The sequence below is a fragment of the Photobacterium satsumensis genome (genome assembly GCF_050336935.1).
In the GTDB taxonomy this organism is placed as follows: domain Bacteria; phylum Pseudomonadota; class Gammaproteobacteria; order Enterobacterales; family Vibrionaceae; genus Photobacterium; species Photobacterium satsumensis.
Genome location: NZ_JAKJSK010000007.1, coordinates 807,171 through 922,513 on the forward strand (window position 1 = coordinate 807,171; position 115,343 = coordinate 922,513).

Genomic DNA, 115,343 nt, shown 5'->3' on the forward strand with positions numbered 1-115,343 from the left:
ATCTTCAAACACTGGCAAACCAATCATGCGTAAATAACGCAGTTGAGCTGGGCGCATGGTATGGCACCGGATGAATCGGCAGCCAAGCTGCCGACCATATTCAAAAAGTGCTAATGCTCCCGCTTTCAAATCCCCAGCAAAGGCTACGGCGACAAGTTCAAACTCACCATTCGGATATTGCTCAACCCTGAGTAGTGCATAGGATTCCCCAATCCGATAAATGGCTTCCCTGCCTGCCAGTACTTCCCTGTAAGCCTCTTTGGCATAATCACCCAACGCAGATTCAAGAACGGGGATCGCCTCCTTCCATGTGCATGGCTTCAAAATCATTTCTTCACCATGATGTAGAAAACGGCAACACCCGCCAGTAACAACGCCCACGTTGGAATACCGTTATTACTGCCCATATTGATTGAACCGCCTTTAAAGCCAGATTCATTGCTGGTTGAATTGCTATTGGTTGTCGTGCTGGTTGCAGTGGATGGCCCAGCCGAGCCACCTTGCAAACCGCCGCCGCCAGTTAATGACGTCATAGCTCCAAACATTACTTAACTACCCCCGCAATATTGAGTAGCCACAACAGCATCAACACAGCTACCAAGATTTTGAACGTACGGGCAAAGGATTCGCCGCTAAACAACCCGGTGACATAACCAATTGTCCCTGTCAGCAACGGCCAAAATAGAAACGGCATTACTTCCCCCTAAGCAGTACAACTAAAGCTAAAACCGCAATGCTGCCACCCATGATCATCATGGCGGTATTATTCGGCGCTATGGTGTAAATCGGTTGGCCCGTTGGTTGTTGGGCTGGCTCTTTATGTTGTGGTGTGCGGTTTTCTTCCGGTGCTGCCGAGGCCACTTTGTTGGCCTCGTTATCGAACCAAGAATTTAACCAGGCTTCGCCACCATCGCTGGCGGTATCCCAGATACCACCGAGTGTTTCACCTACCGAATCAAGTAGACTCATTGCGCCTCCTTAGCCCTTGGTCGGCAACGCGTTTACCTGTTCAACGGCTTCAATGATCACCGGTACGCTACCCACTTCTGACTTATCCAGTTCAAACGCGAGTTGGCTACGAGCGGCAGTATTCAACATGCCATCAGCACCAAAGCCGTAACGGATGAAATCGAGACTGAACCACTCTGGATTTTGCTCTTTCTTGGCCTGAGCCAAGTCATACGCGTTATCTTCTTTGGTCACGTTCATTTCTTCGAAGCTGTCACGCAGTACACGAACGCGATCCACGGACTTATCAAGGAAATGAATCCGCTTGAGGTTCAGTGCTGGACTGCGCTCGGAAAAATCAAACGGCGTGCGGCCTGTTGCCGAGGCAAACCAAGTTAGTTCGTAAATGCGTGGCATGTAGTAACGCACCGATTGTGCTGGCAGAACATGGGCACGGGCACGGATACTTGGTGCTTTGGTTTTAAGGCAAGCACAAAAAAGCCCGCTAAGGCTATAGGCTAGCGGGCTTTGAAAAATGTGATTGGTTTAAAAAATAACGCCTGCAATAAGGTGTGCCCCACCGAACTAGTTATGTAAATTTAACGAAAGAGTTCATCAATACACACGTTTTTCATTTCAAACATGCCCATAGGGTCACCTTTGTACGTATTAACCATTTGTTCAAATTCAGATCGCCTAAACCGGAAAAATAAATTTCTTGATGAATCTGATGCAAGTGTGACATGAAATGATAGAACAAATGAGTTTATATCAACCTTTGAAGAAAGAAGTTTGCTTGAAAAGTGATACGCATACTTAGCCACTTCTGATTTCATTTCATGTGGAGTTGCATTTTTAACATCGATATAAATATTGAAATGTGAACATGGATCATTATTAGCTGTAAGAAAATAGATTTTCAACTCACCATTCAAAAATTGTCGAGGATACTGATCGTCTAATTCTGTTACACCATGTTTAATCAAGTATTCTTTTAGTAATGACTTCTCTTTTATAATCTTTTCTTTTGAACTATCATACAACTCGTCTTTCTCTACAGGTTCAGAAGACTTGAACTCGACATCTGTGAAAAAGAAAAACTCAGGTACAAACTTAGTAACTTTAAACAGAGTATAAGCTAATATATTCAAGCAACTATAAAACATTGCTTGTGTTGATAGAATTAAATTAAATCCAGCATCACTTGACAGAACGTATGGATAGACAATGATTAGAAAAACAGGCGTAAGTTGAAATAAGTTTCTCAAAAAACCTCTATTATTGATATACCTAAAATAACTGCGTATTTTACCATAGTGTCTAGGAACATATTTATGCGAATTCAAAGTTGTAATATAACCTTCTTCCTTTGAATAATCTAATGTTGCCATAATGAAAAAGCCAGCATAAAAGAAATAAACAAACGAAATAAATTCAGGCGTTGTTGGAAAGAATAAAATAAAGAATGGTGCCAACGTTAAATATGAAAGTGAAAATAACAATTGCCTGCCAAAGTGTAAATACAGTACAACAAACATTCTTCTAGAATATTTAAATGAAGAAAAACCACTTTGCAATATAAATAGCATAGCGGCAAATGCTATACCTAAAAGTACACCCGAAACAGAAATTAGTGCTTTGTAAAACTCATCCGCTGCCATAGGGACAGGTGGACTTAACAACGATTCAATCAAAGCTCTCTCCATAATCAATAATTTACATAACGCTGCGTTAAGTAGTGAGCAACGCCACCACCTTACTAAACCATTACACCGTAACCACAAAACTCAACTTAAGCTGAAACGCCGAGTATTGCGAATCACTCTTAAACAGTTTGTTAGCCACGTTCTAATTCATTCACCAGATTCTGAATTCGATCAGCTTGCTCTCGAATTCGCTCATAATATTCTCTTCTAGCTGAAGGGACTCTCTGCTCAGCTTCCATTTTAAGAGCTTCAACTTCCATACCAGCGGCTTGCACCCTTAGCTCAGCTAATGAAGCTAAGTACTGCTTCTCTTGGACAGCACCTTGGCTTGCTAGCTCTTCTCTAGATGCCGCCATTTCCTCTCTTTGAAGCCTCAATTCTTCTCTTTGCAGTGACAGTTCATTACGTTGCAAATAGATTGTATAAATTAACCCTACAAAAGCTAACCCACTGAACAGGGCATTCGTGGAGCCAAATAAATCACCGAACTGACCACGAACTTCCCATGACGGAAATACGTTATAAAGTACTATCGGCCCTAAACTCCAAAAACCTAAGACACATAAAAAAAGACCTATAATTTTCAAATTACCTCCTAAGTGGCTAACGCCCTGTTAAGGGGTGAGCAACGCAATACCAAAGCCGCCGCATACCACCTTAATCACTAAATTCAACGCATAGTAAAAATGCCACGCGTTGCGAATCCCTCTTGAACAGTTTGTTATGTTACAAATGTCTTTGCATATCTCGTAGTTTCATCGCTGTAGAGCAGAACTCTCTTGCGAGCTGGCTAGTGTCGTCTGAGTATTTTATCCAATATGATTCTGGGATATCAGGGTTGTAGCGGCGAAACTCTGGAATATTAATATAATCATATCCACCGATAGCACCTGCTGACTGTTGTGAAAAGTGGCGGATGAAATTCCATGCTTGCTGCAGAAGTTGAACTCTTAAACCTTCAAGATCGGCATTATTAAAATGGTAAACGGGATCATTTTCATAATATATCAGATCATTGAAGGGCTTAATGACACAATCTGGAACATATCTTCCAAATGGCTCATCGTCAATTTTCTGTATTACATCATAAGGTAAGATATTATTTATAAAATCAAAAACTCGACGATCTTGTTCAGAATATGAGCTTATGGAGGGTGCTACTATACTTGGGTTTGCTAGCATAGCGTAAGCAAAATTCTCAGCTTGAACTTTCCACTCTTTCAGTTGTTCGACAGTATAAGTATAAAAATCAGCATCAATCAAATTACCATGATTTCTGCACATCCAAATCCCGTTATCCAAACTTTTTCTTTGTCCCGGTGTCATATTCGGATCATATCTAGGTCCATTTTCGGCTGCAGCACAAATATGTGCAGCTATTCCGTTATTAATTTTTTTCTCGAGATCTGTGTTAGAGGGACCTAGAGTAAACTGTCCACAATTGGGGAAAGAGCAACGCCAGCCTGCTCGGTCAGCTAAAGTTCTTTTCGTACCCTCAGAAAAATCATCTCTTCCTTTACTCATTTTTCCTCACTTAATTTTTGTAACATAACAGCTTTATATATTGAAATTTTCAACATATCATTTCTACATTATCATACAGGGGGAAATGTAAAGCTTTGAATTGAATCAAGTAATTGAACACTCAATTAGAGGTAATGATGAGCTTAGAGGCTTATTGTGTTACCACCGAATGTTACCAACCTTCCACTCTTTCCCGTCCTGCAGCACATACTCTAACTTTTCTAGACCAACAATTTCAGTGGCCGGTATCCCCGTCTTCTGCTGCAGGTAACGCGCACTATCATCAGCCTTTTGCATCATTACACAGGCGAACTGGCAGTTATCAATGATAGTTTTCGATACCTCTTGCCCACGTTGGAACATGTTAATGGAATGAAGGCCAAACTTGCGCCCTAGCCTCAGAATCTTGCCGTGGTAGCCCGTTGCTTTGCCTGCGGTGCTGGTATGCTCTGCCACCTCTTCACAGATCACCTTTAGTGGCTTCTTATGCTTGCCGTTCCCCATGCCCCACACCACCATGCAGAACTTGTCGAAATCCTCCTCAGTGGTTTCGTGGTTTGGGTAGTATGCAATTTTGAAACCCTGATTAGTTTTACGCCCTGCTATCAAGGCGGCGGCAAAGGCTTTCAAGCTGGCATAGCTGCGAACCTTACGCCCGGCCAATAGCCCTTCGTAATCGCCAAGCGGGTCAAAGATAGCAACTTGGTCGGTTGGTTTGATAAATAGCTTTTTGGCTGCGGAAGTTTTCCCGCAGCCAGACATACCAACCACATAGACATGATGATTACTCAGCGCATTGTTTTGGTTGATAGGTTGTAGTTTCAAGCGGCCTCCTGCTGCTGGTCATCATTGGCGGCCTGCTTCGCTTTCTTGGCAAGTTCAGCATCTTTAATCTTGAGGCTACGCACCTGCATATAGCTAGACAGGCCAAGCATCCCAATGGCAGCTATAGCCATGATTTCATCCATGTACTTAGCTAGCCATGGTGGTGGATTACCGCCGTATTTCACGATAAGCGGTGCTATCTTTTGTGCTACGTTTTCAGCTTGTTGTGGATCAAATTCAAAGTTATGGTGCACCATGGTTTTCATGGTCTGCTCGATAGTCATCAAGCCCACAAACACCATCGCGCCAGCGGCTTGCTGTTCGAGTTCTTGCTGCTGCTCTTGGGGGTCAGCGGTGGTTGGATCAAAGTCATCATCTAAGCTGTTGATGAAGTCTTTCTCATCTTGTTCATTGTGGGCTTGAATCCCTTCATTGCTATTTAGCTCGTCATCATTGGCGGCTATTTGTTCGGTTTCCATATCGACTCTCTCGGTTTGATTAGGTTAAAAGCGGGCGATCATCCCGCCTGTTAAAGCGCCAAGCACCACGCCCGCTATGACTGACTTCCAACCGGATGGTTTCGCATCCGGTTGGGGGTCTTGTTCGGGTTCGGTTTGGCTTGATGGTGGTTCGTTTTCGGTTACAGCTTGCGTGATTTCGGTTGCTAATTCGGTATCTAGCTCGGTTAATTTCGGTTCAATATTGGGCTTCGTTTCGTCTTCCGGTTCCACTACTGGTGCGGCTTTTTCGGTTTGGTGCAACGCTTCAATTGTTGGGTAATGCTGTTCAAAGCGTGACTGCCAGAATGTCCCGGTTTGCTGGTTGGTTCCGCAGTCGTCACAAATCGCATACAGGTACTTGGATCGCTTACCCCTTGCCCGGTGGATGGTGCGGACGTTGCCGCACTCACACCGATTAACCCCTTCGACTTTGTTGGCCGACGCACGAACGGGCATTGATTCAGCCATGTTTCCCCCTTTGCTCTAATTCCATCAGTTTATTGTTTACGCCTTGCATCCAGACCAGCACCAAACGGAGCGGTGACATGATTTTGCTAGCGAACGGGTTTTTCGCCGCTTTAGTAACTTCACTCTTGAGCTGGTCAGTGATTTGGTTCAGTTCTTCCATTTGTTAGCGTCCTTTACGCAGCTAATTGCTGATTTTGATACCATTCGAGATCAGCTTTAGCGGCTGACACATCGAGTTCCGTTGGTTCTTCCTTATTTGGAGCAAGTGGATCATTCAAGACAGATTTCCAGTAAGCCTGTTTGAGCAAAAAGCGTTGGTACTGTTGGCCGTACTCTTGTTTGGCTATTGCTCGGGCTTCGGAAACGTTTTGGTGGTATTCGGGATCATCATCTTTGGATTGCATGGACCATCCTCGGGCCCCTGCTGCCCAAAGCAGAAAATCATAGGCTTTGTTTTCGGCCTGTTCGCCTTCGAATGACAAACAAAAACGGTTCTTGGTGCTGGCATGAATGCCACGCGCTTTAATTTGGTTATTAATGGCTTGTTGTTGGCCTTCAAGCCGAGCAATTAAGGCGGTGAGCTTTTGGATTGCGGCCTTGGGACGTTGGGCTTTTTTCGCAATGGCTTTGACCTTAATGGCGCGTTCTTTTTGCTTTTCCAGTCTGTAAAGGCTGCGCTGTAATGGCTTTTTCCAGTGCTCCAACCGATAGCCACACTCTTTGATGATCGCGGCCATGTTATGAGCTTCGAAATTTGCCAAGCAATCCCAACTGGGAGCACGACTGCAACGGGCAATGTTATAGCGGTTGCCTTTGATTAACCCTTGGTCGGCGTTCTCACCTTTGGCGGCATAGCCAACGGCTTTTATGATGTATGAACCCGCCGCTTTCGGTTGGCGGATCCGCTCTAAATGGGCGAACCCGTTACCCCAAATACCTTCTAACCGTTCGGACCAGGCGCGAAAATATTGCTTATCCACTTTCCAATTCATGATTAAGTGAACATGCGGGTTAGCTTCGCCATCTTCATTGGCCGGACACTCGGCTACCCAGATGTAATGGAACGGGTCGGCAATACCATCGAGTTCAAACGGTTCGCCATCAGCATCAATCCCATGCCAGCCACGCTGGAACATCTTTTTGATGCCATCAAGAAAGCGCGACACTTCACGGCCAAGCGTGGTTTCACCACCAAAGATGGCATTACGTTGCTCAGGGGTGAAAGTCAGGGTTAGGAAGGTGGTAAACCCTTCTTCGCAAGCGGCAACATACGCACCCGATTCGAAAATCTTGGTTACTGCTCGTTGGGTCAGTTTTTCGGTGTAGCGTTCACCGCTTTGTGGGTCCGGTGCATCGCCCGGACGAGTTTGGGTGTGGTGCAAAATGCGGAAACTGCCCGACCATTCACGGTGCATCAAACGAACGGAAGATAAGCGCTTGTCAGCAGGCGTGTCAGGAAGATCATACAGGCGGTCATGGTTGTAGTGGGACTCGGTGCTTTCCAACGCGATATCACGGCGCTGTGCCTTGCGTAGCCTGCCCACTCGGCTGGATATATTAACCACTTTCTGGTGTGTCGGACTTTTGCGCCCTTGGACAAGCCTATTGTCTCCGTCACTTCGTGCCGCCGCTTCGCGGATGGGTTCGGCATACATTTCACGCCCTTGCTTGGCGAGTGCTTTGATATTCAGATGGTGAAGCTGGGCAAACCGATTGAGTTTTTGCTGTTCATGTTTTAACCACTCAGCAGAATTAGAACCAAAAAAACCAGCTTCATGGCTGGCAATATTCTTTTTGGTTTTGTCATGTGGCTGGACGACGCCAGCCACATACAAGAGATCGTTTATGGGGAGCATCAAAGCCCTCCCATTTCAATGACAGCCCGTCGAAACGAAACGTAGATACGGCGAAACTCAGCAGCATCATTAAGAAAGAAAGCTGATCCCTCTTTGTCACCCATTCGTTGATGATGGCGAACCATCTTCATTGAATGCTGCCATTCAACCAATGCATGTTTTGCCATGAAATCAGCGGTAACAGCTTTGTCTAATGGGATCGCAATTTCGTGTAACGGCATAGAAGAAACCGCCGCCCCCAAGTTGGGGGCTTTGGCTGCTTGCTTAGGGATTGAGGCTATTGAATTCATTTTGTACCTCCTGCCATCAAGTCGCGGTTGTATTGAAAGATAGCTAATTCCTTGAGGTACTGGCTGTGCTCCTTGGCACGTTGTTTGGTGGTTTTGAAGCCAAACTTTTTACGAAGTTGGCGAACAGTTTCGAGAGATTTTTGAGTAAGCTCTGGTTTTGGATTAACACACCCGGCCATATCTGGGCAGGGCTGATGTATTGGATTTAAAATTGGTTGTTTGACGTTTTCCATGTCTGTATCCCCATACAAGCAAGTTTTGATATGCAACAATAGGATTAGTCAATATCAAATAAACGTCAACATGGCTTCAACTGTGGTTTTAGACATTTTGTTAGCCTAAAATTTAACAAATAACGGATTTTCGTGGGTAAATGATGACATACACAAATGAATTGTTAGACATGGTCAAAAGCAAGTATGGCCTGCCCTCAGACTATAAACTTGCCCAGAAAATTGGGGTAAGCCGTTCTCGGTTGAGTAAATGGAGAAATGAACTAAACTCTATGGATTGGGAAGTTGCTTTCCAAGTCGCTGATTTACTTGAAATTGATGATCAAAAAGTAGTTTACGGACTACTAGAAGACAAATATAAAAACCCCCGCCTTATCAATGCCTTGGGTGAAGGAAGACCCGCATAACCTTACAAATCAGTGCTTTACCCTATGGTACATAATGCGCACTGAGGGTGTAAGATCTAGTTAGAAATGTCAGGTTTTAGCCAGATTGAAATGTCATGTTGTTCTAGCTTCAAAACACGCTTTCTTAGCCGTGTTTGGAGCCCTTGGATGCTATTGACTATGACTGACAATGAATTACTGAGAATCAAACTAATCCAAGACATCTGTGAGAAACGGATCACCGGTGTCGAAGCTGCCCGCTTACTTAAACTCAGTCCTCGCCAAGTTTATCGCTTGGTCAAACGCTTCATTGAATTTGGTGCTGCTGGTTTGGTTTCCTTAAAACGTGGTCAGCCTGGCAACCATCGCCATGATGAGAAATTAAAATTACAGACACTGGCCTTGCTCCATGAGCAATACGAAGATTTCGGCCCGACGTTGGCGCACGAAAAACTCTCTGAGCTTCATGATATCCATGTTTCTGTTGAAACCTTACGCCAATGGATGATCGCTGATGGTCTTTGGGTTCCCCATGCCAAACGCAAGCCACGTGTCTATCAGCCTCGTCACCGGCGAGATTGTCAGGGAGAACTGGTTCAAATCGACGGCTCCCACCATGACTGGTTTGAAGGTCGCAGCTCTAAATGCTGCTTGCTGGTTTATATTGATGATGCCACTGGCCGCCTAATGAACCTGCGCTTCAGTGAAACTGAATCAGCCTTCGATTATATGGTGGCTACCCGTGAATACCTTGAACAGCATGGTAAACCCACGGCATTTTATAGTGATCGGCATGCGGTCTTCCATGTCAGCAAACGCGATGCCCACACTGAACGCTTGACTCAGTTTGGTCGTGTACTGAATGATCTCAATATCGAGCTGATCTGTGCCAACAGCTCACAAGCCAAGGGCCGCGTTGAGCGCGCGAATAAAACGTTACAGGATCGCTTAGTCAAGGAAATGCGCCTACAAAGCATTGATACCATTGAACAAGCTAACGCATGGCTCCCCGACTTCATCGCAGATTTCAATCGCCGCTTTGCCAAGCCTCCGCGGTATCCGAAAGACATGCACCGGCCTTTGCGGGAATCGGCCGAAGAGCTGAATGATATTTTTGCCTGGCAAGAACTGAGGAAACTCTCCAAATCACTGACATTTCAATATGATAAGGTTGTCTATCTCATTGACCCAACAGAAGAAAACCAGCGATTGGTCAATCAGGTCGTCAAGGTATTAGACCGCCCGGATGGCACTAAAAAAAGCCCGCGATTGCGGGCCTTACCTTTACAATTTAACGTTACTTTTAATCAATTGCGGTCTACCTAATACCTTAAAACCACGAGATTTAAAAATTGAAATGACTCGATCGTATTCATCACCGTCATCAACTAAAAACTCTTTATTTACTGTAAAGTCATAAGCATTACTCAAGGTGATTAACTCTTTTTTCAGAACTGGTCCACGTTTCCATGTTTTCATATCGTCCTGAATCCACTGCTTCGATTTACCATGAAATGAAATATGAGTTGATAAAAACGCTTTATTTAAAGACTTAGATGTAAACGCAAATACTTGATACATAACAAAACCCCTTTACAGTATAGTGTATTATAACAATCAATTGCACTTAGATATAACTGTAAAGTTGCGATTTGCTTACTGACAATGAAAGTTATTGTTTTTCATTGTGTTAGCTGCTGCTTTCATTCTTCCATTCTAATTTCATGATTCGCTAACATTTTTTTTGTTCACTCAATACCGACTCATGGGCCTTAACTGATCGGAATAACAGATAACAGATGATCAACGTCGGCGGATTCACGCCAATCTCGGTAAACAGTTTAAGCAGCTCTCCCACACAAGCCCCCTAGCCTTTTTCCCTGCGAACCGTGTCAACAATTGCGCACCGGATTCACCGATTGTCACGGTTACTAAATCGCTATTACCTGTTAGAAACCTACGGCAGCACTGCCGAGTAACTAGCGGCAGTCTTTGCCGTTATGCCAATGATAGAAGATTGATCGCTTTGTTTTCTAACAGGCTGTAAAGTTCATTGGCCGTTCGTTCGAACTCATCTTCCAGGTATTCTACTTTGTTCCGTGGGCTACCTACGGGCAGACGTTCCTTTAATGATTTCCCTGTCATCGTGTGACCTCGATAATATGGATTGTGTCACCATCGACGCCTGAAAAGCTCAAGGCTGTGGTGGTTTCAAACCCTCGTTAATGACTATCGGTTGAGTGTTTGCTAGCCCAGCTTTTATTAAATGTGACAGCGTGACGCATTGGCTATTACTGATGAAATACCGCCCCTAATGGTTAGTTTTTAAACTAAGACGCCATCACCCCCACGGGTTTAGTTAAAATTGGTGTAGTTGCATAGACTCTAACCACCTGACTACTCTAAAATTTCACTTCTGGTAGCTCTGTTACCGCGACTTGTTGCCCTTCATCCATAAAGACCGCTGATATTTGTGACGCTGTCACGGGTTGGTTGGGTTCAAGCTGAATCTTAGGCAATTGCGATACCACTACCGCCTACCCGTCGACTAATGTCACTTGCAGCAACTGGCTGATGCTCTCACTTTCTGATTGGGTGACAGTGTCACTAATTATTTGAGTAACAGACACTTTCTGCCGCAAACCAAGAATCCAACCAGGCTTCACCACCTGTCGTGGCGCTATCCCAAACCTCGCCTAAGGCCTCCCCGAGGCTATCAAGTAGATCCATTGCGCCCCCGGCAACGCGTTCACCTGTTCAATGGCTTCGATGATCACCGGCACGCAGTACACGAACGCGATTGACCGAGTCATCGAGGAAATGAATACGCTGAGGTTCAGTGCCGGACTGCGCTCGGAGAAATCAAACGGTGTGCGGCCTGTTGCCGAGGCAAAGCAAGTCAGCTCATAGGTGCGTGGCATCACCAAAGGAAATGATATAGCGCCCGTCTTGGGCGTAGTTCTTACGGTGGGCTTGCAGTTTAACCAGCGTTTCGCCTGTTACATTAATTTTTGCCGAACCATTCAACGACACTTCAACGGCATCAACGTTATTCGATGCCCAGACAACCGCGCCAGCTGCGATCACCCCAGTGATCACATAGCCCTTAGTTTTTGCACTCATGATGTTTGCTCTCTGTTGGTTAACAAAAGTTCCCCAACAGGAAAGCAAGTGATTTGGTTTTAAGGCAAGCACAAAAAAGCCCGCTAAGGCTATAGGTTAGCGAGCTTTTGTAAATGTGATTTATATTAAAGTTATTTTGGTTCTTTACCAGAGCCACCACAGTTTTGACACTCTATCGGCTCATATTCAATGGGTTCATTCTTACTTAAATTTTGTGCTTTTGCTTTATTAATGCCTGTTCCACCACATACATTACAAACTTCATCTTTAGTTTCCATACAATCACCTTGTGCTTTTTATTGTATTATTACACCTAAAGACAGTAACAAAAAAATTATGACCTAAAGGTGTTATAACTATATCTTGGTTGTTATGATTCTCCTGAAAGTTCTTCACTATAATATTTTTAAAACCAACAAAATCCCTTATTAGTTTTGTGTATTCTGTTGAACTAACGAAATTATTTCTAGGTTGTTGATAATTATAACGCCCAACAAGCTTGTTCAATTCTTGTATTGAATATTTTTTAGGCTTGAAGTCAAGGATACCTAGCCTTAACAAATTATGCTTCGATTGTGCAATGGCATCATGACTAACATCATTAAGCTGCATGTTTCCATTAATGCAAAACTCAACGAGTAGTCTGGCATCTATAGCTGTCATTTCATTTAATATCGATGAAAAGCTAGGGTGTACTTTTTCATATGTGTCTTCATCAATAGCAGATGCTAATAACTTACCAAAAAGAACTTGAATTTCTCGTTCATCAGCTACATATGCTACATTTTTTAAAACTGAGCAACCGACCCTAAAGCTTGGTTCAATACGTTTTGAAACAGGAATTTCCTCAATACTTTCATGAAGAGAGTCTCTAAATGATTTCAAGTGTATATTTAGGTAGTCTATGGGCAGGCCAACAATATTATCAAATAGAGTCAAAAGTGATCCAGTTGTGTTCGCGAGAGGCTTTACCGCTCTTGTTACTAATTGTACAGGCTCCCCTTTAATTGAAAACCCATCTTTCCCAACTGTAATTTCATCATTATCACTCATATGAAAATATATCCTTTTTACTTATTTGATAAACAACAAACTTACAACCACGAGCAATTAGTACTCAAATTCTTCTATTTCACGTTCAACACTATGTTTCATATTGTCGATTGAAGTTTCTATAATTGCAATGGAAGTATTAACTCTCTTTAAATGCATGTTTATATTTAAAACAGAGCTGTTCGTCATGTTTTCATGGCGTTTAACTTCATCAGAAATTGAAAATAAGTCATCCGCTAGCTTATCCAAAGACGTTAATTGCGTTGATATCATTGAATTATATTTTTTTAATTGTCTGCCATGATTCAAAATAACTTTTCTAATTCTATTTATTTCTTTGCTTAGTTTGTTATGCTTCTCTTTTACGTCCGATAGCTGTACTGTTAACTGAGATATTTTTGTATCTAACTTTTCAACCTTAGAGTTATTTTCTCTTGTGTGGTTATTGAGATCTTTCTCCATTTTTTCTTTATAGTTTTTAAGGTCTGACTCAACGCTTGAAATTCTTGTGCTTAAATTTTCTATTGTTGAATCTTTAATCTGAAGATTTATTTCATTTTTTTGTCTGAGTTTTTAATCATTAGATGACTAACTAAAGTGGCTGCAGCTAAAGTAAGCGTGTTCGTTGATAATAAATATGTAATAAATTCTGTTTGATCCAAAATATCGTCCTTGCTTTCCTGAAAATAATCATATATTAGCCATATTAACGTACACTTTGATGCTACATTAATTTTCAAACCATAAGGTACTGAATTTATTGATTTAAGTATGTGATCTCTGCGTCATATCTCTAAATGTTATCTATCTTATCTAAATCGTCCATTAAGTACTGATATACTGTTCTAAGGCTTTTTCACCACGAAATTATATTTTTCTCCCACTCCTTCCCATCCTGCAAAACATACTCTAGCTTCTTTAAATTGATAATTTCACTAGCCGGTATCCCAGTCTTTTGCTGCAAGTACCGTGCACTATCATCAGCTTTCTGCATCATCACGCAGGCGAACTGGCAGTTATCAATGATGGTTTTCGATACCTCCTGCCCACGCTGGAACATGTTTATAGAGTGAAGACCAAACTTGCGCCCTAGCCTCAAAATCTTGCCGTGATACCCCGTAGCTTTGCCTGCGGTGCTAGTATGTTCGGCCACTTCTTCGCAGATCACCTTTAGTGGTTTCTTGTGCTTGCCGTTCCCCATCCCCCACACCACCATGCAGAATTTATCGAAACCTTTCTCGATGCTTTTCGATATAACGCTTCGTGATTTGGGTAATACGCAATCTTGAAGCCTTGGTTGGTTTTTCGGCCTGCAATCAAGACAGCGGCAAAAGTTTCAATGTGGCGTAACTGCGAACCTTACGCCTGGCCAATATCCCTTCGTAATCCCCAAGCGGGTCAAAGATGGCGTTTTGTTGATAGGTTGTAGTTGCAAGCGGCCACGGCCATGATTCCACATAACCAATGCATGAGGCTGTCAGCAAAATTTTTCTGTCTTAATAACTAAACCAAAAACAAAACCACAATGCCAAATATAACAAATCGCGCTGATGCATTTACCCTGTGAATATAATAGAGATAAGATTATCAATCATGATGTCATATAAGAAAGATGCACCGTCTTAATGGAGATATATGTAAATATAAAGACATGGTAGCATCAATTTTTTACGACAATGATCGAGTTACTAATGAAAAAAATCACCATCTCAGATTTAAATAACTGGAAAGCCTTAGGTGAAAAATTTGCATCAATAACGGCTTATGATGCTAGCTTTGCCAAAATATTTGAAGAGCAAAACATGCCTGTAATAATTGTCGGTGACTCACTTGGTTCTGTAGTACAAGGTAAACCAACAACTTTAGATGTAAGTATTGAGGATTTGGTTTACCACACTAAATGCGTTAGAGCAGGAAGTCCAAATGCTTTCGTCATTTCAGACCTACCTTTCATGAGCTACCATACTCCTAATATAGCATGCGAATCAGCCGCTAAATTAATGAAAGCAGGTGCCAATATGGTAAAGATTGAAGGCGGTAGCTGGTTAATCAATACAGTTAAGATGCTGACTGAGCGCGCAGTACCAGTTTGTGCTCATTTAGGTTTAATGCCACAAGCTGTAAATATATATGGTGGATATAAAGTTCAAGGAAAAACAGAAGAACAAGCAACAAAAATGCTAGAAAATGCAAAAAAACTACAACACGCTGGTGCTCAGGCATTAGTACTTGAATGTATCCCCGCTAAGTTAGCACAACAAATTACATTAGAATTAAGTATTCCAGTAATAGGAATTGGTGCAGGCAGTGATACCGATGGTCAAGTTTTAGTTATGCATGATATTTTAGGCGTATCCGCTAATTATATCCCAAGATTTTCAAGGAATTTTTTAGCTGAAACAGGTTCGATTGAAGCCGCTGTGAAAAAGTATATAGATGAAGTAAAACAACAGACCTTCCCTGATGAAAAACATAGTTTTTAATGTAATAGGTTTTACAACTTAGAATTCGTATAACGGCTTTATATGTTGATTTTGCAACATATAATTAGCTGATATTCCAGTCTTCTGCTGCAAATACCACTCAATATCAACGGCCTTTTGCATCATCAAACAAGCGAACTGGCAGTTATCATTGATGTTTTTTAATACCTCCTGCCCACATTGGAACATGTTGATGGAATAAAGCCCAAACTTACGCCCTAACCTCAAAATCTTGCCATGATAACCAGTGGCTTGGCCTGCCGTGCTAGTATGTTCGGCGACGTCTTCGCAGAGCACTTTGAGTGATCTTTTGTGGTACGTGTTTACATGAATGGAGATATAACTTTAGAAGGTTGTATCTCCATTCATGAATTAATTGATATTTGGCCGCCTTTAACTCCAATAGTATATATAAATCCTCGAATTTCTACTCTTGTTGTCTGTAAACTGGACTTGGGCACTATAGGCAACGTCAGGTTCAAGTCCATTTAAAAATAATGCAGCATCATTAAATAAATCTTGATGACCTTTACCTATAGATAGTATTTTTAAGTGCGCATTTTTTTTATGAGATTCACTGAAGGAGTGTGCATCGGTTTTTTGATAGAAAATAGCCCCATGAGCAGTTCCGTCTGTTCTATCACCAAGAGTAATTTTTATTCCCTCCTTTTGATCATCTGATAATCCATCGATGGAATTTTGTAAGCCTTTAGCTACTTCGCTAGCACTATCTTTTGTTACTGTGTCAACTACCCAGCCCATAATAAACCTCACTTAATAGCAGTTTGATTAGTAAATAAGTTAATATGGATAGAATTTATATCCATATTAAGAATGGTAGCTAAATAGTTTTGACTTAAATATTACATAGCATTACATTTTGCGTGATATTAATGAACAAGCACCCTGAAGACGATAAAATTTTGTGTTCTATAGCTGCCCTGCTGGCTGGACATGCCAGATCACGTCGGGCCACCTTTTTGATGCGCTAGAACTCGATAAGTACGGGTCCGAAATGATCGACCCAGGTTCTGGCGCTGCACTTGCTGGTACCATAGCCAAAGCTTATGAACGTGAAAAAGCATGGTTTGGTTATTACTGGGCACCAACACCAGTATTGGGCAAGTTATGTATCCACCGTCTCCTGTCCATACGATGACGACAGAATCTTTCGCACAGAATGAACCACAAGCGTTAGAGTATCTCGCCAAACGCGGTTTTACCAATCAACAAATGAGCTAATTACTGGCTTGGATGGAAGATAACCAAGCCTGAACGCATGAGAAAACGTTCAGGCTTTTCTATTAAATGCGTTCAGTACATGGTGTTGCCGTTAAGGGTCTCTTCGGGGATTTCTTGCAAAGCATCCCAATGCTCGACGATTTTGCCATGCTCATCAAAACGGAAAAAATCCATCGTCACATACTCGATATTGTCTGGCCAAGTTTGATGAGTATGAAGCGCAACGAGATTACCCTCAGCGATAGCACGAACAAAGGTGATATCTTTATCCGGATACTCTTTTTGCATGCGCTCGAAGTATGCAATGAAAGGTTCCTTGCCGTTACCCACTAATGGGTTATGCTGGATATACATGCTACCAACATACTTCTCTACCGCTTGTCTTGGATTTCCCCGATAAGCCATTTCATAAAAAGCGATCGCGTTACGTTTGTTGTCTTGCAGCTCCATGTCTATCTCCTCAGCGGTTCACCGTATCAGTTGCATTTCATTTCAATGATATTAGCTTAGCGTTATCTTCAGGAGCTCTAGATGTGGTGCTGACTCCTTTCGAACACGGCTGCTTAGTAGGCAAAAGTTGAGTGTGTCATCAATGATACATCAGCGTTGTATAGATATTTATTTGTTATGGATCGAAATATAAAGTTATAGTGCATTAGGAGTAAAGGGATAAATAATATTATAAATCAATGTGATGCGAGTATTAACAAATTAATTAATATGAATATTCACCGCCAAATGTTTCAATTTTCAAAGTCGTCACTTAATCTCCGCACCGATTTAGGAGATTAATATAATGAAAAACGTTTTACCTCTTTTCGCTCTTGGCTGTGCCATTACAACATCTGCAATTGCTGGACCTGTTGAGCTTCAGCAGAACTATTCTTATGTCTCGGCGGGTTATCAGTATTCGCTATACAGTGAATATCTTCCTACCGACATCGACAGTAGCTATGACAATATGTCGGGTTACTATGCTCGCGCTAGCATCAACCCTGTCGGTCAAGTCTTTCTTGAAGGCCGTTACGATGACGTATCACGTGATCGTCTTGGTTTTAGCCACTCTTTGATTGGCCTGGGTTACTACACTCCCGTTGGTAAGAACAGCTCAGTTTATGCCCTTTTAGGTGCTGAAAAAATGTCGGCTGAATTCGACCTATCAAACCCTTTATTCTCAGATGTTTCGACAACCTACTCCGACACAGCATTTACAGCGGAGATTGGCGGTAAATTCAATCTGATGAAGCGCTGGACAGCTGAGCCTGCTATCCGAATCGCCACCTTTGATGAGCCTCTGTATGAGCTGCGCTTGGATAACCAAATCCACCTTACGGATGCATGGAGCCTAGAAGCCAATATTGCACATCGTGCTATGGACTTAGGCACCACACAATTTGGTGAGCTTCCAGTGCTAAAAGAAATGAACTTCCGCATTGGTGCGCGATACCAGTTTAACATCTTGTAATTCAACGATAATTAATATTAATTAACTAGCTATTTGGGTTTTCTGATTATTGTATGTGCTAACTTTCGAACGCCATACAATAACAAGGAGATCCAAATGTTAGGTAAAGTCATCCCCACTCTGCTTCTCTCGCTCGCTGTTGCTCCAGCCAGTGCCGAAGTCACCCTTATTAATCCTTTTCACGTGCCTGAATCACAGGAACAAGCGGTACTTGAACATTGGGAACAAGCCAGGGACCTCCTAGAAACACAGCCGGGCTATATTTCTACAACACTACACCGCTCGCTCCAGCCGAACAGTCAATTCCACTACATTAATGTCGCGAAATGGGAGTCGACTGACGACTTTAAAGCCGCCATTTCCGAAATGAACAAGTCTCTGCCGCCACTGAGTATTCCTGGCGTTGAGTTTTACCCTGCACTGTATGAAGTTATCAGAAACTAAAAGGAATTTAGTATGAAGCAGTTCAAATTGATCCCTCTTGCCCTTGGTTTAGCACTGTCTGCAACGCAAGCACACAGTGCAGCATTTGGTGTCAGCCTAGAGTGGAAAACCGATGATGCACTCACTGTGTTGGAAGGCATGAATGAGCAGCGCGGTGCTTTTTCTGAATTGGTACAACAAGGTATCATTCATGATTTGTTTGTTCGTCATTCAACCGTAGACGGCAAGCGATTCCCAATCATTAACTTTGTGATGGAAGCCGACTCTGCCGATCAAGTGCTAAAGCGACTTGAACCGCTACCTTTCTTTAAAGATAACGTAGTAAAAGTCAGTGATATCAGAAATATTGGCACTAAATGGCTGGATAAAGAAATGATCCAGAATTCCTACTCATTGGAACTGACTTGGCTAGAGCCTCAACAAAATCTATTAGCCGATCAAATTCTAGGGAAAGACCTACAAAAAGTCGTTAATTGGAATGCGCAAGGTGTCGTTACATCGGCCTACCTCAGTATTCAAGAGTTTGATGGCAACCTGAAACAACCAACCTACTCCATCGCGATCCAAGCCCGTGATGAAAACCATGTTCAGGAAATGGCCAAGGAGCTAGAAGCCGTTAAGACAGAAAGTGCGTCTTACAACATCATGTACCTTGGCTACAAACTGAATATTTAGTAGCCATATAGGCCGAACTGAGCCTACAGTTCGGCCACTCAACTACTGATACCCATTCAGATTCTAGATTTTCACCCTTAACAACATTGTTTTGAGCTATGCGTTCCCCTAAAATCCCCAGCTCAAAGTGGTGAATATGAGGAAAATTATGCGTGACATGACAACACCGGTTTTACTTGGGGATTTTAAAATAGACCCTGTAACACAAGTGCTGATCCGCACCACTGATAATGAAAGCGTGAAACTGTCCCGTTCAGAGTCCCTGATCATTTGCATGCTTGCAGAAAAACCTAACGTTGCTGTTAGCCGAGATGCATTACTGGAAGCCTGCTGGACTGGCAAGGTGGTCACCAATAGCTCTTTGACGGTCGCAATAAAACACATTCGGTCAGCATTTTGTGAGCTTGGCGCTGAAGATGTGATTGTTACCGAACCCAAAAAAGGCTACCTCATTCGTCTAAATGCCGCTGAAAACATTGCCTTGCAAGCAGAGGAAAAGCCACCAGCGGGATGTGAAGTAGACAATGAAGAGCAGATTCAAAACGCCAATAATCCAGTATTAACTGGCATTCAACAAGCGAAAGCTAATCTTCTTCCGATACTGGCTACACTGACCAAACGTTACCTTGTCACATCGGCAACCTTCATACTGACCGTTGTGACGCTTTGGCAGATGGCGCTTTTTGTCGAAGGCACACATATTGATAAACACCACATTCTTTATGATGGCCAGCCTATGCCACCAGCGGTAATAAGTGCCATCAAAGACTACCCAGAGCCAAAATCGAAGATGATTGCTTATCCGCTTGGGGGAATTTGCGATCGTTACCAGTTGATTGCTATCGATCAGCAAAATGGCTTTACCGATCTAACGTCTAACATTGAGCAAGGTGGTTGCCGTGGGTAAATTCATTACTAGAGCCATGTTCGGTATTGTACTAGGCTTGCTGTTTACGGTCAGCGTCGGTGTTGTCTCGGCCTTAAGCACGAATGGACGTTACCAATTTGAGTCCAATTACCCTGGCATTGGTCACGAGCGCCTCTCTACGGTGCTTATCCATGGCCGGATAAAAATGCAATTCTTAGGCTACAACGTGGCTAATAAGATCACTATTTCCAAACAGTTCTACGGGCTATTCTTGCGCTATGGGTCTCACTACCTTGTGATTGCCAAGGAACAGGACACGGCAGATAACAGGCAGTCACTCACAACCCGTAGTTTTTACATCATAGAGTCCGCAGATAAAGCCGCCTATATTTCAGATCAACGCGGATTATTCATCACAAGGGATAACCGCCCACTTCACTTAAAAAGCGTGTTACTTGGAAAACCGATTGCCAGCTAAACCAATGAGGCTGTACGTTTATGTGCAGCCTCTTTTCCTTTACACATAAAAGCCCTACTTTTTATATCCATTTAAAATGATTTAAATTCATACAAAGCTTAAAATTATAGTGCGTTAGGATACTGATAATATAGATAGCGATCACAACATGGTTCGCATTTACGCAAGTTGATCGTTTATTATCCCTATCATAATATATACCCACTACATGGGAATATAAGTGCTTTGTTGTTGTACTTAGCAAAAACACGATGAGTTTAAGGAAAAACCAGTATGAATAAGTTTCTCATCATTGAAGATAATAAGATGATGGCCAAGATTATGGCCGAACTGCTAAGAAAAAGCGTCCCTATTCAAAAACTGCTTTATGCGCCTACTGCGCAGCAAGCTTATAATGCCTTACTGAAAAGTACAGTTGACTGCGTGTTTCTCGATTTGAACCTGTGCAAGCCTTTAGATGGCATTGAAGTATTGCAATATATAAGAGCGCAATACCCTTCTCTGCCCGTTGTTATTGTAACCGGTGATAGCGAAATTGATACCGTGAAACGAGTCATTTCTCATAACCCTAACGACTATTTAGTCAAACCGCTTTCGATGCAAAAAATTCAACGCTGCCTTGAAAAGCTGGAGATACTCCAAGTAAGTGACGATTAGTTTAACCTATAGGTTACAGTGTAATGGGTAGCGCAATTTGTTGAATTGCAGCTTGCCCTATTTCTTAAACGAGAGTTTAGCGCCATCAAAAATAAGCTTACTCATTAACTCCCTCACTGCGTGCTGACCGGCTTCATCAAACTCGATGCCTAGCTGTTTATTCACCCCCATAGGCTGATGATTACAGACTTTTCCCGACAAAAGATAAATCACTTCCGTTCTAGGGTGCATCACCTCAATCGCCAGTTCACTATTGATCTCAATCGTTGGCCCATTGGCTTCGATATAGAAACTACACCCCGAAGGTGACAGGTCTTTTAGCATCACGTTGAGAGTACGGGAAGGAAGTACAATTTTACCTTCAATATTAACGTTATAACGAGGTTCTTTTCTCAGCTGAACAACCTCTATCTGAGGTGGGATATCAACTACTAGCAGCGGCACCGGATCGGTAATGATACAACTGATCTTAGTTCTGACATTGACCAAAGCCCCTTCGCCTTTTTCAGAAACTCCCTTAATGGTCATCCGGTAACCAAGCTGGAAAAATTGATCTCTTTCGATCTTGGTCACTTTTGGCAGTTCAATAAAGAGTTTATCTTTTCCATTCGTACCAATAAACACGGAGCTAACTTGATAAAGCCTTCCTACCGGTGTTTTGACACTAAGTGTAATCTCACTTCCGTGAGAGATTTCCATTAACCCTGGTAGCGATGGTTTTGATAGCTCCCTCGTACGATTCTCCATCGCACGTCGTTTAATCTGACTCAGTTGCTGGTTCACCATTATTCCTTACTACCACAATTTTGCTTTATTGGTGAATTCTAATCGCTGTCGAACCGTGTCTACAATAGTCTCCACCAGCAAATTATCGTTAATTGGCATTAGCGCAAGATCTACCCGGATGCCTATCATTTGCTTTACGGAAGAAAGTGATAGCAAAATGCATTTTCAATGGAGATAGAGCGTCGGACGAAAGACATCAAAAACATTGACAGATATATTAACTAACCCATAATGCTATCTTTTACGCATTATTCAGAACATGGCTATTACAATAAGAGATATCGACCAGCACTATTATATGATCGAAGAGCTAAAGTCGCTTACTGAGAGCAACGTCACAACCAAAGCCTTAATTAAAGGCGGTTATATGGCCGTTGAGCTTGGCAAACAGTTAGAACAAGAAAAGGAAAATAGAATAAAAGCCGAACAGGCATTAAGCGACCTTCAGCAAAAGATCCAGCATTATCTAGCCAGTCATCAGGCTTTGATTGATATCGCTAACTCCCACCCTAAAAATACTCAGAAGAAATAGAACATCTCATAGCCGAGTAATTAACAGCCGTAGACTTGATACTCTACGGCTGTTTTGCAAGGTATCAATTTACTTTTGCGCCGCCAGAGCCGCCTGCCACATTGGAATCGCTTTAAATGCTGTCACCATGTCATAGTCAAGCGCAACAGGTTTAATGCCTTTACTATCATTAGGCCCCATTGGGGTTAAACCATTATTGCTTTGAAACCATCTCATCCATTCTTTACTACCTGGCATAGTTAGTACCAGCGAGTTGGTACTACTATCACTGGATAATGGCGCTTGTTTGGTTTGTGGAGGATATGTTGTTGTCGGAAGCAAAAACGACGTCATAGGATATTGAGCTGAGCTGTGGCAACCTAAGCAACCCGCAGATGCAAGCCCTTGGTGATAGTATTTATCAGCTGTCCAGGCCGGAGTCACGACAGCACCATCATTCGGTCCTGATAGCCGCCCATCCCAAGCTAATGTCGAACGTGAATATTCGGGGGCTTTTAAGTTAATCCAATTCTGCTTTAATGATGTATTAACCGTAACTGGAGGGATCAGCGCCTCATCTTTGACATTAACAATGTCAGTATCGCCTCCCCATGTTGCCCCGAGAGGGATCATTTTATCCCAGACATCTTTTCCTGGGGCGCTTTGATCATAAACAAGCGTCGAGAAAACCCATCCCGTTTCTGGTGCTGCTTTCGTATCTTTAACGATGATATCAAACTGCATCAAATACACATTCGTTAAAACAGGGTTCGTATTGCTCCCTTCTCCTTCAGTAGCGTCACATTTAGATTGAGTCGATTTTGCAGTGCCATTACTAGTGTTTATTGGCGCATATATTTGCCATATGGCTGTTCCTGTCATTGGGCTCCAATCCGTACCACAAGCCGTTACGAATGCAAACTTAACGATTACGCTACCTTCACTGTATTGCGTCGTCTGATCAGAGATCGTGGGCTTGAGTGCCGAATCCAACGTCCTACCCCATATATCTCCTAGTGTCTTGGCTGCTCGATTATCATATAGCGTATAAACATAGGTGGTTATATCCACACTTTGATCAGTCAACGTGCCAGCCGGAAAGCCCGAGCCGACATATATCCCATGAATGGGCTCTCGTTCCGTTCCCAACCAAATCGACTGAAACCAATTATCAAGGTTAGGTTTATCCGGGTTATTTATAAGTGCACGCATATCCTTGGAAACATATTCTTTTAACGCGAGAACATAATCCATTGCATTGTTCGTAGTGATTTTTCCTGAGTGAGTGACCTCCGTCCAAGGGTATGGTTTAGCGGGTTGCTCAAGTTGAGCGGGATAGTCGTGGTTAAGTTCAAAAAACTCACCAGAATACTGTTGTGGCCGAGGTATTGAGGAGTTTAAGAATGGATGGGCATTTATTTTTGATTCGTAATTATTGATCGCACCTAAAGTGACAAAAGATGCTTTACCTTCAACCTCTTGAAGGTCTGTTACGGCTTTAGTTACTAATGGCGTAACCAGTATCATTGCTGTGCTTATTTTTATCAACGGATGTATCATCTTGCTATCTCCAAGCTGAAAATCAGGTGATTTATGCCAACTTGGACTGGCACAACAACATAAAACTATAACAATGCAAGTTAGCTTTTAAAAAATAGACAAGCAGATAGAATCACTCACACATTGTTCAAAAATAAAGCGGATCGCTGAGAGCAATATCACAATCCCGACATTAATAAGCTAGGTTGATTCCTTCATCCAAGAGTCAGGTACCCTTACAGCCGTTAGCTCAGCCTCTACGGCTGTTTTACCATTCGCCAATAACTCACACCTTAATTCAGCTTTACGCTCATCAGCAGCCATTACACGCGCTTTTAATACTATCTCCGCGTTGATAGAAACCGGACGCAGGTATTGTAGCGACAAACCGCCTGTCGCAAACCATATAGCTTCACCTTCACCAATTGCTCGGCCTGAACGCCTGTGTGCGTCTGCCATTGCAGTACAAATACAATGACAATCAATCACAGTGGCAATAATGCCGCCATTGAGAAAGTGCATGGGAGCCGCACAATGATAAGCCTCAGGGGTAAACTGGCACACAGCGGTATCATCAGTCTCCCAATAGCTTTGAATGTTTAATCCTTGGGCGTTCTCTGCCCCACACCCAAAGCAATGATTCCCTTTGATTTGAGCCTGAAATGACAACCCGGTCTCTGCAGCCTTATCCATAATTTCATCACCTGTATATGCGTATTATTAATACTAACAAGTATATACAGCTTGATTAGCCCAACAGGACTGAGGTAATAACTATTTCACCACCAGCTCGGTAAAGCCGGTCGTGGCATCAAGCTCGCGGGTAAAAGACAAATTCGCATATTCGGCAAGGCAAACCTCTGCGGTAAATGACACGATAGAACCCTCTTGCAGGTGTCCGCCGTAGACACGGCCTGACTTATCTGCCACCGAGATATGCAAGTGGACATGCTCTGGCGTTAAGGTACCACTCAGGGTGAGGATTTCTAGCGGCCCTGCCAATTCGAGGCTCTCTGATTCATTTGCAAGCCGGATAGAAGCGTGAGAAAGACAACCGACGCAACTTAGCAGAGAACCCGCTTTAATATTTTCTTGTTGCACATACGCCAAAATAGACGACTTTAGATCGGTGCCGAGAGTTAAACGAAACGCATGTGGTGTCAGCATATAGGTAAGCTCTGTTATTTTTAGTTTGAGAGGCACAATGATACAGAAAAGCAGTTGTCAAAAATGCCGGGATACAAAAAAGCTCCCCGAAGTGGAGAGCATATTGACGGCGAATCTAAAAGAGCCTTTAAGCGCGTCTTCCCCGCTTCTTCGAGCCACCGTTATGCGGAAAAACATTGTGGATACGCTGCTTCACCTTGGCCGGCACCGACTTTGAAAAAACCAGTTTGGTCGCAAAGCGGTTCTTATAGACTTTGATTTTGCCAGAAAACGGCTGCTTATGGGCGATATCTTTGCAGCCGACCAAAAAGCCATTTGGGATCTGGCCTTTCTGCTTGGTGAGTTTTCCCTCTTCAAAGGTCAACACCATGATTGGCCGATCTTTGAACACCAGAATAAATACAACAATGGCAAGGACAATCACAAATCCTATAAATTCCATGTTTGACTCCTTTCTAAGTTCCTTTTCATGCCTAGATCTACAAAATGGTATCTTAAAGGGTTTTGAGTAGATCTTCGCTTTAGCTAGATTCTAGTTCTTTTCTTTACTAAGCCTATTCAAAATCAAGCAGTTCATGAAGGTCATGTTTGAGATCCAGGACCTGTTTACTCGCCACCTCTGTTTTGTTGGATTCACTCAACAAATACTCTATGGTGTCAGACAAGGTACAATCCAGCTCTTTGGATTTCTCCGCCAGTCTTTCCCAAACACGGTAATCGAGATCAATGGATTTTTTGCGGGTATGAACTTGCTCGGCGTTGAAATGACGCTTACGCTTGGCGCGGATAGCTTGTTTAAGCTTCTTATCAAGCTCCGGTGACATATGGCTACCAATCCACTTCAACACCTTGGTTGGCTCATGTTCGATAGATAAGAGGTCATCAACCGCTGCTTTCGCTTCACTGGTATCAATGTACCCGGTGATCGCTTCACCTTCTTTCCATTTTTTTACTAGATAATTCCATTTCCAACCGGCTTCAAGGTTTTCAAGCTGCTGATATTTCATAGTCGTCAGGGTTTCTCGATAAGTCTAAACTTAAGTAGTGACAGTGTAACTGTTAGACCGATAAAGCTCAATTCCATTTTGAACTTTAAGCATTTGTTTTTAAGTCGATCTCAACGAAACTGCAAATGAAGTCAATAACATTACACACTAAGCTATTATGCGGCCATTGATTCATTTATACTGCTGACCTTTTCACATTACGAAATAAAGCACACGCCCATGCATGAACAAAACTGGCGCTCGATGACTCCAGACTACTCTCAGTACCAAGCCATCCTTGAACAGTATGATGACCTTCTTCCCGCAAAAACTGGAACCTTGCAAGATCGTCTATCAGATGCTGTGCGCCGGTTTACTGCTGTCGAACTTCAGCCTCGGGTGTTGCGTATTACCGCACCAGACAACAAGGTTTACCGCGATTATGTCATTGAGCTGATTTCACAACAAGCTGAAGCTAAAAATGAATCTCCGGTTATTGTTGCTGGCGAAAACGTGACAGAACAAACCCTTTTTGGCGCGGTGTACCCACCGATTGAAGAAAACAACATCAGCAAACAGCAGGTAAAACATGGGCTTGTTCACCAGGCCAACAATGGCTACTTGGTGCTGTCTGTCACCGCTATCCTTGCCAATCCAAGCTTGTGGCCTCGTCTCAAGAGTATTCTGATGAACGGGACACTGGAGTGGCAAGCGGCCTCAAACAAGTCCCTATATCCGCTGCCACCAGCCGAGCAGCTCAATATCAAGTTGGTGCTGATTGGCGACCGTTACCTAATGGCCGAACTGGAAAATGCCGAGCCGGATATCTCTTCAGGCTTTACCATGTATGGTGAGTTCGAACAGGACTTGATCATAAACAAAGATAACCTCTCGCTTTATCTCGCTTACCTCAAAGCCATCATCAAAAAAGCCAAACTGCCAGAGCTTGCAGATAGCCAAGCAATAGAGATGGTGCTAAAGACCGGTGCCCGTTACGCCGAAGACCAAACCCGTGTGCCGCTTTGCCCTATTTGGCACCAGAGCCTACTGTGTGAAGCCGCCCTTGAATCACAAGGGCAGAGAATGACCGCTCAGCACCTGAAAGATTCAATTCAAGCGCGTGAATATCGCGAGTCATACCTTCCGGAGCGTGCTATTGAAGATATCCACCACGGTCAGGTCCTGATCAATTGCCAAGGTGAGGAAGTCGGACAGGTCAATGGGCTTACTGTGGTTGAAGTACCGGGCCACCCTCGCGCCTATGGCGAGCCTGCCCGTATTTCATGTGTGGTGCACTTTGGTGATGGAGATATCTCGGATGTTGAGCGCAAGGCAGAGCTCGGCGGTAATATCCATGCCAAGGGTATGATGATCATGCAGGCATTTATCAGTACCGCATTGGATTTAGACCAACCTTTACCCTTCTCTGCCTCTATTGTATTCGAACAGTCGTATTCCGAAGTGGATGGCGACAGTGCCTCTTTGGCTGAGCTATGCTCGTTAGTTTCAGCGCTATCCATGCAGCCTATTAATCAACAAATCGCCGTAACCGGTGCCGTTGACCAGTTTGGTCGTGTACAGGCTGTAGGTGGCATTAACGAGAAGATCGAAGGTTTCTATCAGGTTTGTGCATTCCGCGGCCTAACGGGTAACCAAGGTGTCATATTACCGAAAACAAACATGACTAATCTATGTCTCAATGACGAGATACTAGATGCCATTAAAAACGGGAAATTCCACTTGTGGAGCGCAGAAAGTGTCGATGATGCCCTACCATTACTTACCGGCCAAGCTTTCCGCAGCGATGATCAGGATGCAGAGACTTTGCTAGCAAAGATTGCGGAGCGCATTGATATCTTCCATAACGGTGAAATGGTGAAGCACATCGGTTTGTTAGAGCGCATCCGTAACTGGTTGGTCCAGAACTGATCCGAGTTGTTTGGCGTACATGTGTAAGCTAAATTGCCTCCATACTTTTTAAGGAGTTTTAAAGTCTGATGAAACGCCAGCAATCTTATAATTACGACGAACTTGTTGCATGTGGTAAAGGCGAACTTTACGGTCCAGCTTTCCCTTCCTTGCCATCTGACAACATGCTGATGATTGACCGTATTGTAAACATCTCCGATGAAGGTGGTGACCACGGTAAAGGTTTCATCCATGCAGAATTAGATATCCGCCCTGACCTGTGGTTCTTTGACTGCCACTTCAAAGGTGACCCTGTAATGCCAGGTTGCCTTGGCCTAGATGCTATGTGGCAGCTAGTTGGCTTCTTCCTTGGTTGGGCTGGCGGCGAAGGTAAAGGCCGTGCTCTGGGTGTAGGCGAAGTGAAGTTTACTGGTCAGATCCTGCCAGAAGCGAAAAAAGTAACCTATGAAATCCAGCTTAAACGCGTTATCAACCGCAAGCTCATCATGGGTGTTGCCGATGGCCGTGTATTGGTAGATGGTAAAGAAATCTACGTTGCTAAAGATCTGAAAGTTGGCCTATTCAAAGATACGTCAAACTTCTAAGCAACAATAACAAGCTATCAAAAGGTCGCCAATGGCGGCCTTTTTTGTATCTGGCGAAAGTGGCTAGTGGCTAGTGGCTAGTGGCTAGTGGCTAGTGGCTAGTGGCTAGTGGCACTATGCGATACTGAAAGTATGCAATCAAAGTTACATTGTCACCGAAATCATGGACGTAATAATAGGAACGCTTTGGACAGTTTCTTAGGTTCAGCCTTAGAGCTAATCTAGCCTTTCACTGCCTTCCATAGACCCTATAGCCTCTAGCTAAGCGCCTCTTGCCGCCTATATAGAAAGAGCCCCTGTTCCTAATAGGGGCTCAATAAGGGAGATATGAAGGGAGGTTTATTATTTAAACAGGCCAGATTGCAGATCTTCTCGTGCTTCTCGCCAGCCACCTAGCCAGTTAGTACGGGCATCTGTCGCTTGGTACGGACAGTCTTCACTGGAACGACCATTTATGCCAGCTTTATAGCCTTGAGATTGTGCGCGTTCCAGACGATCCCGCTTTTGTCTCTTCATAAGTTCGATCCTCATCCTTATCATTTACATTCATTACTATTGCATAATGATGGAGATGTTGTGTCTCCACTATTAAGAATTAGCGAAACAGAAGCAGAGATCAACTATGAAAACAAAACAGGCTCACAAATTGTGAGCCTGAGTGTAATTTAACCAATTTTGACAAAAAATTACTTTCTTCGACGGAACCCTAGGAAGCCAAGGAAAGCCATTGCCAGCATACCAAGCGATGCACCACTACGTTCAATATTGGCTTCAGCGGCAGGACGTTCCTGTACCGTCGGCTCATCTGCAGCAGTAATTGGTATCAACTTAACAGCAACCGTACGCTCAACACCTGGCTCACCACCTTGACAGAATGATTCTGTCGTCAGGTCGTCATATCCGCCTTCACATTTGTAAGCAGTCGCTGAAATAACACCGGCATCATTCACACCAGTAGCGTCAAAGATACGATATTTGTTTGCATTTCCGTTCGTGTCGCCATCGTTGGTCAGATCATCAAGGAAATACACATCACCTTTCTTCAATGCTGCCGAACCTTCAATGTCACCCATTGCGTATGTGAAACCACGCTGGCGACGGAAACGACCATTAACCTGGTTAACCGACTCGCTGTCCAATCGTCCAACAATCTGATTACTGTTGTTGATTGCCGCCGGATAACCATTGGCACCGCTGAAGAACAAGGATGACACTGAAGAATCCAAGAACTTAGGTGCACTAGGCTTAGCCTCATTGTCATAGACAAACATACGCTCTACGTAAGAACGGTTATCCGCATTCCAGTTCTTTGTATAACCGATGACTTGGTTATTGGTGTTCACGCCTGTTGCTAGCGTATACGTCAGCACACGATCGCCACCACTTTCTAGCTGAATGCCAGGAATAATGGTTTGCGTAAAGTTCTCTGCCTCTGCGCTACTGCCCTCTGGCAACTCCCAAATCGCCGCTTGCATTGCGTAGTAGTCATTGTCGTAGTTACGGGTAGTGAAACCAACGACAACCGGCTGACCATTAACAAGATCAACGGCTCGTGCACCCGCTTGGAATGAACGGTCATTGTTATCAGGATCGAAAGTGGCTAGATCATTCTTTGTTAGCAACTGAGCATCTACACTGTTGCCCTGTGAACTTGCATCAAGCGTCCAGAATACACTGTCGTTGGCAAACACAGACAGTTGACACTCTTTAGTACCGTAGAAACTATCTAGACCCTCATCAAACCTCGTTGGACAATTACTGAAATTTGACTCATTGAAAGTTGGATCATCTCGCTCACTGCGATTGTTAGGCACTTTATTATCGCTATCCCTAAAATCGCTTCGAGCATAAGACGCACTGCCGACAACCAGTAACTTGCCGTCATATTCAACCGCATCCCACGCTACAGATTGACCAGCAATCTGCGTTAGTTGATCTCCCGCAACCGGATCAAGGCCAAACTTGTTACCACCAAGATTAACGAAGCCGCGTTTATTGAACTGACGAGCAAACCTTGAGTTGTCAGTGAAGTAAGCACCGCTTGTTACACCCAAAGTATATTCGCCAGCCGCAGCAGTTCCCTGCGCATTGATCACACTGTTGGTGGTTTTATGATTGCCTGAATCAACGATTGATCCCAACGCAGCAACTGCATCAGGGTCATACTTAGCTTGATCATCAGCAAAGGTGTCAACTTCTGTGAAAGAACCAGAGCCACTGACTGCCGTCGCATTGGAGAAGAAGTTTTTGCTCCATGCTTCCTGCTCACGAACTAGGCCACCAAAACCACTGCGATCTGAGATATCGTTGGTGTTGTAACCTTTTCCATAGAACTGCGTACGCGCCCATTCACGGCACGTATTTGGCCCTAGGTTTCTATCACAGTAGCTGTACAGGCGGTCTTCATCGTTAATACGTTGAAGGTTATCCAGAATAAACGGCACTTCATCACGGTAGTTGATGCCATCGGCACCAAAGCGACTTTCACCAAATACGGAGTAATCAGCCTCGTTACAGTTACCCGAGAAGCAGTTATCACTTGCTGCAGAGGCGGTAATACCCTGCCCGTAGAATTCGACTTTCTGATTAATTTGCGACTCTAAGTTACTATAATAACTTTGAGTCGTTACATTTGAGCTATCCGTAACTTCAACCACACGGTAGACCGCGGCATTGGCACCTGTCGCACCGGCAACTAATACGGCCAGTGCTGACAATTTTAATGTCTTATGTTGCATTAAGCTTCCTTCTGCATTGCCTCAAGCTCTTCCCAGCGTTCAAATGCCAACTCAAATTCAGCTTCTGCTTCCGCCAAGCGGTTCAGCGTACCTTCAGTGTCATTTTTCACGTCCTGGAAGAAAGCAGGATCGTTAATCAATTCCTGCAACTGCGCAATTTCATTTTCCAGTTCTTCAATTTTTAGCGGCAGGTCTTCCAGTTCCTTCTGCAGTTTGTAAGAGAGCTTCTTACCTGCTTTAGGACGTTCAGCCTGACGCTGCTTGTTCTCGTCTTTTTTCTTTTCTGCCTCTATATCGGCAGCGTGTGCTTTCGCTTTTTGGCTCAGCGAATTTGCACGTTGTTCCTGGGCATCGTGGTAGCCACCAACGTATTCATCGATGACACCGTTGCCTTCGAAAATCCAGCTTGTCATCACAGTATTATCAACAAACTGACGATCGTGACTGACTAACAGCAAAGTACCCTGATAGTTGGCAAGAATATCTTCCAAAAGTTCCAATGTTTCGATATCTAAATCATTGGTTGGTTCATCAAGCACCAATAAATTATTAGGCTTAAGGAAAAGTTTCGCCAACAACAGACGGTTTTTCTCGCCACCCGATAGCGCTTTCACCGGTGTACGGGCACGACGTGGGTGGAACAAGAAGTCTTGAAGATAGCCAAGAGCATGGCGGGTACGGCCGTTCACCGTCACTTCCTGCTTGCCGTCAGCCAGGTTGTCCATGACGGTCTTTTCCGGATCCAAGATTTCACGATACTGGTCGAAGTACGCCACTTCGAGTTTGGTTCCGCAATGGAAGTGACCCTGTGACTTAAGATCACCCAGCATGATTTTCAACAGCGTACTCTTACCACAGCCATTAGGGCCAATAAGGGCAATACGGTCGCCTCGCATAACATTGAAGCTGAAATCATTGATAATTGGCTTATCGCCGTAGCTGTAACTAATATGCTCAGCTTCAAACACAATTTTACCTGAGCGCTGCGCATCTTGAAGCTGCATGTCGGCCTTGCCAACGACTTCACGGCGCTCGCTGCGTTCACGGCGCAATTGTTTCAGCGCTCTTACACGCCCTTCGTTACGAGTACGACGCGCTTTAATCCCCTGACGGATCCATACTTCTTCTTGCGCCAGCTTTTTATCGAACTCAGCATTCTGTTCAGCTTCTACCCGCAACATCTCTTCTTTATCTTCGAGATACTGGTCGTAATCACCTGGGAAAGACGCTAGCTGACCGCGGTCAAGATCGACGATTCGGGTTGCCATAGAACGAATAAACGCACGGTCGTGCGAGATAAAGATGATCGACCCTCTGAATTCTTTTAGGAAGCCTTCAAGCCATTCAATAGTCGAAACATCCAAGTGGTTGGTAGGCTCATCAAGCAGCAAGATATCAGGGTCACAAACCAGTGCACGCGCTAATGCGGCCTTTCGCTGCCAGCCACCGGATAAATCTTTGAGCAATGTTTGTGGCTCTAACTGAAGATGCTCCAACACCGATGAGATCTTGTTATCGAATTGCCACGCATCAGCATGATCAATCTTTTCTTGCGCACGGGCTAATTTGCCGAAATTAGACTCAGATGGATCATGAGTGATCAAATCCAACAGACGGTGGTACTCTTTCAATACCTGCCCTATTTCTGCTAGACCTTCTGAAACATAATCAAAGACGGTCCCTTCTGCATTACGAGGAGGATCCTGCTCTAACCGAGAAACAACCAGCTCGGACTCACGCTGAATACTACCGTCATCGAGTAATACATCACCAGCAATCACTTTCATCAAAGTGGATTTACCAGCGCCGTTACGGCCCACCAGACAAACACGCTCTTTTGGCTGTAGAAGAAATTCTGCTTTATCAAGCAGCGCATGATCACCGTACGCCAATTGGGCGTTACTAATATTAATTAATGCCATTGTTGTTTAACCATAGTGCCAACTCATTAGCGTCAAAGGGCCAACCGAGTTCTGGGCTTTTAGAGTCTGAATCAGGATTAAGAATAGAGAGCACAGGAATTGTGACGCCGTAACGAGAAAAAAGCACGTCATCAAAAGCGATATCCACCACTTGAACGTGCTCTTTTACACCGGCTTGTACGAGCAGGCTATAAGCCTGCTCGCAAAGGTGACACCCTTCTGTGCTATAAAGCGTGATTAGCACTTAACCTTCCTTGTGGGTAATGATCCAGCAGTTATGAATCTGTTTGTTGCGACTAAAATCCATTGGCAACGTTTTATCAGAAATGTTCTTCGCTTGTAAGCCAAGTTCTTCAAGTTTCTCGACGTCCATCTTGAACTGACGCTTATTATTCGAGAAAACAATCTGACCATTCGGTCTTAGCATACGTTTTAGGTTCTCAAGCAACATGATGTGGTCACGCTGAACATCAAAGCTCTGCTTCATACGCTTCGAGTTTGAGAACGTTGGTGGGTCAATGAAAATAAGATCAAAGTCACCGTCGGCTTCTTGTAGCCATTGCAGACAATCCGCTTGAACAAACTGGTGCTGAGGGCCAACCTGACCATTCAGTTCCATGTTTTCCTGTGCCCAACGCAAATAAGTGTTAGACATGTCGACGGTCACCGTTGACTTCGCACCACCACAAGCAGCATGACATGTTGCCGAACCTGTATAAGCAAACAAGTTAAGGAAATCTTTACCTGCGGCCATTTTACCTAGCTGCTTACGCGTCACCTTGTGATCAAGGAACAAACCGGTATCCAGGTAGTCGTACAGGTTAACCTTAAGATCAACACCGTATTCATTCACAATCAGGTGGCGCTCAGCACTAGAAAGCTTCTGATACTGGCTCTTACCCTTCTGGCGCTCACGCACTTTTAGGATAACCTTGTTATTCTCAACACCCGTTACCTGAATCGTGGCGCGCATGATATCCATCAAACGGCGACGTGCTGTCTCTTCCGGAACCGTCTTAGGCGCCGCATATTCCTGGATAATTAGAAAATCTTTGTACTTATCAATCGCTGCATTGTAGTTCGGCAGGTCAGCATCATACAGACGGTAGCACTCAAGCCCTTCTTTCTTCGCCCACTTACTTAGCTTGGTAATATTCTTCTTCAAGCGATTGGCAAAATCTGGTGCGATTTCTTTCTCTTCGACACGACCTTCAGCTTCGCCTTCAACATGCTTAACGCCGCCTGCTGTGATCAGGTACGTTTTCAGTACACAATCAAGCGCACCGTTGCGCAGCTTGAACTGCTTATCCGCACGCATACGCAAGCAGCTTAGCAATTCATTAGAAGATGAATACATAGAAGCCGTAGAGCCAGCAAAAGCAAGCTTCAAGCGGTTACCCAGTTCACTGTACAGGGAGACAAGTTCAGGGGTTGTCCCCATACGCTCACCATACGGAGGGTTACACAGGATCACACCTTCAGAAAAACCTTCAGGGCATGTCAACTGAGTCGCATCACCGTATTCAAAGTCAATCAGATCTTTAACACCGGCACGACCTGCATTATCACGGGCAATAGATAGAACACGGCGATCCATTTCACGACCAAAGAACTTGGTTGTGACATTGGCAGGACCACGGCGGGCTTTTACCTTCGCTTCTGCGTGAATTTCGAGCCAGCCTTCACGGTCAAAATCTTTAATCGCCTCAAAGCCCCAACGTTGGCGTTTGATACCAGGGGCAATATTTGCCGCAATCAGCGCGGCTTCAATAAGCAAGGTACCCGAACCACACATTGGGTCTAGCAGAGGTTTCTCTGGGGTCCAACCTGACTTCATCACCAATGCCGCAGCATGGGTCTCACGCAATGGCGCTTTACCTGCTTCGCTACGGTAGCCACGCTGGTGTAGGCCACTCCCCGCCATATCAAGGCCCAATACCCCTTTTTCACCTGACAGACGCATGTGAATACGGAGTTCTGGACGTTCACGGTCGATGCTTGGACGACGTAAATCGGCCTTAGTAAAGCGGTCAACAATGGCGTCTTTCACTTTCATTGCGCCGTATTGGCTGTTGCGGATTTCACGGTTGGTACCATTGAAGTCAACAATGATACGGGTGTCACTACCAAAGTAGTTCGGCCAATTGATCGCAGCCGCACCTAAATACAAATCCATGTCATCACGAACGTTAAATTCGCTCAGTACCAAAATGATGCGCGATGCAACACGCGTCCAAAGACAGCATCGGTAAGCCGTTGCTTGTTCGGCCTTAAAACGGACGCCAGCATGGACAACCTGAACGCTATCAGCGCCAAGTTGCGTAAGTTCTTCTGCAAGGAGGTTCTCAAGACCTCGTGAAGTGATAGCTAAATATTGATTCATGGATTTCTTTTCACACTTATGTTGCGGTGAATTATAACTGAAAACCCACTAAATACCTTGTCATAAAAGGTGCTAACTCGATTATTTAGCTAAAAAAACAGCAATCAAATGCCTCTATATGCTGCATTACTCTCCACATCTAGATTCTGATGCCACCGACTGGATGCGATTCGCAAAGAACAAAGCCCAAACCAAGCGTTTCCCACGATAAACAATAAGGGGAGAAGCATTGTCCACAGATGTAAACAAACGATCAAAAAAGACAACGCACCACACCCAACTTTATTGTGCACACTCAGAAACCATTAATTTAATCAGACACATATCAACAACTTACAGCCTTCGATAGATATAAAAAAGCAAAAACAAGTAGGTGCCAACTAACCCCGAAGCCTCTAGCTTATGTATATCACGCTAATGAATACACCTGTATTTCCCATTAGGAAATAATAACCAAAAGGAAAGAATTCAAGAAATACACCACATACTGTTGGCGGGTAATTTAATTACATAAAGGCGGAAAATGAGGAAAGACAGTGCAAATCACTGTCTTTTAAGGTGCAAAATTATGGTGATTTATTGCTCATACGCCGTTAAATGGGGCAGAAAAAAAATGATAAAAAGATAAATTTTTTAGACTTGCGTCACTAATAATGGCGCTTTATTAAGCAGCTAAAATAAGAAAAGCCCCCTTCTGAGTTCGTGATGTTCTTCACATTCCTTGATACGATACCCTTTTAGATAATCGTTTTATCGGTCAAACAACGGACAAAAAAGCCCGCCTCCGGCCTCTATGTAGCGAAATAGCGGTAAATCGACACTCGTACTAAGCGTTTGCTAGCCGCTTACTGCAGCGACGAGGCCGCCCGCAGCAACATAGATTTGCTTCAATCCGTTGAAGTTCGCTTTAATCGGTTGGTGAAATGAGGTACATGAAATAACAGCGGAGAATTGAGAGCAGAGGAATTAGGACGTGACAAAGCAGGTATCTTTGAGGGGGAAATGGTACTAGGGCTCACGGCTTAACGACCAAGGTAGATGCACATGAGATAAGCTTAGATAAAGGCTGAATTGGACTTGTCTAGTTTTGCTTTAAACGTTTGATGCGTTGTATTTCGATTTAGAGCCACTAGATTTCAAAACAATGCCTTGTCTACAAGCTTATATATTCTCGCTGAACCTGCATCTTGAAGCAGCTTGGGTATAAAAGCCTGGAAGCAATTGCGTATCTGATTCGCTGTATCGTGTTATCCAACAAGAGCAAGCGTCATTGGCGCTTCTACAGCCCTCTCATAGGCCATCATACGGTCGTTCATGACTTTTATCGTCTCACAGAAAGCCATTTCTTTCGCAGGATTAAGTGGCAATGAGGCGGTATCTGCCATCATGCATAGGCTTGCAGAACCACTATTTTCAATAATAAGAAACTGCCCTTCACCAAGATCGGTTGAAAGTGTGACAATGTCACCAAGTTTAGGCTGATGACCACCGGATTGCTGATTGAAGAACCAGCTTTTAGGCATAAGCGGCTTGTGGAATCGGCTTGCTGCTACTGCATTTAATGCAAGCTCTGCTTTACGAGGTGCAGAAAGTTCAAGGATGGACATCCCTTCGAGGAACGTTTGATAAACAGACGCATCGTCAACCGTAAAGGTTGTACGGTTAAAAGCGCAAGGAACTAAGTTTTTGGTAGGAATAGCGACGCGGAAAATCATGTCATCACCAAGATCCAACATGAGAGCATCGTACTTCTGGTCGTAATACCACATCCATGAGTTATTGGGTTTCAACATAAATACCGCTCCATATCCGCATCCGTTACAAAGCTTATCCACTACAACAAACAAAACTTTAGAGCAAATTCTACTTCCCTATTGGCAAATAAAAAGAGGAAAAAAGTACAAAAAAACACGCGTAAAACTCTGTATATTTGACAAAATCCCTATTGATAGGATGCTCGTCATAAAATCGACATAAAAAAAGTACCTGCAAAATTTCTCTTGCAGGTACCTTCATGTCTGAGTGTTTCTTGAGATATTATACTGGAGTGCTAATTAGATATTAGTAACGATATCTTTTACCAGTTTAGGACCGTGGTAGATAAAACCAGAGTAGATCTGTACCAGGCTTGCACCAGCAGCCATCTTCTCACGGGCAGACACTGCAGAATCAATACCACCTACACCGATGATAGGTAGCGCACCATCCAGTTCTTCCGCCAGCATGCGGATAACTTCCGTACTGCGGTTCTGCAGTGGACGACCACTTAAGCCACCGGCCTCATCGCAATGCGGCATGTCTTTGACCAAAGAGCGATCCAGCGTAGTATTGGTCGCGATGACACCGTCGATCTTATTTTTGATCAAAGATTCAGCTATCTGCTTAATCTCATGATCTTCTAGATCCGGCGCGATCTTAAGAGTCAGAGGTATGTATTTACCGTGTTTCTCAGCCAACTCCTTCTGCTTCTCTTTTAACTGCGCAAGCAGATCGTCAAGCATTTCTCCGTACTGAAGTGTACGTAGACCTGGCGTGTTCGGCGAAGAAATATTCACCGTGATATAGCCAGCATGCTGATATACCTTTTCCATACAAATCAGGTAATCTTCTGCGCCCTTTTCAATCGGCGTATCTTTATTTTTACCAATGTTGATACCGATAACGCCGTCATACTTGGCTTTCTTCACATTCTCAATCAGGTTATCAACACCTAGATTATTAAAACCAAAGCGGTTAATAATGCCTTCTGCTGGAATGACGCGGAACAAACGAGGCTTATCGTTACCCGATTGAGGACGTGGAGTAACGGTTCCAACTTCGACAAAACCAAAACCCATCGCGCCAAATGCTTCAATACATTCGCCGTTTTTATCAAGGCCAGCGGCCAGACCAACAGGGTTTTTGAATTTGATACCCATCACTTCAACAGGACGATCAGGAACATGTTGGCGATAGAATAGATCAAGAGGAGTGCCAGTAAAGCGAGAAAAGTTCTGAATAGCTAGATCGTGCGCTTTTTCAGCATCAAGCTTGAAAATAGCGGATCGAGCGAGGCGGTAAATCATTGTACCTCCTAATAAAAGCCCCGTATAAACGGGAGAACATTATTCACACTTTGCCATCTAAATTCAATGGTTAATTTATGTTTATGTCGAAAAAAATGGCCTACTCCATAAAATATACGGTTAGATGCTTGAAAATGATGCTTTTATTTTTCGACGCCCAAAGCAAACGTTTGTATCCATGCCTTTTAAACGAAAAAAAGCCACCATATGACTGATGGTGGCTTTTTGAACACAGATTGATTGAAATATACAAGCTTCAGTTAAAAATCAAAACAAAAAGCTTATTTATTCTATTATGCTACTGTTTGGCAGTTCAAATTCAATAACATAAGCTCACGAAGTGCTACTGAAAACTTAGCAAATTCATGGGTTGTACCCACTTTGAACTCTGCCAGTACAGTATTCCAACGCTGAATTGCCGATTTATGTTCGTCCATCCAGTTTTCGATCAAGCTTTCCGCATCAGGAGCTTCTAACCCACTGCTTATAACCGCGAGGGTCAATTGACGTTGCTGCCAATCAAGATCTTCACGGAATGATGCTCGAGCCAGTGCCTGCCAGTGGTTCTCTACTGGTTGGTTGTGAACCTGCTTGAGGAACCAGTGCAATGACAGGTCAGCACCGACAACAAAGTAAACACGAGAAATGAAATCGAGATCTTTTTCTGAGTTCGTTGCAATCTGAGCGATATCCATTGCCGAGTACAAGCTGCTCAAGCGCGCAATATTATGCGCTAGATCCTCAGGGATCCCCTGCTTCATCATCGCATCAGCTTGCTCGTTATGCTCCTGGACCTCTTCCGTGACAAGGTAACGCTCCAGGTTCTCGCGAAGCTTGTTAACAATAGGCTGGTAGAACGCAATCATTTGTTCAATACCCAGCTTTCTATCGCGATTACGGAGGATCCATCGAGTCGCACGACGCAACATTCTGCGACAACGGTATAGCACTTCGTACTGCACTGCCGCTGGGATCACATTATCCAGCGACCGGACCTGATCAAAGTACTGCTCAAAGTTAAACACTTCACGGCCCACAGAGTAAGCTGAAGAAATTTCTGCAATCGTGGAGCCTGTTTCTTCCTGAAGGCGGGTAACGAAGTTACAGCCCATCTCGTTAGACATCTGGTTTGCCAGCGAGGTTGCGATCAACTCTTTACGCAACGGATGGTGTTCCATATGGCTACGGTACTTCTCTTGCAGCTCTTTCGGGAAATAAGCAGGCAGTAGTCGAGCGTGGTACGGATCATTGGCTATCTCTTCCGTTACCAACTCTTCTTTCAATACCATCTTGCCATATGCCACCAATACCGCGAGCTCCGGACGGGTTAGCCCCACTCCCGACTTCTCACGCTCTGCCAGAGTATCGTCATCTGGTAGATATTCCAGAACACGATCCAGTTTTCCCTTTTTCTCAAGGTGATGGATGAATCGAATCTGCTCTTTGAGCAACTGAACTTGCTGCTGCTGGGTGACAGAAATTGATTCACTTTGGCAATACGCATCATCAAGAACGATATCACCTACTTCATCTTCCATACGTTCAAGCAGCTCGTTACGCTGCTTATAAGTGAGATCTTCACTCGCAACCAGTGAGTTGAGCAAGATCTTGATGTTTACTTCGTTATCCGAGCAATCAACCCCACCGACGTTATCGATAAAGTCTGTATTGACCAGACCACCATTCTTCGCGATCTCTACCCGGCCTAGCTGGGTCAAACCTAGGTTACCACCTTCACCCACAACTCGTGCTCGAAGCTCACTGCCGTTAATACGAAGTGCATCATTAGCTCGATCACCGACATCGGTATGGGTTTCAGATTCTGATTTCACGTAAGTGCCGATACCACCATTCCACAACAGATCCACTTCCATTTTCAGGATCAACTTGATCACTTCGTTTGGCGGCAAGCTCTGCTTACGAGTCCCCAGTAATTTCTGGATCTGCGGGGTAAGTTTAATTGACTTACTGCGACGGGAGAAAATACCGCCACCTTCGGAAATCAGTTTAGAATCATAATCTTCCCAGCTAGAGCGTGGCAAATTAAACAGACGATCACGCTCTTTCCAGCCACTAGCAGCATCCGGGTTTGGATCGAGGAATATGTGCATATGGTTAAAGGCGGCAACCAAGCGAATATGCTTCGATAACAACATACCGTTACCAAACACATCCCCTGCCATATCGCCGATACCCGCACAGGTGAAATCCGTTGTTTGACAGTTGATGCCCAATTCACGGAAATGACGTTTTACCGACTCCCAACCACCTTTCGCGGTGATCCCCATTTGCTTATGGTCGTAGCCATTTGAACCACCAGAAGCAAACGCATCACCCAGCCAGAAATTGTAATCTTCAGATACCGAGTTAGCCAAGTCAGAGAAGGTCGCAGTCCCTTTGTCTGCAGCTACAACCAAATACGGATCATCTTCATCATGGCGAACTACATTAACAGGTGGATTCAGTTCTCCGTCAATGATGTTATCGGTTACATCCAACAAGGCGCGGATAAAGCGCTTATAACAACGCTGCCCTTCAGCCCAGATCTCTTCGCGGGTTGATAGCTGAGGCTGACGCTTACAGACAAAGCCCCCTTTGGCCCCGACCGGTACAATGACGGTGTTTTTCACCTGTTGGGCTTTTACGAGGCCCAAGATTTCAGTACGGAAATCTTCCTGGCGATCCGACCAGCGCAATCCACCCCGGGCAACTTTACCACCTCGAAGATGCACACCTTCAATATCAGGGGCATAGACAAAGATTTCGAAGAAAGGTACAGGCGCTGGGATCTCTGGGATTTCAGACGGGCGCAGTTTCAGTGACAGCCAAGGCTTTGGTTTGCCGTTGGTGTCCAGTTGATAATAGTTTGTCCGTTGCGTTGCAAGGATCATTTCCATGTAACGACGGATGATCCTGTCATCATCCAAACTTTCTACGTGTTCGAGCTTTTCATTGAGCTTAACGATAAGCGCATTTTCTGCATTTTCCGAATGCTTACGACTTGGATCAAAACGCAGTGAGAACAATTCAACCAAGGATCTAGCAAGATCACTATGCCCAGAGAGTGTTTCTTCAATGTAGTGCTGGCTGAATGGAAAACCGACCTGACGCATGTAACGGGCAAAACTACGCAATATAGTAATTTCACGTCCGGTTAAACCGGCGCACAGCACTAGGCGGTTAAAGCCATCACTTTCTAGCTCACCATGCCAGATTGCAGAGAATGCCTCTTGGAAACGATCACGAGCTTCGCCCAAATCGATCCCGTTACAAGCATTGTGTAACATGGCGAAATCAAGGATCCAGTAAACCGTTCCGCGCTTAGTAACCACCTGATACGGCGACTCACCAATCACACGCAACCCCAAGTTTTCCAGCATCGGCATAACATCCGAAAGGTGGATAGGCTCGTCGCGGTGGAACAGCTTCAGTTTTACAAAGCGAGAGTCACTGGCCTCTTCCTGCGGACGATAGAACAGCATACCCAGCTTATTATCTTCGCTGAGGCTTTCTAACTGTTCAATATCAGCAACAGCAGAGCCTGGTAGCATTTGTTCTTTATAAGAACGCGGGAAGGCATGGCCATAGTTTTTCGCCAGAGACGTTCCATTACTTTCGCCAAAGTTCGCGATAAGCGACGCACTCAAACGATCATCCCAGGAAGCGGCAGCTTCAACCAGGTTATGTTCGATGGCTTTGATATCGACATCGAAATTATTATTTTCTACTCGCACGATATAATGGGTTCTCGCCAGTGGGCTTTCAGAAAAGAAAGTAGTGAACTCCACATCCTGCTCTGAGGCAAAGTAGTCTTTCAATACTTCTTGTGTCTTGCTACGAAGCTCAGTGTTGTAACGTTCTTTGGTGACATACACCATGCAAGAGAAAAAGCGACCGAAAGGATCACGGCGCACGAACAAGCGCAACAGATCCCTATCCTGCATTCGAACCACACCGCAGCCGACATCCAACATCTCTTTTTCATTGGCCTGAATCAGCTCATCACGCGGGTACGTTTCGAGCAGATTATTCAGTGCCTTCCATGAATGTGAACCTGCCGGATAACGGCTCTCTTCCAAGATACGCGTAACCTTGTTGCTGATCAGCGGAATGTTCATGGTCGATTGATGGTAAGCCGTAGAGGCATACAAGCCGGTGAAGCGGTGTTCACCAATGACATTGCCGTCTTTATCAAAACGTTTAATACCAATGTAATCGGTATAGGCTGGACGGTGTACTTTCGACTTGCCATTGCTTTTTGTTAGGATCAGCAAGTCAGGTTTGCGGGCTTCAATTCGGGCAGACTCGGGAAGCTGTGACAGGCGAAGAGTTCTGACTTTATCGGTATCGCTTAGAAGCCCTAATCCTTGTTCATCACAAGGACGTAATTCATAGTCACCTTCTATCGGCACAAGATCATACTTGTGATACCCCATGAAGGTGAAGTTGTGATGCGTCACCCAGTCCAAAAAGGCTACGGCTTCTTCACGGTGTTCTTTATTGACAGGGAGATCGGCTTTCTTGAGATCTTTCACAATCGTCTGCATTTTTGTTTGCATCGACTGCCAATCATTAACGACCAAGTCAATATCTTGAAGGACTTGTTCTAGTTCTTGTTTTAACGCTTCAAGCTCTTTCTTATCGTTAAGGCGATCAACCTCAATATGGAAAAGTGTCTGTAGGTCACCATCCTTACCACACGCTTCAGAAATTGCGCCCTCTGCATTTCGCTTAAAGAAATACGGGCCATTAAGCATCATGTGACTGGTAATACCCAAACGGGTCAAGGTCATTCGAACTGAATCAACTAAGAAAGGACGGTCTGGTGTTACGATCTCTACCACGGTATGAGGTGACTGCCAGCCATAGCGGCTAAGTGTCGGGTTATAAACACGAACTGAAATTTGGTCTGGCTTATTTTTCACAAGGTGATGCCATAAACTCAATACGGCACCATAAAGGTCAGATTCATTCCTTTGAAGCAGATCATCATCTGCCAGTTGTCCTAACAATCGCTGAGCAAACACTTCTACTAATGACTGCTGGGGTGTCTCAATCTTATCCTGGATTAAGTCATACACTTTCTCAAGCAGTACCGGCACTATAGGGTCAGGTGCGGTCATAGCAATGCTCCATCGTTATATATTATCAATCAAGTATAGAGTTTTTATAAAGCTTCAAACGGATGGTTATTGGGGAACATGCCGTTGGAAGACGCTCTCCTGCGTGCTTGCTATTGTAGGGTGTTTTGTTGCGAGATGGTTACGTTAATTACTCTGGTTATGAAGGAAAAAATCGAATATGTGACTGATGTAGATATTTTGGCTGGGGGGATTATCTGAGGTTGGTGAAATTAGCATCAGGCTACGATGTGATAAGTGTAAATTGGTATAACCATTTATTTTTAAGGTTATTTTTCTTGGCTCCTGTGATTATTAAATCTAATGGCAAACGATACGAATTAGGCATAACAGCCTTTGCCTTGCGGGTTATGCCAACAAAGGCTTTGGTAATCAAATGTTACAACTTCATCGTCGGCCCATTATAGAATCTGCTCAAGGGCTTGTAATTTGTTGGCTTCGCTCACCGTTACCCGGAACCGCCCCCGGATCCCTATCTGAGTCAAAAAAGGACGCAAGCGTGAAGCCGGTAGCTGAAGGCGCAAGCCGGTATCTGTCATCACCAGTACGTTACTAGCTGCCCCCGAGTAATGCTGGAGAAATTGCTGGTAAGTAATATGCATTGAAAAGGTATAGGCTTTCATGGGACAAGAATTCAGTGGTTAATTGTTCGGTAAAATAAATAAGGGGCAAGATAACTTGCCCCTTCAAGGTTACAGCGACACCTTACAGCTCAAGCGCTTTTTGAACTTTCTCAAACAAATCTTTGGCTAGGTTTTCTAACTGAGACAGTTTTTCAAGCTCTGCACGCATCAAACCTTGACGCTGCTCATCGTACTGACGGTACTTAAGGAACGGTTCAATCAGACGAGAAGCGACCTGTGGGTTGCTGGTATTCAACACAGTCAGAATTTCCGTCAAGAACTGGTAACCAGAGCCATCTTTAGCGTGGAAACGTACTGGGTTATTGCCACAGAAGCTGGCGACCAAGCTACGGGTACGGTTCGGGTTCTTTAGATCAAACGCTTTGTGCTTCATGGTTTCGCGCACATTTTCCAATGCATTTTCTGCTGGGTTCTTACCCTGCAGAATAAACCACTTGTCCATCACCAGGCCGTCTTGGGTCCACTTGTCACTGAAGTCAGCCATTTGATTTGCACGACAAGCCAACTCAGCATCATTTGCTACCGCCATGGCCGCCATCGTATCTGTCATATTGTCTGACGCTTCATACTGCTTAGCCACAAGGCTGTTGCCTTGCTCTGTATGCGCCAGATACGCCAAACAAGTATTACGAAGCGAACGCTTAGCCATTGCTTCATGCTCAATCGTATATGACTCTTGTGTCAGCGAGTGATAAATAGCGCTGAATTCATCTTCCATCGCTACAGCCAATACTTTTTCAAGCTCACCCATCACGATATTGATGGCATCAACATCAACGGTCTTATACCAACCAGCCACTTCATTTTCGCTTGGTAAGGTTAGCATTTCTGCAATGAAAGCAGGGTCTAGTTTCTCATCAAGCAACACACCACGGAACGCGTCTACTACCGCTTCCGGCAATTCAAAAGACTCACCATTCTGGCAACGAGTAACATTCTGCTTGATGTATTTCGCCAGCAATATTTGGCCAGCATCCCAACGCGCAAACTCGTTACGTGCATGAACCATCAAGAAAGTCAGTTCTGCATCTGAGTAGTCATACTCTAAGATCACCGGTGCTGAGAATTCGCGTAGCATAGAAATGACGGGTTGCTGTTCAATGCCGTCAAATACAAACTCTTGCTCTGCTTCTGTTACATCAAGTACATTGTGGATAGGCTGGCCATTACACTGTAACGGAATGACATTACCTTGCGCATCATATAGCTCGACATCAAACGGAATATGTAGCGGCTGTTTCTCTTCTTGGCCAGGTGTTGGTGCAGTGTTCTGCTTAATCGTGACACGGTAACGGTTTTCTTTTTCAAGAAACTCTGTCTCAACCTGTACCACCGGAGTGCCCGATTGGCTGTACCAGCCACGGAATTTATCTAGGCTGATACCCGATGCATCTTCCATTGCCTGAACAAAATCATCACAGGTCGCAGCTGTACCATCATGACGCTCAAAGTACAGCTTCATACCAGCTTGGAATTTATCCTCTCCAAGCAAAGTGTGCATCATACGAATAACTTCACTGCCCTTCTCATAGACTGTTAAGGTGTAGAAGTTATTCATCTCTATCACTTTATCAGGACGAATTGGATGTGACATCGGGCCGCGGTCTTCAGAGAACTGTGGACCGCGCATAATACGTACATTGTTAATACGGTTTACAGGACGGGATCCCAAGTCAGACGAAAACTCTTGGTCACGGAAAACAGTCAAACCTTCTTTCAGACTAAGCTGGAACCAGTCACGGCAAGTTACTCGGTTACCTGTCCAGTTATGGAAATATTCGTGACCGATCACCGCTTCAATACCTTGGTAGTCGGTATCTGTCGCCGTTTTCGCATTTGCCAGGACGTATTTAGAATTAAAGACATTCAGTCCTTTGTTTTCCATTGCGCCCATGTTGAAGAAATCGACAGCTACGATCATGTAAATGTCGAGATCATACTCTAGGCCAAAACGCTCCTCGTCCCACTTCATCGAGTTAATCAAAGAAGTCATGGCGTATTCAGCGCGATCAAGGTTGCCCTTGTCGACAAAAATTTCAAGTGCAACGTCACGGCCACTGACAGTGGTATATTTATCGCTCAGAACATCAAAATCACCGGCAACCAAGGCAAACAGATAACTTGGTTTCGGGAATGGGTCTTGCCACTGTACCCAGTGACGACCATTATCCAAATCACCACCGTCAACGCGGTTACCATTACTCATTAGGTATGGGTACTGTTCTTTGTCTGCAATCACCTTTGTGGTAAAGCGAGCCAATACATCAGGGCGGTCAAGGTAATAGGTAATACGACGGAAACCTTCTGCCTCACACTGGGTGCAATATGCACCGCCTGACTTATATAAACCTTCAAGCAGCGTGTTTGCTTCAGGGTTAACTTCAGTTTCAATCAGCATGTCGAACGATGCAGGTAGCCCATTAATCGTTAGCTTACCTTCGCTCTCTGCATAGTCCGTCCAGCTTTCGCCATTGATTTCAATACGAACCAAAGTCAGTGCATCACCATCAAGCTCCATTGAAGAGGCACCTTCCACCTGCTGCTCAACCTTGCTAATCGCTATAACGCGAGTTTCGGTATCATGCAGGTCAAACTCTAGCGAGAGATCGGTAATTGTGAATTCTGGTGCTTGATAATCTGAACGGTACTTTGCCGTTGGTTGGATAGTTGGTTGTTCGGCCATGTTTATTCCTTTTATTTCCGCCTGTTAGTGTCGCGGTATGTGTCCATTATTCTGCGTTAGACCAGTGCAGACAAGCTTATTACCCTGATTTGGCGATATGTTTCTCAATTGTCCACTCACTCGGTCAATTAATGCTCATCCAACCAATTATTTCGCTGGTTGTGCTTTGAAGACTGGCTTATCATCTTTACTATACTTAACTTACGAGCAGTAATGTTTACCCAAATTCCGCTTTACAGCAAGATCACCGTACAAACAAAGTGTTAACAGTGTATCGACAATTACGGCAAAAAAGCCTCTACAGGCTTGTCGTTAGCGGTATTTGCGCGTATCTTACGGCCCCTACTTTTTTCATCAATCTGAAACATTTTGAGACAACCAAGCCTCAAAATAGGGTAAAATTACCGGATTGCAAAAAACAGCCAAATTAGTTATGAATCATTTTGGACACACTGGGATTATCGACTCCCTGCTTGATACTGATGCATACAAGTTGCATATGCAACAAGCCATTTTTCATCAATACCCCAATGTTGAAGCTGTTGCCGAGTTTCACTGCCGGAGCGACGAAGATCTCCGTCCATACAGCCAAGAGATTCAAGAGCATATAGATCGGCTTGGTGGCCTCTCTTTCACTCAGGAAGAGATTGACTACCTGTCGACTCTCAGCTTCTTCAAGGCAGACTACCTTGATTACCTAGCGTCGTTTCACATCGATAGTAAACAAGTTCGCCTTGACACATCAGGTGATCAACTGGCGATTACCATTACGGGTAAGTGGATTGATATTATCCTTTGGGAAGTGCCATTATTGGCGATCATCTGCGAAGTTCGATGCAAGCATTGCTACCCTACATCTTCAACGGATGACGCACTGAGCTCACTCAAGCAAAAAATGGCTGCCTTTTATCAAAAAGCCAATGATGAAGGTATCAATCTCGACGCATTCTCGCTGGTTGACTTTGGTACGCGCCGCCGTTTCTCCCGCGATGTACACCACGAAGTTGTTGACTACCTGAAGAACAACATGCCAGAGTTCAAAGGTACATCTAATTACCATTTGGCCCGTACCTGTAACTTGACACCTTTTGGCACCCAAGCCCATGAGTGGTTCCAAGCGCACCAGCAATTAGCCGGTGAACTGGCTGACTCACAGCTACTTGCACTAAACCGCTGGCTTCAGGAATACCCAGATTCATTGGGCATCGCCCTCACCGATTGCATCAATATGGACGCTTTCCTGCGTGACTTTGACCTTCGCTTGTCAGAACGCTTCATTGGTTTACGTCATGACAGTGGTGATCCGATTGCCTGGGGTGAGAAAGCTATTGCACACTACAAGTCATTAGGTATCGATCCAAAAACCAAATCTTTGGTCTTCTCAGATAGCCTGACGTTGGATAAAGCGCTAAACATCTATAAGCACTTTGCCCACCGCATCAATACCAGTTTTGGTATTGGCACCCAGCTCACCTGTGATCTGCCTGATGTCAAAACATTGAACGTGGTTTTGAAACTGACCGAATGTGAAGGTCGACCCGTTGCTAAGATTTCAGACGAACCAGGCAAGAGTATCTGCCGAGATGAAAATTACCTGACGCAGCTTCGACAAGCCTTTAAAATCGTTAGCTAATCGCACGCATCAGTCGATACGATAGAAAACAAAAAAAGCGAGGTATTCACCTCGCTTTTCTTTTATCTGTGTTGATGGGCAGTTGATCAAGTAAGATCTTTAGGCTGCGAGACTCTACTCCCTTCTCATTACCGCTTCCATACCAAACTGTTTGTTACTGAGCGTCAGGGTATTACTGCCTAAGCTGTACTGGCTATCTTGTTGGCCATCTTCATAAATCAACACAATGCGATCGTCTTCAATAAAATAGATCCCTTTGTGCTCTTTTTTCTTGCCGTTCTTACCTGACACCTCAGCCGAAAACAAGAAGTCGGGGCGAAGGGACAAAGCAATTTCCGAGACACCATCACCAACATCCTTCCCTGTAATTTGTGAAGAACGCCAATTGCCCGGCAGGTTTTCTGGCGCCAACTTGGTAAATCGAGCACCATCAAGCAAAAATTGGTTGTAGCTTAACATGTAGCTATGCTGCTGCTCGGGTTGGCCGTGCGAAAGAAAAGTAACCGTGGTTTCATCGATATCGTATGTCCCATCCCACTCTTCCACGTTGCCATCTATCTGAAGAAGTCGAATAACAAAGCGATAGTTTGATTTGAACTTGATGTTCATTGCGCGGTAGCTCGCACCTTCACTTTCAACACCAGTATCAGTATTACTAAACCAGTACCAATCTCCCAAAAGTAGTGGATAATCAAATTCAGTCAAATCGGTTGACCGCGCACTGATAGCAAATGTCGAAAATAACAGCGTTACAGCAAAAATTACATTTTTCAGCATAGCATTCACCTAACACCAGAATTGATCACCTATATTTAACCCTAGTCGGCAATTACTACCTAGAGGGTAAAAGTTGAGACTTATCAGTGTTAATGTTTCAGCAGTCTCAGGGGTGAAACACCTCTTTTCCTCTGTAGCTAACTGATTTTATCCATAAAAAAACGGCACCTTAAAAGGTGCCGTTTATAGAGGTCTTGCCTATTCTCACAGACTAGCTTTGCGATCTCGACAAATCAGACGTGATAGCAACCGCTTCTTCTAGGTAGGCATCAGGAGCTTCATAATCCTTTGGCACATCATCCAATGTGGCAAACGCTTTTTCACCATCCGCTTTCTGACGCTTATTCAACCTTGCTAGACGATCCGCATCATCTTTGTCTTGCTCAGCAATGCGCTTGTTCTTGTTCAGAGAAATCGTGTTGATGTCTTTCTCTGCACGGTACTTGGCGATGTCATCTTGGATAAAACCAAATTCCATGTCCTTGTTGATCCGCTGGTCATGCTTCGTTTTCAGTGAAGGCAGAACCGCCGAGAAATTGTAGAGTTTCTGATAGTCCGCCGCCTTGATACTATCCCAAGGCAGTGCATTATCCTCGACACTCTCACCGGTTTCAGATGGGTCAACAGCCGTTGGGAATGCCAAGTCAGGTACAACACCAAGATTCTGGGTACTACCACCATTGATGCGGTAGAACTTTTGAATGGTGTACTGAACATGGCCCAATGGCTTATCGAACAAGTCATAAATATGATTCAGTGAACGGTGCTGCTGTACCGTTCCTTTACCAAATGATTGCTCGCCAAGAATGACAGCACGTCCGTAGTCCTGCATAGCGGCAGCAAAAATCTCAGACGCTGACGCACTGTAGCGGTTAACCAAAACAGTTAGAGCGCCATCAAAATAAACGCGATCATCTGAATCGCCATTCACTTTAACTCGCCCATAACTATCACGAACCTGAACAACCGGCCCACTGTTGATAAACAACCCGGTCAAAGCTGTCGCTTCAGTCAGTGCACCACCGCCATTGTTTCGCAAATCGATAACCACGCCATCAACCTGCTGGTCGTTCAACTTCGCCAGTTCTTTCTTGGTATCTTCTGACAAACCAACATAGAAACTTGGAATTTCAATCACCCCAATTTTCTTGCCGTTCGACATTTCTACCGAAGACTTCGCTGCGCGATCTTCTAGGCGAATTTTGTCACGGACAATGGTGACATCGTAACTTTTTGCGTTACTCCCCTCAGGAAGGATCTCCAGAACGACTTTACTGCCTTTTGGACCTTTAATTAGCTGCACAACATCATCAAGACGCCAGCCAATCACATCGATCATGTCTTTGCCGTCTTGCGCGACACCGATGATCCGATCACCTGCAGCTAGTTTTTTCGAAGAAGACGCAGGGCCACCAGCAACCAAAGAGCGGATTACTGTATAATCATCAACAACTTGTAGAACAGCACCAATACCTTCTAATGAAAGATTCATTTCAGACTGAAACTGTTCTGCGTTACGTGGTGACAAATAACTGGTATGAGGGTCAACCTCACGCGCAAAGGCATTCATGTAAATTTGAAATACATCTTCGCTATGAGTTTGAGTCAGACGCTTAAGGGCGTTGTTATAACGCTTGCCTAATGTCTCTTTCGTCTCATCCCAGTCTTTACCCGCAAGCTCTAAATTAAGCGCATCGTATTTTACCCGTTTACGCCAAATTTCATTGAGCTCGTTGCGATCTTTAGCCCACTCCATTTCGGAACGGTCTAAGACTATATCTTCATCAGCATCAAAGGTAATTTCACGATCAAGCAAAGTAAGTGCGTATTGATAGCGGTCATAACGACGCTTCAGCAGGGTATTGAAAATATCGAAAGCGGCTGATGTATCACCTCTTTTGAGTTGATCATCTAGCTGCTCTTCCCATTTTTCAAATTGCCGAATATCGGAAGCAGTAAGAAAACTTTTGTTGAAGTCCAGCATCTCGATATATCGAGTGAAGACACTGGAAGAAAATTCGTCATCAAGTGAAAACTGCTTGTAATGTGAACGAGTAAAGCGTGAAGCTACTCGCTTACTGGCAGTCGCATGCTGTTTTTCTGGTGCCAGCTGCGGAAGATCACTTAACGTGTATGTCGCCTCTAGGGCTTGCGCTGAAGCTGCTAGCATCATGCCAGCAGCGATCAGTGAGAAACGGAATCGACCTTTCATGCGTCGAGCATTCTCCTTTACGAACGCAGGTGCTCCGCTTTAACTACCATGGTCAAACCATTTGATAGGCGAACACGCACATCGTCCTTATTAATTTCAACGATAGTTGCCGGCATGTTTCCGTTGCCCATATTAACACTAACGTTATTGCCAACGACGACTTCATCAGCAGTCAGTGCACGGGTCGTTTCTGCAGGCTTTTTATTTAGCTTAGTCGTTTTTTGTTGTGTGTTCTTTGGTTTAGCAGTTTTTGGACGAATTTTTTTCGCCTTTGCTTCACCATCCTTGCTAGCAGCAGCTTTAGCTTCTGCTTGCTCTTTACGACGAGCACGTACTTTAGCCTTGCTTTCTTCAAGCGCTTGCTTAGCGTGATCTACGTGTTCTTGTTCTAACACACCACAATCGTTGCCATCAAGGTCAACGCGGTTTGCACCCGCTTTCACACCGTGAAGATAACGCCAGGAAGAAGTGTATTGACGCAGAGCGGTACGCAGCTGAGTTTTACTTACTTTCGGGTCATCAGTTAGACGCTCTGCTAGATCTTGAAAGATACCGATCTTTAGAGGCTTAGCTTCACCTTCAACAGTAAAACATTTTGGGAAACGCTCAGCAATGTAGGCAATGACTTCTTTACTGTTCGTTAGCTTTTCAGAGTTTTCCATGGACTTTCCTGACAAAAGCGAGTTTCCTCGCCGTTAGTACTTTAATCAAAAAGAAATTGTTCCGCTATTATAGTTACCTAACGCTGAAAAACCACCGAAAGCACTCAATTAAAGTCTTTTTTGTAGTTCATTCATCAAAGAAACCAGTCCATCTTCATCAAATTGATTAAATCTTGATAAGATTGGACTATCAATATCCAGCACACCGTACAATTCACCGTTTACAGAAAACGGAATCACGATTTCTGAATTGCTGGCAGCATCACAGGCAATATGCCCTTCGAACTGGTGGACATCTTCGATCCGTTGAACGCTGTTTTCAGCTATCGATGTACCACATACACCACGCCCTACAGGAATCCTCACACAAGCGGGTTTACCTTGAAATGGCCCCAATACCAATTGGTCACCTTTGAGCAAATAAAACCCTACCCAGTTAATCTCTTCTAACTCCATGGCCAGTAACGCACTAATATTAGACATATTAGCAATGAGATCAGGCTCACCTTCAATCAACGCGATAGCTTGTTTCGTCAGCGTTTGATAGTTCACTGATCTAATTTCCATGGCTTACTCCTTTTATAGCCGCTAGAATGGCTTTTTATCAATAATGGGAATCATTATCATTGTGAAAAACGATTCAAACCAAATGATTAACTGGTCTTGGCTATTAAAGCAAGCAAAACATCACCGTCCCCGTTTGATTACCGCGAATTTTATCGCGCTCATCGCGACCCTTATCAGTGTCCCTATCCCACTGCTAATGCCTTTAATGGTTGATGAGATCCTCCTCGACAAACCAGCGGGTGGTATCGCCTTCCTTAATCACTTTTTGCCTGATTCCCTGCAGCAGCCTACAGCTTATATCCTGCTGGTTCTTCTATTTGTCGTTTTGATGCGAGTGGGTAGCCAAGCACTTAATATCCTACAAAGTCGTCAATTTACTTTGGTGGCTAAGGACATTACCTACAAGATGCGACAGCACCTTATCGACAAGCTTGGTCGTATCAGCATGCGCCAGTATGAAGAACGCGGCAGCGGTGGGATCACTTCTCACCTTATTACTGACGTTGAGACAATCGATAAATTTGTGGGTGATACTCTAAGCCGTTTCCTTATTGGTTTCCTCACCGTCATCGGTACTGCTGTCATTTTGCTATGGCTTAACTGGCAGCTTGGGCTCTTTATCTTACTGGTCAATCCTATTGTGGTTTATGCCTCCAAGCTGATGGGGAACCGGGTAAAGACCCTTAAGAAAAAAGAAAACAAGGCGTTCGAGCGCTTTCAACAACGTTTGGTGGAAACCCTAGATGGTATCTACCAGTTACGAGCGGCTAACCGCGAGCGGGAGTTTCTTGATCAGCTAAAGTCCAACGCCAATGACATTCGCCATGATGCCGACAAATATGCATGGCAGTCAGAAGCTGCGGGTCGCATCTCTTTCTTGCTGTTCTTAGTCGGTTTTGAGTTATTCCGTGCTATGGCAATGATCATGGTGTTATTTACCGACCTGAGCGTAGGCCAGATGTTTGCCGTATTTGGTTACTTGTGGTTTATGCTTGGCCCAGTCCAGGAGCTGCTCGGCATCCAGTTCGCTTGGTACAGTGCATCGGCTGCCATGCAACGCTTGAATGGCCTTATTGCCATTGAAGAAGAAGTTCGTCCAATACAAAAGGTGAATCCGTTTACTGATAACCATCACCTCGACATTGAAGTCAACAACATCCATTTTGCCTATGATGAAGATAAAGAAGTCCTACGTGGTATGAGCCTCACTATCCCTGCGGGCAAGCGCGTGGCATTAGTCGGCTCTTCAGGGGGCGGTAAATCAACACTGATCCAACTACTACTGGGTATCTACCAAAAGGACACCGGGGACATCTTAGTCAATGGCTACCCCATTGAAGATGTTAGCTATGAAGCGCTACGCAACAAAATGGCCGTGGTCTTACAGCACCCTGTATTATTTAATGATACTATGCGCCACAACCTGACATTAGGCGGCAACTACAGTGATGAGCAACTTTGGCAGGCACTTGAGATCGCACAAATGACAGATGTTACCCAGCGCCTGACGGAAGGTCTGGATACCGAAATTGGCCGCCAAGGGATCAAACTGTCAGGAGGTCAACGCCAACGACTCGCTATTGCACGTATGGTTCTGACCAACCCCGAGTTCGTGATCCTCGACGAGGCCACATCGGCATTGGATACCGCTACGGAAGCGGCCTTGCATACTGCGCTTAACCAGTTCTTGGCCAATCGTACCACGCTGATTGTTGCTCACCGTTTATCTGCGGTTAAACAAGCTGATGTAATCTACGTGCTTGAAGATGGACAAGTCAGCCAAAGCGGTACGCATCACGAGTTGGTGAACAAAGAAGGCCTGTACCAAACACTCTATGGCTCGGTACAATCAGCTGAAAATCAAAATGATGTGATAGCACAAGTACCTGTAGCCAGAGTGAACCTAAAATAATAATATAGCGTTCATTTAAAGCCATTTTTAAAGGATTAAACATTAATGACCACAGCGAGACTATGCCCCGGTTGCGATTTACCTTTGCTTCCGCAAGTCGCTGAACAGGGACAAAGTGCGTACTGCCCGCGTTGTAACACCCGCCTGTACCGTGGTGGTCATTTTCGTTTTTCCAGTGAACTGGCTATTGCCCTAGCCTGTTTAATCCTCTTCATTCCGGCGCATTTTTTCCCTATGATCACCATTCGCTTGTTTGGTGTAATGATCCCGGCAACCATAACTTCAGGTACCTTTTCATTAGCACCAACGTTCCCGGTGGTTGCCGCCCTTATTCTATTTTGTAGCTCTATCGCGCCATTACTCGTCTGCGGCTCTATATTAAGCGCACAAATTGGGTTGAGGTTTCGACGCATCAAGCTTTTCCGTCGTTCATTGTGGATCATTGAACACCTCAAGCACTGGGCGATGTTCGATGTCTTTTTGGTCAGCCTTGGGATCTCTTGTTTCAAAGTACAAGATTATGCCGATATTTTCGTCGGCCCGGGGTTATATTCTTTAGTGCTGCTGCAACTGCTGACAGCACTTCTCCTTACCCGTATCAGCATTAACCGATACTGGGAAGCGTGGCAGCCTGAAACTGAACATAAGAAATATAACCATGCCCGTCACTGTCATCATTGCCACATGACGCAAGATGACCACGAGGAATGTGTGCGTTGTGACAGTCCGCTTCACAAGCGTATGCCTCATTCCATCCAGAAAACCTGGGCATACTTGATAGCAGCAACCGTGTTTATATTTCCTGCTAATCTCTATCCGATATCTATCTTTCTGAATAATGGTAAACGTGTCGAAGATACGATCTTCTCGGGTGTCGCCTCATTGGTGAACTCCGATATGCTAGGCATTGCCATCATTATTTTTGTCGCCAGTATTGTCGTACCTGTCGCCAAAATTCTTGGCCTGGCCTTTCTCTTGTTGACTATCCAATTCAAGCGCAGTGTGAATCACCTGCAACGCATGAAGCTGTATCGATTCATTCAATGGATCGGCAAGTGGTCAATGATGGATTTATTCGTTATTTCAATCATGGTCGCCCTGATAGACCGTGATCAATTACTCGATTTCACCCCCGGCCCAGGCGCTATTGCCTTTGGTGTCGTTGTAGTACTGACAATGCTTGCCGCAGAAAGTTTGGATTCTCGTCTGATATGGGACAACTATGAACAACGGACCTAATAACCAACAACCTAAACCGGTCAATATAAAGCGCGATCGCGGGATCTCTCCTCTCTGGATCCTGCCCGTACTTGCCTTGATTCTCGCCGGATGGCTTGTCTTCAAAGCCGTCAATGAAGCCGGTGAACGGATTAAAATTCACTTCAATGATGCTGCAGGCTTGGTTGCTGGACGGACGACTATCCGTTACCAAGGACTTGAAGTCGGTATTGTTCGTGACGTCAACCTATCAAACGATTTGAAAAGCATTTATGTTGAAGCCGACATTTACCCAGAAGCCGTACAAACCCTCCGTTCAGGTACCCGTTTTTGGTTGGTAAAGCCAAAAGCCTCCATTACCGGTATTTCTGGTCTGGATGCCCTTGTCTCGGGTAACTATATCGCTTTGCAGCCGGGCGAAGGTAAATTTGCCAACGAGTTCGATGCACTTGACGGTCAGCCAGCCGACACCCCTGTCGGAGAAGGCCTTAAAATCCAACTGCGCGCCCCGCACTTGGGTTCAATCAATATTGGTTCGCAAGTACTGTATAAGAAAATCCCTGTTGGTGAGGTGTACAACCATACCCTGAGCCAGAACAATAAACAGGTGATCATCGATGTATTGATCAAGCCTCATTATGCCGATCTTGTTACCAATAAGAGTCGTTTTTGGAATGTCAGCGGTATGAGTGCCAACATTGGCTTCAACGGTGTCGATGTACAATTCGAAAGCCTGTCGGCAATGATAAGTGGTGCGATAGCGTTTGACTCACCGGATAAAGGGCTGGATATCGAACCAGATCACCTTTTCCGCCTCTATCCAGATCTCAACACAGCCGGCCGCGGTATCGCAATTACTGTCGACTTACCAGAAAACAGTAACATCAGTGCGAGTGGCGCTCCGATCGTCTACCGCGGGCTGCAAATCGGCCAGATTTCGGATATCCGTCTTGATAAAGAACGCGGGACCATTGTCGCCCATGCCGCTATCGAGCCGATGATGAGCGACCTGCTGACCACAGGCTCTAAAATGCTGTTGGAAGAAGCCGAATTGTCGTTAAATGGCGTGAAAAACATTGGCAACCTGCTTCGCGGTAACTTCCTGACCTTGATCCCAGGCCCCGGCGAAACCAGCCGCCAGTTTGTCGCCATCAACCAAGACGAGCTGCAAGAACAACAACCCGGTGTCGCCTCTTTCTCTCTTTATGCAGATAACAGTTACGGTATTAAGCGTGGCACCAAGCTTAAGCACCGTGGTTTAGAAGTCGGGCGAGTAAAGTCTGTAAAATTAGATGGCAATAAAGTCCGCTTTAGCGTTATTGTCCGCCCTGAGTACACCAAGCTAGTGCGTTCTGGCAGCCGCTTTTATATCGATGGTGGCATTCAGGCGAATTTGAGCAGCCAAGGACTCGATGTTTCTGTACCGCCTGCCGATCAACTGATCAGTCAAAGCATTAGTTTCACAAGCAGCGGTAATAGCCGAGTATTAAGCCAATACCCGCTTTATAAGAGCCACCGGCTTGCCACATTGGCAGCAGAAAAAGCACAGGGGTTTGCTTCTATTCAGCTGTATGCCGATGAGCTGCCGCCAATCTCGGAAGGCAGTCCGGTGTTATACCGAAATATGGCGGTGGGTGAAGTCACCAGCTATGATCTGTCACGTGACGGCGTCACTATTAAGTTGAAAGTTGACAATAAATACCGCCATCTTATTACGCCTAACACGGTATTCTGGAACCGCTCAGGCGTTGAGGTAGAAGCGGGTCTTGACGGCGTACAAATCAAAGCCGACCCAATCAGCACCCTAATTAAAGGCGGAATTGCGTTCGATGAGCTTGAAGGTGTCACCAACCGCAGCGGAAGCCGCTATAAGCTCTACAAGAGTTACAAAGAGGCCAAAGACTTCGGTTTGATGGTAACTATGATTGCCGCTGATGCCAAAACGATAAAGGTAAACACCGATATCCGTTACCAAGGGGTGAACGTAGGTAAAGTGATTGAAACCGAACCTGATTTCAATACCGGCAAGGTCATTGTAAAGGCCCGCCTGTTCCCTAAATATGCCGAGCTACTGGCAAAAGCCGACAGCCAATTCTGGATTGTCAGCCCGAAAATCAGCATCACTGGTGCCAAGAACCTTGATACCCTACTCAGCAGTTATATTGCCGTGACGCCGGGTAAAGAAGGCCACTATTCTCAAAGCTTCACCTTGGGCAATGCCCAGCTACAAAATAAAGGGCTGAGTGTGATTTTGGAGACTGAAGAGCGCAACTCAATCAGCGAGGGAACACCGCTGCTGTACCGTGATATCCAAGTTGGTGAAGTGGTTAAGGTCAGCCTTGGTGAACTGGCAGACAGAGTCATTATCGAAGCCCAAGTCGAACAAGCCTTCAGCCACCTCGTCCGTGCCGACAGCGTATTTTGGAATGTCTCGGGTATCGATGTCACCATCGGCCTGACAGGCGCCTCGGTACAAAGTGGTACGGTTGATAGCTTGATCCGCGGCGGCATCGCTTTTGCCACGCCAGAGACCCAGCCGTTATCACCAATTGCTGAGAGTGACAGCCACTTCTTGCTACACGATACCGCCAAGCCTGAATGGAAAACATGGCGCACAGCAATTCCAAAACATTAAATTGCCAACAGACCAATAACTAAATAAAAGGAGCAGCAATGCTCCTTTTATTTTGCCTGTTCCCCCTTTCTTTTTACGTAGCTACCGACAAATGATAAACTCCCGCCCCACTGCTAGATAATCGAGACATTCCCTTGCACCCTAAAATCCATATCCCAGACGCATTCATTGAACAAATTCGTCAGATCATGCCAGAACACCTGAGCATGGATGAGTTCATTGCTATTTGTAAAACGCCACTGCGTCGTAGTATTCGTGTAAATACCCTAAAAATCAGTGTGGAAGACTTTCTTGACCGTGTCGCCGACAAAGGCTGGACGCTCACACCGGTACCTTGGTGCGATACCGGATTTTGGATTGAACGAGAAGATGAAGAGTCCGTCTCTCTAGGCAATACTGCAGAGCACATGGCCGGCCTGTTTTACATTCAGGAAGCCAGCTCAATGATGCCTGTTGTCGCACTATTAAAAGATAACGACAAGCTAGATTGCGTATTGGATATGGCCTCTGCTCCGGGTTCAAAAACAACCCAAATTGCTTGTGCCATGAAAAACCAAGGTGCCTTGGTGGCCAATGAGTTAGCCGCAAGCCGTATTAAAGTGCTGCACGCTAACTTGCAGCGCTGTGGTGTCTTCAATGCGGCACTTACCCACTTTGACGGTTGTGTCTTTGGTAGTTGGGCGCCTGAATCATTCGACTCTATCTTGCTCGATGCCCCCTGTTCCGGTGAAGGCGCCATCCGCAAAGACGATGATGCCATGGCAAACTGGAGTCTTCAGTCTGTAGAAGAAATCGCAGCGGTGCAGCGCGACCTTATTATCAGTGGCTTTCAAGCACTGAAGCCAGGCGGAGTAATGGTTTATTCAACCTGTACCCTGAACCTGAGCGAAAACCAAAAGGTATGTCAGCACCTTAAAGAGACCTTCGGCGATGCAGTTGAATTTGAGCCTCTCTCAGACCTCTTCGACGGCGCTGAAAAAGCCCTAACCGAAGAAGGCTTCCTGCACGTTTATCCTCAAATCTTCGACAGTGAAGGCTTCTTTGTCGCACGTATCCGCAAGCTTGCAGCGGTCGAGTCTCCTGAAGTTAAAAAGCGTAAAGGTAAATTCCCTTTCAGTCCTGCGAACAGCAAAGACAGTCAGGCCATTACCCAAGCATTCAAGCAAGACATAGACTTAACGATTCCAGCGGATAGTGAAATTTGGCTTCGCGATAAAGAAGTATGGTTGTTCCCGTCAAAGCTGCGTGATCTACTTAGTGAAATCCGCTTTCAGCGCATTGGTATCAAGTTGGCCGAACAACACAAGAAAGGTTATCGCTGGCAGCATGAGGCGATCATGACCATTGCTACGGGTCAGGAGAAAACCGCTGTTGACCTTGATGCGGCACAAGCAAAAGAATGGTTTATGGGGCGGGATATCCGCCCTGATAACCTATCAGGAAAAGGCGAAGTCATTGTTACTTACCGTGACTACCCGATTGGTATTGGCAAATGGGTGAGCAATCGCATCAAAAATGGCTTGCCTCGTGAACTGGTAAGAGACACCAACTTATTTGACATCTAATTCCATTTTTTGAGCAAGTAAATTGTCGCTATAACAACTAGCATTAAGTTACTGCAACAGGTTTGCTCAAATAACAGGATATTTTTGTTAAGTATCAGAGATGAATAACATTCTTAGTGGTAAAACTGGCAAATCATACTGCTTGAACTAACATTGATAGTGTAATTGATCTCCATTTACTAACCAGTTAGCGCAAGGCTCTCACGAGCCATTCCCCTAAGCCCGAAACAGGAGTCGTTTCGGGCTATTTTTTATCTTTCCGGCCCCACTCTCGTCATTCAAGACTTGTTTATTTTTCCGTTCATACTCCAAGCAAATTTTCACCACCTTTTCACTCCAACCAATAAAGATACTATAAATCAGAAGCTTAACTGCAAAAATCACTATTCAGTTTTTTCGAATAACTTCACCGATTTTTTCCGCTATCTTCAAAAGTCGTCCCTTCGTATAGTTAGTTCCAAGCCAAACGGCAATGCACTTCAAGGAGCAAACTATGTCAAACGTTCTAGTACTAAAATCAAGCATTCTCGGTGACTACTCGCAATCAAACGGTCTTATCGATCACCTCGTTAATTCATTAAACACCACTGCCGTTATAGAGCGTGACCTAGCGGCTCAGCCAGTACCTGTTTTGGATGGCGAAATTGCCAGTGGCTTGCGTGGAGGTGACAACCTGAATGAAAAACAACAGGCAGCACTTGCGCTTTCTGATCAGTTAATCAATGAAATCAATGTCAGTGACACAATTGTTATTGGCGCACCGATGTATAACTTTTCTATTCCGACACAGCTTAAAAATTGGTTTGATTTGATTGCCCGTGCCGGCGTTACCTTTAGCTACACAGAGAATGGTCCTGTTGGACTATTAACAGGCAAAAAAGTCATTGTGGTTACCACACGTGGTGGGATGCACAAAGGTGGCGACACCGATATCATGGTGCCTTACTTGAAAACATTCTTGGGCTTTGTTGGCATGACTGATGTTGACGTGGTTTATAGCGAAGCGCTGGCTATGGGCGATGAGATGGCAGCAAAAGGCATTGCTCAAGCGAAGCAAGAGTTAGAAAGCCTCGCTCAGTAATTTACAAAATCAGTTTCGAATAGTAAGCAGTGCCTTCTATCGGTACTGCTTATGCCCAGTGACATTAAGTTACGGGGTATACAATCATTGCCTTACCCATACTCGCTACTGTGATTTCACTAATGGGTAAGGCTTTTTTGTGATCTATTTTCGTGCTGTAACAGCCCTAGAAATCAAACTGCACATACACTGTGTTGTAGTTGCTCCCGCCTTTAATACGCCCAAACTGGGAAGCACTTTCAAATATCGCTGAGCGGTGATGCAAGCTATAACCTAGCCACACGCCATCCAGCGGTTTATGGTTGAAAACATCACCAAGATTCATATCAAAAGAGAAATCTAAATAGTTAAGCAACTTACTTGGTTCGTACCCTTTTCGATCCATTTCTGACTGTTCAATGTAAGTAATGCGATTGACATAAGACAAGCCTTCGGCAACACCAAAGCGCCATTGGACCGGCCACGTGAAGGTGTAATACGCTTTTATCGCCATCACATATTCTTGCGTTGAGCTTTGAACATCAGAACTCCAATGCCATACAAAGCCAGGAGTCAGATAGATATCCAGCGGTAAACCAAACAGTTCATCAGTCAAAGGATGACCATAAAACACAGAGGTCAACTGATTATTGAACTCGTCTTTTTCTGCATTGCCTGAGAAAATTTCACCGATATTTGAGGGTGTCGCCCACCCATGGGCAACGCGCAAATACGGCTTATTACTGATACTCGATTTTCTCGATTTCTTGGCATCATTAAAGAAGCCAAAGCCAAGATAAGCTTCACCTTGCCAGTTGTCACTAATCAAGGCGGCATCACGGGTATTGCTATCGAAGTAGCGAGCATAAGCCCCACCCACGACATACAAATTGGACGAGACATGGTAACTAAAAGCAGAGCCCAGTTTCAGGTCTACCCCTGAATCAATTTCCTCTAGATTCAGCCCATAGTAGTAACTGTTGTAATCGCTGTCTTTCCAAATTAAGGATGCCTTGGGAAGAAAGCGCCAGTCATCATATTGATAGTCTCCACCGATGGAAAACTGAGAGCTAAACCTACCATCAGGATCCGCAAGCAGTTCAAAGTCGGTATAATAATTTTCGTCCCAATGATATTTGTACTGGAATCCGTAATCCGCTGTATCGCCACCTATCTCATTCTGAAAAGAAGACGGTATATCGATAAAATGCATTCGAATGAGAGCATTAACTTCCCAATCTTGCGCACGGTAGAGGTTAAGGCCACCTTCCGTACCGTTAATAAACAGACGGTTTCCCTGATAAAACATCATGGGTACAAAGGTTGATACCGTTGAATCTTCTACAACAGATTCTGTTGCATAAGGAATCGATGCTCCCCGCATGACGGCAGCGAGCCCCCACTTTTCTTCACCGTCTCTTTTTTTCCGCAAGTCATCAACCGAGATATAGCCTAACGGCTTCTCTTCTTTATCTATCGATACGGGAGGATTTTCTGTATCGGCAGCCAATGCTGCGAATGGCAAGCAAGCGATGAGCCCAAGATGTTTAGACAATCAAAACCCCTCAAAAATAACCATAACTGTAATAATAGCTTTTATCAGCTTATATATACCTGAATTTAAGTACATTATTGTCGACATGAGGTAAAAAAAGCATAAAAAAAAGCCCGATCACGATCGGGCTTATATGAATCTATTTCACTATTACTGCTGAGAAGCAATCTCTGCTTTTTTCAGATCTTTAACGTTTTTGCTAACTTCACGGCGTTCTTTAGAAAGCTCAGCACTGATGATGATGTGGTCATCAACACGATCTTCGTAGTCACCTTTCATGTTTTCAACAATCTCGACAATCTGATCATGTGTCATATCAGCTTTGATATAGTCAAGTAGGTTTTCCAGCAATTCAACACGCTTACGGTTGTCGCGTACTTTACGGTCGTTGTCTAGGATCTCACGCTTTAGCTTGTTCTTGCGACGAGTTTGACGAACTAACTCTAGGATAGTGTTCATTATTTGTCCTTATATGAATCTACAAAACCTAACTGCCACCGTTATAGCAGAAACTTGTATTGCCACTCAAGTCACATTTTGAGCAGTTAAACCAAAACTGCCTGCTTCATTGACTTATTTCATCAAACTGAACGATACACTTCCTGTAACACGAATATTCCAAAACTATCTCAAGACACTTAATTCACCCTCATACGCTCATCAATCTAGTACCTTGAGCCACTAGGAGGGAGTTATACCCAAGCACCTTGACGTCACTTGGGTATAAAGCTAAAAGTAAGATTTCGTTAAATTTGTGAGATTATTTAAGTGTCGGTTCAGGTTCTACAAAATCCTGTGAAAGCCGCCACAAATTTCTTATTTTTTTATTTGCAATTAGCCCAATGCTGCCTAATCTTTGAAGTGAGCAATACTGTTTGGCACTGATATGACATTGGCTTCTGAATCACTTCGTCTAGCAATTCTTTTTGCAAGTCCAACCGGTGTATAAGGGTTCAATTGTTACAGATTAGATAGTATTGGCATATGTACAGATGTAAGTTATCCAGGAGACAACATGTCTAAAGCAACAGGTACCGTTAAGTGGTTCAATGAAGAAAAGGGTTTCGGTTTCATCACACAGGACAACGGCGGTGCTGATGTATTCGTTCATTTCCGTGCAATAACTGGCGATGGCTTCAAGACCTTGGCTGAAGGTCAAAAAGTAAGCTATGAGACAGAGCAAGGGCCAAAAGGTTTGCAAGCTGCGAACGTAGAAAAAGTTTAATTTTCTCTGTTCCCACTTGGATAAAAGGGCTTTTTAAGCCCTTTTTTACGTTCTACATTAACAGCTTAACTGTACGCTTATTATCCCCCTCTAAATTAACTGCTTGAATTTCGACCTTCTGCTCTAATCTACTGTGAAATCAATCAAAACAGCGAAAACATCTTGTATACCATCATTAAAACAACAGCTTCAGTACAATCCAAATCACACTTTTCGATATGAATGACTTAATTTTAAAGTAATTGCTTGCCACCCTCCCTCCCGTATGGCCTAATGTGCTTGGCCTGAAATGCAGACCTATTTATGCAACAAATTGAAATAGAAAACTTCGTTACACCGCTTCACCGAGCGACGTTGTCCTGAAGAGCTCAACATTCTTTTGTCCATAAGTAATTCATTATGATGGCTTAAGTACGCAACACGCGTTTATTAATTTTTTGATTCAGGAGACATTCCATGTCTAAAGCAACTGGTATCGTTAAGTGGTTTAACGACGAGAAAGGTTTTGGTTTCATCACTCAAGACAACGGCGGCGCTGACGTATTCGTTCACTTCCGTGCTATCGCTGGTGAAGGTTTCAAATCTCTAGCTGAAGGCCAGAAAGTATCTTTCGACATCGAACAAGGTCAGAAAGGTCCTCAAGCTGCTAACGTTGAGCGCATCTAATTCGCGTTAACGTGAAGAATTTTGAAAGGGTGCCCTAGGGCGCCCTTTTTTGATCCTGCCACCAGCTTCGATAATTTCAAACTAACTTTTTACCCATTTCTCTTAGTTATACATTCGGTTATTCCCACACCGTTGAGTGCACTGTGGACAATTTAAACTCATTTATATACTTACATAATTCAATAGAGAAATTGTTGAAACCACTCATTAAAAAAAGCAACAAAAGCCCTTGTCTTATTTGGAATGAAAAGGCGATCGGGATACATAGCACAAATGTCTAACGTCGATGGCGTGTAGCCGGAAAGCAACACCGTCAGTTCAGGCAAGCCTTGGCTCATATACTCAGGCAGAAATGCAATGCCATGGCCCTTTTTAACAAGGTGCCTGACAAAGTATGTATTATTAACACGTGCCTTTTGCCGGACGGACACCCTCTCTATCCCACTTTTGCCTTTAAACGAAAGTAAATTGCAATTGGCAAAAGCATGGGCAATAAAGTTATGGCTTGCTAGTTCTTCAGCGCTTTCTGGATAACCGTTAATCTCTACATAACTTTTTGATGCGTACAAACGAATGGGCAACGTCCCCAGTTTTTTCATAACCAAGTTCGAGTCTGGGTGGCTGAAACTGGCTCGAATACAAACATCAAACCCCTCCTCAATCAAATCAACCTTGCGGTCATCGAGATGAATGTCCACATCAATATTCGGGTATGCTGCGATAAATTGACTGCATAATTCCATGATCTCCTGTTCACCGAATACAGATGGTAAACTCACTCTCAGTCTTCCTGAAGGTGATGATTCTGCCTCTTGAATTTTCGATTCTGCCAGGGCTAACTGCTGAATAACAGACTGGCACTCATCAAGATACCGCATCCCAATATCAGTCAAATGTAATGACCGTGTGGTACGGTGTATTAGCTTGACCTGCAGTTGCTTTTCTAAAAAAGATATCTGTTTGCTAACAAAAGACGGAGAGCAGCCTCGGTCATAGGCGGCTTTAGAAAAGCTTCCAGCTTCAGCCACTCTAACAAACATTTCCATTGCCTCTAGTTTATCCATTACCTTTTCCATTTCGGAACAACTGTCTGCACATTGTGCCGCTTTATCATCGCGCCTGGAAAAAATACTATCACCGGGAAGCTAAAAGAAGGAACTGACTCGCATGAAAGCACTTCAACTTAATGAAAAAAACGAAATCGCTCTCCAAGATATTGCTATACCCACCATTGCCGATGATGAAGTATTAATTAAGATCGCCGGTTCAGGTATTAACCCTGTGGATTGGAAAATTGCAGACGGGATGCTAGCATTTCTTATCAACCAACCACTGCCCTTGACCTTAGGTTCTGATCTATCAGGCACAATTACGCATATTGGAAGCAACGTTAAACAATTCAACGTAGGCGATAAGGTTTATGCGATGGCAGAGATTGGCTTTGACGGTAGCTTTGCTGAATATTGCAGAGTCAACGTTTCGGCGCTATCTCTTGCACCGAAATGTGAGTCTCTTGAGCAAGCGTCGGCCTATCCACTGGCAAGCCTGACTGCATGGCAATCTCTCTTTTCTATCGGGCAACTGCAAGCAGAGCAGCGCATCCTGATCCATGCCGCCGCTGGTGGCGTCGGTCATATTGCCGTTCAGTTGGCTAAAGCGATAGGTGCCTATGTTATTGCAACAGCCTCATCCCATAACGAAAATTACTTGCATGAACTCGGTGCTGACGTCGTGCTGGATTACCATAATGATGATATCACCGCGACCTTACAGAACAGTCCCGTCGATATGGTATTCGATACACTGGGTGGTCAAGCACAAATAGACTCATTGCAAATTATTCGATCTGGTGGCCGTTTAGTTTCGATCACGGGCTTATCCGAAGAGACGGAAACGCTGGCGGCGCGGAAAAATATTCACGCCCTTTTCCACTTTGTTCAAAGTAATGGAGAACAGCTAACACACATTGCCGAACTCATTGATTCAGGCAAACTCAAAGCCAATATTCAACAGACCTTTGAGCTTGAAAATCATAAAGCCGCTTTTAGTCTAAGCGCCAATGGTCATATCAGAGGCAAGCTCATTTTTACATTATAAAACGAGTCGTCGTACCGCTCCCTCAGGCACCATAATCGGTGCCTGTTTGCTTCAACGACATCTCTTCTTATTCATCCAACAGCAAGCAATATTCCGCGGTCAAACGTGATACCCAGCCCATACATTCACGCCACGAATGAATCTTTATCACCTCCTTTTCATTGCCTGCTAAAAATTACAAAAGAAACCAGAAAAGGAGGCAAGGATGCAACGACTCAAGTCCAGAGCATGGTTGTTGATAACCATACTTTTTACTCTATCCCTACCAAGCTACGCACAGCTAGAAATTCCCACCGATATACAACCACCACGAGGTATCGTTGGCGAAAAATATCGCTGGAAAATCCCAGTAAACTACGATGGCGAAGGAACACTAAGTTGGTCTAGTGAGAATTTACCCAGCTTTATCTGGGTCAATGGAAATGGCATATTCTGGGCTAAACCTTGGGCTGACCGAATGCCACCTCAGGGTTCAGAAGGTTATTACCCTGATGTCACCTTTACGGTAACTGACGGCACAGAAACAAGTACTTACGGTCCTTTTACCTGGATCGTTGAACCCAATAACAATATCTCAGGTTCACTCGTCTACCCACGAATAGACCCTACCTCACCCGCTACCGAACTGCCCGAAGTATCACTCACGCCCACGCAAGCAGCATCATTGTTATTTCAGGCGACCTTTGGCCCGAAAGTTGGCGAACCTGCAATGCTGAGCACAAATGGCTTTGAATATTGGTTTAACGAACAAGTAGCAATCGAGCCCAGCTATCACCTGAGCCGCTATGACAACTATCTTGCTTACGGCGCCGACGATGAGGCTAAAACCCGATATCGAGTATGGTGGGACAAGAGTATCAATGCTCCCGATCAGCTCCGCCAACGTATGGCTTTTGCCCTTAGCCAAATTCTGGTGGTTTCAGAAAAAGATGCAACATTGAGCCAGCATCCCCGCCTGCTTACCGATTACTATGATGTTCTGATCCGCCACGCTCTTGGCAACTATCGGGATCTGCTACTTGATGTGTCCCGCCACCCTGCGATGGGGTACTACCTGACGGCTATCGGCAGCCAGCAAGAAAACCCCTTTGAAGGTATCCGCCCTAATGAAAATTACCCCAGGGAGTTAATGCAGCTCTTTACTATCGGCTTAGATGAGCTCAAGCCAGATGGCAGCCCCTACCTAGCAACGGATGGTAACCCAATTGCCAGTTATAGCGAGGACGATGTCGGTGAGTTTTCCCGCGTGCTCACCGGATGGCACCTGGCTGGTAATACCGATTGGAATAATCTTAGCGATGGCGAACTTTTCGCCTCCATGCAACCTAACGAAGGCCGCCATGATAGTGGCAGTAAGCAAGTAATGGGAATAACCTTTACCGGGGGGCAATCAGCGGAACAAGATCTCAATCTTGCCATCGACTTCTTGTTCAACCATCCTAATACCCCACCCTTTGTTAGCCGGATCCTTATTCAACGCTTAGTAAAATCCAACCCTTCACCCGAATACATTACACGTATCGCCAACATTTTTCGTAACAATGGAAAAGGTGTTCGAGGCGATCTCTCCATGGTGGCCAAGGCCATTTTGAGTGATGAAGAAGCGCGAAGTGGCGACGCCGATAAACTCAAAGAGCCCCTTATAGTAATGGCCAACCTTGCCCGGGCTATGGCGATGCGAGGGAATCTTGATGGCTTTTACCAAGACATCAATACTGCCGAGGCATACGGCCAAATACCGCTCGGCTCACCGTCAGTATTCAACTTCTACCGTCCCGAAGACACACCGGAAGGCAGTCTCAATGACGCGGGTCTGGCAGCGCCGGAATTTACCGTTCTCAATGCCTCTTCATTCAAGGCATTTAGCAATATTCTCAATTCAGTTATTTCCCAGAACAAAAATTACGACACTCCGGAAGTCAACGAAAACAACAAAGTCGATATTTCCGCTTGTTATGCAAACAGCAACGTCTCCAAGTTCGAAGAGCAAATGACCTATCTCGAGCAAACCTTCTACCACCGCCCCATCAGTGACACCATGCTTAATGCCTACCGGCAATTTACGGACTCTATTGGGGCTAACAATGGTCGTATCCGCTGCAAAGGCATGATCTGGCTCACCGTCACCTCACCCGAGTATTTGGTTCAGGAGTAACGATAATGAAAAGACGTGAATTTTTGAAAAAATCCCTTGCTACAGCAGGTTTACTTTCATTATCAACCGGAGTTGGCATGCGCAATTTGGCCATGGCTGCTGGAGGCGACTACAAAGCCTTAGTCTGTGTTTTTCTTGCCGGCGGCAACGACTCGCACAACATGCTAATCCCTACACACTCTGCACGTTATGATGAGTATAGTGCCGCTAAAGGGGCTCTGGCCCTCGATAAGAACCATTTGATAGATCTTAGTATCGGTGGTGATCTCGCCTTTGGGGCTCATCCGGCACTAAGCCCGCTGTCTGATTTATTTGCCCAAGGGAAAATGACCGCCATCGTCAATACCGGCAACTTGATTGCCGCTGGCGATCGGGCTGACTTTGAGGCCAAAACCGTCCCGTCGATTTCTCGTTTAGGGTCGCATGCCGATATGCAAGCAGCCAAAAGAAGTGGCTTTGTCGGCGGAAACATCGAGACAGGCTGGGCAGGTAGAATGCTCGATACCTTGGCCACACCTGTCTATGATTTCAGCCCTGCTTATAGTACCGGAGAAGAAACCGACTTCTTGTTATCAAACAGCTACCAACAAGTGTTGCTATCGGAAAGTGCCAATATCAATGCCTTCGGCTTGGCGGCAGGGCTAGAGCAAACCTTCAAAGACGATATGGCTGTTGAGCGTACTAATTTGTTCAGACAACAAATCAACCTCATCAAACAACAAATGCTTTCTTCCGGCGCACAGTTAGATCCCTTGCTCGAAGCCGAACTAACGACCTCATTTCCAAAAACATCCTTGGCTAGCAAGTTGGCACTGGTTGCCAAAGTGATCAAGGGCAATGCCGCATTAAGCCAGCAACGCCAAATTTTCTATGTCGTACAAGGCGGTTATGACACTCACAATAACCAATTAGCAGCCCAAGAGCGTTTATACAAGGAGCTAGCAGATGCGTTGGCAGCCTTCCAGGGAGAGTTGGATGTATCAGGGCTCGGCAGCAATGTTACTTCCTTCACCATGTCTGATTTTGGCCGCTCGCAGCTCACCAATGGCACGGGGACTGCTCACGGTTGGGCTGGCCATGAGTTGATGATGGGCGATGCCGTTCTAGGCGGACGGTACTACGGCGATATTCCAGATTTGGTTCATGATGGTAACTGGTCGATCAACAATAATGGCCGCATGATCCCAACCACCTCTGCTGATCAAGTAGCAGCGACACTCGCCCATTGGTTCGGGGCCCCTACGAACACACTCGATAGTCTCTTTCCCAATCTCGCGAACTTCAATCAAAAAACACTGGGCTTTTTGAGCTGAACAACTAACTACCAAAATGAAGGAAGGATGTGAAATACTGTCACATCCTTCTTTTTGTAAGGGCAACCTATCGATACGTTACCCATACCAACTTCAGCATGGCGCTATTTATCATAGCTGACACACACAGCTCCCAGCCCATCCATGTATTTCCATTCCCAAGTCGGCTTGGAAGTCCCCCCTGAAAAACGGTTGATATTTGCACTACTGCTCGAGCTTTGGCGTTTCCCGTCACCGTCTGATGACCAAAAATCTGTCGACCTTGATGAATCCAAGCTAAAGAATTTATCTAATCGACCAAACTTTTCAAACAGTAAGCTGTACTCTGCATCATGTGCAAAACCGTCGAATTGATTACAAATATCCCTCAGCCCATTGTAAGAAATGTTGAGTGTCTCCCCAAAGTCATTCGCGAAGTAGAACTCATCACCATTGGGTAAGCGATAGAATGCATCACCGACAGTACGAGGTGAAACAAAGTCAAATTTGATTTCTAACTCATTACCAGAGCTTTGCTCAAGTACTCCATTGTACGCACGATAGGTTTTCATCCCATTTTGGCGCCACATTGTTGAGACAAAGCGATCCGAGCTATCAAACAGGCCTGGGTTATCGGCTTTACGTATAGTGAAACGGAGTGATTGATAATAAGTATTATCTACTTCAGCAATGTCATTTACCGCTAAGTCAAGCCAACTGCCATCATTGAAATAGATACGGCGCACAACTTCCATTTCAATCCAACGTTTATCGTCCGTCATTACGGTGACTAATGAACGATTAGGCAAACCACTATTGATAAGCTGTGATGCGACATGACTTGGTGCTTCGAAAAAGCCAGCAAGGGTAATTGCACCTGTCTCGGTAAAGTATGGCACTTCAACAGTTTGTTCAGTGCAATCTTGGTTGACGCAGAGACTGGTGATTGCAATGTGTGTGTAGCCTGCCATCTCTTCACCGACTTCTACTGGCACTTCTGGCTCATTGTAGTCATGAAGATCGGTTCGCTCAGCGAGCATCGTGACTTTATTGATATCAATACTGGGATACGGTTGTTCCGTTTTATATAGCGCTACGCGATAAGGCAGATCTTTAAACGAGCTATCCAAATCGAAGGGTAAATTGACGCCGAAGGTATAAAGACTACTTGAATCTGGATCTAACGCTTGGCTAATTAGATAGCGCTCTGTTGACCCATTAATGTAATTAACTTCAAGATAGAACTGACTCCCGTTATAGCGAGCATCTAGATTGGGCTCTGTCGCTGAGGCATGCTTAAAGGTATTCCCTCTGGCATTCAATACACCCGGAAATAAAATACCTTGCTCACCATTCTTAGCCAATTGCCCTGTAATCAAGATCACCGGAGTATTCACTTTATCAAGTTTGATATCGTATCGGTCACTAACATCTAAGTCTCTGTTTTGCTCATACTCCCATTGATAAAAACCAGCGGTGCCGTTGACCTCTTTCATGACCGGGCGTGATTGCAAACCATTTTGCGCCTTTTGCGCAAAGTAACCGGTATAACCATGAAAGCAAGAGACATCTCGCGGCGATGACCAACCGATATAGCTCATTGGCTCATTTTTTCCCGATAAAGTACCATTTTCTAGAATGGGCCCCTTACTGTTGACACGGTACCAAGTGCGTGGCTGTTGTGAAAGCGTATCAAATGGTGATGGGTGGCTTGCGAGTTGCCTTGGACCATTGGGGTATTCATCTTCAATCCCCCAGGAGATCTCATGACCGTCGAAGAAATGACTCAAGCCAAAAGCATGCCCAAGCTCGTGCTCAAAAGTATTGTTACAGTCGGAGCCCCACCATACCGCAGACCAGCCATTCGAGCCGCCAGCGACACCTTGATCGGCAAGATCACGGCTACCATTTTCCGATTTATTGGCGCGTCCCATGCCGACGTGAGTAATTTGTCCTCGTGGCTGTTTTTTCATGCCGCTAGGTACGAGACCCCAACCATAGTTAGCATTCTGTGCCCCCGCAATGGTGAGCGGTTTGAGCATTGTACTGTAGTATGATTTGCCATAAGACTTGAACTCATCATCATTGGTAACACGAATGACTTTACCCTCATGAGAGATCAAAAATTCATCAACGTGCAGTACACCGTAATCTGAAAATGTCAGGGTACTCGCTGGGGCTATATTGAAGAAATCGCGCGCGATCTTTTGACCATCATTGGTATGGAAATAAGTCGGGTCTTCCTGCTCATACCACTTGCCATACCAAGCAAATATCTTTAAACGGGATATATGATAGGGAACATTTGAGACCAAGTCAGGCACAGTAAAAGAGAAGGTGTCCTCTTCGCCTGTCTTGTCGTTTATTGCAAATAACTCAAAAGATACACCGTGAGTCACCCAGTAGTGAGGCAGTGTGATTGTCCATGCCTGCTCACTATATGGGGCTAGTGGTACCTCTGTTAAACGTTGCTCTTTATAGGCTGGAAACTCATTGGGTGGGGACATTTTTAGCGCTGGTAATAATTTTCCATCCCGTCGCATCCCCCGAATCCATAATGTTTCATTCGTAGTAATAGCACGTTCTGGGGTATAAATGAGCAATGTTGTTCTATTTGCCATCACCTTTGGAGCCAGCCTTTGCTCCTCTTGCCCAATAATATGTGTTTGCCCATATTCGATGTGGCCACTAAGAGCATATGCTTGACTACTTATCGTCCCTCCGAGGAATAACAACGGCAGCACCCTTGACCATTTTGATAAAGAAAGCTTTATCATGTGAACGATTCCTTGTATTGAAAATTAGATGTCGTTCAGAAATATAGGCACCTGATATTCACCCCCGCATATACAATACGTTGCAATATTGATCTTAGTTCCAGCGATTAATCGGAAAATGTGGGGTTGATAACTCAATAGGAATAATAGGTATTTATAGTATTAAATTTTGATAAGCTCCCCCCCTTTCAATGACCAACAATAACTAAGGTTTACCAGTGATAACTCACTTCTAGCCCCCATGCGTAATGGTCGTCATATTCGCCGACAATACGTCCTCGTGCAGGGTCGTCGCCAGTGTCTATTGGTGCATTCCCGGTATCAAACAGATTGAGATTCACATCCAGCTTATGACCACTTTGATACTGATATTGAATGCCCGCGCCCAGCCCATAGATCCTATCAAGAGCAAACGAGAAACTTCGGTTTTCATCACTAATAGCTGGCTGAGCATATAGCCCACCAACTCGTCCTGTTATTCGCTCGCTGACAGGAAACGACAAACCCGCAGTAAACACCCAGAAGTCTTGATACCACTCATCTGGAGCCACAACCTTATTATCGACAATGCTTATTTCCGTAATGCCAAACTCTGAAAAATTCACCCATATCGCATCGAAAGTGATCTCCCAATCATTCTCCAGCTGATGATAGGCACCAAATTGAAACTGGGCTGGCACCTTACTGGTAATACTCAGGCTGCTGATTGCCGCTTCGAGTTGTTCCCTTGCCTCATCTGGCGCATCCAAGCCGCTAATCTTCACATCAGGGGTGCTGTCAGCATCAGATTCAGAGTGCCAGTTAATGGCAAAACGTGTCGTCGGCGACCACTCCACTAAGGCGCTCAATACCAGTGCAACACCTAACCCATCAGATTCGACATCCAAATTGCCGTCTGGCCGGTTTGGGTCACTATTGGCAATGGCCGAGCTGATCTCAGAGGTGGTGTAATTAATATTGAGCCCAAGCCCTAGCGAATAGCGTTCATTTATCCGATAGGCCAATGATGGGCTTAGGCTGACTAAAATAAGGCTCGAATCCGTCGTGTAATAACGACCGGCCCAACTTCCCCCGCTTGAAGACCCAAAACCCGATGGAATTGTTAAGGCGACGCCTGCGCGCCAATCTGGATCAATTACCCGAACATAATACATTGAGGGAACCAATATAGGACTGCCAGTATCTGGCGCTCCACCACTTACTGTGGTCAAGCTGTCGTCAATATCAAATTCACCTAGGTATTGAAACAATAAACCAGAAACTACCCACGAATGGTCGTCAAGTCGCGTCATACCTGCCGGTGTAAGATAGGCGGTTTCTGCACTGTCTGCAGCTGCAAACAAGCGTGTAAAAACCGGGGCCGCTGCGTAGGCTGAACTTATAGATAAAACAAGCACAGAGATAATTGCTATTTTCACCAAAATGCCCTGTTTATTACTAGGACCTGTTGTTGGTTAAGACTAGCAGTGAAATCCGCCCCATTTTATAGCGTTCAGCTAATGTTACTCAGTTTTGAGTCAGACTTATTAAATATAAGAAAATCGCCCCCTGCATTTTACAACTTTGAGAAACTCTCCTAGTTTTTTAACACAACCATAGTAAATAAAATTGGATTCTTAATATGATGCGGCCGATATTGCCTCTCGTCATGACAAGCGCCTTTGTCTCTAGTGCCTATGCCATAGAGCCTATTCCAACTGAAAGTGGTTTTTCTGGTTTTGTTAACGTCGGTATCGGTGGTATGAGTGTTGAATCGAATAATTTAGCCAAATTTGGCTCGATTGACTTAAGCAACAACACATTAAATTCGATCAATGATAAGCCCAGCAGTGAAGACTCTGCAATTCCAGTCATCGCAGCAGAAATAGCGTATACATTCGCCGATACTCGAACCCAAATATTCATTGGTAACCAGTTAGAAGACTATATTCGTTTCGATTTCTCAACCCTTGCGGGCATACGACAAGAAATTGGCAAAGCCGGTGTCTTGGGGGCAAGCTTCCTTTATACCCCAATGGCAACTGAAGTTTGGGCTGACCCTTTCCTAACCGATACGCCAAGAACTAAAACCGATCGTACCGCTAATGGTTATCGCCTGATTTGGGATCGTATGTACGGTACGGGCCTTGAATTACGGTACTCATATAGAGATGTCGACATCGATAATGAGCAAAGTGGTATATCGCAAGGCTTGGAACCCGAGGAACTCGCTTTGCTCAACCGCAATGGTGATTTTCACCGCTTCGCTGTGCAATACACCTTTGCATGGGATTTACCCAGACACCGTTTAGTCCCTTCTTTCTCCGTTGTCGATCATGACAGCGATGGCGATGCCATGTCTTATGACGGATATACTCTCGGCGCAAACTATATCTACTCCATCAACCGCTGGCGTTTTGTCACTAACGTCCACCTCTCTGAACTTTCTTTTGATGAAGTTCACCCGCTATATGACAAAAAGATAGATAGCAGCCAACTCGGGGCGAGCTTCACGGCCTTTTATGCCAGTCCTTTTGGCTGGAAGAATTGGCTAGCGAACGGCTCCGTTGCTTGGTTTGATGATGATAGTGACGTCGATTTTTACGATGGGTCAGTGAGTTTGTTCAGTGTCGGACTACTCTATCGCTTCTGAATCAAAACAAGCTATCCTCCTAATAGCGCCAGGATCACGCATTAAAAGGATCCTGGCGTTGTTTATTTGAGCGCCATTATCATTGTTTTATTTCAACTTTTTTATAGCTGCTACCATTCATAACGTTTAATGACTTCATCAAGGGATACAGCAATGCAAAAAGTAATTATTGTTACTGGCTCAACCGATGGCATCGGATTCGAAACAGCCAAAATGCTCGTATCTCAAGACCATCATGTCCTTTTGCATGGTCGTAATCCTGCAAAGCTCAAAGACGTGGAAGAGCAACTCACAAAGTTACAGGGTAGCGGGAGAGTTGAAACTTATGTGGCTGATTTATCAAAAATGTCAGAAGTTAATACGCTTGCCCATGAAATCAAAGCGCAACACTCTCAATTAGACGTTTTGATTAATAATGCTGGTGTCTACAACACACCCGTTACAGCGACGAATGATGGCTTTGATGTCCGTTTTGCCGTTAACACCTTTGCCCCGTATCTACTGACTAAGGCGTTACTTTCTGTTTTGGGACAAAGCGGCCGCGTGATTAACCTCTCTTCAGCAGCACAAGCAACCGTAAACTTAGATGCACTTGCTGGCAATGCTCCCTTATCAGCAGGCGAAGCTTACGCACAAAGTAAACTGGCGATCACCATGTGGTCTCGCAGTATGGGACTTGCGCTGAAAGAAAGCGGTCCAATGATAGCGTCAGTCAACCCAAAATCGCTACTTGGCAGTAAGATGGTGAAAAGTGCATTTGGTATCGCTGGTAGTGATCTTAGTGTCGGGGCCGATATACTGGTGCGCGGCGCTTTATCTGATGAATTTGCCGATGCTCATGGCCAGTATTTTGATAATGATATCGGCCAATTCGGACAGCCACATCCCGACGCATTGAACGATCAAAAAGTCCAGGCAGTAATGGCTGCAATGGATGCTGCTCTGGAAAAACTCCGGAAGTAGCCCACTCTACCGCTCATCGCTATTTCAATCTCGCCTTTAATGACAAGAAGGGCTAGCAATTAGCCCTTCGTTATAGAGAAGTCGGTATGTAACGGAAATACCAACCCTTTTCTTTGGTTATTGCAGCTTAATCCCAGCAAGGGCATCAAACAGTGCACGCTTATCGGCTTGCGATAGGTAGTTCATGTCTAGCACCTTAGAAAATGCGTTCCAATCTGCTTCCGACAGCTTGCCACCTTCTTTTAGGTACTCAACGATCTCTTGATTAATTTGATTACCCAAGGCAATCAATGCAGGACGCACCTCTGCTTTTAAATCACGAGGCTCTTTGCTCGTTGGCTCATTAAGTAAATCAGCACGATAGCGATACTGGATAGCTTTGGCCGCAGAGATCTGTGCCCGGAAGAACCCCTCAACACTGCCGCGATCCAACCCCACACTTGCCGCCGAAGCTGACGCTTTATCGATAACCACTTCCTCCCTCGCAACATCTTCAATGGGCAAATGATGGTTCGACTTATACAACCCTACATCTTCCATGTAGCTCAACCGTTGGGCGATCGTACTAAATAATTCATTCGTCGAAGGTGTCGCCTGCACTTGGAGTGAGAATACACACATCAAAGTCGCTACGATTGCTGGAAACACCGATATTGCTTTAAACATTTACTATCCCTTTTAATTCAATAAGCAATAAGTTGAGCCCGATCATATAACCTACAGATGAGCATATCAATGCATAGCTTAAGCTCATGGCATTAACATCTAATCCGAGGGATATCCCGCCATTGAGTTGTATATTGCGGTGACAGAAAATCACGCCGCATGGTCCACTTTGGCTCAATCCCTTGAGCTGCAAGAAACACACTATCTCGGCCATAACGCTGGTTAAGGCTATCGAATACCGCCATCAAAGCTGGGTTCGTTGTCGATTCATCAAACAAGTCTCCCTGCGCATGCTCACCGCTGACCAAATCGATCAGCCCAACACCGATTTTGTAATACCTAACACCCGACGCATAAATTTGATCGAGCAGTGAGGCTACCGCCTTGGTAATAGCTGTAGAGTCATCGGTGGGATAAGCGAAGCGATAGATTTGCTTGAATCCCTGCGGCCGCTCGTCATAAGGCGAGTTCGAGGCAAACACCAGCATTACCCGTACAAGAGAATGCTGTCTTCTCAGCTTCTCTGCTGCCATACCGGCGTGCTTACACAGCGCTTGGCGCAGACTATCAGGGCAAGTGATCCGCTCACCGACACTACGGGTAGAGAAAATCTGTTTCTTGTCTGCTCTTGCGCAATCCCACCCTTTGCACACCTCGCCATTGAGCTCCCGTACTGTACGCTCAACCTCAACGCTGAATGATTTCCTTGCCAAATCCGGCCTCATCGCAGCCAATTCCAATGCAGTGTTAACCCCCATGAACGCCAGCCGTTTAGCTATTCGCCGGCCAATTCCCCAAACATCAGAGGTTTTCATCTGGCTCAAGATCGCATACCGCTCCGCTTCGGTTTCTATCACGCACACACCTTGGTAGCCCTGTACCTTTTTAGCGGCATGGTTTGCCACTTTAGCAAGGGTTAATGTCGATCCTATTCCTACGCATACGGGTAACCGACACTCGCGCCAAACAGCCCGCCTTAGCAATTGTGCATGGTGGGATAAATCCGGTATTGCTTGCTGGCATTGGTGGAAAGCCAAAAAAGACTCATCAATAGAATACACATGCTGCTCTGGAGCAAATCGGCCAATCACCTCCATCATCTTGGCAGACAAATCACCATAGAGTTCATAGTTAGACGAACAAGCAATCACACCTTTCGCTTCGCATAAGCCGCGCATTTCAAAATAGCCTTTGAATTTCTCCACCCCCGCTTCTCTGGCCAACCGATTAGCCGCGACAATAATTCCATCGTTATTCGACAAAACCACCATGGGCTTATTGCGCCAATCTGGCCGAAACACTTGTTCTGCCGAGCAATAAAATGAGTTGGCATCTACTAGCGCGTACATTACAGCCTCACTTTATCTACTTTCACCAAAAATCAGGCTCTTCCGGTGACACCGGATCGAACGGGTTACGACGCCTTCCAAGGTAAACTGATCGTGATGCGAGACAAATACAGGCATATAACCCGACGCAGCCGAAAGTAGCCGCCGTTGCTTGGTATCAATGAGCTTACAGACAAACTCTCCATTAAAATTCGCCACGACCACATCGTGATCTTTCACCTCGATGTGGCGATCGACAATCAATACATCACCGTCAAAAATGCCGACGCCTTCCATACTCCGGCCTTGTGCCAAGCCAATGTAGGTGGCACTTGGGTGCTCCACCAACAATTCATCCAGCGACAAAGGAAGTTGCAAGTAATCCGTCGCAGGGCTCTCAAACCCAGTGATCCCCGCACTGGCATAAAATGGAATAAAGTTCATAATTTACGATATACTGTTTATTTATACAGTATCATTGTTATCCTAGATGCAACATTGGTCAAGATGCACCTTGATCAATACCCTCTTCTATTTGCCCCATAGCGCTAGAAGTGAATCAAGGAGAGAAACCATGTGTGGAAGGCTCAACATTCTGGCTAACATGCTGAATAATCAGGTTTCTGATGAGTTACGCGTGCGCTATAGCACTACCGATAACCCAGATCTTAGGCCAAGCCAAACAGTCGCGGTAATTTGTAATAGCCCTCACGGCAACACCCGCGGCCTACAGCAATTTGATATGACATGGGGGATAAAACCAGATTGGGCAAAGAAGCTATTGATTAATGCCCAAGTTGAAACCGCATCAGATAAACCTACTTGGAAAAGTGCGATGCAACACCGTCGCTGTATTGTTCCCTGCTCAGGGTGGTACGAATGGCGCGATGAAGGAGGGCCTAAAAAACAGAAATACTTGTTCCGTCATGAAAGTGGCAAACCTTTGTACATGGCAGGGCTATGGTTTGATACAACCGATGGAGAACGACCCGAACTGGTTACCCTCACCACAGCGGCTGATACGGTTTGCCAGCCTTATCACCACCGGATGCCGCTGTTGATTGACGTTAACGAGATTGAAAACTGGCTACGGAACCAACAGTCGATTGAACTGTTACTAGCTCAATTACGGCAGGTCCAAAATCAAGGCAGAACGCATACTCTTTCAATTAATCCAACGAATACACCAGCATGAAAGCTAGTCGCTAACCTTACAGTCTTTCGCTCAAACTGGCTTTTCCTCTGCCGTTTTATTCATTCTGTAATAGAATACACGCAACCAACCCTCCTTCTTATTGATAAGGAATGCCATGAGCAGCCAGAATGTACAATCAGATGATGTAGTGATTGTCAGTAATTCTTCCGACAACCCTTTCGCGATTGATGTCGCATATGCAATGGGCCAGGATGAAGATATCTCCGATGTAATCAGCATGAAGCATTTCATGAACACTGAGTTTTGCCCACGCTTTATCTCAGATGAAAATGACATGGAGAATATCGGCAATAGCTTAGAAGGCAAAACAGTTGTCATTGTTAGTACCGGTAACCTGGTTACCAGCCGCCAGGAATTGGCCATGCACAACCTCATCATTGCGCGAGCAGCCAAAGAAAATGGGGCTAGCCGTGTGGTATTGGTTGAGCCAGACTTATTTTTCTCAGCTCAAGATCGTGGACCACGTGCAGATTTGGGTGATCCCCAAGGTAAACGAGATGTATCCGACATTAAGAAATTTGATGGCCAACCCTTCACTTCTAAGCTCTATGCACAGATGCTAAAACTTTCAGGGGTTGATGATGTCGTAACGGTGCATAACCATTCTGTATCTGTACAGAAGATGTTTAGCGAAGTGTTCGGTGGCCGTTTCTACAACCTCATTCCTTACAAAATTTACGCCCACTACTTGTTGAATTCAAATATCTTGAGCTACGGACCACAAGGTGAAGGTCTCGTTCTTTGTGCACCAGACAAAGGTGCTCGCGACTTCGTAAAAGAGATGTACAACACACTTGGTCTAACCAAGGCTAAGTTCATCATGTTAGACAAAGAACGTACCGCTGAACGTAAAGTAGAAATCACTCTTCACGAAGAAAGTGAAGACACATTCGAGGACCTGAACAATTCTAGTATCGTTCTATTTGACGATATGGTTCGTACCGGCTCAACAGTAGTAAAATCCTGTCAGTTCCTTCAGCAGTTAAAACCTAAGCACATGGTATTCACTGTCTCACACTTCTACGCTAGTACTGAAGGTCGTGAGCGTATGTCTAACCCTGCACTGGGCGAGATCCTGACACTGAACACAATGCCAACTATCCTGAACCGTGATGAACAAGGCCGTTTGCGCAAGAAAATGGTTGTACTGAAAATTGAGAAATTCTTGGCTCAAGAGTTGTGCAAGATCCTGGAACTACCTCAGCGCTCTGAAGAGACTAACCCTTACAAAATTGACATGTCATCAAAGAACCCTCGCTTCCAGCGTAAAATTTGGTTCTCTGATCAACTGTCCGAACTGTAGTAGCTGGTAAATGAAATATTTACTAAAAAATATGCTTTAACGAACAATAACAGGCTACTTCGGTAGCCCGTTTTATTTTGCGGACGTCTAGCTAAGATCTGCCCCTTTTTGTTTTAGATAGACTTATCACTATCAGATACAGATGACGGAATGACCTACTTTTTCTAATCGAAAAATACTGAAAAAACAGACCACACTATACTGATATCAACGCCTTTATACCTGCGATTCCTTTACACATTCCTTATCTCTTAGCTCTCCATTAACTGAATGAATCACTTTCAAAAATGCAATGTTAGCTTACCTGCTTTAGATTGATGTAGCGTTGACGACTACGTTTGAGAAGCGCATTCTTTTATGTCCGAGCAGAACAGAGCTTGCTTTCGTTAATAGAGCAATCTACCAATAGTTTGTTCTGTGCAACGCATCTATTTGAATGGCAGATTACATGAATAAAATTGTTATGTTAGTTATGGGGCTGTTTTTTACCAGTCGATTATACGCCAGTATTGCACCGCATGTTACTCAACTTGAGCATGATGCGCCTATTCTCATTCGTTCTGCACTCACCGTCGGCGTTGTGGGCTATCTCATCTGGACGGTATTTAGATATATTAAAAAGAACAAAGCCTCTCGTTAAAACTAACTCTAGCAAAAGCCTTAATAGAGAGGCTTACCTATGTTTAAGGCGGAAATACTGAATATTTGAGCGTACAAAATCGAAACAAGTATAGCCGTGACACTTATTACTTAAAATGGATTTGGGCTATGACCATGGATAGGCTCGCCTGTGGTTGGGTGAGTCAAGTAAATATCACTGGCATGGAGCATTAAGCGCTGTGAGATGTCATTCGCTTTAAGGTTGTTACTTAGCTCTGTGCTGTTATAAAGATCACAACCTAAAATTGGGTAGCCAAATTCAAGGCTATGGATCCGTAATTGGTGGGTGCGACCTGTAATGGGGGTGTATTGCACTAAAGTTCTAGGCGGGTTATCCAAGCGACTAATTACCTGATAGTCACTAGTGGCACTTTTCCCTGTATCGTAGCAAATCTTTACACGGGGAAACAAACTCTTATCTTTAGCAATAGGGGCCGATATTTGGCCACTCTCAGTTTTAACCCACCCCGCTAGCATAGCGAGATAACGCTTTTGCACTGTCCGTGCTTGAAACTGTTTATTCAGACTCTTAGATGCAGCACTGTTAAGCCCCACTACCATAATACCAGAAGTCCCTAAATCAAGCCGATGTGGCAATTTAGCATCCACAAAAGCAGGTGTCGCTTTTTGGGTCTGGCTAGCGGCTTGACCATTAACTAAACGATAGTGCACTGAATCCCAATTAAGCAGGTTTTTACCCGATAAACTTAACAAACCACTCGGCTTATTAATCAATAAAATATCATCATCCTGATAAAGGATCTCTACTCTAGCCAGACACTCAGGTGCCAAAAAATTATCAATTATTTCACTAGTAGAAGAGTCAAATTTAGACATTTAAGAGTCCTGATGTAATAAAAGAGAGAAGGTTTATATAGTGGATGAGTAAAATTGGCCACTACTTTGTCGATAAACCTATTGCTTTGCAATAGATGAGATTATCCGAAATTTCTCAGCCTCTGAAATTCGCAACAAGGTTTTGTCTAGTTATGAGTGACTACTAGATCGTAAGATATAGTCGCGGAACCTTAAATCTTCAGCAACATCATGAATGAATTTCACTAATTCATCGTCTCACTCCCCCAACCTCTCTAATGTACGCCTTAGGTACTACTGGAACGGAACCAGTAGTTTTCAGCCCTATTTACCTCGTTAAAGGACAGTAACGCACGGTAGGGATACCTTCAAAAGGCTCATATGTTCAAGATACTAAAGCAAGAATACACACTGATTACCGGTATGCTTGCCATATTATTTTTTAAACTCGGCGGAAATAGCCTGCTAGATGGTGACAACTCTCCCGCTTTATACATAGTGACAACTGGCATTTTGTTTGCGGCCGTAATGACAGCAATCTTTGCTGTTGTTCGCCACTCTGACGCGCTTGCAATTAAATTAGGTGACCCATTCGGGACGCTAATTCTGACTTTGTCAGTTGTCTTGCTTGAAGTCATCATGGTTTCATCTGTCATGCTGACTGGCGACTCTAATCCCGTACTGGCAAGAGACACCATGTTTGCCGTAGTAATGACTGTGCTCAATGGTTTTGTCGGCATTACTTTGTTGATCGGCGGCATGAAGTACCACACCCAAACATATAACTTGGATGGAATAAAAGCCTATCTTGTCGCCATCATTCCGCTGGCAATGCTCTGTTTGATTCTCCCTAACTTCACCAGTATGGATGCCTTTGGCAACATGTCTGCAGGTTTAACAGGGACTCTAGTGCTCGCTTCGATAGCACTTTATGCCGTATTCCTATTTATTCAAACCCGCAGTCATACCCACTTTTTTATTGACGCAGATAACAAAAGCGACCACGACTGCCATGGTCCATTAAAGAGCAACACATTCCATACCATCATGCTTATTAGCTACTTGGTGGTGGTCATTTTGCTGGCAAAAAGCTTAGCAATTCCAATCAATGATGGAATCACCGTGATGGGCGCACCTGCTGCACTAGGCGGTTTAGTTGTGGCTCTGATCATTCTTGCACCTGAAGCAGTTGGTGCGCTTAAGGCTGCCTTTAAGAACCAACTTCAGCGAGCCATAAACCTGTTTTTTGGCTCGGTGCTTGCCACCATCGCATTAACTGTACCTGCAGTACTGCTTATTTCAGGGCTAATGAATGAGCCCATCCGATTAGGGCTCGAACCGGCTGAAATGGTGCTTCTTATTGCAACTCTGTTGATGAGTAGTGTCAGCCTCAGTAGTGGCAGAACCAACTCACTCAACGGCGCTACGCACCTCATTCTTTTCTTTGCCTACATCATTTTAATGTTTGATTAAGCGACAAGGCATAAACCATGACATTTATTTCCATGCCCCTGCACTCAACAAGCGCAGAGCAACTCTACGAACAACTTCTCATTTGCGTTGAAATACAAAACGCTGAGCAGTTACAAAAACATATAGTCACCGCGAATGCTGAAACACTTCCATCAACTTTCAGGATGCTTACTGACCACGAGCGTGTCGCCGTCTGGTGTTTGCTCAGCAACACATCACCACAGCTGGCTGCAAGCTTACTCGACCACTTTTCGGATAACGAGTTACTCGCTTTAATGAGCCAGTTGCCAATAGAGGTCACTAAAAAACTGTTTGAATACCTACATTCTACAGACAGAAGGATGCTAATCACTCAATTGCCAGCTCAGCGGCAATCTCAACTAAAACGAGCTTTACCGCAAAAATGGCGAAATGAAGAGCAAGCAGCACTCATCTATCCCGAGTATTCGGCAGGCAGCATTTGTAAAAGTGAAATCATAAAGTTACATCAAGACGCAACTATCGCCGTCTTAAGGGACACCTTAAAAGAAAAAGAACAAGACTCAGAATATCTAGACCCTGAACAACTAGAGTGGCGTTATATCTATTTACATGATGATAAAAAGACCTTCCTTGGAGCCTTGAGATTAAGGGATATTTTTCTACAACCACCAGAAACAAAACTAAAAGATCATATCGACCCAACCATTCCCATTGCATCACCAGACCAAGAACTTTATGCGCTAAAAAGTATCTTAGATACCACACAGCACCCCATAGTCCCTGTGGTTAACGAACACGGTTTTCAAATCGGTGTGATTGGCTATAAGCAACTTAACGAAGCACTCTATGAACAATCAAAACACCAACTGCTTGAACAGTCCGGCCTCTTTGGCGGTGATGAGTTTCGCTCAATGCCAACACTCACCCGAAACCTACGACGGTTAGCCTTTTTGCTTCCATCGGTCGTTTTAAGCTATGCCGCCGTCTCTATCATTGCCGCTTACGAACCCATTATTGAGCAAATCGCGGTTCTCGCCGCCATTTTACCGCTTGTCGCCAACCTCTCTGGCGCAGCAGGTAACCAAGCCGTCGCGGTCTCGATTAGAGAGCTCTCAATGGGTCATCTTAGCGCAAAAGATTGGTGTTACGTTATCGCCAAAGAAGTCCCCATCGGCCTTATCAACGGCATGTTGATTGGCGGGGTATTAGCCGTACTGACGCTGTTTACCCATGGTAATGAACATTATGGATTACCTTTGCTGATTGGTCTCGCTTACGCTTTTTCATCCATTATTGCGGTGATGATTGGCGGGGCATTACCTTTGCTCTTAAGGCGCTTCAACCTAGACCCAGCGATGCTATCGAGCCCTGTCTTAACCACGTTAACCGATGCTATTTCATTCTTTAGTGTCCTTTACCTCGCGCAATTATTTTTACTGTAAACAAACATTCAACCCATCTATTGAAGAGCTCGCTTATGCATATTGAAACTTTATTTACCTATTTAACATTAACAGTTATCGGTTTATTGCCGATGATGAACCCACCAGCCGCAGCAACAGTATTGCTGGGATTAAGCAAGGGTAAAGATAAAAACTACATCGTCTCGCAAGCTAAAACGGTCGGCGTTTTTTTATTCTTTGCTCTATGTATTACCTTCCTGATTGGTTCATCAGTATTAGAGCTTTTCAGTATTTCGATACCTAGCTTGCGCCTAGGTGGCGGAATCATCATTGTCGCCATTGGCTTTAATATGCTATTTCCCCGCCAAGAGACAGGTAATGGGCCCCCAGGACAAGACTCGATTGCGCTTGTACCTTTGACCATTCCATCACTATGCGGTCCTGGAACAATGGCACTGATCATTAGCCTCGCTGCAGAATTAGCCATTCATGGCGATGAGCTACACATGCCAAGTGTTTACAGCGGGGTAATAAGCGGTTTTGCCGTCGTTGCCTTAGTGGCTGCAATTACCCTTAGCATGGCTTACCCACTACTCAAAGCCCTCGGCCAAAATGGCATCAATGCATTTACCCGAATCATGGGCTTTCTACTGATTTGTATGGGCGTTCAGTTCTTTACTCTGGGCATTGAGGAGATTGTTCAAGACATCTATCAACTCCTATAAGCGCAACATCAGTCACCAAAGAGCTATCAACGGCCTAATATAATGAAGTGATACACTCGATACCAAAAATACATAGTCGCTGAAGGGACTCAGCGATAAGTCTATCCTCCAGCCGAACTCGCCGACCTTATTTATTAGTCAAATCTCCCTACCAGTTAACAATTTCGTTAGTAACCTATTGAAATAAAATGTCTTAAATCTATTCTTAAACTAGCGTAGAAAACAGCATAGTACGCAATGAAAACCGCGAAGGGAAAACGATGAAAGATATCCGAGATTTAGACCTAAATCTTCTAAAACTGCTAAAAGCGGTGGTTGAAACACGCAATACACATGCAGCGGCGGATAAGCTGGGGATCTCGCAAACCAGCGTCAGCCGAGGGCTGGCAAAGTTAAGGGAAACCTTTGGTGAGCAACTTTTCATCCGTAAAGCCCACGGTGTCCAGCCCTCAGAATTAGCCGAAAAACTGGCTGAAGCCGCAGATGAAATGTTTAATCCATTAATCAAGGTTGTCGACTCCTACCAAGATTTCAACCCGCAAGCGTTTAAGGGTGAAATTACTATCGCAATGAATATCTTTCTGCTTGAGCTCTATGGTGACGGTATTTTTACCGCATTACGGGAAGCGTTACCTAAAGCCAGATTTAAGATGATTTACTGGCAAGAAAACTCGCTGGCAGAGATATTAAATGGCCACATAGACTACATGATCCATTTTGCTGCATTTCCACTTCCACAAGATATTTATCAGCACAAAATCCAAACGATAAAACTCTGTTTAGTTGCACGTAAAGATCACCCAGTATTAAAAAATGGTAGTGAGTGGGAACGCATTCACAACTTACCATTAGCTCGAGGCATTATTGACGGCATAAACTCAAAACGCTCCCCTTTAGAAGAGCTTTACCAAGCAAAAGGCTACAAGGCACAAATTGATTTAGAGACACACAGCGTACGGGTTTTACTCAGTAAGTTAAAAAATACAGATGCCATTTTGTTTGGTAGTAGCTTCATGACACAGCTTGAACCTAAACTAGCTAACTACCCCTTACCGCCACTACCACAAGAAACGCGCCAACTTCAGGTTAACGGGGGCTACCTACAATCAAAACGCGGTTTTCCGCTCAATCAACTGCTTCACCAAATCATGCAGAGTTATTTTGATAGTGTCATACAACCAGAGTAACGATGGCAGATAATGGAAACCGTCACCTGTCATCGTTAGTTTATACTGTCGCGTTTTTACGGGTAGCGGACGATGTAGCTGGGTAGATAATCGTATCTTTTATCTCATACTTATATTCGAAACTAAAATCAGGAAACGGATAGTTGTCGGTTTCATGCCACTGCTTAACCGTCGTGGCCGCCTTCTCTTTGAGCGCGTCATCAACCGCTGAAAGCTTGCCCGCGAACTGATATTGATTAGAAAAAGCCAGCTGCGCGCCAACCGTTTCCACCTGCCGCATCACCATCAGCAATATATCTTCTTGCACAGCCATAAACTCATCATGATCACGGCACTTAATATAAGCGAGTACATTCACCAAAATGCCATACTCGCCTACCCCCATAAAACGGGCACGGAGTGGTTCGGCTTCTAACTGCGGGTGCCTCAACAACACCCTTCGAATATTAACCATAAGCAACCTTAACTGATCCCTTGTCAGCTCGGCACGCACGCGAAAGGTATGTTCCATTCTTCGCTTATCACGTCGCTCTAAATTATCTATCTCCATATTGGCGAATTCTGAGTTTGGAATTGTTATCAGGGAGCGTTCTAACGTTCTGATCCGAGTCGAACGTAAGCCGATACTTTCTATCGTACCGAGCTTATCGCCATACCGGCATAGCTCACCAATCTTTATCCCACCATCAGCATACAAGGTTAAGCCGTTAATCACATTCTCCAGCACAGGGCGTATCGCCAAAGCCACCGCTAAACCACCAACACCAAGACCGGCAACAATCGGTGAAATAGAAAACCCCATAAACTCAACAACATAAATCGCGAGTATTGCGATGGTCAAGCCACCAAAAATGCGGGCCAAAACCGTAATCAAGGAGGAGTCGACTTGCTTGCCATTATGCTTATGATAAGCGTAGATAGAAGCAAAGTAGTTAAACATCGCCATGATAAGCCACGAAGTGAAAAGAAATTGCCAAAGCAAGAAAGCGGTAGACAGCAACTGATACACACCTCCAGTTACCCAGATTCCATTATCTATCACTCGCCTCATTACCAATAAAATCACAACGGCACTGAACAACGAGATCAGACGGCCGACTTGCCAGCTTTGTCCTCGACTTTCCCAATAACTATTCCACACTCCACCTAATAAAAACTTAATTTAATAAGCAACTTAGATAATATAAAAACCCCCAGCAGTGCTAACCATTGCCACAGAGGCAATGGGCCATACAAGCGAATAAAATCAGAAGGCAGAGAATAGATAAATCCTTTGGAAAACAGTGGGCCCGGAGTGATCAAAAACTCTTGATAATAGTCAGTCCGAGAATCCAGCGCATAAGGCAGCGCTTCCATTTTGCGATACCAAGAAGGGATTTGTTGTACCGTATTCGCCGAGAACACAAACTGTCCCTGCCTGTTGCCCGACTCTAACCGAACAATGGATAAATCCGAGTTTGCAAAACGCCAGTAACTCACCCCTTGTGCTTGTTCATTGTCAGGGGCTGCCTGTAAAGCCTCGGCATCAAAACGGTCTAAAATCTCTCTAAGCAAAATGATGCGTTCCATCAGTACCACGGTGCGAGTTCGATTCGGCACCAGAGAGATATCCATCGTTCTAATTGCCTGATTGTAAGCCTGCTTTGCTTCTTTTGAATCTAACGTCTCTTGTTGCCAGTGCTTGATCACAATTTCTGAGTAATACAGGAAGTTAACTAATGTCCGTTTCGGGCTTGAAGTATCTGCAAGTGAAAATGGCGAAAGAGAAAAAGAGGAAGCACTAAAGATCATCATACCCATGATCAGAAAGCGATGACTAATTAGACGGATATTCATGCAAACGCCCATAACTTATTTTCTGTTCGATATCTACTGACTGCTGTCACCCAGCAAAAAGCAAAGCGCTCACTTGAGCGCTGCTTTTAAAGCATAAAAATGACTATTTGAGGTGGGTATTAAAAAACAGTCCAATCTCCCTGATTGCATCATCCGATTCCGGTACCTCGGCCACCAAGCCATTCATGTAATCCCCGTGTGACTGACCGTCGTACACATGCAGTTGTGTTTCTACATCCGCACTGCGTAGCAGGCGATGCATACGAACCGTATCGCTTAGCAATACATCACGCGTACCGCTTAGGAACAATGTCGGAGGGAAATCCTTTATCTCAGCATACACTGGTGACAACAAAGGATTCGCTAAGTTTTCACCATCTGCATATACATCAAATGCGGCTTCAATCAGCCCTTCTCGCTGCCCCAACGGATCTAAGCCTTTTAGCGTATGCCAAGAATCAGAGGCTTGTGTTAAATCCGTCGCCGGTGTACCCGCATAAATCGCACCCGGTGTCGGTAAACCCATCTGCTGGAGTTTCAACACGGTTGTCAACGTTAGGTTACCGCCAGCTGAGGTGCCGAAAATTGCCGTCGCCTCTGGCTTCTGGGTTTTTGTTAATTCTTTCCAAACAGCGACTGTATCTTCTAATGCTGCAGGGAAAGGGTTAAGCGGCGGCTTACGGTAGTCAATAGAAATAACTTGCGCGCCAAGACCATTGGCTACCCATGCCGCTTCACGCAACGCCGACTCATCACCACCAAAGACAAAAGCACCACCGTGAATATGAATCAACCATTTGTCTTTGTACTCTGGGGCGACCTTTTTAGGGGTAACAAAGAACGTCTCTACCCCAGCATAGGTTTTCGCTTCGTAAGTCACACCCAAGCGCTCCATACCTATATGGGCTAACTCAATACCAGACACATTGAATGCTTTCTGAAAGGCCAGCCACTCTTCTGTTGACTCAGGAACAGGCATAACTGGCGGTAGCTCCCGATTTTCAATGATTGTCGCCATCTCTGATGAAATGCCCACAGGTGTCGGGATAGAGCGTTCATCTAAAGTAATGTTAGCCAGTGCAAGTGAGCTAGACATGCTAACCAATAATGCTGGAACAATAGTGCGTAACAATTTCTTTTTCATCATGACTCCGATAACCGGTTTGATTAATGCCCTGTGGACTGTAGCGCCATTATTCAGCACACCACGATATCAAGCGATGAATTAGAGAAATTCAAAACTGAGCTAAACAAGCACACACATACCGCCACATATGAATTACTCAAACCCATGGTTATCAAGGTAGAAAGCAATGACAATGTGACTATCAGAGAATGGATGATTAAGGGGATTAGAATGAAAAAGTACTTGCCTGTTATTGTGATATTTAGCTGTTACCTCGCGTTCTTTTTCGGACTTGTAACTCGGATATCAGCTTTGTAGAGAGGCCTTATAACCAAAGCATGCTGAAAGGCTAAGTGAAGCATTACCTTGAAATCAAAACATGTAATAGTCCGCTATGGCTGCAGGAATTTAGCCATGCCCCTACCCCTAATTCTTTGTTATCATTAAGTCATCAGCTAGAGAGCCAACCAATACTACTGACCTATTCATTGTATATGAGTTAAGCGATTACGAATCCGATGGTGAATACATTGCCAAAGGTGGTGATATTAAGAAGATTGATGATTGGGTACCACAAGAGAAAGATCTAAAGCCTACTGCTTACACCTATTTTGTTCCAACTCAATAACCAAGCTAAGTGATATTCACTCAAAGACATTGGCCGGTGCGCTTACAAACTTAATACCTGCCTTTTATCCCTCCTACCAACATCCACATCATCACATTCATAAAACCTTACAATCGACCAACACCTGGAAATATCTAGAGTATTATACTTTACGCTTTGCTTTTTGGTCGAATATAATGTCAGATAAACAAGAAAATCAGAATGTTACCGTTGTGGATATTCGCATGCCATTTACCTCAATGGTTACCTTTATGGTCAAATTTGCCATTGCATCTATCCCTGCTGTAATTATTCTATCCTTCCTATTCTTTGGGCTAGCTATCTTCTTCGGTGTCTTTGGCGCCTTACTTCAACCTTAGAATCCCCTTCAGATTAAGGCGAAGCATTATGATGCATCTCTTACGTGGTTGGTTTGGTGAAAAGAAAACAACACTAAATATGTGGATGTCACTTGATAACAGTGACTACCACCGATTTCACAATCTATTTGTTCCTACATTTAATGGCACAGCTCAAATCGACCATCTGATTATATCTCAATACGGTATTTTTATTGTTGAAACCAAAAACCTTAAAGGATGGATTTTTGGTAATGAGTCCTCAAAACAGTGGACCCAATCACTATATGGAAAAAAATATAGATTCCAAAACCCTCTACATCAAACATACAGGCAGAAAAAAGCCCTCTCCAACTATTTCAATATCGATGAAAGCCTTATCCAAACAGTAATATACTTTTCAGGCGATTGTAGCCTCAAAACAGTCATGCCAATAAATATTATGGATAGAGGTCTTGGGCGTTACATAAAAAGCTTCAGAAGAGAGCTGCTATCAACGACTCAAAAAAAACAGTTGATAGGGCTACTTCACTCTCATGTTTCAACATGCACCGTCACGAACCGAGAGCATGTTAAGTCCCTTCGTGAAAGGCATAGCTCTTCAACATCTTGCCCACGATGTGGTTCAAGCCTAGTTGAAAGAGTGGCCCGGAATGGTCCCAACGCAGGTAGAACTTTTCTTGGTTGTCAGAGCTTCCCGAAGTGCCGGTTTATAAAGAATAACTAGTTGCAATATTCTGCCTCACCCCTACGTACAAAAGAGGTTTACATTGACTATGTAAACCTTGCTGCTGTTACGCATAACGGTACTACTCATTACTAGTAGATACTGACTTAATCATAGATAGATGGTGGTGACTAAGGCACTCAGAAAATTTTCATTTCCCGCGCTGTCGCCTCATTTGCAATGAAATAGGCCCTCAGAAGAACCTATTCGATTTACTATAAAAAAAGAGCTAGAGGACCAACTTCTAGCTCCTTTAGTTTATTGCAAAATCATACTATATAGATTTTGATATTAAGTCTGCTTTTAAGAGTCCACCCTTGGTTAGCAACTTAGGCGAAAAGTTAGGGTTTCTGCGCTGCTTATAAGCTGTCAATATTTTTTGAAGCCCTTCAGCTTCCAATAAAGAGATGTTGATATCCGTATCCATATCAGCAGCATCAATGAAATCTTCTGAAAAACCAGGAGCAACAATAAGAGCTTGTGCAACCCTATGGCCATTTGCTTCACAACGTTTAACATAAGCTTTTACCTGTCTTGATGTCGAAGCGTATTTAGCAAACTGTCCATTCTTGAATGATTTCACTTCCCCAATAATCACATCATCATTTTCAAGCGAAACAATAATGTCTGCTTTATCCTTAGCTGTATTAATGTCTTTTCTTAAATCTTCATCAACATTCATCCCTAGTTGCTCAAGGATAGAACGGGTTGCCTCTTCAAACTTAATTCCAATATCACCTTCTTTAATGTCGATACCTGCGGAATGTAGCCCTTGAAGATCTCTACTTGCAAGAAGATGATAGTTCTCAATTAGTCGGTCATTCGCACTAGCAAAACTATCAATAATTTGACTTCTTGGGTTTCCTCGCCTTGGAAGCCCCAAGTCATTTCTTATCGTTTTAACTTCATCATTACTATAAAGATAAAGAATATCTAGTGGTGTAATGCTCAAGGCTTTTAAGCGTTCAGGGTCTATTGCTTCTTTGTTTTCTATTTCAAAATCTGCTCGTAACCTATGGTCAACATTAGGAAGTGTTTCACTTAATTTTTCAAGAAGCTCTTTATAGCCACTCACACTAAGAATATTAAACTCTTCTTCTTCAGAAGTTCTTAAGAAATTAATGATTACTTCAATACGATCTTGTAGCCTTGTCCCAATTTTGTGAACATTTAGGTCCATATCTTCTATTAACTGCTTTATACGCTCTTTTCTTTGATTTTGTGTAGCATCATCAGCATGAACATCATTCATCAGAATACTACGTATGGATAAACCAGAATGAGTAATGGTCGCAATCTTATCTTGCCTATCGACTCCTCTAATCTTGTATCCATGGTTTTTTAGCACATTTGATAACTCACCGTCCGTCAGAGATCTCAATATTCTAAGAGCGTATTTATCGTGAATTTCTTTGCCAATCACATCATGAAGAATCTCAACCACTTCATCAGCAACCATAACCTCAGAACGGCGTCGATTGATTAGAATAATCCCATGTTCCCTTAAATACTCTAAAGCGTTCTCTATACCAAGCTCAGGAATAGGATCAATCGTGTGTTCAATAGCGTGTACCTCTTCACGAGACAACCCCAACCTCTCTGATAGAACATTTAAAATGCTCCTTTCATCTTCTGAAATCTTAGCTGAACGGTTAGACTTTAAATCATTTGTATATGCAGCAGTCATACAGTCACGATAAATTTCTAGGCGATGATACCGCTCAAAATCATTAGTTTCCCTATTATCAATTTCTTCAATAAGCTCTCTACTTAGCTTATCAATCTCCTGATACTCCTTCGCATAAAGGCTCTCAATCCATGGGACGGTAGCTATACAATTACCGTCTCTAGCCAATATATTAATGAGTAAGGAAACTTGAGGACCACCAATAGCAACTTGTTCAACGATATGCTTCTTGAAGTGTTTTTGAATCAGAGTAAAAAGCTGAGTGATTTCATTACCAGATGCCGACTTTAACTGGCCATCAATCTTATCAAGCTGCTTAACTAAATCAGGATCGTCCTTATTGTCTTGACATAGCTTATCGATACAATTTACAAATTTCGACCGCTCAACTTGATTGGTATGATTTAAAACCTGACTAAGTTTCATAACAGCAACCTGCTAAAAAATAAGGAGAATAATAAGATAGTAACTCTCCATTTGTATTAGACTGGGAGTTAATTTTACAAAATGTTAAGTATGTCACTAGTTTAATATCATTTCTGATTGGTCAGACCAAGTATCAACTACATTCATCAGGTCATTTTCATATATAAATCTCCCTCCTACATCCAGCGTCAGCTCAAACCCTTAACGTTGTACGAGTCCAGACCTCAAACAAACATCAGCGAGTTACAATATCATCCTATGATTTTTATCATTCTCTAAGATTTAGAATAGTAGTTACTTTAATCTCAATAGTAACAAGCCTTAGTGAAGGATTGTCTAGAACTCGAAGCAGTTAATAGCCAGTCATGTCTGAGGATCTGAGCTAGAATTAGCCATGCCCCTACCTCTAATTCTTTGTTATCATTAAGCCAGATGACACTTTTCTCGTGTGAAGATAATAATGAGCAACAACGACAATCAGCCAACCCTGTTTTGGCTGGATTGTGGAAACAAATAATTAACCACATGTTTTTAAAGTGGTTTTTATTGTATCGAATCATTTTAGGACGCAGCTTGGACACATAATATTTAAAATCATACGGAAAACCTAATAATCATATTGACAAACATACCAAGCTTTTAATCTTTAAAAGAGCTGCATCAACAATATATTGATCTGTATTCTAATTTAATGTAAGTTACCATATTGATAACTAAAGGTAATCATGGAGCGCGAGTAGCTTTATCCCATATGGGTTATTTGTGAATGCTCCTTAACATTCCCGAAGGTTTGCATCGTAGATGCGCATTACCCAGCAATGGGTACGTCCAAGATTTCCCTAATTAAGTAAAAGGATATCAGTGTGAAAGCTAACACATCACAAGCCATCAGCAAAAAACTCTTCCCAACGTACGGTACTACGCTAAGTGCAGATCAGTTTGGGGCCTCACATATCGAAAATCAAACTCAAGCGACTAAGTTGCTTAATGAAGCAAAAAGAGCTGGCAACAACTGGGATTTTCAAGTTAAAACACAAGCCGCCATCGTTTTAGCAGCAGGCAATACAGTTGGGCAGAAAAACAAAAAAGGAAAGCTACTTCCAGCCTCTAAAATAGTCTTCAGCCGGACGGCTGGCTACGATTTTATGTGTCGTTCCAACTTACAGGGTAGCTATCTAAACGCATTAAACAACGAACTTGAACCATTTGGTGTCTATATCAGTCGCCATAAAGGCGAAGAACTCATTGTTAGCTACGATTTTGGCTCTTCTCGACCAATATGGATTTCCGATATTGCCCAGCTTCCCGATGACATACAGGAAGCCCTAAATGTCGCCACTGAGATATTTAAGAGCGGAATCCGAAAAGCTGCCCTTATTGACTTAGCAGACTTATACGTTCGCCCGCTTTTTTAAGTAAGGTATAGTAGATTTACAGCAAAGGCCACCAGGTTTTAGGTGGTCTTTTCAATTACTACGTAGGCACAAACATATGAACCCAACAAAAGCAGCAATTCTGATCATCTACAACTACAAAGATTACGTCCTACAACAAAGAAAAAAGGACAAAGTTATATCAGGCACAAGATTTCGGATGTCCACTAAGAACTTGAGAAACGTTGTTAAAAAGGAACGACTTTCACAAAACTACCTTGAAAGCCTATCCGGAGAGATGATGGAAATGGGTTGGTTGATGGCTTCTGATGGAGGCGATTATTGGTTATTTGTAAAACTTGACTATACGTCAAAGTGGAGCAGAGTAACCATGCAAACGCGAGCAGATAGCGACTGGCCTCACGCAGCACATAGAGACAATGTATTAAATGGAGGCACGATCAACTTTGAAGAATTAGATGGGTTCGTCGATGAGTCTTTTTTAGCAAACGTGCAATTGTAGTTTTAATAGGCCTTGGCGTTGTTAACGCCGACTTTAAACTACTATTTCCTTAGCTCATAACAAAGTAAATGTATACCGACCATACTTATCCCAGACCAGCTCTCATTCATAAATACAACACATCAACACGTTACGCATAACGCGAATATTCAAAATTATGGCTAACCACTTCTGATTCAGGCTCGGTGGTGGTGACCATAGAGTCCGAAAAATTTTCATTTCGCGCGATGTGGCATCGTATGCAGACTTTAGGCTCTCAGAAGAACCTATTCATTGTTTCAAGAAAAGGGAAGTAAACCTCCCTTCCCTGCTGATGATAGAGTTATGTATCAATCTAAGTTGTATGCACGGGAAAATGAATGTCTCAATTGGCTGATATGATAAGGTTCTCTGTCATATGAATCTCTTATCAAATCTCCTTCCTTAGTAACCCAGTGAAACATTTCATCATCAACTTTTAGGTACATCACAGCCTTTTGAGCCACACGTTCAAGGCTTGTTACTAATCCACGCTCAAGACCGAAGAAGTGATTTAAGGCACGCTTCATCTGCTCACAATTAACTCTTCTGTCTTTTTGTACGCAGTCGATAGCTTTAAGGTACTGCTCCGCATTTAAAATTTTCTCTTCATCAGTCTTACCTGGAATACTGCAAACATATGCGAAAGTAGCAATTCCACAAGTTAACTCGGCTTCATCTTGTAAAACATGCTCGCAATGAGACATAGTTTTACTAATAGAACTCATATCAAATTGCTTTGTCTTTTTTAACTTCAGTGACACCTAGCGAACTCCCTTCTAACAATCAAAATATACAACCAATTTAATATCGTATATAAATAAACACACCACCTCCAGCTAAAGCTGATTCAAAGTGTCGTGACAAATATGACTTCTCACTCAACCGCCTCAAAGTGGTACTCGCCCAAGCAGAGGACAATCCACATCGCTCTGCAATATCACCCGCAGTAACCTCCTCCCCATACTTGATAGACTGAAGCACCCTCAGCTGCGTCTTGCTCAACTTAACCAAGCCAACCTGATGCGGAACAGACCGAGCTGCACGAGCCAAATTCGGGTCGATTGGGCCGCTTTGAGCCAAATTATCCATATTTTTTATCATCCTCTAAGATTTAGAATAGTAGTTACTTTAATCTCAATAGTAACAAGCCTTAGTGAAGGATTGCCTAGAACTCGAAGCAGTTAATAGCCAGTCATGTCTGAGGATCTGAGCTAGAATTAGCCATGCCCCTACCTCTAATTCTTTGTTATCATTAAGCCAGATGACACTTTTCTCGTGTGAAGATAATAATGAGCAACAACGACAATCAGCCAACCCTGTTTTGGCTGGATTATGAAACCTTCGGTGCCAACCCGGCACTAGATCGCCCATGCCAGTTTGCCGGTGTACGTACCGACATGGACATGAACATTATCGGTGAGCCGCTGGTTATCTACTGCAAACCACCTGTCGACTACCTGCCTTCGCCTGAAGCCTGCCTGATCACAGGGATCACGCCGCAAGAAGCGCATGAGAAAGGCTTGTCTGAGCCTGAGTTTATAGCCCAAATTCACAAAGAGCTGTCAAAGCCAAATACCTGTGTCATTGGCTATAATAATGTCCGCTTCGACGACGAAGTCACTCGTTATACCCTTTACCGTAATTTCTACGACCCATATGCTTGGAGCTGGCAAAACGGCAACTCGCGTTGGGATCTGCTCGATATCATGCGTACATGCTATGCGCTTCGTCCTGATGGCTTAAGCTGGCCAACCAATGAAGATGGTCAGCCAAGCTTCAAGCTTGAGAACCTGTCTGTTGCCAACGGCATTGAACATGCTAATGCGCACGATGCCATGGCCGATGTTTACGCCACCATCGAATTGGCGAAAATTATTAAGCAAAACCAGCCGAAGCTGTTTGATTACTTCTTCAAGTTGCGTAACAAGCGTAAACTTCAAGAGCTGGTTGATATCGTCGAGATGACACCGCTGATGCATGTGTCAGGGATGTTTGGTGTCGAGTGCGGCAATACCAGTTGGATTGTGCCGATGGCATGGCACCCTGATAACAAGAACGCGGTTATTACGGTGAATCTGGCCATGGATCCTACCCCGCTTATCGAGCTATCGGCCGATGAACTGCGCGAGCGCTTGTATACCAAACGTAGTGATTTGGGGCCTGATGAACAGCCAGTCCCCCTTAAGCTTATCCACCTGAATAAGTGTCCGGTACTTGCTCCGGCGAAAACTCTTCGCGCCGAAGATGCGGCCCGTATTGGTATCGACCGTGAAGCTTGTCTGAAAAACCTCGCGACGTTGAAAACCCATCCGGAAATCCGAGAAAAACTGCTGGCGATTTACAGCGTCGAGCGCGAGTTTGAGAAAAAAGACAATGTCGACACGATGCTTTACGACGGCTTTTTCTCTAACGCCGATCGTTCAACCATCGATATCATCCAGAAGACGCCAGAAGCCGAACTTGGCAAGCTGGAGTTGAACGTTAGTGATAAGCGTATCAAGCCGCTACTGTTCCGCTACCGTGCCCGTAACTTCCCAATGACGCTGGACTTCCAAGAGCAACAACAGTGGAAACACCACTGCCAGGACTTCTTCGAAGAAAACCTACCAAGTTACATGGAAAACCTCGAAGCGGTTGCCATGGAGCACCAGTCGAGCGAGAAGAAGATGAAGATCTTAAAAGCTGTCTACGATTACGTACAAACACTCGTATAAATGACGACAGCTTATCGGAGTCTTATTACTCCACTAGCTTGCTGATATAGAAACACAAATTAAAAGCCCCTTGCGCTTATCTAGCCAAGGGGCTTTTTAACATCAATGATTCTTTGTTGTGAGATTGCGCAACTGGGTATGAGCACTAACACTATTAATGATGGATTTTAAATTGTCATTCATGGATTCGAAGGGTGAATTGTAGTGATTGATATGACAACACAATCTTTAACACGCTGTTTCCGGTTCCCAGACGTCGACTTTGAGCCAGATGTACACTTACTGGTATGGCGAGACAAAAAAGAAACACCACTCACATTGCATGAGTCTCGGTTACTCGAGGCGCTATGCTATTGTGCTGGTGAAGTGATCAGCCATGAGCAGTTACACAACAAAACCTTCAGCCAACTGGATCCCTATGAAGACGGCGCCGATCAACACTACGATCTAAACAACATACTAAAACCTTTGGCAGCGAAGCTTATCCTTAATGAAAAAATGGCTATCCCCATTGAAGTCGTCCCACATTATGGCTTTAGGGTGCCACTACCCGAGAAAACCTGCCGACTAGTCCATGAGCCTGAAAAAGTGGAAGACCAAGAGCAAGTCACCCCTCCTAGCTCAGAACAAGAAGAGGACGAATTTAGATCTGCCACAGAAGAGATAGTAAAAACCAGTGTGGTACATAAAATCTCGGTTGCCATATTGGCATTGCTGGCTGCGGGGGTCATTACTGCTTCATTTCTAGACTATTTATGAAGTACTAGCTCTTTTTAATGCACTAAATTCATGACAACTAAGTGTGGCTTAGATCACATTTATTTTGTATGATAAATGCGTTTCTTCTACCAATTCTGAAGCGCTCATGGCATATCTACGATCTTTTTTTATTATCTTTGTCTGCCTAATGTTAGGCAAAGGCATCCAACACCTTACCGGTTTAGCCATCCCCGGTAGCATCATCGGCATGCTGATATTGTTCACCATTCTTTCTATGGGGCTTATTCCTGCCCACTGGGCAATGCAAGGCTGCCACCTGCTGATTCGCCACATGGCTTTATTGTTCGTCCCTGTTGGCATCGGCCTGATGAACTACCTCGATCTTCTGACCAATAATGCCCTTATCATCCTACTTAGCACGATAGGCAGTAGTGTGGTGGTCTTCGTCACCATAGGTTTAGCAACACACTATAAGGAAAAACAATGATCTGGCTGCTGACTACCTTAGTCGTGTTTTACACGGCCCGCTATATTTCCAAGCATATCCAGCATCCGATCGTTAATCCGCTCCTTATTTGCTTGCTCGTGATCATCCCTCTGCTCATGTGGCTTGAGGTTCCTTATGAAACCTATTTCGAGCAGAACAAATGGCTAAATGCGTTACTTGAGCCTGCGGTGGTTGCCTTGGCTTTTCCACTTTATGAGCAACTTAGCCAGATCCGCAAGAAATGGAAGGTGATCTTTTCTGTCTGTTTAATCGGTAGCTTGTTATCTATGATCACCGGTGCTGGCATCGCACTGATGCTAGGGGCTGATGCACAGCTGACAGCATCGATTCTCCCTAAGTCGGTGACGACCCCAATCGCGATGGCCGTGGCCGAACAAGTTGGTGGACTCCCTTCGGTTGCCGCTATCATGGTTATTATTGCCGGGTTATTTGGTGCAGTTTTGGGCTACCCTCTATTCCGCCTGATTGGTGTTAAAGCGCCGATCGCCAAAGGGCTAACCATGGGTACCGTCTCTCACGCATTAGGCACAGCGAAAGCGGCAGAGGAAAATTATCAGGAAGGCGCATTCAGCTCATTGGCCTTAGTCATTTGTGGGGTGATCACTTCAATTTTAGCGCCAGTATTGTTTCCACTCATCATGACAATATTTCGCTAAGATGTGCTAGTAATCGAATACAAAACTAAATAATTGATTATCTTCTATAATTTATTTACAACCTGTGTGACCCGACTCGCATTGCTGCAAATGATGCAACAGTTGATTGATAAGTGTGATCACGATCACCCAATTATATCGTTACCAAGCCTACAATGTTTCTCCATACACAAGACGGAGTGAAAACTCATGCACACTAAAGTAATGGATGCTTTAGGCGCTCTACCCGCTGATCTGGCTTCTGCAATTAAACCTGTACTGGAAGCTGAGAATTTCGATGCCACCTTAAACCCTGAGGTGTTTGCTCAGTTAATGTCGAAAACCAACATGACTGACAGTGAATTGCGTGTTGCATTACTTCCGCTTGCCGCTGCTTATTCTGTTGCACCTATTTCTAATTTCTATGTTGGCGCAATCGTCCGTGGTCAATCTGGCACGCTTTATTTCGGTGCTAACATGGAATTTGTAGGTGCTTGCCTTTCTCAAACGATTCACGCAGAACAATCCGCCATTAGCCATGCTTGGGTAAAAGGCGAAACCGGCATTTCTGATATCACCATTAACTACAGCCCTTGTGGTCACTGTCGCCAGTTCATGAACGAGCTAACAACAGCGAACGAATTGGTTGTTCAATTGCCAGAACGTGCTGCTAAGTCACTGCAAGAGTACTTGCCTGAGTCTTTTGGTCCAGCCGACCTGAATGTAACTGATGCGCTACTATCTAAAGTTGATAACGGTGTGGAAATCGAAGCATCAGAAGCCCTCATTCAACAAGCTTGCCAAGCGGCTAACCGTGCGCATGCGCCTTACACTAAAAACTTCAGCGGTGTGGCACTGAAAGCAAAAGACGGTAAAACGTTTATCGGTATGTATGCCGAAAATGCAGCTTTCAACCCTAGCCTTCCTCCGTTACAGGTGGCATTGGTTAACATGAACATGGCGGGTTACCCGCTTGCTGACATTGAAGAAGCGGCACTGGTTGAAAAAGCGGATAGCACTATCAGCCATCTCTCTGATACGCAGACGACACTGGAAGCACTGAACCCGGATATTCCACTGTCTTATGTTGCTGCATAAGCACAATGAAGATAATAAGCCGCCATTTGGCGGCTTTTTTGTATCTGTTGTCGCTTAGCGAACAGAAAGCGGTTTTCTCTTACCAAAGGTAGGAGTATGATTTTCCAGTTATAAACTCAATAAACCTTAATTTCATGTCTCATCAACACAACCCGATTCAAGGGGCTAGCTGGATGGTCACTGCCGGCTTAGCTTTTGCGATAGTCAACAGCCTGGCACAGTACCTCAGTATGGTTTTACACCTTCCATCAACCACTGTTGCCCTATTCCAGTACTTCATTGCCTTGGTGGCCATTTTTCCTTGGTTAAGAACCTTAGGTATTCGCAATGCACTGCGCACCCAACATTTTGGCCAACACTGTTTTCGTGTATTGCTCGCGGTAATCGGTATTCAACTGTGGCTATGGGCGCTGGCGTATCCGGTGCCAATCTGGCAGGGTATCGCGCTGCTGATGACCTCACCGCTGTTTGCCACGATTGGTGCAGGTCTATTTCTTAAAGAGAACGTCGGTACCGCACGCTGGATCGCCACACTTGCTGGTTTCTGCGGCGCGATGATCATCCTAGAACCTTGGTCAGACGGTTTCAGCTGGGCAACGCTACTCCCGGTGGCTGCTGCATTCTTCTGGGCTTGTTACTCGCTCATGGTGAAGAAAATGTCATCCAGTGAGTCACCAACCACCATTGTGGTATACCTGCTGATCCTTATCACACCGTATAACCTGTTCCTAGCCGTCCCAGAGTTTACACTGCCGCAAACAGGTTTAACTTGGATATTGCTGGGTGGTGCGGGGTTATTAACTGCGCTGGCCCAGTGGGCAATTGCCAAAGCGTATGCGGTGGCCGACGCCTCTTTTGTTCAGCCGTTTGATCATGCCAAACTACCTCTGAATGTGCTTGGCGGCTGGGTCGTCTTTGGTTGGGTTCCACCAGGCAGGTTGTGGCTCGGCGCCGCAATTATCATTGCCTCTGTTGCTTTCATTACCCAGTGGGAAAATAAAAAAGCGGCCACGGCAAAAGCTTAATATCAAGACTTGCCCTCGAGCATTTACCCAAGCATCCTGAAGTTATTTAGGTAACTATCTGAAATAACGGTACGCTCGGGGGTTGTCTTAATCCCACGACAAGTCTCACTTCACCACCGTCTACACTCTCCCTAAACCGCCCAACCTATTGCTAAGTTAAAGGTTGAGTCGTCATGTATGATCAACAACATGTGAGGTTTACGGAATGTCTTGGCGCGCTTTAGTTCTCTCGTTTATCGGTGGCGCTCTGCTATCACTTTCTTCAGTTTCACAGGCCCAATCTTTCGTCACGATCGGTACCGGTGGCGTAACCGGTGTTTACTACCCGACGGGGGGTGCTATTTGCCGACTTGTAAATAAAGATAGGAAAAGACACGGGGTGAGGTGCTCGGTTGAATCAACCGGTGGCTCGATCTATAACATCAACAGTATCCGGGCTGGCGATCTGGATCTTGGTATTGCCCAGTCAGACTGGCAATATCACGCTTACAACGGTACCAGTAAGTTTAAAGATAAAGGCCCTTTCAAATCACTCCGCTCTTTATTCTCTATTCATCCTGAACCTTTTACTGTCGTAGCGCGTGCAGATTCAGGCATCAAGAACTTTGAAGATCTAAAAGGCAAGCGGGTAAATATCGGTAATCCGGGTTCAGGCCAACGTGGAACCATGGAGGTGTTGATGCAAGCCTACGGCTGGACAGAAAAAGATTTTGCGTTGGTGTCAGAGCTCAAAGCATCAGAGCAATCCAAGGCCCTGTGTGATAACAAAATCGATGCCATGGTCTATACCGTTGGTCACCCAAGCGGAGCTATCAAAGAAGCGACAACCGCCTGTAATAGTGTGATCGTCAACGTTTCTGGGCTCATTGTCGATAAACTGGTTGAGGAGAATAGCTTCTACCGAAAAGCAACAGTACCGGGGAAAATGTACCGCGGCAATGATAACGATGTGCAAACCTTTGGCGTTGGTGCCACCTTTGTGTCATCGGCTGCCGTAGACGAGAAGATCATCTACGAAGTCGTGAAGTCGGTGTTCGACAACTTCGATAACTTCAAAAAACTCCATCCTGCTTTTGCCATTCTTAGCAAAGAAGAAATGGTGACAGATGGCCTCACCGCTCCCCTTCATGACGGTGCGAGAAAGTATTACATTGAGGCAGGGTTAATCGAAGAGGAATAAGCCCAATAAAAACGAGGAGCCCGTTGGATAACGTGGCTCCTCGTTTATTGAGTCGTCGATTAAGACGTCTATCAAGAGTAGCGGTGTTCGCTTAGAAGCGAATACGGAAACCTAGCTGACCTTCAAGATCAAGATCGACATCTTCAACCACATACAGCGTCGGACCGACTTCACCGTAGAACTCGAAGTTGTTCACTGGTACTTGAAAACCAATACCGCCACGTACACCAAGCTTGTTGTATTTGTTGTCTACGTACTGAGCGCCAACAAAGGTATATAGGTTGTTCATGCCTGGGTCCTGAGTTAGCGAACCTAGGTTGAAGGTTTTATCGAACGCGAGGCCAAAATCGTCGATACCTAGCGAGAAACGCAAGTCATTGTGCTTATATTGGATACCCGACATCGGGCTACCAAAGAAGATACCAACAGCTTGAGATGCATGCGCTGAAAACGGAACCGCCATCATAAGGCCTAGAGCTAGCAGATATTTTTTCATGATGTAATCATTGTCGTTGCTAAACAAAACTGCGGCTAATCTAACGGTAAAACAGAGCAAATTCGACCCTCATCGCTGACTAATGACAGAACTTTGACAATCATGACAGAATATTGCTGAGCTTTTGTTGTCGCTCTAAAACGGCCACCTCGTTGATAAAACCACCAGCTTGAGCAAGCAATAAACGCGACTTCCAAGAACAAGTTACCCAATGAAAAAGCAAATTTCACGATGTGATTAAATCATCGCGCAATCGTTTGCGTGATGATAAATTTCCTGTATGATCCGCACTAGTTTCACGTCTCCTCCAGTAAGGAATTCCAATGTTAGGATCTGCAACCCGCTTAAACGCAACGCGTGTACTTCTTCTCGGCTCAGGCGAGCTGGGTAAAGAAGTGGCCATTGAATGCCAACGCCTAGGTCTGGAAGTTATTGCCGTTGACCGTTATGCCGATGCACCGGCAATGCAAGTTGCCCACCGAAGCCATGTTATCGACATGCTTGATGGTGAAGCCCTGCAGCAGCTTATTGCCGATGAAAAGCCTGATTACGTTGTCCCTGAAATCGAAGCGATTGCAACCGATATGCTGGTTAAACTAGAGGCCGAAGGCTTGAATGTTGTGCCAACAGCCAATGCAACCAAACTTACGATGAACCGCGAAGGCATCCGTCGTCTGGCAGCAGAAGACCTTGATCTTACCACCTCCCCTTACCGCTTTGCCGATAACTATGACGATTTCAAAGCTGCAGTTGATCACGTCGGCATCCCATGTGTCGTGAAACCGGTAATGAGCTCTTCTGGCAAAGGCCAAAGCGTCATTAAATCACAAGACGATATTGAAAAAGCATGGGGCTATGCACAGGAAGGCGGTCGTACCGGTGCGGGCCGAGTGATTGTTGAAGGCTTCATCGACTTTGATTATGAAATTACTCTACTGACGGTACGCGCGGTTGATGGAACCCATTTCTGTGCACCGATCGGGCACCGCCAGGAAGACGGCGACTACCGTGAATCGTGGCAGCCGCAGGTAATGTCAGAAGAAGCACTGAAAGCCGCTGAGCACGCTGCAGGGAAAGTTGTTAACGCACTGGGGGGCTATGGCCTCTTCGGCGTTGAACTGTTCGTAAAAGGTGATCAGGTTATCTTCAATGAAGTCTCCCCTCGTCCACATGATACCGGCATGGTAACGCTGATCTCCCAAGAGCTATCGGAATTTGCCCTACATGTTCGTGCGTTCTTAGGACTGCCGATTCACACCATTCACCAGTACGGTCCATCCGCTTCTGCGGTTGTATTGGGTGAAGGTGTGTCCGAAAACATCCGTTTCGATAACCTTGCTGCAGCGCTTGCTCGCCCGAACACGCAAGCTCGCCTGTTTGGTAAGCCAGAGATCAATGGTCGCCGCCGCTTAGGTGTCGCCCTAACCCGTCGTGATAGCATCGACGGTGCTATCAAAGATGCGCTTGCTACCGCATCCGATATCAAGGTTGTGTACTAGGAAAAGAACAATCACCTAGGCAAAGAACAATCAAAAAAGGAGCCATCAGGCTCCTTTTTTATCGTTTTTAATAACGACAGCATTTGCGACCGTTATTTAGGCAACGGTAATCAACCAAGCTTCTTCAGCAAAGCGGGTCAGGCCACGTTTGCGGCGAGGGTGCGACTCATCCGCATCATCACGGGCTAAATGACGAATATCGCAACCTTCAAACAAGGCTTCAATTTCGTCCTTAACGACAGAAAATGGAGGGCCATCCATCTCATGCTGTGGGTAATCCAGGGTCACAAGCAAAATACGTCCGCCCGGCTTCACCATTGAAAGCAGCTTCTGGGTATAGCTCTGGCGCATTTCCTGCGGCATCGCAATAAGCGCAGCGCGATCATACACAATGTCGACAGGATCCACATTTGCCGTGAAATAATCACCACAATGAATTGTGATTTCGTCAAACTCGTAAATTGACTGGCCATTGCCCACCGGAATAACCAGCGGGGTGTAAAGATGCTCGGCAAAGAATGCACGTACTGCGATTTCACTCAGCTCAATACCGACCACTTTGTTGTGCTTCATCGCTAGCCATGCCAGGTCGACGGATTTACCGCACATAGGGACCAGCACCGTATCCTCTCGGGTCGGCTTCACTTCTGGCCAGTATTTTTCAAGTATCGGGTTGGTATCATCCAGGTGAAAACCAATTCGATTTTCAGCCCAGCGGCTATGCCAAAACTCTGCATCCATTTATTGTTTTCTCTTTCTTTTGACTGACTGATTGGCTTTATATCAAACTTGGCTTGATATAGCGAATCAAGGCACGTTAAACATATATGTATAGAAGGCGCTGTAAGGCATTTAGGAAGGCTTTCTCTGCCAAGCTGAGGTGATGCTATTGCTCATACGTTAAAAATCGCCATTGCGACGTATGCGAAATAAGCACAACGAACAAAAATCAACCAGCACATACATACAAAAAAAGATGCCGAAGCATCCTTTTTCGTTAGCTAAATTTCAAAGGCAAATCCAGCTAAGAATCTGTTCTTCAATTTTCTTTTATGAGAGTCATTGAATAAACGATACATGCTAGCGAATTAAGAAATTCGGAATAGCTTAATCGAGTCACGGCGAACAGTCACACCGCGGAAAGTTACAGGCTCAAGCAACGTCATTAGCTGCTTAGAAACAAAAAACTTACCGCCGTAGCTACGATCACCACCACGATTTACCCAATCTGCAAATTCATCTGCCAAGTTGAACATAGAGTTTCCAACAAGCAGAACCAACACTTTAGCGACTTCACTGTCATTCTGTTTATTAAACTCCGCGTCGCGAACTTTCTTACGATATTCTTCGACGATTCTTTCTAGGCACTCAAATCTGCTCATATACACCACCACAAAAAAAGAGGTGCGGATACTACTGCTCATACTCGCTGAAATCAACCCACTCAGGGCCTATTCTTGGTAGAAATTCGTAATTTTTTCGTTCTCTTAACATGATTCGGGGCATTTATAAGGAAAATGACGACTTGTGTCATATTTTTCACCTCGCCAATAAGTTACATTTGAAATATAACTTTATCTGTACCGCCTTGATTTCAAGCAAGAGAAATGACCATGAGTGACCAGAAAATAGACGCAACTGTCTTAATGGGAAACCTAGAAACTGAGTATAAAACCATTGAGGCAATGGTGAAGATTTACTGCAAGGATCACCATGGCACCAAAACACTGTGTGAAGAATGTGTCGACTTTTTGTCCTATGCTCTGACCAAGCTCGATCGCTGTCCTTATGGCGAAGAAAAACCGACCTGCAAACTGTGTCCCATTCACTGCTATAAAGCCGATTACAAAGAGCGATCACGAATTATCATGCGCTATAGCGGCCCCAAAATGCTATACCACCACCCTATTCTCGCTATCCGGCATCTTGTTGCTGGTAAGAAGCCGGTACCAGTAAAACCGGCACCGAATGCTTCCAACCGCCATAAACGAAAATCACACAGCCAATAGCGAATTAATTTCGGTAGTAATCGACAACCTGAATGGTGCTAGGTGGATCATTTGCTTCAAGGGTTAACTGGAAGCTTTTACCCCCTTGCATCTGCACGGTTGATCCACCACGCCCAGTCACGCTTACGCCCTCAATCTTTTCGAAAGACCGAGACTCGCTGTAATGCATGGTCACGTTCAAATCCACATCCTGGTTGGAAGATAACTCAAACTGACAAATCCCGTTTAGGCAGTAAACATCAAGGTTGCCATCTTGGTACTTCACATCCTCGACGTTCTTTATGGGTTTTGCTGTAATTTGTAACTCTTCGCCACACCCTGACAGTAAAACCGCCCCTGCGATTGCGGCAAACATCAATCGTTTCACGCATCCTCCTTTATCTCTTTCGTTTTCAGAGAATTACTATCACACCAATTACCACCATAGTGCAACCCATAGCGATTTATTCAAGCTTCTATAAAGAGTTGTCGATAACACTATCTATCTTAACTATGTGTGTTTAACAGAATCTACACACTGTCTCAAAATTAGCTTACCTACACTTCCCGTGACTGAGTTACTAGACACAAAATTGGAAGTGACAATGAAAACAGACGCTTGTAATCCACATAACTCTTCTGGGCTATGTATTGCTAGTTATACACGCCATCACCTTCGGCGGGTTCTACGAAAGGCTCTGCGAGTGCCTTTGATGTCGTCTGAATCAATCATGTGGCCAATAGCTTTTAAACTCAAAGCGATCAAATCCGTAACCGCCGCGATTTGTATTCTCTTTTTCGCTTCATCTTATGCTTTTGCTGATCAATCGGGAAACAACAAATGGCTCAAGCCACACAAGCCTTCCTCTGAAGAGCAGATCCATAACGAGTACCCGTTCTATCCCTCAAGGGCGCAAACTGCGGGCAAAGATTTGAAGCCTGAAATGTTCGAAGATCCAACAGTATGCAAGGCCTGCCATGAAGAAATTTACCAACAATGGGAAAACTCCGTCATGGCCAAATCTTGGGATGATCCCATTTATAAGGCCTTATTTAAACGTGCTAGTGAGGCAACCGATGGTGAAATAGATAATTTCTGTATTGCCTGTCATAGCCCTATCGGTATGACGAGCATGAATGCCTCCGCCAAAATGCTCGATACTGATGAACACCTACCGGGTGTGAACTGCGAAGTTTGCCATAACATTTCGGGTATAACCGGTCACGATAATGGCGCTTATGTACTGACTCCAAACCGAGAAGAGCACGTGAAACTAGGGCCTCGTACTGATGCACAATCCCCCTACCACAAAACCGCTTACCTCGATGTCCAAACCCGTTCGGAGTTCTGCTCAACATGCCATAACGTCACCCACCCAACTAACGGAACGGCTATTGAGCGTACATACGATGAGTGGCAAGAAAGCATCTACAACGAACAGGGTATCCAATGCCAGGATTGCCACATGACACCCGGCCCGGGAATCAATAGTAACCCAGGCAAGTCCGCCATTATGGGAAAAGAGCGTAAGCATATTTACTCTCACGAGTTCACTGGGGGCAACTCAACCCTGCACAATTATTTCAAATCCCCCGAACGCGCCGAAGCCGCAAGGGCAATGCTACGTTCTGCAGCCACTATGGAACTGGTCGACATTCCTGACACCATTCGAGCAGGTGACGCCGTCACGCTAAAGGTTAAAGTCAACAACGTCGGCGCAGGACATAAGCTGCCCACGGGTTTTCCTGAGGGACGAGAAGTATGGGTCGATTTCCAAGTAAGCTCTGATAACTACCCTAGCCTCTATCGCTCTGGTGCAATCGTTGATGGCCACACCGAGCCCAATACCCGTAACTTTAAAGTTTGGCTTGGCAATGCCAAAGGGGAAGTCGTTGATCTCAATGTCTGGGAAGTAGACAAAGTACTGGCCGATACCCGCATCCCCCCCAAAGGCTATTCAATTGTTGATTATACCTTCGTGGTGCCTGCCGATAGCGGCGATACACTTAAACTAGATATCACCTTGAACTATTGGCCGTTCTCACAACAACTTGTTGATGAACTACTTGGTGAAGGAGTACTGGAGGTCGATGTAGTTGAAATGACGACCTTAAAAGCAAGCCTTGACGTTTCACCCGCTGCACCTGCAGTGGCTCAACGCCATTAGCCCGTACAGCAGACAAAAAAGCGCCAGCAATTGCTGGCGCTTTCTTTCTGTTTATATCAGTTTATGCTTGGCAATGAATTAATGCTGGGGAGTCAAAGACTTCGCCTCTTCTTCCTTCTCCAACTCTTCGCCTTTTCTGATCAGCTTGTTAATCACTTTTGAAAGTGCCAGCGTAACAAACGCCATGACGACAGCCAACACCGCAAGGTTAAAGAAGTAGCTCGCATAAACGCTTTCAATAATATCCTGAGTTAGCTCAACATCTTTCGGCAATGCAATCTTTGTCGAAATAACCGCAGCCAGAATACCACTAAGAGACAACGCCACAGAACGCAGACCGATTGAGAATGCAGATAGGTAGCGAGGTACCATTTCAAAGATAAAGCCTGCCCCCAATGCACCAACAATCAACTCAGCCAGCGACTGGAAGAAGTGTACCCATAGAATCCAGTCTGCAGAGATCTTCCCATTGTCACCAACGAAGTTGGTTGACAGGCCAAGTAGCGAAAACGCTATAGCACTGAAGATGAAAGCCGCTGCAAATTTAGTTGGGATTGACGGTGAAATTCCTTTTCTTTCTAACCATCCATAGATAAAAATAACCGGACCACCCAACACAAAACACCATAGCGGGTTAAATGCCGCATTAGATTCAGGGCGGATTGGGATCAAGCCAAACAGGTGGTCACCCATTAGGTTGATAGCATAAATGTTCATCGAGGTTAGCATCTGACCGTAGTAGAAATAGAACACAATCATGATGAAAATGAGGATCAACACCCCGCACATTTTGTATTTAAACGCAGTGGTGGCCCGGGTAATTTCAAAAATGAAGTAACCAATAGCGCCAGCACCTAGTGCGTATAATAGGTATTTACCTTCATTTAAGTTAGAGAACACCCAGAATACCAGACCCAGCATAATTGCCGAACCTAGAACAAAAGCAGCCCATACTTTCATCGAAACTGAACGGCGGTCGATATCGTTACCTACACCGATAAGACGATCACGGAACAGAACAAAAAGCACCAGGGTGATCGACATCAATCCAGACGCAATATAGAAATTCCCTTGGTACGCTAAGTAAGCCACCATGAATGGGAAAAGGTATTTCGATGCGAATGAACCTAGGTTATTTATCGAATAGTTAACCGTTAAACCCTGCTGGAATGAATCACGGTTATCTGCCGCATAGGAATTACCCAATAATACCGTTGGGCTTGTTGCAGAAAGTCCCCTTGCGTATCCGATAAGTGCTATAGCAAAAATACTTAGCGGAACATTCAGCGAACTCGCCCCATATCCCAGTGTAAAGAAACCGATGGTATAAACTGTGTAGCCAATATACACCGCACGGAATGAACCAATATAGCGGTCAGCAACAAAGCCACCCACAGCCGAGAAAACAGGTCCTACAGCACCGAAAGCACCCATCATCATAATGGTATCGGCTTCGCTGTAATTAAGTTCAACGAGGAAGAACTTAGTAAGTAGAACGTAGGTGCCGTAGAATGCTGCACCCCATAGAAACTGTCTTAAGATAAGTACTCTAGCAATAAAAGGGAATCTAGAATTTGCGTCTTGCATATTATACTCCTTCAATATTATGCACTGCACAAACTAGCAATTTACAACCAATAATTTCATGATCAAAAGCAACTTATTCAACAAATCACCTATGCTAAGCGCACTTTTTTGCATATCTGTGATATTGATATAAAAATTATCAGTAACTCACTGATTAAAAAGAAAAAACAATATCATCATTTAAAATCATTCCCATTATCCGCGTGTGTTTTGTATGATGAATATTGTCCGCCAATAGTGTTACGGTTATTTCTTAACCAAAAGTGGTATCAAAGTAATAAATCGTTATGTTTGAAATAAAAATAGCTGACGCAGCGCCAGCTATTTATTGGAAAAGTTCTCCCTAAGTGACTTCAAGTTGCTTGGGGATAATGATGAAACAGGATAATTAAACCTACTCTAACTGTTTATAAAATAACAATGTGGCGTCCAAGTTACCGCTCGCGCTAATTGCAAACGCAGGGATCTCTCCTGCAAACTGAAAACCCAAATCGGTATACAGCTTCGAGGCTATGTCACCTTTGCGTGTATCCAAGACTAATAAACTTCGGCCTAATTTCACTGCTGCTTGTTCTGCAGCATCCACCAGCGCTTTACCTAATCCATTGCCTCTCTGCTGCGGTAACACCATAAGCTTTTCAATTTCAGCACGGTGGATCCCATTGGCTTTCTGACATAATGCCAATTGCACAACACCGACAACTTTCCCGCTGTTTTTGGCGATAAATAATCGTCGCTCACCTTTTGCAACCTCACCCTCGATACTATGCCAATAACCCGTTGCCTCTACTTTCCCTAAAGGGGGTAAGAAACCAATTGAGGCACCATCGTTCACACACTCAAGCAGCAACTCAATAAGTTCTTGCTCAATCTCACTCATAGTGATTATTTCTTGAACATCCATGTAATCTTCTCTCCTAATACGAACCTATAAACTAATCTGGCATGTCACTACATGACTGGCAAGCACAACGAATAATAGCCATTGCTTTCCATAGTCGGAATGTAACAACTACCTATTAATTCATTGTGATAAGCTGCATGTCACATTATTATCGATGTCGTACACATACCCCAACAGGATAAAAATAATGAAAGGCATTCTTTCTGTTCAGTCACATGTCGTTTATGGACACGCAGGAAACAGTTCAGCCGTTTTTCCACTACAGCGTATGGGTTTTGAAGTATGGCCAATCCATACCGTTCAATTCTCTAATCACACTCAGTACAAAGAAGGCTGGACAGGACGTGCTTTTGCCGCAGAAGATATCACCAGCTTAGTCTCCGGTATGGAAGCAATTGGCCAACTTGCTAATTGTGAAGCGGTGCTTAGTGGCTACCAAGGCAGTGCCGAGCAATGCCTAGCAATTGAAGCAACGGTGAAAAAAGTAAAAGCAGCCAACCCTGAAGCGCTATATGTATGCGACCCTGTAATGGGTGCACCTGATAAGGGTTGTATTGTTGCACCTGGCATTGCCGAACACCTTATCAATACCCTAATGCCGATGGCAGATATCATCGTGCCTAACCAGTTTGAGCTTAGCCAATTTGCTGGTATGGAAATTAACTCATTGGATGATGCAGTCAAGGCTTGCCAAGTTGCTCTGAACAAAGGCCCGAAGATGGTCTTGGTTAAACACCTACACAGTGTATCGAATGAGATGTTCTCTATGATGCTGGCCACCCAAGAAGGTTGCTGGTTAGCCCAACGCCCTCACCTTGAGTTTGATAAGCAGCCTGTTGGTGTTGGCGATCTTATCTCTGCCCTATTTACCGGCCAGTACCTAGCAAAAGGCAGCGCAGAAGCGGCATTCAGCCACTGTAACGATGCCTGTTACGCTGTATTGAAAGAAACCTCACTACGTGGCGAGTGGGAACTGCAGACCATTGCGGCCCAGAGTGAAATTGTTAAGCCTTGTGAGCACTTCCCAATAGAAGCACTCTAACAGCTAACAATATTCAACGCAGAGTGTAGACTGCTATCTCTGCGTTGAATGTTAAGACCAAGACCAAATAATACTAAGCCACCGACTGCGGCACCTTTGACTTATAAAGCAAGCGTTCAAACTCAGCGGCAGGCAAAGGCTTACTGAAATAGTAACCTTGCCCGTAGTCACAGCCTCGCTGTAACAAATATTCGGTATGCCACTTCGTTTCAACGCCTTCGGCAACAACTCGAATATTCAACGCTTTTGCCATCGCAATAATCGCATTTACCAACTCTCGGTTAGATGCATTTTGGTCAATATCTATCAGAAATGATCTGTCTATTTTCAACTTGTCGAACGGAAACTTTTGCAAGTAGCTCAATGCCGAGTAACCGGTACCAAAATCATCAATTGTTAGCTCAACACCACGACTACGCAAACCATCAAGCAAGGAAACAACTTCTTGATTGTGGTTGAATAGCAAACTTTCTGTCACTTCAATATCGAGCATATTTGCAGGTAAACCCGAAGATTCTAGCCCCTTTTGTATTTGGGCTGACAACGTATCGCAATACCTGAACTGCACGCTAGAAAAGTTTATCGAGATTTTTATTGGCGCAATACTTTGCCAGTGAGCCGCATAGTGACAAGCTTGGGAGATAGCAATCTCACCCAGTCGGTGAATCAAACCGTTCTTCTCGGCCAGCAGGATAAATTCATCGGGTTGAATATAGCCTAGTATTTCATCCTCCCAGCGCATCAGAGCCTCAGCCCCCACAATTTGATTCGTTTCCAAATCAATGATTGGTTGGTAATGCATCTCGATTAAGTTGTTTTTGATTGCTTGACGCAGCCGCCCGTCGAGGTCCAGAGTACGTTGCACATCAGTCATCATGCTAGTTTCATAGAACCGGTAAGCATTACGGCCATCTTGTTTGACTCGGTACATGGCTGTATCAGCCGCCGCCAGCAACTGATGGGTGTTTGTTCCATCGCGCGGGTAAACCGCCATACCAATACTGGTAGTGATGAAAAATTCTTGATTGTTCCAGATAAACGGGCGTTCAAACAAAGCCAAAATCGACGAGGACAATGCTTGGGCATACTCTTCGTCACGGAGGTTGGGAATAATGAGCAAAAACTCATCCCCCCCCAAACGCGCTAATACACTTGACTCCCCAATGACTGACAATAAGCGCTGGCTACTATCGGTGAGAATGAAGTCTCCCGCTAAATGACCCAACGTGTCATTGATCTGCTTGAAGTTGTCGAGATCAATAAACATCACTAACACTGCACTATCGGCATCAATCGCATCAGCAATGATCAACTCCAGCTGCTCATTGCCATATTTTCGATTGGGCAAACCCGTTAACACATCATGCGTGGCCTGGTAAGCTAATTTCCGCTCGGAGTCTTTTCGACGGTCGATTTCTTCCATCAACCGT

At 44.5% G+C, this 115,343-nt stretch carries 111 protein-coding genes and 3 pseudogenes (2 of these 114 cut by a window edge); 48 read left to right on the forward strand and 66 right to left on the reverse strand.

Going from position 1 to position 115,343, the window contains the following annotated elements; translation table 11 throughout:
- From L4D79_RS15205 to L4D79_RS15275, 15 genes and pseudogenes are all read right to left on the reverse strand, one after another.
- Nucleotides 1–330, reverse strand: the 5' portion of a protein-coding gene (locus L4D79_RS15205) for a hypothetical protein (protein ID WP_428652399.1). The gene continues 63 nt to the left of window position 1, outside the view; only the first 330 of its 393 coding nucleotides appear in the window; the start codon lies at nucleotides 328–330; the stop codon falls past the left edge of the window.
- Nucleotides 327–533 carry a hypothetical protein gene (locus L4D79_RS15210; protein ID WP_428652400.1) on the reverse strand — a complete coding sequence of 69 codons (207 nt, stop codon included), beginning with the start codon at nucleotides 531–533 and terminating at the stop codon, nucleotides 327–329. The genes L4D79_RS15205 and L4D79_RS15210 overlap by 4 nt, the downstream gene beginning before the upstream one ends.
- A gap of 11 nt (nucleotides 534–544) precedes the next feature.
- Nucleotides 545–694, reverse strand: a complete 150-nt coding sequence (locus L4D79_RS15215; RefSeq protein ID WP_428652401.1) for a hypothetical protein — start codon at nucleotides 692–694, stop codon at nucleotides 545–547.
- The gene (locus L4D79_RS15220) at nucleotides 694–969 is read right to left on the reverse strand and encodes a hypothetical protein (RefSeq protein WP_428652402.1); all 276 of its coding nucleotides are present in this window, start codon (nucleotides 967–969) and stop codon (nucleotides 694–696) included. Before L4D79_RS15220 ends, L4D79_RS15215 begins: the two co-directional genes overlap by 1 nt.
- Nucleotides 970–978: 9 nt before the next feature.
- Nucleotides 979–1,425 (reverse strand): annotated as a pseudogene (locus L4D79_RS15225) (major capsid protein P2); the annotation flags it as partial.
- A 122-nt stretch (nucleotides 1,426–1,547) separates the two neighbouring features.
- Nucleotides 1,548–2,642 (reverse strand): hypothetical protein, encoded by a 1,095-nt coding sequence (locus tag L4D79_RS15230; RefSeq protein ID WP_428652403.1) that lies wholly within the window; start codon nucleotides 2,640–2,642, stop codon nucleotides 1,548–1,550.
- Between the two features lie 143 nt (nucleotides 2,643–2,785).
- The gene (locus tag L4D79_RS15235) at nucleotides 2,786–3,241 is read right to left on the reverse strand and encodes a hypothetical protein (RefSeq protein WP_428652404.1); all 456 of its coding nucleotides are present in this window, start codon (nucleotides 3,239–3,241) and stop codon (nucleotides 2,786–2,788) included.
- A gap of 139 nt (nucleotides 3,242–3,380) precedes the next feature.
- Nucleotides 3,381–4,178, reverse strand: a complete 798-nt coding sequence (locus tag L4D79_RS15240; RefSeq protein ID WP_428652405.1) for a hypothetical protein — start codon at nucleotides 4,176–4,178, stop codon at nucleotides 3,381–3,383.
- 159 nt (nucleotides 4,179–4,337) lie between these two features.
- On the reverse strand, nucleotides 4,338–4,940 hold the full coding sequence (locus L4D79_RS15245; RefSeq protein WP_428652611.1) for an ATP-binding protein: 603 nt from the start codon (nucleotides 4,938–4,940) through the stop codon (nucleotides 4,338–4,340).
- A 59-nt stretch (nucleotides 4,941–4,999) separates the two neighbouring features.
- Nucleotides 5,000–5,482, reverse strand: a complete 483-nt coding sequence (locus L4D79_RS15250; protein WP_428652406.1) for a hypothetical protein — start codon at nucleotides 5,480–5,482, stop codon at nucleotides 5,000–5,002.
- Between the two features lie 24 nt (nucleotides 5,483–5,506).
- Entirely contained in the window at nucleotides 5,507–5,971 is a 465-nt protein-coding gene (locus L4D79_RS15255; protein WP_428652407.1) for a hypothetical protein, read from the reverse strand.
- Complete coding sequence (locus L4D79_RS15260) at nucleotides 5,964–6,131, reverse strand: hypothetical protein (RefSeq protein ID WP_428652408.1); 168 nt, start codon at nucleotides 6,129–6,131, stop codon at nucleotides 5,964–5,966. Before L4D79_RS15260 ends, L4D79_RS15255 begins: the two co-directional genes overlap by 8 nt.
- 13 nt (nucleotides 6,132–6,144) lie before the next feature.
- Entirely contained in the window at nucleotides 6,145–7,827 is a 1,683-nt protein-coding gene (locus L4D79_RS15265) for a rolling circle replication-associated protein (protein ID WP_428652409.1), read from the reverse strand.
- On the reverse strand, nucleotides 7,827–8,117 hold the full coding sequence (locus tag L4D79_RS15270) for a hypothetical protein (protein WP_428652410.1): 291 nt from the start codon (nucleotides 8,115–8,117) through the stop codon (nucleotides 7,827–7,829). The genes L4D79_RS15265 and L4D79_RS15270 overlap by 1 nt, the downstream gene beginning before the upstream one ends.
- Nucleotides 8,114–8,350 (reverse strand): hypothetical protein, encoded by a 237-nt coding sequence (locus L4D79_RS15275; RefSeq protein WP_428652411.1) that lies wholly within the window; start codon nucleotides 8,348–8,350, stop codon nucleotides 8,114–8,116. Before L4D79_RS15275 ends, L4D79_RS15270 begins: the two co-directional genes overlap by 4 nt.
- Nucleotides 8,351–8,493: 143 nt before the next feature.
- On the opposite strand from L4D79_RS15275, the gene L4D79_RS15280 reads away from it, so the two are divergent.
- A complete protein-coding gene (locus tag L4D79_RS15280; protein ID WP_428652612.1) occupies nucleotides 8,494–8,757 on the forward strand; it encodes a transcriptional regulator in 264 nt (87 codons plus the stop codon).
- 159 nt (nucleotides 8,758–8,916) lie between these two features.
- Nucleotides 8,917–9,990, forward strand: a pseudogene (locus L4D79_RS15285) (ISNCY family transposase); the annotation flags it as partial.
- Nucleotides 9,991–10,020: 30 nt separating this feature from the next.
- Here L4D79_RS15285 and L4D79_RS15290 read toward each other — a convergent pair.
- The 7 genes from L4D79_RS15290 to L4D79_RS15320 all read right to left on the reverse strand — a co-directional run bounded on the left by L4D79_RS15290 (nucleotide 10,021) and on the right by L4D79_RS15320 (nucleotide 14,113).
- Nucleotides 10,021–10,317: a hypothetical protein gene (locus L4D79_RS15290; RefSeq protein ID WP_428652412.1), complete on the reverse strand. Its 297-nt coding sequence runs from the start codon at nucleotides 10,315–10,317 to the stop codon at nucleotides 10,021–10,023.
- 1,026 nt (nucleotides 10,318–11,343) lie between these two features.
- Nucleotides 11,344–11,466 (reverse strand): hypothetical protein, encoded by a 123-nt coding sequence (locus L4D79_RS15295; RefSeq protein WP_428652413.1) that lies wholly within the window; start codon nucleotides 11,464–11,466, stop codon nucleotides 11,344–11,346.
- A 174-nt stretch (nucleotides 11,467–11,640) separates the two neighbouring features.
- Entirely contained in the window at nucleotides 11,641–11,859 is a 219-nt protein-coding gene (locus tag L4D79_RS15300) for a major capsid protein P2 (RefSeq protein WP_428652414.1), read from the reverse strand.
- 131 nt (nucleotides 11,860–11,990) lie between these two features.
- Nucleotides 11,991–12,137 (reverse strand): hypothetical protein, encoded by a 147-nt coding sequence (locus L4D79_RS15305; protein ID WP_428652415.1) that lies wholly within the window; start codon nucleotides 12,135–12,137, stop codon nucleotides 11,991–11,993.
- 4 nt (nucleotides 12,138–12,141) lie between these two features.
- Nucleotides 12,142–12,912 carry an Abi-alpha family protein gene (locus tag L4D79_RS15310; RefSeq protein WP_428652416.1) on the reverse strand — a complete coding sequence of 257 codons (771 nt, stop codon included), beginning with the start codon at nucleotides 12,910–12,912 and terminating at the stop codon, nucleotides 12,142–12,144.
- Nucleotides 12,913–12,969: 57 nt separating this feature from the next.
- Nucleotides 12,970–13,374, reverse strand: a complete 405-nt coding sequence (locus L4D79_RS15315; RefSeq protein ID WP_428652417.1) for a coiled-coil domain-containing protein — start codon at nucleotides 13,372–13,374, stop codon at nucleotides 12,970–12,972.
- Between the two features lie 394 nt (nucleotides 13,375–13,768).
- Nucleotides 13,769–14,113: a hypothetical protein gene (locus L4D79_RS15320; RefSeq protein WP_428652418.1), complete on the reverse strand. Its 345-nt coding sequence runs from the start codon at nucleotides 14,111–14,113 to the stop codon at nucleotides 13,769–13,771.
- A gap of 490 nt (nucleotides 14,114–14,603) precedes the next feature.
- Between L4D79_RS15320 and panB the strand changes: the two genes are divergently transcribed.
- Nucleotides 14,604–15,395 (forward strand): 3-methyl-2-oxobutanoate hydroxymethyltransferase, encoded by a 792-nt coding sequence (gene panB / locus L4D79_RS15325; protein ID WP_428652419.1) that lies wholly within the window; start codon nucleotides 14,604–14,606, stop codon nucleotides 15,393–15,395.
- Between the two features lie 393 nt (nucleotides 15,396–15,788).
- Here panB and L4D79_RS15330 read toward each other — a convergent pair whose 3' ends face one another.
- Entirely contained in the window at nucleotides 15,789–16,157 is a 369-nt protein-coding gene (locus tag L4D79_RS15330) for a hypothetical protein (protein WP_428652420.1), read from the reverse strand.
- A 137-nt stretch (nucleotides 16,158–16,294) separates the two neighbouring features.
- On the opposite strand from L4D79_RS15330, the pseudogene L4D79_RS15335 reads away from it, so the two are divergent.
- Nucleotides 16,295–16,634, forward strand: a pseudogene (locus L4D79_RS15335) (glycine betaine ABC transporter substrate-binding protein); the annotation flags it as partial.
- A 75-nt stretch (nucleotides 16,635–16,709) separates the two neighbouring features.
- Here L4D79_RS15335 and L4D79_RS15340 read toward each other — a convergent pair.
- On the reverse strand, nucleotides 16,710–17,087 hold the full coding sequence (locus L4D79_RS15340; RefSeq protein ID WP_428652421.1) for a nuclear transport factor 2 family protein: 378 nt from the start codon (nucleotides 17,085–17,087) through the stop codon (nucleotides 16,710–16,712).
- 346 nt (nucleotides 17,088–17,433) lie between these two features.
- On the opposite strand from L4D79_RS15340, the gene L4D79_RS15345 reads away from it, so the two are divergent.
- The 6 genes from L4D79_RS15345 to L4D79_RS15370 all read left to right on the forward strand — a co-directional run bounded on the left by L4D79_RS15345 (nucleotide 17,434) and on the right by L4D79_RS15370 (nucleotide 21,224).
- Nucleotides 17,434–18,102 carry an outer membrane beta-barrel protein gene (locus L4D79_RS15345; RefSeq protein ID WP_428652422.1) on the forward strand — a complete coding sequence of 223 codons (669 nt, stop codon included), beginning with the start codon at nucleotides 17,434–17,436 and terminating at the stop codon, nucleotides 18,100–18,102.
- 96 nt (nucleotides 18,103–18,198) lie between these two features.
- On the forward strand, nucleotides 18,199–18,546 hold the full coding sequence (locus L4D79_RS15350) for an antibiotic biosynthesis monooxygenase family protein (protein WP_428652423.1): 348 nt from the start codon (nucleotides 18,199–18,201) through the stop codon (nucleotides 18,544–18,546).
- Nucleotides 18,547–18,558: 12 nt separating this feature from the next.
- Nucleotides 18,559–19,221 carry a hypothetical protein gene (locus L4D79_RS15355; protein ID WP_428652424.1) on the forward strand — a complete coding sequence of 221 codons (663 nt, stop codon included), beginning with the start codon at nucleotides 18,559–18,561 and terminating at the stop codon, nucleotides 19,219–19,221.
- Nucleotides 19,222–19,357: 136 nt separating this feature from the next.
- Nucleotides 19,358–20,128 (forward strand): winged helix-turn-helix domain-containing protein, encoded by a 771-nt coding sequence (locus L4D79_RS15360; RefSeq protein WP_428652425.1) that lies wholly within the window; start codon nucleotides 19,358–19,360, stop codon nucleotides 20,126–20,128.
- Nucleotides 20,121–20,567, forward strand: a complete 447-nt coding sequence (locus L4D79_RS15365) for a hypothetical protein (protein WP_428652426.1) — start codon at nucleotides 20,121–20,123, stop codon at nucleotides 20,565–20,567. Before L4D79_RS15360 ends, L4D79_RS15365 begins: the two co-directional genes overlap by 8 nt.
- Before the next feature lie 273 nt (nucleotides 20,568–20,840).
- Nucleotides 20,841–21,224, forward strand: a complete 384-nt coding sequence (locus tag L4D79_RS15370) for a response regulator (RefSeq protein ID WP_428652427.1) — start codon at nucleotides 20,841–20,843, stop codon at nucleotides 21,222–21,224.
- A gap of 57 nt (nucleotides 21,225–21,281) precedes the next feature.
- On the opposite strand, the gene L4D79_RS15375 is transcribed toward L4D79_RS15370, so the two are convergent.
- Nucleotides 21,282–22,007: a PilZ domain-containing protein gene (locus tag L4D79_RS15375; protein ID WP_428652428.1), complete on the reverse strand. Its 726-nt coding sequence runs from the start codon at nucleotides 22,005–22,007 to the stop codon at nucleotides 21,282–21,284.
- A 301-nt stretch (nucleotides 22,008–22,308) separates the two neighbouring features.
- Between L4D79_RS15375 and L4D79_RS15380 the strand changes: the two genes are divergently transcribed.
- Nucleotides 22,309–22,542, forward strand: a complete 234-nt coding sequence (locus L4D79_RS15380) for a hypothetical protein (protein ID WP_428652429.1) — start codon at nucleotides 22,309–22,311, stop codon at nucleotides 22,540–22,542.
- A 69-nt stretch (nucleotides 22,543–22,611) separates the two neighbouring features.
- Here L4D79_RS15380 and L4D79_RS15385 read toward each other — a convergent pair whose 3' ends face one another.
- The 5 genes from L4D79_RS15385 to matP form a co-directional block, all read right to left on the reverse strand.
- Complete coding sequence (locus L4D79_RS15385) at nucleotides 22,612–24,081, reverse strand: hypothetical protein (protein ID WP_428652430.1); 1,470 nt, start codon at nucleotides 24,079–24,081, stop codon at nucleotides 22,612–22,614.
- A 180-nt stretch (nucleotides 24,082–24,261) separates the two neighbouring features.
- Nucleotides 24,262–24,753 carry a PaaI family thioesterase gene (locus tag L4D79_RS15390; protein ID WP_428652431.1) on the reverse strand — a complete coding sequence of 164 codons (492 nt, stop codon included), beginning with the start codon at nucleotides 24,751–24,753 and terminating at the stop codon, nucleotides 24,262–24,264.
- 81 nt (nucleotides 24,754–24,834) lie between these two features.
- Nucleotides 24,835–25,227, reverse strand: coding sequence for a PPC domain-containing DNA-binding protein (locus L4D79_RS15395; protein WP_428652432.1), 393 nt, complete (start codon nucleotides 25,225–25,227; stop codon nucleotides 24,835–24,837).
- A gap of 127 nt (nucleotides 25,228–25,354) precedes the next feature.
- Entirely contained in the window at nucleotides 25,355–25,660 is a 306-nt protein-coding gene (locus L4D79_RS15400) for a DUF3634 family protein (protein ID WP_428652613.1), read from the reverse strand.
- Nucleotides 25,661–25,781: 121 nt separating this feature from the next.
- Complete coding sequence (gene matP, locus L4D79_RS15405; protein WP_428652433.1) at nucleotides 25,782–26,234, reverse strand: macrodomain Ter protein MatP; 453 nt, start codon at nucleotides 26,232–26,234, stop codon at nucleotides 25,782–25,784.
- A 219-nt stretch (nucleotides 26,235–26,453) separates the two neighbouring features.
- Here matP and L4D79_RS15410 point away from each other — a divergent pair, with 219 nt between their 5' ends.
- Together L4D79_RS15410 and fabA are read left to right on the forward strand one after the other, a co-directional pair.
- Nucleotides 26,454–28,142, forward strand: a complete 1,689-nt coding sequence (locus L4D79_RS15410; RefSeq protein WP_428652434.1) for an AAA family ATPase — start codon at nucleotides 26,454–26,456, stop codon at nucleotides 28,140–28,142.
- Nucleotides 28,143–28,210: 68 nt separating this feature from the next.
- A complete protein-coding gene (fabA, locus tag L4D79_RS15415) occupies nucleotides 28,211–28,726 on the forward strand; it encodes a 3-hydroxyacyl-[acyl-carrier-protein] dehydratase FabA (RefSeq protein ID WP_428652435.1) in 516 nt (171 codons plus the stop codon).
- A 342-nt stretch (nucleotides 28,727–29,068) separates the two neighbouring features.
- On the opposite strand, the gene rmf is transcribed toward fabA, so the two are convergent.
- The 10 genes from rmf to pepN all read right to left on the reverse strand — a co-directional run bounded on the left by rmf (nucleotide 29,069) and on the right by pepN (nucleotide 47,302).
- Nucleotides 29,069–29,242 (reverse strand): ribosome modulation factor, encoded by a 174-nt coding sequence (rmf, locus tag L4D79_RS15420; RefSeq protein WP_428652436.1) that lies wholly within the window; start codon nucleotides 29,240–29,242, stop codon nucleotides 29,069–29,071.
- A 170-nt stretch (nucleotides 29,243–29,412) separates the two neighbouring features.
- Nucleotides 29,413–31,464: a DUF3466 family protein gene (locus L4D79_RS15425; RefSeq protein ID WP_428652437.1), complete on the reverse strand. Its 2,052-nt coding sequence runs from the start codon at nucleotides 31,462–31,464 to the stop codon at nucleotides 29,413–29,415.
- Nucleotides 31,464–33,386 carry an ATP-binding cassette ATPase Uup gene (gene uup, locus L4D79_RS15430; protein ID WP_428652438.1) on the reverse strand — a complete coding sequence of 641 codons (1,923 nt, stop codon included), beginning with the start codon at nucleotides 33,384–33,386 and terminating at the stop codon, nucleotides 31,464–31,466. Before uup ends, L4D79_RS15425 begins: the two co-directional genes overlap by 1 nt.
- Nucleotides 33,373–33,630, reverse strand: coding sequence for a glutaredoxin family protein (locus L4D79_RS15435; RefSeq protein ID WP_428652439.1), 258 nt, complete (start codon nucleotides 33,628–33,630; stop codon nucleotides 33,373–33,375). The genes uup and L4D79_RS15435 overlap by 14 nt, the downstream gene beginning before the upstream one ends.
- Nucleotides 33,631–35,769: a bifunctional 23S rRNA (guanine(2069)-N(7))-methyltransferase RlmK/23S rRNA (guanine(2445)-N(2))-methyltransferase RlmL gene (gene rlmKL, locus L4D79_RS15440; RefSeq protein ID WP_428652440.1), complete on the reverse strand. Its 2,139-nt coding sequence runs from the start codon at nucleotides 35,767–35,769 to the stop codon at nucleotides 33,631–33,633.
- Nucleotides 35,770–37,016: 1,247 nt separating this feature from the next.
- Nucleotides 37,017–37,562 carry a cell division protein ZapC gene (locus L4D79_RS15445; protein WP_428652441.1) on the reverse strand — a complete coding sequence of 182 codons (546 nt, stop codon included), beginning with the start codon at nucleotides 37,560–37,562 and terminating at the stop codon, nucleotides 37,017–37,019.
- A gap of 261 nt (nucleotides 37,563–37,823) precedes the next feature.
- Nucleotides 37,824–38,834 (reverse strand): quinone-dependent dihydroorotate dehydrogenase, encoded by a 1,011-nt coding sequence (pyrD, locus tag L4D79_RS15450; protein ID WP_255044528.1) that lies wholly within the window; start codon nucleotides 38,832–38,834, stop codon nucleotides 37,824–37,826.
- A 293-nt stretch (nucleotides 38,835–39,127) separates the two neighbouring features.
- Nucleotides 39,128–43,957, reverse strand: a complete 4,830-nt coding sequence (locus tag L4D79_RS15455; RefSeq protein WP_428652442.1) for an NAD-glutamate dehydrogenase — start codon at nucleotides 43,955–43,957, stop codon at nucleotides 39,128–39,130.
- Between the two features lie 419 nt (nucleotides 43,958–44,376).
- Complete coding sequence (locus tag L4D79_RS15460) at nucleotides 44,377–44,598, reverse strand: DUF2835 domain-containing protein (protein ID WP_428652443.1); 222 nt, start codon at nucleotides 44,596–44,598, stop codon at nucleotides 44,377–44,379.
- An 82-nt stretch (nucleotides 44,599–44,680) separates the two neighbouring features.
- A complete protein-coding gene (gene pepN, locus L4D79_RS15465; protein WP_428652444.1) occupies nucleotides 44,681–47,302 on the reverse strand; it encodes an aminopeptidase N in 2,622 nt (873 codons plus the stop codon).
- 433 nt (nucleotides 47,303–47,735) lie between these two features.
- Here pepN and pncB point away from each other — a divergent pair, with 433 nt between their 5' ends.
- Nucleotides 47,736–48,935, forward strand: a complete 1,200-nt coding sequence (pncB, locus tag L4D79_RS15470) for a nicotinate phosphoribosyltransferase (protein ID WP_428652445.1) — start codon at nucleotides 47,736–47,738, stop codon at nucleotides 48,933–48,935.
- Nucleotides 48,936–49,049: 114 nt separating this feature from the next.
- Here pncB and L4D79_RS15475 read toward each other — a convergent pair whose 3' ends face one another.
- From L4D79_RS15475 to L4D79_RS15490, 4 genes are all read right to left on the reverse strand, one after another.
- Nucleotides 49,050–49,712, reverse strand: a complete 663-nt coding sequence (locus L4D79_RS15475) for a lipocalin family protein (RefSeq protein ID WP_428652446.1) — start codon at nucleotides 49,710–49,712, stop codon at nucleotides 49,050–49,052.
- Between the two features lie 211 nt (nucleotides 49,713–49,923).
- A complete protein-coding gene (prc, locus tag L4D79_RS15480) occupies nucleotides 49,924–51,924 on the reverse strand; it encodes a carboxy terminal-processing peptidase (RefSeq protein ID WP_428652447.1) in 2,001 nt (666 codons plus the stop codon).
- A 17-nt stretch (nucleotides 51,925–51,941) separates the two neighbouring features.
- Complete coding sequence (gene proQ, locus L4D79_RS15485; protein ID WP_428652448.1) at nucleotides 51,942–52,586, reverse strand: RNA chaperone ProQ; 645 nt, start codon at nucleotides 52,584–52,586, stop codon at nucleotides 51,942–51,944.
- 108 nt (nucleotides 52,587–52,694) lie between these two features.
- The gene (locus L4D79_RS15490) at nucleotides 52,695–53,153 is read right to left on the reverse strand and encodes a GAF domain-containing protein (protein ID WP_428652449.1); all 459 of its coding nucleotides are present in this window, start codon (nucleotides 53,151–53,153) and stop codon (nucleotides 52,695–52,697) included.
- Between the two features lie 43 nt (nucleotides 53,154–53,196).
- On the opposite strand from L4D79_RS15490, the gene L4D79_RS15495 reads away from it, so the two are divergent.
- The 5 genes from L4D79_RS15495 to L4D79_RS15515 all read left to right on the forward strand — a co-directional run bounded on the left by L4D79_RS15495 (nucleotide 53,197) and on the right by L4D79_RS15515 (nucleotide 61,564).
- A complete protein-coding gene (locus L4D79_RS15495; protein WP_428652450.1) occupies nucleotides 53,197–55,065 on the forward strand; it encodes an ABC transporter ATP-binding protein in 1,869 nt (622 codons plus the stop codon).
- Nucleotides 55,066–55,110: 45 nt separating this feature from the next.
- Complete coding sequence (locus L4D79_RS15500; protein ID WP_428652451.1) at nucleotides 55,111–56,304, forward strand: PqiA/YebS family transporter subunit; 1,194 nt, start codon at nucleotides 55,111–55,113, stop codon at nucleotides 56,302–56,304.
- The gene (locus tag L4D79_RS15505; RefSeq protein ID WP_428652452.1) at nucleotides 56,288–58,918 is read left to right on the forward strand and encodes an MlaD family protein; all 2,631 of its coding nucleotides are present in this window, start codon (nucleotides 56,288–56,290) and stop codon (nucleotides 58,916–58,918) included. Before L4D79_RS15500 ends, L4D79_RS15505 begins: the two co-directional genes overlap by 17 nt.
- Nucleotides 58,919–59,052: 134 nt before the next feature.
- On the forward strand, nucleotides 59,053–60,483 hold the full coding sequence (rsmF, locus tag L4D79_RS15510; protein WP_428652453.1) for a 16S rRNA (cytosine(1407)-C(5))-methyltransferase RsmF: 1,431 nt from the start codon (nucleotides 59,053–59,055) through the stop codon (nucleotides 60,481–60,483).
- 493 nt (nucleotides 60,484–60,976) lie between these two features.
- Nucleotides 60,977–61,564, forward strand: coding sequence for an FMN-dependent NADH-azoreductase (locus L4D79_RS15515; RefSeq protein ID WP_428652454.1), 588 nt, complete (start codon nucleotides 60,977–60,979; stop codon nucleotides 61,562–61,564).
- A 166-nt stretch (nucleotides 61,565–61,730) separates the two neighbouring features.
- Here the strand turns inward: L4D79_RS15515 and L4D79_RS15520 are convergent, their stop codons facing one another.
- Together L4D79_RS15520 and L4D79_RS15525 are read right to left on the reverse strand one after the other, a co-directional pair.
- On the reverse strand, nucleotides 61,731–62,990 hold the full coding sequence (locus L4D79_RS15520; protein ID WP_428652614.1) for a MipA/OmpV family protein: 1,260 nt from the start codon (nucleotides 62,988–62,990) through the stop codon (nucleotides 61,731–61,733).
- A 258-nt stretch (nucleotides 62,991–63,248) separates the two neighbouring features.
- On the reverse strand, nucleotides 63,249–63,557 hold the full coding sequence (locus L4D79_RS15525) for a DUF496 family protein (protein ID WP_428652455.1): 309 nt from the start codon (nucleotides 63,555–63,557) through the stop codon (nucleotides 63,249–63,251).
- A gap of 556 nt (nucleotides 63,558–64,113) precedes the next feature.
- Between L4D79_RS15525 and cspE (L4D79_RS15530) the strand changes: the two genes are divergently transcribed.
- Nucleotides 64,114–64,323, forward strand: a complete 210-nt coding sequence (cspE, locus tag L4D79_RS15530) for a transcription antiterminator/RNA stability regulator CspE (RefSeq protein ID WP_107347945.1) — start codon at nucleotides 64,114–64,116, stop codon at nucleotides 64,321–64,323.
- A gap of 456 nt (nucleotides 64,324–64,779) precedes the next feature.
- Nucleotides 64,780–64,989: a transcription antiterminator/RNA stability regulator CspE gene (cspE, locus tag L4D79_RS15535; RefSeq protein WP_036830632.1), complete on the forward strand. Its 210-nt coding sequence runs from the start codon at nucleotides 64,780–64,782 to the stop codon at nucleotides 64,987–64,989.
- 179 nt (nucleotides 64,990–65,168) lie between these two features.
- Here cspE (L4D79_RS15535) and L4D79_RS15540 read toward each other — a convergent pair whose 3' ends face one another.
- The gene (locus L4D79_RS15540) at nucleotides 65,169–66,053 is read right to left on the reverse strand and encodes a LysR family transcriptional regulator (protein WP_428652456.1); all 885 of its coding nucleotides are present in this window, start codon (nucleotides 66,051–66,053) and stop codon (nucleotides 65,169–65,171) included.
- 103 nt (nucleotides 66,054–66,156) lie between these two features.
- On the opposite strand from L4D79_RS15540, the gene L4D79_RS15545 reads away from it, so the two are divergent.
- The 3 genes from L4D79_RS15545 to L4D79_RS15555 all read left to right on the forward strand — a co-directional run bounded on the left by L4D79_RS15545 (nucleotide 66,157) and on the right by L4D79_RS15555 (nucleotide 70,554).
- On the forward strand, nucleotides 66,157–67,086 hold the full coding sequence (locus tag L4D79_RS15545; protein ID WP_428652457.1) for an NADP-dependent oxidoreductase: 930 nt from the start codon (nucleotides 66,157–66,159) through the stop codon (nucleotides 67,084–67,086).
- Nucleotides 67,087–67,291: 205 nt separating this feature from the next.
- Complete coding sequence (locus L4D79_RS15550; RefSeq protein WP_428652458.1) at nucleotides 67,292–69,241, forward strand: DUF1800 domain-containing protein; 1,950 nt, start codon at nucleotides 67,292–67,294, stop codon at nucleotides 69,239–69,241.
- A 5-nt stretch (nucleotides 69,242–69,246) separates the two neighbouring features.
- Nucleotides 69,247–70,554, forward strand: a complete 1,308-nt coding sequence (locus tag L4D79_RS15555; protein ID WP_428652459.1) for a DUF1501 domain-containing protein — start codon at nucleotides 69,247–69,249, stop codon at nucleotides 70,552–70,554.
- Nucleotides 70,555–70,658: 104 nt separating this feature from the next.
- Here L4D79_RS15555 and L4D79_RS15560 read toward each other — a convergent pair whose 3' ends face one another.
- Together L4D79_RS15560 and L4D79_RS15565 are read right to left on the reverse strand one after the other, a co-directional pair.
- Complete coding sequence (locus L4D79_RS15560; protein ID WP_428652460.1) at nucleotides 70,659–73,076, reverse strand: M66 family metalloprotease; 2,418 nt, start codon at nucleotides 73,074–73,076, stop codon at nucleotides 70,659–70,661.
- 446 nt (nucleotides 73,077–73,522) lie between these two features.
- Nucleotides 73,523–74,728 carry an OmpP1/FadL family transporter gene (locus L4D79_RS15565; RefSeq protein ID WP_428652461.1) on the reverse strand — a complete coding sequence of 402 codons (1,206 nt, stop codon included), beginning with the start codon at nucleotides 74,726–74,728 and terminating at the stop codon, nucleotides 73,523–73,525.
- A gap of 203 nt (nucleotides 74,729–74,931) precedes the next feature.
- On the opposite strand from L4D79_RS15565, the gene L4D79_RS15570 reads away from it, so the two are divergent.
- Nucleotides 74,932–75,942, forward strand: a complete 1,011-nt coding sequence (locus tag L4D79_RS15570; RefSeq protein ID WP_428652462.1) for a DUF2860 family protein — start codon at nucleotides 74,932–74,934, stop codon at nucleotides 75,940–75,942.
- A gap of 153 nt (nucleotides 75,943–76,095) precedes the next feature.
- Nucleotides 76,096–76,905: an SDR family NAD(P)-dependent oxidoreductase gene (locus L4D79_RS15575; protein ID WP_428652463.1), complete on the forward strand. Its 810-nt coding sequence runs from the start codon at nucleotides 76,096–76,098 to the stop codon at nucleotides 76,903–76,905.
- A 117-nt stretch (nucleotides 76,906–77,022) separates the two neighbouring features.
- On the opposite strand, the gene L4D79_RS15580 is transcribed toward L4D79_RS15575, so the two are convergent.
- The 3 genes from L4D79_RS15580 to umuD all read right to left on the reverse strand — a co-directional run bounded on the left by L4D79_RS15580 (nucleotide 77,023) and on the right by umuD (nucleotide 79,343).
- Nucleotides 77,023–77,571 carry a chorismate mutase gene (locus tag L4D79_RS15580; RefSeq protein ID WP_428652464.1) on the reverse strand — a complete coding sequence of 183 codons (549 nt, stop codon included), beginning with the start codon at nucleotides 77,569–77,571 and terminating at the stop codon, nucleotides 77,023–77,025.
- A 92-nt stretch (nucleotides 77,572–77,663) separates the two neighbouring features.
- A complete protein-coding gene (locus L4D79_RS15585) occupies nucleotides 77,664–78,920 on the reverse strand; it encodes a Y-family DNA polymerase (RefSeq protein WP_428652465.1) in 1,257 nt (418 codons plus the stop codon).
- A 12-nt stretch (nucleotides 78,921–78,932) separates the two neighbouring features.
- Nucleotides 78,933–79,343, reverse strand: a complete 411-nt coding sequence (gene umuD / locus L4D79_RS15590) for a translesion error-prone DNA polymerase V autoproteolytic subunit (RefSeq protein ID WP_428652466.1) — start codon at nucleotides 79,341–79,343, stop codon at nucleotides 78,933–78,935.
- Nucleotides 79,344–79,473: 130 nt separating this feature from the next.
- Between umuD and L4D79_RS15595 the strand changes: the two genes are divergently transcribed.
- From L4D79_RS15595 to L4D79_RS15605, 3 genes are all read left to right on the forward strand, one after another.
- On the forward strand, nucleotides 79,474–80,094 hold the full coding sequence (locus L4D79_RS15595; protein WP_428652467.1) for an SOS response-associated peptidase: 621 nt from the start codon (nucleotides 79,474–79,476) through the stop codon (nucleotides 80,092–80,094).
- Nucleotides 80,095–80,209: 115 nt separating this feature from the next.
- Nucleotides 80,210–81,418, forward strand: coding sequence for a phosphoribosyltransferase family protein (locus L4D79_RS15600; RefSeq protein WP_428652468.1), 1,209 nt, complete (start codon nucleotides 80,210–80,212; stop codon nucleotides 81,416–81,418).
- Between the two features lie 448 nt (nucleotides 81,419–81,866).
- A complete protein-coding gene (locus L4D79_RS15605) occupies nucleotides 81,867–82,058 on the forward strand; it encodes a hypothetical protein (protein ID WP_428652469.1) in 192 nt (63 codons plus the stop codon).
- 110 nt (nucleotides 82,059–82,168) lie between these two features.
- Here L4D79_RS15605 and L4D79_RS15610 read toward each other — a convergent pair whose 3' ends face one another.
- On the reverse strand, nucleotides 82,169–82,915 hold the full coding sequence (locus L4D79_RS15610; protein ID WP_428652470.1) for an RluA family pseudouridine synthase: 747 nt from the start codon (nucleotides 82,913–82,915) through the stop codon (nucleotides 82,169–82,171).
- Nucleotides 82,916–83,275: 360 nt separating this feature from the next.
- On the opposite strand from L4D79_RS15610, the gene L4D79_RS15615 reads away from it, so the two are divergent.
- The 4 genes from L4D79_RS15615 to L4D79_RS15630 all read left to right on the forward strand — a co-directional run bounded on the left by L4D79_RS15615 (nucleotide 83,276) and on the right by L4D79_RS15630 (nucleotide 87,664).
- Nucleotides 83,276–84,367: a calcium:cation antiporter gene (locus tag L4D79_RS15615; protein ID WP_428652471.1), complete on the forward strand. Its 1,092-nt coding sequence runs from the start codon at nucleotides 83,276–83,278 to the stop codon at nucleotides 84,365–84,367.
- A gap of 17 nt (nucleotides 84,368–84,384) precedes the next feature.
- A complete protein-coding gene (locus L4D79_RS15620) occupies nucleotides 84,385–85,791 on the forward strand; it encodes a magnesium transporter (RefSeq protein WP_428652472.1) in 1,407 nt (468 codons plus the stop codon).
- 35 nt (nucleotides 85,792–85,826) lie between these two features.
- Nucleotides 85,827–86,477, forward strand: coding sequence for a MarC family NAAT transporter (locus L4D79_RS15625; protein ID WP_428652473.1), 651 nt, complete (start codon nucleotides 85,827–85,829; stop codon nucleotides 86,475–86,477).
- 260 nt (nucleotides 86,478–86,737) lie between these two features.
- Nucleotides 86,738–87,664 (forward strand): LysR family transcriptional regulator, encoded by a 927-nt coding sequence (locus tag L4D79_RS15630; protein ID WP_428652474.1) that lies wholly within the window; start codon nucleotides 86,738–86,740, stop codon nucleotides 87,662–87,664.
- A 40-nt stretch (nucleotides 87,665–87,704) separates the two neighbouring features.
- Here the strand turns inward: L4D79_RS15630 and L4D79_RS15635 are convergent, their stop codons facing one another.
- From L4D79_RS15635 to L4D79_RS15645, 3 genes are all read right to left on the reverse strand, one after another.
- On the reverse strand, nucleotides 87,705–88,706 hold the full coding sequence (locus L4D79_RS15635; protein WP_428652475.1) for a mechanosensitive ion channel family protein: 1,002 nt from the start codon (nucleotides 88,704–88,706) through the stop codon (nucleotides 87,705–87,707).
- Nucleotides 88,707–88,810: 104 nt separating this feature from the next.
- Nucleotides 88,811–89,500: a hypothetical protein gene (locus tag L4D79_RS15640; RefSeq protein WP_428652476.1), complete on the reverse strand. Its 690-nt coding sequence runs from the start codon at nucleotides 89,498–89,500 to the stop codon at nucleotides 88,811–88,813.
- A 103-nt stretch (nucleotides 89,501–89,603) separates the two neighbouring features.
- Nucleotides 89,604–90,644 (reverse strand): alpha/beta hydrolase, encoded by a 1,041-nt coding sequence (locus L4D79_RS15645; protein WP_428652477.1) that lies wholly within the window; start codon nucleotides 90,642–90,644, stop codon nucleotides 89,604–89,606.
- A 786-nt stretch (nucleotides 90,645–91,430) separates the two neighbouring features.
- Here L4D79_RS15645 and L4D79_RS15650 point away from each other — a divergent pair.
- Together L4D79_RS15650 and L4D79_RS15655 are read left to right on the forward strand one after the other, a co-directional pair.
- Nucleotides 91,431–91,613 carry a hypothetical protein gene (locus L4D79_RS15650; RefSeq protein ID WP_428652478.1) on the forward strand — a complete coding sequence of 61 codons (183 nt, stop codon included), beginning with the start codon at nucleotides 91,431–91,433 and terminating at the stop codon, nucleotides 91,611–91,613.
- Nucleotides 91,614–91,641: 28 nt separating this feature from the next.
- Nucleotides 91,642–92,319 carry a nuclease-related domain-containing protein gene (locus L4D79_RS15655; RefSeq protein ID WP_428652479.1) on the forward strand — a complete coding sequence of 226 codons (678 nt, stop codon included), beginning with the start codon at nucleotides 91,642–91,644 and terminating at the stop codon, nucleotides 92,317–92,319.
- A 274-nt stretch (nucleotides 92,320–92,593) separates the two neighbouring features.
- On the opposite strand, the gene L4D79_RS15660 is transcribed toward L4D79_RS15655, so the two are convergent.
- Entirely contained in the window at nucleotides 92,594–94,432 is a 1,839-nt protein-coding gene (locus L4D79_RS15660) for a hypothetical protein (protein WP_428652480.1), read from the reverse strand.
- A gap of 863 nt (nucleotides 94,433–95,295) precedes the next feature.
- Here L4D79_RS15660 and L4D79_RS15665 point away from each other — a divergent pair.
- Both L4D79_RS15665 and L4D79_RS15670 read left to right on the forward strand, forming a co-directional pair.
- Nucleotides 95,296–95,847 carry a hypothetical protein gene (locus L4D79_RS15665; RefSeq protein ID WP_428652481.1) on the forward strand — a complete coding sequence of 184 codons (552 nt, stop codon included), beginning with the start codon at nucleotides 95,296–95,298 and terminating at the stop codon, nucleotides 95,845–95,847.
- Nucleotides 95,848–95,923: 76 nt separating this feature from the next.
- Complete coding sequence (locus L4D79_RS15670) at nucleotides 95,924–96,328, forward strand: hypothetical protein (protein ID WP_428652482.1); 405 nt, start codon at nucleotides 95,924–95,926, stop codon at nucleotides 96,326–96,328.
- Nucleotides 96,329–96,657: 329 nt separating this feature from the next.
- Here L4D79_RS15670 and L4D79_RS15675 read toward each other — a convergent pair whose 3' ends face one another.
- Both L4D79_RS15675 and L4D79_RS15680 read right to left on the reverse strand, forming a co-directional pair.
- Entirely contained in the window at nucleotides 96,658–97,110 is a 453-nt protein-coding gene (locus tag L4D79_RS15675; protein ID WP_428652483.1) for a hypothetical protein, read from the reverse strand.
- A gap of 40 nt (nucleotides 97,111–97,150) precedes the next feature.
- On the reverse strand, nucleotides 97,151–97,450 hold the full coding sequence (locus tag L4D79_RS15680) for a MarR family transcriptional regulator (protein ID WP_428652484.1): 300 nt from the start codon (nucleotides 97,448–97,450) through the stop codon (nucleotides 97,151–97,153).
- Nucleotides 97,451–97,638: 188 nt separating this feature from the next.
- Here L4D79_RS15680 and sbcB point away from each other — a divergent pair, with 188 nt between their 5' ends.
- The 7 genes from sbcB (at nucleotide 97,639) to L4D79_RS15715 (ending at nucleotide 104,229) form a co-directional block, all read left to right on the forward strand.
- Nucleotides 97,639–99,063, forward strand: a complete 1,425-nt coding sequence (sbcB, locus tag L4D79_RS15685; protein ID WP_428652485.1) for an exodeoxyribonuclease I — start codon at nucleotides 97,639–97,641, stop codon at nucleotides 99,061–99,063.
- Between the two features lie 213 nt (nucleotides 99,064–99,276).
- A complete protein-coding gene (locus L4D79_RS15690) occupies nucleotides 99,277–99,822 on the forward strand; it encodes a winged helix-turn-helix domain-containing protein (RefSeq protein ID WP_428652486.1) in 546 nt (181 codons plus the stop codon).
- 106 nt (nucleotides 99,823–99,928) lie between these two features.
- Nucleotides 99,929–100,270, forward strand: coding sequence for a CidA/LrgA family protein (locus L4D79_RS15695; RefSeq protein WP_428652487.1), 342 nt, complete (start codon nucleotides 99,929–99,931; stop codon nucleotides 100,268–100,270).
- Nucleotides 100,267–100,947 carry a CidB/LrgB family autolysis modulator gene (locus L4D79_RS15700; protein ID WP_428652488.1) on the forward strand — a complete coding sequence of 227 codons (681 nt, stop codon included), beginning with the start codon at nucleotides 100,267–100,269 and terminating at the stop codon, nucleotides 100,945–100,947. The genes L4D79_RS15695 and L4D79_RS15700 overlap by 4 nt, the downstream gene beginning before the upstream one ends.
- A 189-nt stretch (nucleotides 100,948–101,136) precedes the next feature.
- Complete coding sequence (gene cdd, locus L4D79_RS15705) at nucleotides 101,137–102,024, forward strand: cytidine deaminase (protein ID WP_428652489.1); 888 nt, start codon at nucleotides 101,137–101,139, stop codon at nucleotides 102,022–102,024.
- 134 nt (nucleotides 102,025–102,158) lie between these two features.
- Nucleotides 102,159–103,049, forward strand: coding sequence for a DMT family transporter (locus tag L4D79_RS15710; RefSeq protein WP_428652490.1), 891 nt, complete (start codon nucleotides 102,159–102,161; stop codon nucleotides 103,047–103,049).
- A 205-nt stretch (nucleotides 103,050–103,254) separates the two neighbouring features.
- Nucleotides 103,255–104,229, forward strand: coding sequence for a TAXI family TRAP transporter solute-binding subunit (locus L4D79_RS15715; RefSeq protein WP_428652491.1), 975 nt, complete (start codon nucleotides 103,255–103,257; stop codon nucleotides 104,227–104,229).
- 91 nt (nucleotides 104,230–104,320) lie between these two features.
- On the opposite strand, the gene L4D79_RS15720 is transcribed toward L4D79_RS15715, so the two are convergent.
- Complete coding sequence (locus L4D79_RS15720; RefSeq protein WP_428652492.1) at nucleotides 104,321–104,725, reverse strand: hypothetical protein; 405 nt, start codon at nucleotides 104,723–104,725, stop codon at nucleotides 104,321–104,323.
- 323 nt (nucleotides 104,726–105,048) lie between these two features.
- Between L4D79_RS15720 and purT the strand changes: the two genes are divergently transcribed.
- A complete protein-coding gene (gene purT / locus L4D79_RS15725; protein ID WP_428652493.1) occupies nucleotides 105,049–106,224 on the forward strand; it encodes a formate-dependent phosphoribosylglycinamide formyltransferase in 1,176 nt (391 codons plus the stop codon).
- A 96-nt stretch (nucleotides 106,225–106,320) separates the two neighbouring features.
- Here the strand turns inward: purT and L4D79_RS15730 are convergent, their stop codons facing one another.
- Together L4D79_RS15730 and L4D79_RS15735 are read right to left on the reverse strand one after the other, a co-directional pair.
- Nucleotides 106,321–106,965 (reverse strand): thiopurine S-methyltransferase, encoded by a 645-nt coding sequence (locus L4D79_RS15730; RefSeq protein ID WP_428652494.1) that lies wholly within the window; start codon nucleotides 106,963–106,965, stop codon nucleotides 106,321–106,323.
- 347 nt (nucleotides 106,966–107,312) lie between these two features.
- Complete coding sequence (locus tag L4D79_RS15735) at nucleotides 107,313–107,606, reverse strand: hypothetical protein (RefSeq protein ID WP_107348508.1); 294 nt, start codon at nucleotides 107,604–107,606, stop codon at nucleotides 107,313–107,315.
- 231 nt (nucleotides 107,607–107,837) lie between these two features.
- Here L4D79_RS15735 and L4D79_RS15740 point away from each other — a divergent pair, with 231 nt between their 5' ends.
- Complete coding sequence (locus L4D79_RS15740) at nucleotides 107,838–108,233, forward strand: nitrous oxide-stimulated promoter family protein (RefSeq protein WP_428652495.1); 396 nt, start codon at nucleotides 107,838–107,840, stop codon at nucleotides 108,231–108,233.
- Between the two features lie 4 nt (nucleotides 108,234–108,237).
- Here the strand turns inward: L4D79_RS15740 and L4D79_RS15745 are convergent, their stop codons facing one another.
- Nucleotides 108,238–108,600 carry a spore gernimation protein gene (locus L4D79_RS15745; protein WP_428652496.1) on the reverse strand — a complete coding sequence of 121 codons (363 nt, stop codon included), beginning with the start codon at nucleotides 108,598–108,600 and terminating at the stop codon, nucleotides 108,238–108,240.
- 217 nt (nucleotides 108,601–108,817) lie between these two features.
- On the opposite strand from L4D79_RS15745, the gene L4D79_RS15750 reads away from it, so the two are divergent.
- On the forward strand, nucleotides 108,818–110,380 hold the full coding sequence (locus L4D79_RS15750) for a multiheme c-type cytochrome (RefSeq protein WP_428652497.1): 1,563 nt from the start codon (nucleotides 108,818–108,820) through the stop codon (nucleotides 110,378–110,380).
- Between the two features lie 78 nt (nucleotides 110,381–110,458).
- Here L4D79_RS15750 and L4D79_RS15755 read toward each other — a convergent pair whose 3' ends face one another.
- Entirely contained in the window at nucleotides 110,459–111,967 is a 1,509-nt protein-coding gene (locus L4D79_RS15755; RefSeq protein ID WP_428652498.1) for a peptide MFS transporter, read from the reverse strand.
- A gap of 394 nt (nucleotides 111,968–112,361) precedes the next feature.
- Nucleotides 112,362–112,871, reverse strand: coding sequence for a GNAT family N-acetyltransferase (locus L4D79_RS15760; RefSeq protein WP_428652499.1), 510 nt, complete (start codon nucleotides 112,869–112,871; stop codon nucleotides 112,362–112,364).
- A gap of 187 nt (nucleotides 112,872–113,058) precedes the next feature.
- Here L4D79_RS15760 and pdxY point away from each other — a divergent pair, with 187 nt between their 5' ends.
- Nucleotides 113,059–113,913 (forward strand): pyridoxal kinase PdxY, encoded by an 855-nt coding sequence (gene pdxY / locus L4D79_RS15765; RefSeq protein WP_428652500.1) that lies wholly within the window; start codon nucleotides 113,059–113,061, stop codon nucleotides 113,911–113,913.
- A gap of 73 nt (nucleotides 113,914–113,986) precedes the next feature.
- Here the strand turns inward: pdxY and L4D79_RS15770 are convergent, their stop codons facing one another.
- Nucleotides 113,987–115,343 carry the 3' portion of a putative bifunctional diguanylate cyclase/phosphodiesterase gene (locus tag L4D79_RS15770; protein WP_428652501.1) on the reverse strand. It continues 947 nt past the right edge of the window, so only the last 1,357 of its 2,304 coding nucleotides appear in the window; its start codon lies beyond the right edge, outside the window; the stop codon is at nucleotides 113,987–113,989.

Excerpts from the sequence above, each read along its gene's own strand:
- L4D79_RS15210 (WP_428652400.1), bottom strand. The coding sequence starts at position 533 with ATGACGTCATTAACTGGCGGCGGCGGTTTGCAAGGTGGCTCGGCTGGG.
- L4D79_RS15215 (WP_428652401.1), bottom strand. The coding sequence starts at position 694 with ATGCCGTTTCTATTTTGGCCGTTGCTGACAGGGACAATTGGTTATGTC.
- L4D79_RS15220 (WP_428652402.1), bottom strand. The coding sequence starts at position 969 with ATGAGTCTACTTGATTCGGTAGGTGAAACACTCGGTGGTATCTGGGAT.
- L4D79_RS15240 (WP_428652405.1), bottom strand. The coding sequence starts at position 4,178 with ATGAGTAAAGGAAGAGATGATTTTTCTGAGGGTACGAAAAGAACTTTA.
- L4D79_RS15245 (WP_428652611.1), bottom strand. The coding sequence starts at position 4,940 with ATGTCTGGCTGCGGGAAAACTTCCGCAGCCAAAAAGCTATTTATCAAA.
- L4D79_RS15250 (WP_428652406.1), bottom strand. The coding sequence starts at position 5,482 with ATGGAAACCGAACAAATAGCCGCCAATGATGACGAGCTAAATAGCAAT.
- L4D79_RS15255 (WP_428652407.1), bottom strand. The coding sequence starts at position 5,971 with ATGGCTGAATCAATGCCCGTTCGTGCGTCGGCCAACAAAGTCGAAGGG.
- L4D79_RS15260 (WP_428652408.1), bottom strand. The coding sequence starts at position 6,131 with ATGGAAGAACTGAACCAAATCACTGACCAGCTCAAGAGTGAAGTTACT.
- L4D79_RS15265 (WP_428652409.1), bottom strand. The coding sequence starts at position 7,827 with ATGCTCCCCATAAACGATCTCTTGTATGTGGCTGGCGTCGTCCAGCCA.
- L4D79_RS15270 (WP_428652410.1), bottom strand. The coding sequence starts at position 8,117 with ATGAATTCAATAGCCTCAATCCCTAAGCAAGCAGCCAAAGCCCCCAAC.
- L4D79_RS15275 (WP_428652411.1), bottom strand. The coding sequence starts at position 8,350 with ATGGAAAACGTCAAACAACCAATTTTAAATCCAATACATCAGCCCTGC.
- L4D79_RS15280 (WP_428652612.1), top strand. The coding sequence starts at position 8,494 with ATGACATACACAAATGAATTGTTAGACATGGTCAAAAGCAAGTATGGC.
- L4D79_RS15290 (WP_428652412.1), bottom strand. The coding sequence starts at position 10,317 with ATGTATCAAGTATTTGCGTTTACATCTAAGTCTTTAAATAAAGCGTTT.
- L4D79_RS15295 (WP_428652413.1), bottom strand. The coding sequence starts at position 11,466 with ATGGATCTACTTGATAGCCTCGGGGAGGCCTTAGGCGAGGTTTGGGAT.
- L4D79_RS15300 (WP_428652414.1), bottom strand. The coding sequence starts at position 11,859 with ATGAGTGCAAAAACTAAGGGCTATGTGATCACTGGGGTGATCGCAGCT.
- L4D79_RS15305 (WP_428652415.1), bottom strand. The coding sequence starts at position 12,137 with ATGGAAACTAAAGATGAAGTTTGTAATGTATGTGGTGGAACAGGCATT.
- L4D79_RS15310 (WP_428652416.1), bottom strand. The coding sequence starts at position 12,912 with ATGAGTGATAATGATGAAATTACAGTTGGGAAAGATGGGTTTTCAATT.
- L4D79_RS15315 (WP_428652417.1), bottom strand. The coding sequence starts at position 13,374 with ATGGAGAAAGATCTCAATAACCACACAAGAGAAAATAACTCTAAGGTT.
- L4D79_RS15320 (WP_428652418.1), bottom strand. The coding sequence starts at position 14,113 with ATGGGGAACGGCAAGCACAAGAAACCACTAAAGGTGATCTGCGAAGAA.
- panB (WP_428652419.1), top strand. The coding sequence starts at position 14,604 with ATGAAAAAAATCACCATCTCAGATTTAAATAACTGGAAAGCCTTAGGT.
- L4D79_RS15330 (WP_428652420.1), bottom strand. The coding sequence starts at position 16,157 with ATGGGCTGGGTAGTTGACACAGTAACAAAAGATAGTGCTAGCGAAGTA.
- L4D79_RS15340 (WP_428652421.1), bottom strand. The coding sequence starts at position 17,087 with ATGGAGCTGCAAGACAACAAACGTAACGCGATCGCTTTTTATGAAATG.
- L4D79_RS15345 (WP_428652422.1), top strand. The coding sequence starts at position 17,434 with ATGAAAAACGTTTTACCTCTTTTCGCTCTTGGCTGTGCCATTACAACA.
- L4D79_RS15350 (WP_428652423.1), top strand. The coding sequence starts at position 18,199 with ATGTTAGGTAAAGTCATCCCCACTCTGCTTCTCTCGCTCGCTGTTGCT.
- L4D79_RS15355 (WP_428652424.1), top strand. The coding sequence starts at position 18,559 with ATGAAGCAGTTCAAATTGATCCCTCTTGCCCTTGGTTTAGCACTGTCT.
- L4D79_RS15360 (WP_428652425.1), top strand. The coding sequence starts at position 19,358 with ATGAGGAAAATTATGCGTGACATGACAACACCGGTTTTACTTGGGGAT.
- L4D79_RS15370 (WP_428652427.1), top strand. The coding sequence starts at position 20,841 with ATGAATAAGTTTCTCATCATTGAAGATAATAAGATGATGGCCAAGATT.
- L4D79_RS15380 (WP_428652429.1), top strand. The coding sequence starts at position 22,309 with ATGATCGAAGAGCTAAAGTCGCTTACTGAGAGCAACGTCACAACCAAA.
- L4D79_RS15385 (WP_428652430.1), bottom strand. The coding sequence starts at position 24,081 with ATGATACATCCGTTGATAAAAATAAGCACAGCAATGATACTGGTTACG.
- L4D79_RS15390 (WP_428652431.1), bottom strand. The coding sequence starts at position 24,753 with ATGGATAAGGCTGCAGAGACCGGGTTGTCATTTCAGGCTCAAATCAAA.
- L4D79_RS15395 (WP_428652432.1), bottom strand. The coding sequence starts at position 25,227 with ATGCTGACACCACATGCGTTTCGTTTAACTCTCGGCACCGATCTAAAG.
- matP (WP_428652433.1), bottom strand. The coding sequence starts at position 26,234 with ATGAAATATCAGCAGCTTGAAAACCTTGAAGCCGGTTGGAAATGGAAT.
- L4D79_RS15410 (WP_428652434.1), top strand. The coding sequence starts at position 26,454 with ATGCATGAACAAAACTGGCGCTCGATGACTCCAGACTACTCTCAGTAC.
- fabA (WP_428652435.1), top strand. The coding sequence starts at position 28,211 with ATGAAACGCCAGCAATCTTATAATTACGACGAACTTGTTGCATGTGGT.
- rmf (WP_428652436.1), bottom strand. The coding sequence starts at position 29,242 with ATGAAGAGACAAAAGCGGGATCGTCTGGAACGCGCACAATCTCAAGGC.
- L4D79_RS15425 (WP_428652437.1), bottom strand. The coding sequence starts at position 31,464 with ATGCAACATAAGACATTAAAATTGTCAGCACTGGCCGTATTAGTTGCC.
- uup (WP_428652438.1), bottom strand. The coding sequence starts at position 33,386 with ATGGCATTAATTAATATTAGTAACGCCCAATTGGCGTACGGTGATCAT.
- rlmKL (WP_428652440.1), bottom strand. The coding sequence starts at position 35,769 with ATGAATCAATATTTAGCTATCACTTCACGAGGTCTTGAGAACCTCCTT.
- L4D79_RS15445 (WP_428652441.1), bottom strand. The coding sequence starts at position 37,562 with ATGTTGAAACCCAATAACTCATGGATGTGGTATTACGACCAGAAGTAC.
- pyrD (WP_255044528.1), bottom strand. The coding sequence starts at position 38,834 with ATGATTTACCGCCTCGCTCGATCCGCTATTTTCAAGCTTGATGCTGAA.
- L4D79_RS15455 (WP_428652442.1), bottom strand. The coding sequence starts at position 43,957 with ATGACCGCACCTGACCCTATAGTGCCGGTACTGCTTGAGAAAGTGTAT.
- L4D79_RS15460 (WP_428652443.1), bottom strand. The coding sequence starts at position 44,598 with ATGAAAGCCTATACCTTTTCAATGCATATTACTTACCAGCAATTTCTC.
- pepN (WP_428652444.1), bottom strand. The coding sequence starts at position 47,302 with ATGGCCGAACAACCAACTATCCAACCAACGGCAAAGTACCGTTCAGAT.
- pncB (WP_428652445.1), top strand. The coding sequence starts at position 47,736 with ATGAATCATTTTGGACACACTGGGATTATCGACTCCCTGCTTGATACT.
- L4D79_RS15475 (WP_428652446.1), bottom strand. The coding sequence starts at position 49,712 with ATGCTGAAAAATGTAATTTTTGCTGTAACGCTGTTATTTTCGACATTT.
- prc (WP_428652447.1), bottom strand. The coding sequence starts at position 51,924 with ATGAAAGGTCGATTCCGTTTCTCACTGATCGCTGCTGGCATGATGCTA.
- proQ (WP_428652448.1), bottom strand. The coding sequence starts at position 52,586 with ATGGAAAACTCTGAAAAGCTAACGAACAGTAAAGAAGTCATTGCCTAC.
- L4D79_RS15490 (WP_428652449.1), bottom strand. The coding sequence starts at position 53,153 with ATGGAAATTAGATCAGTGAACTATCAAACGCTGACGAAACAAGCTATC.
- L4D79_RS15495 (WP_428652450.1), top strand. The coding sequence starts at position 53,197 with ATGGGAATCATTATCATTGTGAAAAACGATTCAAACCAAATGATTAAC.
- L4D79_RS15500 (WP_428652451.1), top strand. The coding sequence starts at position 55,111 with ATGACCACAGCGAGACTATGCCCCGGTTGCGATTTACCTTTGCTTCCG.
- L4D79_RS15505 (WP_428652452.1), top strand. The coding sequence starts at position 56,288 with ATGAACAACGGACCTAATAACCAACAACCTAAACCGGTCAATATAAAG.
- L4D79_RS15515 (WP_428652454.1), top strand. The coding sequence starts at position 60,977 with ATGTCAAACGTTCTAGTACTAAAATCAAGCATTCTCGGTGACTACTCG.
- L4D79_RS15525 (WP_428652455.1), bottom strand. The coding sequence starts at position 63,557 with ATGAACACTATCCTAGAGTTAGTTCGTCAAACTCGTCGCAAGAACAAG.
- cspE (WP_107347945.1), top strand. The coding sequence starts at position 64,114 with ATGTCTAAAGCAACAGGTACCGTTAAGTGGTTCAATGAAGAAAAGGGT.
- cspE (WP_036830632.1), top strand. The coding sequence starts at position 64,780 with ATGTCTAAAGCAACTGGTATCGTTAAGTGGTTTAACGACGAGAAAGGT.
- L4D79_RS15540 (WP_428652456.1), bottom strand. The coding sequence starts at position 66,053 with ATGGATAAACTAGAGGCAATGGAAATGTTTGTTAGAGTGGCTGAAGCT.
- L4D79_RS15545 (WP_428652457.1), top strand. The coding sequence starts at position 66,157 with ATGAAAGCACTTCAACTTAATGAAAAAAACGAAATCGCTCTCCAAGAT.
- L4D79_RS15550 (WP_428652458.1), top strand. The coding sequence starts at position 67,292 with ATGCAACGACTCAAGTCCAGAGCATGGTTGTTGATAACCATACTTTTT.
- L4D79_RS15555 (WP_428652459.1), top strand. The coding sequence starts at position 69,247 with ATGAAAAGACGTGAATTTTTGAAAAAATCCCTTGCTACAGCAGGTTTA.
- L4D79_RS15560 (WP_428652460.1), bottom strand. The coding sequence starts at position 73,076 with ATGCGACGGGATGGAAAATTATTACCAGCGCTAAAAATGTCCCCACCC.
- L4D79_RS15570 (WP_428652462.1), top strand. The coding sequence starts at position 74,932 with ATGATGCGGCCGATATTGCCTCTCGTCATGACAAGCGCCTTTGTCTCT.
- L4D79_RS15575 (WP_428652463.1), top strand. The coding sequence starts at position 76,096 with ATGCAAAAAGTAATTATTGTTACTGGCTCAACCGATGGCATCGGATTC.
- L4D79_RS15580 (WP_428652464.1), bottom strand. The coding sequence starts at position 77,571 with ATGTTTAAAGCAATATCGGTGTTTCCAGCAATCGTAGCGACTTTGATG.
- L4D79_RS15585 (WP_428652465.1), bottom strand. The coding sequence starts at position 78,920 with ATGTACGCGCTAGTAGATGCCAACTCATTTTATTGCTCGGCAGAACAA.
- umuD (WP_428652466.1), bottom strand. The coding sequence starts at position 79,343 with ATGAACTTTATTCCATTTTATGCCAGTGCGGGGATCACTGGGTTTGAG.
- L4D79_RS15595 (WP_428652467.1), top strand. The coding sequence starts at position 79,474 with ATGTGTGGAAGGCTCAACATTCTGGCTAACATGCTGAATAATCAGGTT.
- L4D79_RS15600 (WP_428652468.1), top strand. The coding sequence starts at position 80,210 with ATGAGCAGCCAGAATGTACAATCAGATGATGTAGTGATTGTCAGTAAT.
- L4D79_RS15605 (WP_428652469.1), top strand. The coding sequence starts at position 81,867 with ATGAATAAAATTGTTATGTTAGTTATGGGGCTGTTTTTTACCAGTCGA.
- L4D79_RS15610 (WP_428652470.1), bottom strand. The coding sequence starts at position 82,915 with ATGTCTAAATTTGACTCTTCTACTAGTGAAATAATTGATAATTTTTTG.
- L4D79_RS15615 (WP_428652471.1), top strand. The coding sequence starts at position 83,276 with ATGTTCAAGATACTAAAGCAAGAATACACACTGATTACCGGTATGCTT.
- L4D79_RS15620 (WP_428652472.1), top strand. The coding sequence starts at position 84,385 with ATGACATTTATTTCCATGCCCCTGCACTCAACAAGCGCAGAGCAACTC.
- L4D79_RS15625 (WP_428652473.1), top strand. The coding sequence starts at position 85,827 with ATGCATATTGAAACTTTATTTACCTATTTAACATTAACAGTTATCGGT.
- L4D79_RS15630 (WP_428652474.1), top strand. The coding sequence starts at position 86,738 with ATGAAAGATATCCGAGATTTAGACCTAAATCTTCTAAAACTGCTAAAA.
- L4D79_RS15640 (WP_428652476.1), bottom strand. The coding sequence starts at position 89,500 with ATGAATATCCGTCTAATTAGTCATCGCTTTCTGATCATGGGTATGATG.
- L4D79_RS15645 (WP_428652477.1), bottom strand. The coding sequence starts at position 90,644 with ATGAAAAAGAAATTGTTACGCACTATTGTTCCAGCATTATTGGTTAGC.
- L4D79_RS15650 (WP_428652478.1), top strand. The coding sequence starts at position 91,431 with ATGTCAGATAAACAAGAAAATCAGAATGTTACCGTTGTGGATATTCGC.
- L4D79_RS15655 (WP_428652479.1), top strand. The coding sequence starts at position 91,642 with ATGATGCATCTCTTACGTGGTTGGTTTGGTGAAAAGAAAACAACACTA.
- L4D79_RS15660 (WP_428652480.1), bottom strand. The coding sequence starts at position 94,432 with ATGAAACTTAGTCAGGTTTTAAATCATACCAATCAAGTTGAGCGGTCG.
- L4D79_RS15670 (WP_428652482.1), top strand. The coding sequence starts at position 95,924 with ATGAACCCAACAAAAGCAGCAATTCTGATCATCTACAACTACAAAGAT.
- L4D79_RS15680 (WP_428652484.1), bottom strand. The coding sequence starts at position 97,450 with ATGATAAAAAATATGGATAATTTGGCTCAAAGCGGCCCAATCGACCCG.
- sbcB (WP_428652485.1), top strand. The coding sequence starts at position 97,639 with ATGAGCAACAACGACAATCAGCCAACCCTGTTTTGGCTGGATTATGAA.
- L4D79_RS15690 (WP_428652486.1), top strand. The coding sequence starts at position 99,277 with ATGACAACACAATCTTTAACACGCTGTTTCCGGTTCCCAGACGTCGAC.
- L4D79_RS15695 (WP_428652487.1), top strand. The coding sequence starts at position 99,929 with ATGGCATATCTACGATCTTTTTTTATTATCTTTGTCTGCCTAATGTTA.
- L4D79_RS15700 (WP_428652488.1), top strand. The coding sequence starts at position 100,267 with ATGATCTGGCTGCTGACTACCTTAGTCGTGTTTTACACGGCCCGCTAT.
- cdd (WP_428652489.1), top strand. The coding sequence starts at position 101,137 with ATGCACACTAAAGTAATGGATGCTTTAGGCGCTCTACCCGCTGATCTG.
- L4D79_RS15710 (WP_428652490.1), top strand. The coding sequence starts at position 102,159 with ATGTCTCATCAACACAACCCGATTCAAGGGGCTAGCTGGATGGTCACT.
- L4D79_RS15715 (WP_428652491.1), top strand. The coding sequence starts at position 103,255 with ATGTCTTGGCGCGCTTTAGTTCTCTCGTTTATCGGTGGCGCTCTGCTA.
- L4D79_RS15720 (WP_428652492.1), bottom strand. The coding sequence starts at position 104,725 with ATGAAAAAATATCTGCTAGCTCTAGGCCTTATGATGGCGGTTCCGTTT.
- purT (WP_428652493.1), top strand. The coding sequence starts at position 105,049 with ATGTTAGGATCTGCAACCCGCTTAAACGCAACGCGTGTACTTCTTCTC.
- L4D79_RS15730 (WP_428652494.1), bottom strand. The coding sequence starts at position 106,965 with ATGGATGCAGAGTTTTGGCATAGCCGCTGGGCTGAAAATCGAATTGGT.
- L4D79_RS15735 (WP_107348508.1), bottom strand. The coding sequence starts at position 107,606 with ATGAGCAGATTTGAGTGCCTAGAAAGAATCGTCGAAGAATATCGTAAG.
- L4D79_RS15740 (WP_428652495.1), top strand. The coding sequence starts at position 107,838 with ATGAGTGACCAGAAAATAGACGCAACTGTCTTAATGGGAAACCTAGAA.
- L4D79_RS15750 (WP_428652497.1), top strand. The coding sequence starts at position 108,818 with ATGAAAACAGACGCTTGTAATCCACATAACTCTTCTGGGCTATGTATT.
- L4D79_RS15755 (WP_428652498.1), bottom strand. The coding sequence starts at position 111,967 with ATGCAAGACGCAAATTCTAGATTCCCTTTTATTGCTAGAGTACTTATC.
- L4D79_RS15760 (WP_428652499.1), bottom strand. The coding sequence starts at position 112,871 with ATGGATGTTCAAGAAATAATCACTATGAGTGAGATTGAGCAAGAACTT.
- pdxY (WP_428652500.1), top strand. The coding sequence starts at position 113,059 with ATGAAAGGCATTCTTTCTGTTCAGTCACATGTCGTTTATGGACACGCA.